The 112992-nt window shown below is 68.3% G+C and carries 113 protein-coding genes (1 of these 113 only partly in view); 33 read left to right on the top strand and 80 right to left on the bottom strand.

Annotated features, from left to right (window positions below; genetic code table 11):
• Both ACJH6I_RS00565 and ACJH6I_RS00560 read left to right on the top strand, forming a co-directional pair.
• Positions 1-407, top strand: the 3' portion of a protein-coding gene (locus ACJH6I_RS00565; protein WP_406783561.1) for a hypothetical protein. It extends 34 nt beyond the left edge of the window; the window shows 407 of its 441 coding nt (coding positions 35-441); its start codon lies off the left edge, out of view; the stop codon is at positions 405-407.
• A 317-nt stretch (positions 408-724) separates the two neighbouring features.
• Positions 725-1144 (top strand): Ltp family lipoprotein, encoded by a 420-nt coding sequence (locus tag ACJH6I_RS00560; RefSeq protein ID WP_406783560.1) that lies wholly within the window; start codon positions 725-727, stop codon positions 1142-1144.
• A gap of 18 nt (positions 1145-1162) precedes the next feature.
• On the opposite strand, the gene ACJH6I_RS00555 is transcribed toward ACJH6I_RS00560, so the two are convergent.
• Entirely contained in the window at positions 1163-2365 is a 1203-nt protein-coding gene (locus ACJH6I_RS00555; protein WP_406783559.1) for a winged helix-turn-helix domain-containing protein, read from the bottom strand.
• Positions 2366-2505: 140 nt separating this feature from the next.
• Here ACJH6I_RS00555 and ACJH6I_RS00550 point away from each other — a divergent pair, with 140 nt between their 5' ends.
• Genes ACJH6I_RS00550 through ACJH6I_RS00540 form a run of 3 tightly spaced genes read left to right on the top strand, consistent with a single transcriptional unit; the run spans position 2506 to position 7932 of the window.
• A complete protein-coding gene (locus tag ACJH6I_RS00550) occupies positions 2506-4539 on the top strand; it encodes a toprim domain-containing protein (protein WP_406783558.1) in 2034 nt (677 codons plus the stop codon).
• A gap of 12 nt (positions 4540-4551) precedes the next feature.
• Positions 4552-6693, top strand: coding sequence for a DNA gyrase subunit A (locus ACJH6I_RS00545; protein ID WP_226521710.1), 2142 nt, complete (start codon positions 4552-4554; stop codon positions 6691-6693).
• 6 nt (positions 6694-6699) lie between these two features.
• Complete coding sequence (locus tag ACJH6I_RS00540) at positions 6700-7932, top strand: DUF4303 domain-containing protein (RefSeq protein WP_406783557.1); 1233 nt, start codon at positions 6700-6702, stop codon at positions 7930-7932.
• Here ACJH6I_RS00540 and ACJH6I_RS00535 read toward each other — a convergent pair.
• Positions 7920-8378, bottom strand: coding sequence for a dihydrofolate reductase (locus tag ACJH6I_RS00535; protein WP_406783556.1), 459 nt, complete (start codon positions 8376-8378; stop codon positions 7920-7922). The two genes, ACJH6I_RS00540 and ACJH6I_RS00535, sit on opposite strands and share 13 nt — an antisense overlap.
• A 4-nt stretch (positions 8379-8382) precedes the next feature.
• On the bottom strand, positions 8383-9183 hold the full coding sequence (locus ACJH6I_RS00530; RefSeq protein ID WP_406783555.1) for a thymidylate synthase: 801 nt from the start codon (positions 9181-9183) through the stop codon (positions 8383-8385).
• A 42-nt stretch (positions 9184-9225) separates the two neighbouring features.
• Between ACJH6I_RS00530 and ACJH6I_RS00525 the strand changes: the two genes are divergently transcribed.
• Positions 9226-9966, top strand: coding sequence for a dienelactone hydrolase family protein (locus tag ACJH6I_RS00525; protein ID WP_406783554.1), 741 nt, complete (start codon positions 9226-9228; stop codon positions 9964-9966).
• 44 nt (positions 9967-10010) lie between these two features.
• On the top strand, positions 10011-10928 hold the full coding sequence (locus ACJH6I_RS00520; RefSeq protein WP_406783553.1) for an HpcH/HpaI aldolase/citrate lyase family protein: 918 nt from the start codon (positions 10011-10013) through the stop codon (positions 10926-10928).
• On the opposite strand, the gene ACJH6I_RS00515 is transcribed toward ACJH6I_RS00520, so the two are convergent.
• The 4 genes from ACJH6I_RS00515 to dapB form a co-directional block, all read right to left on the bottom strand.
• Positions 10922-11401 (bottom strand): hypothetical protein, encoded by a 480-nt coding sequence (locus ACJH6I_RS00515; protein ID WP_406783552.1) that lies wholly within the window; start codon positions 11399-11401, stop codon positions 10922-10924. The genes ACJH6I_RS00520 and ACJH6I_RS00515 overlap by 7 nt on opposite strands.
• 142 nt (positions 11402-11543) lie before the next feature.
• The gene (locus ACJH6I_RS00510; protein ID WP_318984351.1) at positions 11544-11993 is read right to left on the bottom strand and encodes an NAD(P)H-dependent oxidoreductase; all 450 of its coding nucleotides are present in this window, start codon (positions 11991-11993) and stop codon (positions 11544-11546) included.
• Positions 11990-12460: a tetratricopeptide repeat protein gene (locus ACJH6I_RS00505; RefSeq protein WP_318984350.1), complete on the bottom strand. Its 471-nt coding sequence runs from the start codon at positions 12458-12460 to the stop codon at positions 11990-11992. The genes ACJH6I_RS00510 and ACJH6I_RS00505 overlap by 4 nt, the downstream gene beginning before the upstream one ends.
• Positions 12461-12470: 10 nt before the next feature.
• Positions 12471-13205: a 4-hydroxy-tetrahydrodipicolinate reductase gene (gene dapB, locus ACJH6I_RS00500; protein ID WP_406783551.1), complete on the bottom strand. Its 735-nt coding sequence runs from the start codon at positions 13203-13205 to the stop codon at positions 12471-12473.
• A gap of 35 nt (positions 13206-13240) precedes the next feature.
• On the opposite strand from dapB, the gene ACJH6I_RS00495 reads away from it, so the two are divergent.
• A complete protein-coding gene (locus ACJH6I_RS00495) occupies positions 13241-14143 on the top strand; it encodes an NAD-dependent epimerase/dehydratase family protein (RefSeq protein WP_406783550.1) in 903 nt (300 codons plus the stop codon).
• 12 nt (positions 14144-14155) lie between these two features.
• On the opposite strand, the gene ACJH6I_RS00490 is transcribed toward ACJH6I_RS00495, so the two are convergent.
• Positions 14156-15064 carry an SDR family oxidoreductase gene (locus ACJH6I_RS00490; protein ID WP_406783549.1) on the bottom strand — a complete coding sequence of 303 codons (909 nt, stop codon included), beginning with the start codon at positions 15062-15064 and terminating at the stop codon, positions 14156-14158.
• A gap of 111 nt (positions 15065-15175) precedes the next feature.
• On the opposite strand from ACJH6I_RS00490, the gene ACJH6I_RS00485 reads away from it, so the two are divergent.
• Positions 15176-15736 (top strand): TetR family transcriptional regulator, encoded by a 561-nt coding sequence (locus ACJH6I_RS00485; protein WP_346414979.1) that lies wholly within the window; start codon positions 15176-15178, stop codon positions 15734-15736.
• 14 nt (positions 15737-15750) lie between these two features.
• On the opposite strand, the gene ACJH6I_RS00480 is transcribed toward ACJH6I_RS00485, so the two are convergent.
• Positions 15751-16275, bottom strand: coding sequence for an Lrp/AsnC family transcriptional regulator (locus tag ACJH6I_RS00480; protein ID WP_406783548.1), 525 nt, complete (start codon positions 16273-16275; stop codon positions 15751-15753).
• An 89-nt stretch (positions 16276-16364) separates the two neighbouring features.
• Here ACJH6I_RS00480 and ald point away from each other — a divergent pair, with 89 nt between their 5' ends.
• Both ald and ACJH6I_RS00470 read left to right on the top strand, forming a co-directional pair.
• Entirely contained in the window at positions 16365-17471 is a 1107-nt protein-coding gene (gene ald / locus ACJH6I_RS00475) for an alanine dehydrogenase (RefSeq protein ID WP_406783547.1), read from the top strand.
• A 113-nt stretch (positions 17472-17584) separates the two neighbouring features.
• Positions 17585-18139 carry a DUF4334 domain-containing protein gene (locus ACJH6I_RS00470; RefSeq protein WP_406783546.1) on the top strand — a complete coding sequence of 185 codons (555 nt, stop codon included), beginning with the start codon at positions 17585-17587 and terminating at the stop codon, positions 18137-18139.
• Positions 18140-18192: 53 nt separating this feature from the next.
• On the opposite strand, the gene ACJH6I_RS00465 is transcribed toward ACJH6I_RS00470, so the two are convergent.
• From ACJH6I_RS00465 to ACJH6I_RS00450, 4 genes are all read right to left on the bottom strand, one after another.
• The gene (locus ACJH6I_RS00465; RefSeq protein ID WP_406783545.1) at positions 18193-19545 is read right to left on the bottom strand and encodes a M16 family metallopeptidase; all 1353 of its coding nucleotides are present in this window, start codon (positions 19543-19545) and stop codon (positions 18193-18195) included.
• Complete coding sequence (locus tag ACJH6I_RS00460) at positions 19523-21802, bottom strand: polyribonucleotide nucleotidyltransferase (protein WP_346414975.1); 2280 nt, start codon at positions 21800-21802, stop codon at positions 19523-19525. Before ACJH6I_RS00460 ends, ACJH6I_RS00465 begins: the two co-directional genes overlap by 23 nt.
• A 330-nt stretch (positions 21803-22132) precedes the next feature.
• The gene (gene rpsO / locus ACJH6I_RS00455) at positions 22133-22402 is read right to left on the bottom strand and encodes a 30S ribosomal protein S15 (RefSeq protein WP_020101924.1); all 270 of its coding nucleotides are present in this window, start codon (positions 22400-22402) and stop codon (positions 22133-22135) included.
• A gap of 90 nt (positions 22403-22492) precedes the next feature.
• Positions 22493-23467, bottom strand: coding sequence for a bifunctional riboflavin kinase/FAD synthetase (locus tag ACJH6I_RS00450; RefSeq protein WP_212811768.1), 975 nt, complete (start codon positions 23465-23467; stop codon positions 22493-22495).
• A gap of 80 nt (positions 23468-23547) precedes the next feature.
• On the opposite strand from ACJH6I_RS00450, the gene mntR reads away from it, so the two are divergent.
• Positions 23548-24258, top strand: a complete 711-nt coding sequence (mntR, locus tag ACJH6I_RS00445; protein WP_406783544.1) for a manganese-binding transcriptional regulator MntR — start codon at positions 23548-23550, stop codon at positions 24256-24258.
• A 34-nt stretch (positions 24259-24292) separates the two neighbouring features.
• On the opposite strand, the gene ACJH6I_RS00440 is transcribed toward mntR, so the two are convergent.
• The 11 genes from ACJH6I_RS00440 to ACJH6I_RS00390 form a co-directional block, all read right to left on the bottom strand.
• The gene (locus tag ACJH6I_RS00440) at positions 24293-25798 is read right to left on the bottom strand and encodes an aldehyde dehydrogenase family protein (RefSeq protein WP_406783543.1); all 1506 of its coding nucleotides are present in this window, start codon (positions 25796-25798) and stop codon (positions 24293-24295) included.
• Positions 25799-25814: 16 nt separating this feature from the next.
• Positions 25815-26663 (bottom strand): SDR family oxidoreductase, encoded by an 849-nt coding sequence (locus ACJH6I_RS00435; protein ID WP_406783542.1) that lies wholly within the window; start codon positions 26661-26663, stop codon positions 25815-25817.
• Positions 26660-28261, bottom strand: a complete 1602-nt coding sequence (locus tag ACJH6I_RS00430) for an acyl-CoA synthetase (protein ID WP_406783541.1) — start codon at positions 28259-28261, stop codon at positions 26660-26662. Before ACJH6I_RS00430 ends, ACJH6I_RS00435 begins: the two co-directional genes overlap by 4 nt.
• A gap of 8 nt (positions 28262-28269) precedes the next feature.
• Positions 28270-29166 (bottom strand): alpha/beta hydrolase, encoded by an 897-nt coding sequence (locus ACJH6I_RS00425; protein WP_244881358.1) that lies wholly within the window; start codon positions 29164-29166, stop codon positions 28270-28272.
• A gap of 65 nt (positions 29167-29231) precedes the next feature.
• On the bottom strand, positions 29232-30500 hold the full coding sequence (locus ACJH6I_RS00420) for an acyl-CoA dehydrogenase family protein (RefSeq protein ID WP_318984341.1): 1269 nt from the start codon (positions 30498-30500) through the stop codon (positions 29232-29234).
• The gene (locus ACJH6I_RS00415) at positions 30497-31363 is read right to left on the bottom strand and encodes an SDR family oxidoreductase (RefSeq protein ID WP_318984340.1); all 867 of its coding nucleotides are present in this window, start codon (positions 31361-31363) and stop codon (positions 30497-30499) included. The genes ACJH6I_RS00420 and ACJH6I_RS00415 overlap by 4 nt, the downstream gene beginning before the upstream one ends.
• 22 nt (positions 31364-31385) lie before the next feature.
• Positions 31386-32288, bottom strand: a complete 903-nt coding sequence (locus ACJH6I_RS00410) for a MaoC/PaaZ C-terminal domain-containing protein (RefSeq protein ID WP_406783540.1) — start codon at positions 32286-32288, stop codon at positions 31386-31388.
• Complete coding sequence (locus tag ACJH6I_RS00405; RefSeq protein WP_212811777.1) at positions 32263-32703, bottom strand: SRPBCC family protein; 441 nt, start codon at positions 32701-32703, stop codon at positions 32263-32265. Before ACJH6I_RS00405 ends, ACJH6I_RS00410 begins: the two co-directional genes overlap by 26 nt.
• 55 nt (positions 32704-32758) lie before the next feature.
• Positions 32759-33964: a lipid-transfer protein gene (locus ACJH6I_RS00400; RefSeq protein WP_212811778.1), complete on the bottom strand. Its 1206-nt coding sequence runs from the start codon at positions 33962-33964 to the stop codon at positions 32759-32761.
• A 122-nt stretch (positions 33965-34086) separates the two neighbouring features.
• On the bottom strand, positions 34087-34752 hold the full coding sequence (locus tag ACJH6I_RS00395; RefSeq protein WP_212811779.1) for a TetR/AcrR family transcriptional regulator: 666 nt from the start codon (positions 34750-34752) through the stop codon (positions 34087-34089).
• Between the two features lie 185 nt (positions 34753-34937).
• Entirely contained in the window at positions 34938-35786 is an 849-nt protein-coding gene (locus ACJH6I_RS00390) for an SDR family oxidoreductase (RefSeq protein WP_406783539.1), read from the bottom strand.
• A 60-nt stretch (positions 35787-35846) separates the two neighbouring features.
• Between ACJH6I_RS00390 and ACJH6I_RS00385 the strand changes: the two genes are divergently transcribed.
• Complete coding sequence (locus ACJH6I_RS00385; protein ID WP_406783538.1) at positions 35847-36785, top strand: AraC family transcriptional regulator; 939 nt, start codon at positions 35847-35849, stop codon at positions 36783-36785.
• Between the two features lie 73 nt (positions 36786-36858).
• Here ACJH6I_RS00385 and truB read toward each other — a convergent pair whose 3' ends face one another.
• The 3 genes from truB to ACJH6I_RS00370 are packed head-to-tail and all read right to left on the bottom strand — an operon-like array spanning position 36859 to position 39370.
• Complete coding sequence (gene truB / locus ACJH6I_RS00380) at positions 36859-37761, bottom strand: tRNA pseudouridine(55) synthase TruB (protein ID WP_406783537.1); 903 nt, start codon at positions 37759-37761, stop codon at positions 36859-36861.
• Complete coding sequence (locus ACJH6I_RS00375) at positions 37758-38423, bottom strand: 4'-phosphopantetheinyl transferase (protein WP_406783536.1); 666 nt, start codon at positions 38421-38423, stop codon at positions 37758-37760. The genes truB and ACJH6I_RS00375 overlap by 4 nt, the downstream gene beginning before the upstream one ends.
• Positions 38423-39370: a metallophosphoesterase gene (locus ACJH6I_RS00370; protein ID WP_346414983.1), complete on the bottom strand. Its 948-nt coding sequence runs from the start codon at positions 39368-39370 to the stop codon at positions 38423-38425. Before ACJH6I_RS00370 ends, ACJH6I_RS00375 begins: the two co-directional genes overlap by 1 nt.
• A 156-nt stretch (positions 39371-39526) precedes the next feature.
• On the opposite strand from ACJH6I_RS00370, the gene ACJH6I_RS00365 reads away from it, so the two are divergent.
• Positions 39527-40102: a DUF3558 domain-containing protein gene (locus tag ACJH6I_RS00365; RefSeq protein ID WP_406783535.1), complete on the top strand. Its 576-nt coding sequence runs from the start codon at positions 39527-39529 to the stop codon at positions 40100-40102.
• Between the two features lie 63 nt (positions 40103-40165).
• Positions 40166-41809 (top strand): CocE/NonD family hydrolase, encoded by a 1644-nt coding sequence (locus tag ACJH6I_RS00360; protein ID WP_406783534.1) that lies wholly within the window; start codon positions 40166-40168, stop codon positions 41807-41809.
• On the opposite strand, the gene ACJH6I_RS00355 is transcribed toward ACJH6I_RS00360, so the two are convergent.
• Together ACJH6I_RS00355 and ACJH6I_RS00350 are read right to left on the bottom strand one after the other, a co-directional pair.
• Positions 41798-42346, bottom strand: a complete 549-nt coding sequence (locus tag ACJH6I_RS00355; RefSeq protein WP_406783533.1) for a DUF1802 family protein — start codon at positions 42344-42346, stop codon at positions 41798-41800. The genes ACJH6I_RS00360 and ACJH6I_RS00355 overlap by 12 nt on opposite strands.
• Entirely contained in the window at positions 42343-42609 is a 267-nt protein-coding gene (locus tag ACJH6I_RS00350; RefSeq protein WP_406783532.1) for a DUF2277 domain-containing protein, read from the bottom strand. Before ACJH6I_RS00350 ends, ACJH6I_RS00355 begins: the two co-directional genes overlap by 4 nt.
• A 71-nt stretch (positions 42610-42680) precedes the next feature.
• Between ACJH6I_RS00350 and ACJH6I_RS00345 the strand changes: the two genes are divergently transcribed.
• Positions 42681-43427, top strand: coding sequence for an enoyl-CoA hydratase (locus ACJH6I_RS00345; protein WP_406783531.1), 747 nt, complete (start codon positions 42681-42683; stop codon positions 43425-43427).
• On the opposite strand, the gene ACJH6I_RS00340 is transcribed toward ACJH6I_RS00345, so the two are convergent.
• The 8 genes from ACJH6I_RS00340 to rimP all read right to left on the bottom strand — a co-directional run bounded on the left by ACJH6I_RS00340 (position 43428) and on the right by rimP (position 51419).
• The gene (locus tag ACJH6I_RS00340; protein WP_406783530.1) at positions 43428-43553 is read right to left on the bottom strand and encodes a hypothetical protein; all 126 of its coding nucleotides are present in this window, start codon (positions 43551-43553) and stop codon (positions 43428-43430) included. It abuts the gene before it with no gap.
• 44 nt (positions 43554-43597) lie between these two features.
• Positions 43598-44896 carry an MATE family efflux transporter gene (locus tag ACJH6I_RS00335; protein ID WP_406783529.1) on the bottom strand — a complete coding sequence of 433 codons (1299 nt, stop codon included), beginning with the start codon at positions 44894-44896 and terminating at the stop codon, positions 43598-43600.
• A 127-nt stretch (positions 44897-45023) separates the two neighbouring features.
• Entirely contained in the window at positions 45024-46031 is a 1008-nt protein-coding gene (locus ACJH6I_RS00330) for a bifunctional oligoribonuclease/PAP phosphatase NrnA (RefSeq protein WP_305798702.1), read from the bottom strand.
• Positions 46000-46476: a 30S ribosome-binding factor RbfA gene (rbfA, locus tag ACJH6I_RS00325; protein ID WP_212811791.1), complete on the bottom strand. Its 477-nt coding sequence runs from the start codon at positions 46474-46476 to the stop codon at positions 46000-46002. Before rbfA ends, ACJH6I_RS00330 begins: the two co-directional genes overlap by 32 nt.
• A complete protein-coding gene (infB, locus tag ACJH6I_RS00320; RefSeq protein ID WP_213020313.1) occupies positions 46477-49317 on the bottom strand; it encodes a translation initiation factor IF-2 in 2841 nt (946 codons plus the stop codon). It abuts the gene before it with no gap.
• A 133-nt stretch (positions 49318-49450) separates the two neighbouring features.
• Complete coding sequence (locus ACJH6I_RS00315; protein WP_346414929.1) at positions 49451-49657, bottom strand: DUF448 domain-containing protein; 207 nt, start codon at positions 49655-49657, stop codon at positions 49451-49453.
• A gap of 167 nt (positions 49658-49824) precedes the next feature.
• Positions 49825-50868, bottom strand: coding sequence for a transcription termination factor NusA (gene nusA, locus ACJH6I_RS00310; RefSeq protein WP_212811793.1), 1044 nt, complete (start codon positions 50866-50868; stop codon positions 49825-49827).
• Positions 50865-51419: a ribosome maturation factor RimP gene (gene rimP / locus ACJH6I_RS00305; protein ID WP_212811794.1), complete on the bottom strand. Its 555-nt coding sequence runs from the start codon at positions 51417-51419 to the stop codon at positions 50865-50867. Before rimP ends, nusA begins: the two co-directional genes overlap by 4 nt.
• A 168-nt stretch (positions 51420-51587) precedes the next feature.
• Here rimP and ACJH6I_RS00300 point away from each other — a divergent pair, with 168 nt between their 5' ends.
• Positions 51588-52118: a hypothetical protein gene (locus ACJH6I_RS00300; RefSeq protein WP_212811795.1), complete on the top strand. Its 531-nt coding sequence runs from the start codon at positions 51588-51590 to the stop codon at positions 52116-52118.
• Complete coding sequence (locus ACJH6I_RS00295) at positions 52115-52588, top strand: ferritin-like domain-containing protein (RefSeq protein ID WP_212811796.1); 474 nt, start codon at positions 52115-52117, stop codon at positions 52586-52588. The genes ACJH6I_RS00300 and ACJH6I_RS00295 overlap by 4 nt, the downstream gene beginning before the upstream one ends.
• A gap of 57 nt (positions 52589-52645) precedes the next feature.
• On the opposite strand, the gene ACJH6I_RS00290 is transcribed toward ACJH6I_RS00295, so the two are convergent.
• From ACJH6I_RS00290 to mqo, 11 genes are all read right to left on the bottom strand, one after another.
• Positions 52646-54391, bottom strand: coding sequence for a proline--tRNA ligase (locus ACJH6I_RS00290; protein WP_212811797.1), 1746 nt, complete (start codon positions 54389-54391; stop codon positions 52646-52648).
• 11 nt (positions 54392-54402) lie between these two features.
• Positions 54403-55059 carry a VOC family protein gene (locus ACJH6I_RS00285; protein ID WP_212814845.1) on the bottom strand — a complete coding sequence of 219 codons (657 nt, stop codon included), beginning with the start codon at positions 55057-55059 and terminating at the stop codon, positions 54403-54405.
• Between the two features lie 80 nt (positions 55060-55139).
• Positions 55140-55526, bottom strand: a complete 387-nt coding sequence (locus tag ACJH6I_RS00280) for a hypothetical protein (RefSeq protein WP_212811798.1) — start codon at positions 55524-55526, stop codon at positions 55140-55142.
• A 90-nt stretch (positions 55527-55616) separates the two neighbouring features.
• The gene (locus ACJH6I_RS00275; RefSeq protein WP_406783528.1) at positions 55617-56984 is read right to left on the bottom strand and encodes an alpha/beta hydrolase; all 1368 of its coding nucleotides are present in this window, start codon (positions 56982-56984) and stop codon (positions 55617-55619) included.
• Between the two features lie 33 nt (positions 56985-57017).
• Positions 57018-58553 carry an MFS transporter gene (locus ACJH6I_RS00270; RefSeq protein ID WP_244872949.1) on the bottom strand — a complete coding sequence of 512 codons (1536 nt, stop codon included), beginning with the start codon at positions 58551-58553 and terminating at the stop codon, positions 57018-57020.
• Positions 58554-58608: 55 nt separating this feature from the next.
• Complete coding sequence (gene cobA / locus ACJH6I_RS00265) at positions 58609-59838, bottom strand: uroporphyrinogen-III C-methyltransferase (protein WP_406783527.1); 1230 nt, start codon at positions 59836-59838, stop codon at positions 58609-58611.
• A 22-nt stretch (positions 59839-59860) separates the two neighbouring features.
• Positions 59861-61225, bottom strand: a complete 1365-nt coding sequence (locus ACJH6I_RS00260; protein WP_406783526.1) for a cobyrinate a,c-diamide synthase — start codon at positions 61223-61225, stop codon at positions 59861-59863.
• 19 nt (positions 61226-61244) lie between these two features.
• Positions 61245-61859 (bottom strand): cob(I)yrinic acid a,c-diamide adenosyltransferase, encoded by a 615-nt coding sequence (gene cobO, locus ACJH6I_RS00255; protein ID WP_406783525.1) that lies wholly within the window; start codon positions 61857-61859, stop codon positions 61245-61247.
• A 10-nt stretch (positions 61860-61869) separates the two neighbouring features.
• Entirely contained in the window at positions 61870-63717 is a 1848-nt protein-coding gene (locus ACJH6I_RS00250; protein WP_406783524.1) for a magnesium chelatase subunit D family protein, read from the bottom strand.
• A complete protein-coding gene (locus ACJH6I_RS00245) occupies positions 63717-64184 on the bottom strand; it encodes a GNAT family N-acetyltransferase (protein WP_212811805.1) in 468 nt (155 codons plus the stop codon). The genes ACJH6I_RS00250 and ACJH6I_RS00245 overlap by 1 nt, the downstream gene beginning before the upstream one ends.
• Before the next feature lie 6 nt (positions 64185-64190).
• Positions 64191-65687: a malate dehydrogenase (quinone) gene (gene mqo, locus ACJH6I_RS00240; protein WP_406783523.1), complete on the bottom strand. Its 1497-nt coding sequence runs from the start codon at positions 65685-65687 to the stop codon at positions 64191-64193.
• A 141-nt stretch (positions 65688-65828) separates the two neighbouring features.
• On the opposite strand from mqo, the gene ACJH6I_RS00235 reads away from it, so the two are divergent.
• Both ACJH6I_RS00235 and mtr read left to right on the top strand, forming a co-directional pair.
• The gene (locus tag ACJH6I_RS00235) at positions 65829-66863 is read left to right on the top strand and encodes an alpha/beta hydrolase (RefSeq protein ID WP_406783522.1); all 1035 of its coding nucleotides are present in this window, start codon (positions 65829-65831) and stop codon (positions 66861-66863) included.
• Between the two features lie 4 nt (positions 66864-66867).
• Positions 66868-68244: a mycothione reductase gene (gene mtr, locus ACJH6I_RS00230; RefSeq protein ID WP_406783521.1), complete on the top strand. Its 1377-nt coding sequence runs from the start codon at positions 66868-66870 to the stop codon at positions 68242-68244.
• On the opposite strand, the gene ACJH6I_RS00225 is transcribed toward mtr, so the two are convergent.
• The 5 genes from ACJH6I_RS00225 to ACJH6I_RS00205 form a co-directional block, all read right to left on the bottom strand.
• Positions 68241-69344 (bottom strand): HoxN/HupN/NixA family nickel/cobalt transporter, encoded by a 1104-nt coding sequence (locus ACJH6I_RS00225; RefSeq protein WP_212811809.1) that lies wholly within the window; start codon positions 69342-69344, stop codon positions 68241-68243. The two genes, mtr and ACJH6I_RS00225, sit on opposite strands and share 4 nt — an antisense overlap.
• A 15-nt stretch (positions 69345-69359) precedes the next feature.
• Positions 69360-72596 carry a DEAD/DEAH box helicase gene (locus tag ACJH6I_RS00220; protein ID WP_212811810.1) on the bottom strand — a complete coding sequence of 1079 codons (3237 nt, stop codon included), beginning with the start codon at positions 72594-72596 and terminating at the stop codon, positions 69360-69362.
• Positions 72597-72694: 98 nt separating this feature from the next.
• Positions 72695-73231, bottom strand: coding sequence for an alpha/beta hydrolase (locus ACJH6I_RS00215; protein ID WP_212811811.1), 537 nt, complete (start codon positions 73229-73231; stop codon positions 72695-72697).
• Positions 73232-73274: 43 nt separating this feature from the next.
• On the bottom strand, positions 73275-73616 hold the full coding sequence (locus tag ACJH6I_RS00210) for a hypothetical protein (RefSeq protein WP_318984333.1): 342 nt from the start codon (positions 73614-73616) through the stop codon (positions 73275-73277).
• Positions 73617-73639: 23 nt separating this feature from the next.
• Positions 73640-73822, bottom strand: coding sequence for a hypothetical protein (locus tag ACJH6I_RS00205; RefSeq protein ID WP_318984332.1), 183 nt, complete (start codon positions 73820-73822; stop codon positions 73640-73642).
• Between the two features lie 153 nt (positions 73823-73975).
• On the opposite strand from ACJH6I_RS00205, the gene ACJH6I_RS00200 reads away from it, so the two are divergent.
• From ACJH6I_RS00200 to ACJH6I_RS00185, 4 genes are all read left to right on the top strand, one after another.
• Positions 73976-74635, top strand: coding sequence for a response regulator transcription factor (locus tag ACJH6I_RS00200; protein ID WP_212811813.1), 660 nt, complete (start codon positions 73976-73978; stop codon positions 74633-74635).
• Between the two features lies 1 nt (position 74636).
• Positions 74637-76010 carry a HAMP domain-containing sensor histidine kinase gene (locus tag ACJH6I_RS00195; RefSeq protein WP_212811814.1) on the top strand — a complete coding sequence of 458 codons (1374 nt, stop codon included), beginning with the start codon at positions 74637-74639 and terminating at the stop codon, positions 76008-76010.
• Complete coding sequence (locus ACJH6I_RS00190; protein WP_212811815.1) at positions 76007-76936, top strand: TAXI family TRAP transporter solute-binding subunit; 930 nt, start codon at positions 76007-76009, stop codon at positions 76934-76936. Before ACJH6I_RS00195 ends, ACJH6I_RS00190 begins: the two co-directional genes overlap by 4 nt.
• A 104-nt stretch (positions 76937-77040) precedes the next feature.
• Entirely contained in the window at positions 77041-78639 is a 1599-nt protein-coding gene (locus tag ACJH6I_RS00185; protein ID WP_212811816.1) for an amino acid permease, read from the top strand.
• Here ACJH6I_RS00185 and ACJH6I_RS00180 read toward each other — a convergent pair whose 3' ends face one another.
• The 10 genes from ACJH6I_RS00180 to ACJH6I_RS00135 all read right to left on the bottom strand — a co-directional run bounded on the left by ACJH6I_RS00180 (position 78640) and on the right by ACJH6I_RS00135 (position 89568).
• Positions 78640-80130, bottom strand: a complete 1491-nt coding sequence (locus ACJH6I_RS00180) for a cobyric acid synthase (protein WP_318984331.1) — start codon at positions 80128-80130, stop codon at positions 78640-78642.
• Between the two features lies 1 nt (position 80131).
• Positions 80132-80989 (bottom strand): type I methionyl aminopeptidase, encoded by an 858-nt coding sequence (gene map, locus ACJH6I_RS00175; RefSeq protein WP_212811818.1) that lies wholly within the window; start codon positions 80987-80989, stop codon positions 80132-80134.
• A 25-nt stretch (positions 80990-81014) separates the two neighbouring features.
• Entirely contained in the window at positions 81015-81596 is a 582-nt protein-coding gene (locus ACJH6I_RS00170; protein WP_212811819.1) for a DUF1707 domain-containing protein, read from the bottom strand.
• A 35-nt stretch (positions 81597-81631) separates the two neighbouring features.
• Positions 81632-83446, bottom strand: a complete 1815-nt coding sequence (locus ACJH6I_RS00165; protein WP_212811820.1) for a penicillin-binding transpeptidase domain-containing protein — start codon at positions 83444-83446, stop codon at positions 81632-81634.
• A gap of 187 nt (positions 83447-83633) precedes the next feature.
• Entirely contained in the window at positions 83634-84488 is an 855-nt protein-coding gene (locus ACJH6I_RS00160) for a GNAT family N-acetyltransferase (protein ID WP_318984330.1), read from the bottom strand.
• A gap of 71 nt (positions 84489-84559) precedes the next feature.
• Positions 84560-85726, bottom strand: coding sequence for a flavodoxin-dependent (E)-4-hydroxy-3-methylbut-2-enyl-diphosphate synthase (gene ispG, locus ACJH6I_RS00155; RefSeq protein WP_061009581.1), 1167 nt, complete (start codon positions 85724-85726; stop codon positions 84560-84562).
• 9 nt (positions 85727-85735) lie between these two features.
• Complete coding sequence (locus tag ACJH6I_RS00150) at positions 85736-86971, bottom strand: M50 family metallopeptidase (protein ID WP_318984329.1); 1236 nt, start codon at positions 86969-86971, stop codon at positions 85736-85738.
• Positions 86968-88128 carry a 1-deoxy-D-xylulose-5-phosphate reductoisomerase gene (dxr, locus tag ACJH6I_RS00145; RefSeq protein ID WP_318984328.1) on the bottom strand — a complete coding sequence of 387 codons (1161 nt, stop codon included), beginning with the start codon at positions 88126-88128 and terminating at the stop codon, positions 86968-86970. The genes ACJH6I_RS00150 and dxr overlap by 4 nt, the downstream gene beginning before the upstream one ends.
• Positions 88129-88219: 91 nt before the next feature.
• Positions 88220-89020, bottom strand: coding sequence for a DUF4097 family beta strand repeat-containing protein (locus ACJH6I_RS00140; RefSeq protein ID WP_318984327.1), 801 nt, complete (start codon positions 89018-89020; stop codon positions 88220-88222).
• A gap of 44 nt (positions 89021-89064) precedes the next feature.
• Positions 89065-89568, bottom strand: a complete 504-nt coding sequence (locus tag ACJH6I_RS00135) for a histidine kinase (RefSeq protein ID WP_212811826.1) — start codon at positions 89566-89568, stop codon at positions 89065-89067.
• Positions 89569-89733: 165 nt separating this feature from the next.
• Here ACJH6I_RS00135 and ACJH6I_RS00130 point away from each other — a divergent pair, with 165 nt between their 5' ends.
• The gene (locus tag ACJH6I_RS00130; RefSeq protein WP_212811827.1) at positions 89734-89988 is read left to right on the top strand and encodes a DUF2631 domain-containing protein; all 255 of its coding nucleotides are present in this window, start codon (positions 89734-89736) and stop codon (positions 89986-89988) included.
• A gap of 65 nt (positions 89989-90053) precedes the next feature.
• Here ACJH6I_RS00130 and ACJH6I_RS00125 read toward each other — a convergent pair whose 3' ends face one another.
• From ACJH6I_RS00125 to ACJH6I_RS00110, 4 genes are read right to left on the bottom strand one after another with little or no spacing between them, the layout of a single operon-like run.
• Entirely contained in the window at positions 90054-90797 is a 744-nt protein-coding gene (locus tag ACJH6I_RS00125) for a YoaK family protein (RefSeq protein ID WP_318984326.1), read from the bottom strand.
• 55 nt (positions 90798-90852) lie between these two features.
• A complete protein-coding gene (locus tag ACJH6I_RS00120) occupies positions 90853-91281 on the bottom strand; it encodes an FHA domain-containing protein (RefSeq protein WP_406774913.1) in 429 nt (142 codons plus the stop codon).
• A 35-nt stretch (positions 91282-91316) separates the two neighbouring features.
• Entirely contained in the window at positions 91317-92954 is a 1638-nt protein-coding gene (locus ACJH6I_RS00115) for a SulP family inorganic anion transporter (protein ID WP_318984325.1), read from the bottom strand.
• Entirely contained in the window at positions 92951-93328 is a 378-nt protein-coding gene (locus ACJH6I_RS00110; RefSeq protein ID WP_318984324.1) for a metalloregulator ArsR/SmtB family transcription factor, read from the bottom strand. The genes ACJH6I_RS00115 and ACJH6I_RS00110 overlap by 4 nt, the downstream gene beginning before the upstream one ends.
• 147 nt (positions 93329-93475) lie before the next feature.
• On the opposite strand from ACJH6I_RS00110, the gene ACJH6I_RS00105 reads away from it, so the two are divergent.
• Positions 93476-94816 (top strand): hypothetical protein, encoded by a 1341-nt coding sequence (locus ACJH6I_RS00105; protein WP_318984323.1) that lies wholly within the window; start codon positions 93476-93478, stop codon positions 94814-94816.
• Between the two features lie 25 nt (positions 94817-94841).
• A complete protein-coding gene (locus tag ACJH6I_RS00100) occupies positions 94842-95381 on the top strand; it encodes a TetR/AcrR family transcriptional regulator (RefSeq protein WP_212811831.1) in 540 nt (179 codons plus the stop codon).
• A 4-nt stretch (positions 95382-95385) separates the two neighbouring features.
• On the opposite strand, the gene rlmN is transcribed toward ACJH6I_RS00100, so the two are convergent.
• A complete protein-coding gene (rlmN, locus tag ACJH6I_RS00095; RefSeq protein ID WP_212811832.1) occupies positions 95386-96483 on the bottom strand; it encodes a 23S rRNA (adenine(2503)-C(2))-methyltransferase RlmN in 1098 nt (365 codons plus the stop codon).
• A 94-nt stretch (positions 96484-96577) separates the two neighbouring features.
• On the opposite strand from rlmN, the gene ACJH6I_RS00090 reads away from it, so the two are divergent.
• The gene (locus ACJH6I_RS00090) at positions 96578-97543 is read left to right on the top strand and encodes a DMT family transporter (RefSeq protein ID WP_318984322.1); all 966 of its coding nucleotides are present in this window, start codon (positions 96578-96580) and stop codon (positions 97541-97543) included.
• Here ACJH6I_RS00090 and ACJH6I_RS00085 read toward each other — a convergent pair.
• The 4 genes from ACJH6I_RS00085 to ACJH6I_RS00070 all read right to left on the bottom strand — a co-directional run bounded on the left by ACJH6I_RS00085 (position 97434) and on the right by ACJH6I_RS00070 (position 100506).
• On the bottom strand, positions 97434-98306 hold the full coding sequence (locus tag ACJH6I_RS00085) for a phosphatidate cytidylyltransferase (RefSeq protein WP_020102016.1): 873 nt from the start codon (positions 98304-98306) through the stop codon (positions 97434-97436). The two genes, ACJH6I_RS00090 and ACJH6I_RS00085, sit on opposite strands and share 110 nt — an antisense overlap.
• A gap of 30 nt (positions 98307-98336) precedes the next feature.
• Positions 98337-98894 (bottom strand): ribosome recycling factor, encoded by a 558-nt coding sequence (gene frr / locus ACJH6I_RS00080; protein WP_212811834.1) that lies wholly within the window; start codon positions 98892-98894, stop codon positions 98337-98339.
• A gap of 40 nt (positions 98895-98934) precedes the next feature.
• Positions 98935-99690, bottom strand: a complete 756-nt coding sequence (gene pyrH, locus ACJH6I_RS00075; protein ID WP_212811835.1) for a UMP kinase — start codon at positions 99688-99690, stop codon at positions 98935-98937.
• A 126-nt stretch (positions 99691-99816) separates the two neighbouring features.
• The gene (locus tag ACJH6I_RS00070; RefSeq protein WP_318984321.1) at positions 99817-100506 is read right to left on the bottom strand and encodes a class I SAM-dependent methyltransferase; all 690 of its coding nucleotides are present in this window, start codon (positions 100504-100506) and stop codon (positions 99817-99819) included.
• Positions 100507-100551: 45 nt separating this feature from the next.
• On the opposite strand from ACJH6I_RS00070, the gene ACJH6I_RS00065 reads away from it, so the two are divergent.
• Positions 100552-100977, top strand: a complete 426-nt coding sequence (locus ACJH6I_RS00065) for a MarR family transcriptional regulator (RefSeq protein ID WP_318984320.1) — start codon at positions 100552-100554, stop codon at positions 100975-100977.
• Here ACJH6I_RS00065 and ACJH6I_RS00060 read toward each other — a convergent pair.
• The 4 genes from ACJH6I_RS00060 to ACJH6I_RS00045 all read right to left on the bottom strand — a co-directional run bounded on the left by ACJH6I_RS00060 (position 100974) and on the right by ACJH6I_RS00045 (position 104834).
• Positions 100974-101423, bottom strand: a complete 450-nt coding sequence (locus ACJH6I_RS00060) for a DUF350 domain-containing protein (RefSeq protein ID WP_318984319.1) — start codon at positions 101421-101423, stop codon at positions 100974-100976. The two genes, ACJH6I_RS00065 and ACJH6I_RS00060, sit on opposite strands and share 4 nt — an antisense overlap.
• 19 nt (positions 101424-101442) lie before the next feature.
• Positions 101443-102606, bottom strand: coding sequence for a glutathionylspermidine synthase family protein (locus ACJH6I_RS00055; protein ID WP_020102022.1), 1164 nt, complete (start codon positions 102604-102606; stop codon positions 101443-101445).
• Entirely contained in the window at positions 102606-103211 is a 606-nt protein-coding gene (locus ACJH6I_RS00050; RefSeq protein WP_318984612.1) for a hypothetical protein, read from the bottom strand. The genes ACJH6I_RS00055 and ACJH6I_RS00050 overlap by 1 nt, the downstream gene beginning before the upstream one ends.
• Positions 103212-103427: 216 nt before the next feature.
• Complete coding sequence (locus tag ACJH6I_RS00045) at positions 103428-104834, bottom strand: amidase (RefSeq protein ID WP_318984318.1); 1407 nt, start codon at positions 104832-104834, stop codon at positions 103428-103430.
• Positions 104835-105124: 290 nt separating this feature from the next.
• On the opposite strand from ACJH6I_RS00045, the gene ACJH6I_RS00040 reads away from it, so the two are divergent.
• Positions 105125-106858 (top strand): hypothetical protein, encoded by a 1734-nt coding sequence (locus ACJH6I_RS00040; RefSeq protein ID WP_318984317.1) that lies wholly within the window; start codon positions 105125-105127, stop codon positions 106856-106858.
• A gap of 50 nt (positions 106859-106908) precedes the next feature.
• On the opposite strand, the gene ACJH6I_RS00035 is transcribed toward ACJH6I_RS00040, so the two are convergent.
• Entirely contained in the window at positions 106909-108003 is a 1095-nt protein-coding gene (locus ACJH6I_RS00035) for a substrate-binding domain-containing protein (protein WP_318984316.1), read from the bottom strand.
• A 158-nt stretch (positions 108004-108161) separates the two neighbouring features.
• Here ACJH6I_RS00035 and ACJH6I_RS00030 point away from each other — a divergent pair, with 158 nt between their 5' ends.
• Positions 108162-108620 carry a MarR family transcriptional regulator gene (locus tag ACJH6I_RS00030; RefSeq protein WP_318984315.1) on the top strand — a complete coding sequence of 153 codons (459 nt, stop codon included), beginning with the start codon at positions 108162-108164 and terminating at the stop codon, positions 108618-108620.
• A gap of 64 nt (positions 108621-108684) precedes the next feature.
• On the opposite strand, the gene fmdA is transcribed toward ACJH6I_RS00030, so the two are convergent.
• Entirely contained in the window at positions 108685-109938 is a 1254-nt protein-coding gene (gene fmdA, locus ACJH6I_RS00025; protein ID WP_029118377.1) for a formamidase, read from the bottom strand.
• A gap of 127 nt (positions 109939-110065) precedes the next feature.
• On the opposite strand from fmdA, the gene ACJH6I_RS00020 reads away from it, so the two are divergent.
• Positions 110066-110350 (top strand): zinc ribbon domain-containing protein, encoded by a 285-nt coding sequence (locus tag ACJH6I_RS00020; RefSeq protein ID WP_318984314.1) that lies wholly within the window; start codon positions 110066-110068, stop codon positions 110348-110350.
• An 89-nt stretch (positions 110351-110439) separates the two neighbouring features.
• Here the strand turns inward: ACJH6I_RS00020 and tsf are convergent, their stop codons facing one another.
• On the bottom strand, positions 110440-111255 hold the full coding sequence (tsf, locus tag ACJH6I_RS00015) for a translation elongation factor Ts (RefSeq protein WP_020102030.1): 816 nt from the start codon (positions 111253-111255) through the stop codon (positions 110440-110442).
• A 1-nt stretch (position 111256) separates the two neighbouring features.
• Entirely contained in the window at positions 111257-112078 is an 822-nt protein-coding gene (gene rpsB, locus ACJH6I_RS00010) for a 30S ribosomal protein S2 (protein ID WP_318984313.1), read from the bottom strand.
• A 289-nt stretch (positions 112079-112367) separates the two neighbouring features.
• On the opposite strand from rpsB, the gene ACJH6I_RS00005 reads away from it, so the two are divergent.
• Positions 112368-112847: a M23 family metallopeptidase gene (locus ACJH6I_RS00005; protein WP_318984312.1), complete on the top strand. Its 480-nt coding sequence runs from the start codon at positions 112368-112370 to the stop codon at positions 112845-112847.
• Positions 112848-112992 lie beyond the last annotated feature (145 nt).

Below are 112992 nucleotides of genomic sequence, written 5' to 3'. Positions count from 1 at the left end.
CCCCGGCCCTCGTCGCTCTTGCGACTGGATGCGTGGCGCCCGAGAAAGCCACGTCGGGAAGCAGCCTTGCCGCCGGATCGTCTGCGGTCACTACGTCAACCAGAGCCAAGGCGGCACCGCCCACGCCGGCCGACTTCATCGTCGGAGTGATCGTCACCGAACAGAAATGCTTCGGATCGGCCGGCTGCAACTATCAATACACGATCAATCCGCAGTACATCAGCACCAAGCCGCTACCCGACAAGACAACCGTTGTCTTCACCGTCACCGGTGGTGACCAGGACCAGGTCGGTAACTTCACCATCGACGCCAACGGCACGGCCACATTCGACCGCGAGACGTCCATCTCGGGCCAGGAGAACGCCAACCTGAAGGCGACGGTCACCCAAGTCATTCCGGGCCGGTGAGTGGCATGACACACAACACCGCGTTGTTGGACGCGCCGTGTCCCACACCGTACAAGGACGACTTTCCGAAGGAACGACAGGCGAGGGCAGCGGTCCGTGCGATGCGCAAACGAGGAAGACGAGGCAGAGGCAAGTACGTCCCGCAACAGCCATATCGGTGCTGCTGCGGGATGTTCCACCTCACTCATGCAGACCGACTCTCAAGAGACCGCATGCCACGGCCCAGCCGGACCTGGGCGCATGTACCCGCGGCGCTACCCAATTGACTCCCAGCAAATCACCAGCTAATTAACCTGGCCGTAGATAGGATTCCCCGAATGCCCAACGAAGCAAAACACCGTGTACCGCCCTGGCTGAGCGTGCCAGCCGCATTGCTCGTCATGATCGGCACCCCGATCGCGCTACCGACGCCAGCCTCGCCACTCACGCCGGCCGCCGCATCGCCAGGAACTACGGCCCAGAGCAACGCTGTGCGGGTCGCCCGCGACTACCTCAGCATCCAGGGGTTCTCCTACGACGGACTGATCGGTCAGCTCGAATTCGACGGTTTCTCGACCGACGTCGCCATCGCCGCCGTGGACAGCCTCACCGTCGATTGGAATGAACAAGCAGCGAAGGTCGCCGCGAGCTACCTCGATATCCAAGGTTTTTCGCGCAGCGGGCTGATCGAGCAGCTGGAGTTCGACGGTTTCACCCCGAGCCAAGCGCGCTACGGCGTGACCGCCGCGGGCTATTGATGCCGGCACAGAGCGAAGTCAGCTGACGGCGCGTCGCCGCAACTCCGGCACCAAATCCCCCCGATCCCCGACTGTCACGTCGTCGACGCCGAGCCACGCCGCCATCGACGTCAGTTCCGGAACCAGGGCCTCGGCCACCCGTGCCCGGTCCTGGCCGTCTTCGCCGAACGCTCCCACGACATGCAGCGCGCCGGCCGTGCGTTTCAGGTCGACCCGGCCCACCAACTGGCCGTCAAGCAGGAATGGCCAGACGTAGTAACCGAATTGGCGCTTCGGGGCCGGCGTGTAGATCTCGATACGGTAGTGAAAACCGAACAGCCGCTCGACGCGGGGCCGGAAGAAGATCAGCGGGTCGAAGGGGCACAGCAGCGCCGTGCCCCTGTCGGTCCGTGGCACCGTCTGCCCGGCGCGCAGATAGGCCGGAACTCCGTCGACCTCGACGGCGTCCAGGTCTCCGGACGCCACCAACGCCGCCAGGGCCGGTTTCACCTGGCGCGCGCCCAGGCGGAAGTAGTCGCGGATATCCGCCTCGGTCCCCACACCCAGCGCACCGGCGGCCTTGAGCACCAACTGCCGCACCGCTTCCTCGTCGGAGACCTCGCGGGCCAACACCTCCGCCGGCAATACCCGTTCGACCAGGTCATAGTGCCTGGCGAACCCGACCCGGGTCGCAGTGGTCAGCACGCCCGACGACCACAGCGCCTCGGCCACCCACTTGGTGTCGCTACGTCCCCACCACGGCCCCTTGGCGCCGCGCGGCTCGGCCTCCAGGTGCGCCTCGATCTGGCCCGCGGTCGACGGCCCGAGTTCGGCGACGGCCGCGACGATCTTCTCGGCCAGCTCACCGTTGCGCTTGACGATCTCCGTGCCCCAGCGACCGTGGGTGTATTCGCGCATCCGCCAGCGCAGCAGCGGCCAGTCGTCGACCGGCAACAACGCCGCCTCGTGCGCCCAATATTCGATGAGATGCCGCGGCGAGCGCGCACTGTGGCTCCACGCCAGGGCGTCGAGAGCGTCCCGATCGTAGGGGCCCAGCCGGCTGAACACCGGAGCGTAATGCGCCCGGACGCAGACCGATACCGAATCCAGCTGCAGCACTTGTATTCTGGACAGCAAACGCTTCAGGTGTGCCCGGGTTACCGGTCCGGCCGGCTTGGGTTCGTGAAAGCCCTGGGCGGCGACGGCGATGCGACGGGCCTGGACCGTGGTGAGTGCTGCCACTGTCACATCGTGGCGCAGACCACCGACAAACTCGCGCATGGATCTGCAAGGTTGTCGGCCGAACCGCCTACCATTCCTGCGGCACACCCTGTATTGGGGCTTCGGTCGCTCCCGACCGGCCCTGACGGAAAGGACCAGCAGTGAGCTACAACGCTGCGGACATCACCGAACTCGACGATGTTCAGCACACCCGCCTGCGACCGGCGGTCAACCTGGGCCTGGACGTGCTCAACACCGCCTTGCGCGAGCTGGTGGACAACGCGGTCGAAGAGGTCGCCGATCCCAGCCATGGCGGATCCACCGTCACCATCACCCTGCATGCCGACGGCTCGGTGAGCGTCGCCGACGACGGACGCGGTCTTCCGATCGACTCCGACCCCGTGACCGGCAAGAACGGCATCGTCAAGACCCTCGGGACGGCGCGCGCCGGCGGCAAGTTCTCGGCCCACACCGACGCCACCAGCACCGGTGCCGGCCTGAACGGCATCGGCGCCGCGGCCGCGGTGTTCATCTCAGCCCGCACCGACGTCACCGTGCGCCGCGCCGGCAAGACCTACCTGCAAAGTTTCGGCCACGGCTATCCCGGGACGTTCGAGGGCAAGGAATTCGACCCGAACGCCGAGTTCACGCGCGCCGACAACCAGAAACTGCGTGGCACCGGCAACCGCAAGCCCGACGCCCACGGCACCACGGTGCGCATCCTGTTCGACCAGGCCGTCGTGCCGGACGCCAGCGTCGACATCGCCGAGGTCCTGCTGCGCGCCCACGCCGCCGCCCGGATGTGCCCCGGTGTGCACCTGACCGTCGTGGACGAGGGCTGGCCCGGCACGGAGATTCCGGTGGTCCTGCTCGAACAGTTCAACGGCCCCTGGGGCACCGAGGCGCTGCTGGACCTCATGTGCACCTCGGCGGGCACTCCCCTGCCGCCGGTGCGCGCCGTGGTGGAGGGCCGGGGCGAATACACGACCGGGCGCGGGCCCACCCCGTTCCGCTGGTCGCTGACCGCCGGACCGGCCGAGCCGACCACGGTGGCCGCGTTCTGCAACACCGTGCGCACCCCCGGCGGCGGCTCGCACCTGACCGCGGCCATCAAGGGGCTGTCCGAGGCGCTCGCCGACCGGGCGTCCCGAATCCGGGATCTGGGGCTGGCCAAGGGTGAGGACGGACCCGAACCGCAGGACTTCGCCGCGGTCACCGCTCTCGCGGTGGACACCCGTGCCCCGGACGTGGGCTGGGACTCCCAGGCCAAGACCGCGGTCTCGTCGCGCTCGCTGAACGTCGCGATGGCCCCGGATGTGGCGCGCAGCGTCAACGTCTGGGCGGCGAACCCGGCCAACAGCGAGACGGTGTCGCTGTGGACCAAGCTGGCGCTCGAGTCGGCCCGCGCGCGCCGCAGCGCCGAGGGCGCCAAGGCGCGGTCCCGCGCGGCCTCGAAGGCCAAGGGGCTGGGCACCAACCTCTCGCTGCCGCCGAAGCTGCTACCCAGCCGCGAGACCGGCCGCGGCTCGGGCGCCGAACTGTTCCTCTGTGAGGGCGACTCGGCGCTCGGCACCATCAAGGCGGCGCGCGACGCGACGTTCCAGGCCGCCTTCCCGCTGAAAGGCAAGCCGCCCAACGTCTATGGCTTCACGGTGAACAAGGCCCGGGTCAAGGACGAGTTCGATTCCATCGAACGCATCCTGGGCTGCGGCGTGCGCGACAACTGCGACCCCGAGCAGTGCCGCTACGACCGGATCCTGTTCGCCTCCGACGCCGACCCCGACGGCGGCAACATCAACTCGAGCCTGATCTCGATGTTCCTGGACTTCTACCGCCCGCTCGTGGCGGCCGGCATGGTCTACGTGACGCTGCCGCCGCTGTTCGTGGTGAAAGACGGTCAGGAGCGCATCTACTGCCAGGACGAGTCCGAGCGCGACACGGCCGTCGCCGAACTGAAGGCGCGCTCGAAGCGCCGGGTGGAAGTCCAGCGCAACAAGGGTCTCGGTGAGATGGACGCCGACGACTTCTGGAACACCGTGCTGGATCCGCAGCGCCGCACCGTGATTCGCGTGCATCTCGACGACGCCGAGAAGAAGCTGCACCACACCCTGTTCGGCGGGCCGCCCGAGGGCCGGCGCTCGTGGATGGCCGAGGTGGCCGCCGTCGTCGACACCCTTGCGCTGGACCTGGACTAGAAAGAGTCAACTGTGACCTCGACCCTGGACGTTCCTGAGCAGAATCAGGACCTGGTCCTCGACCAGAGCGCCGACGATTACTGGAACCACTACCAGCTGACCTTCGCGCTCTACAGCGTCAGCGACCGCGCCATCCCGTCGGCGTTCGACGGCCTCAAGCCGGGCCAGCGCCGGCTGCTGTACCAGATGCACGACTCGAAACTGCTGCCCGGCAACAAGCCGCAGAAGTCTTCGAAGGTCTGCTCGGCCGTCACCGGCAACCTGCACCCGCACGGCGGCGCGTCGATGTACGGCGCGGCGGCGCTGATGGCCGCCGAGTTCCAGCGGGTGAAAGTCATTGACGGACAAGGCGCTTTCCCGCGTATCCAGGGTGACATCCCGGCCGCCGACCGGTACACCGAGATGCGGCTGTCGGCACCCGGTGCGGCGCTGACCGCCGAACTCGACGACCACGCGGTCCCGATGGTCCCCACATTCGACGGGGAATGGATCGAGCCGACGATGCTCCCGGCCCAGTGGCCGGTGCTCCTGTGCAACGGCGCCGTCGGCATCGCCGAAGGCTGGGCCACCAAGGTGCCCGCGCACAATCCGCGCGAGATCATGGCGGCCTGCCGGGCGCTGCTGAAGACCCCGAACATGACCGACGACCGGCTGGCCAAACTCATTCCCGGCCCGGACTGGGGCTGTGGGGCGACGGTGGTCGGCACCGCCGGCCTGCGCGAGTACCTCACCACCGGACGCGGTGCGCTCACCGTGCGCGGCACCCTGTCGGTCGACGGCAAGAACGTCGTGATCACCGAGCTGCCGCCCGGTGTCGCGAGCAACACTGTGCAGGACCGGATTCGGGCGCTGGTCGAGTCCGGCGAGCTGGCCGGCGTCGCCGACATGTCGGACCTGACCGACCGTCGCAACGGACTGCGGATCGTCGTCACCGCCAAGCGCGGCCACGCCGCCGAGACCATCCGCGACCAGCTACTGGCGTTGACCCCGCTGGAGTCGACGTTCGCCGCCAGCCTGGTGGCGCTCGACGAGGACCGCGTGCCGCGGTGGTGGACGGTGCGCGAGCTGATCGGCGCCTTCCTGCACCTGCGCGACTCGGTGGTCCTGCACCGCAGCCAGTACCGGCTCGAGAAGGTCACCGCCCGCAGGCATCTTGTCGCCGGCCTGATGAAGATCCACCTGGACATCGACGCGGCCGTCGCGGTCATCCGCGGCTCCGACACCGTCGACGACGCCCGGCGCGGGCTGCAGGAGCGGTTCAGCATCGACGAGGAGCAGGCCAATTACGTGCTGGCACTGCAACTTCGACGTCTGACGAAGCTCGATGTCATCGAGCTGCAGGCCGAGGCGGACAAGCTGGATGCCGAATTCGCCGAGCTCACCGAGCTCGTCGCGAACCCCGATGCTCGGCGCGTGGTGATCGACAACGAACTGAAGGAGACGGCGAAGCTGTTCGCCGGGCCCGAATTCGACCGCCGCACGGTCCTGGACGTCGAGGGCACGCCGACGGCCTCGAGTTCCGACGACGACGGCCCGCGTGAGCGGAAAGTCAACGCCAACTGGCGCCTTGACGATCGGGGCGTGTTCTCCGACAGCCACGGCGACCTGCTGTCCGCCGGGCTGGGCTGGGCGGTGTGGACCGACGGGCGCATCAAGTTCACCAACGGCAATGGCCTGCCGTTCAAGACGCGCGACATCCCGGTGGCTCCGGACATCACGGGGCTGCTGCGCTCGGGCGTGCTGACGCCGGGCCATCACCTCGCACTGGTGACGCGGCGCGGGAAGATTCTGCGCATCGACCCGGCCGCGGTGAATCCACAGGGCGCGGCAGGCAATGGCGTGGCCGGTGTGAAGCTGGCCGGCGACGGTGACGAGGTCATCGCCGCACTGCCGATCACGTGCGGCAACGGCGAAGCGATCCTGTCCACGTCCGAAAAGGGCTGGAAGGTAACCGAAGTCGCCGACATCCCGGTCAAGGGCCGCGGCGGCGCCGGCGTCGGCTTCCACCCGTTCGTCGGCGGTGAGGACGCCCTGCTGTCGGCGGCGGTCTCCCCCACCGGGTTCGTGCGCAATGGCAAGGCCGTGCGCGCCGAGAAGCGCGCGAAGTCCTCGGTGAAGGGCACGGGCGCCGACGTGACGCCGGCAGAGGCGTAGGCATCTGTGCGGTTCGACTGGGCGGGATTCGAAACCGATCTGACCGCCGCCGCGGTCACGGCGGTGCGCGCGCTGGCCGGCGCGGCCGCCGGGCAACAGCCGTACGCGGTGGCGTTCAGCGAGTTCTACGCCGAGACGACCGGTGTCATCTACCTGCCCAATCTGGCCCTGGCTACCGAGCAGACGGTGCCCGAGCCGTCCTGCCGGTTCAGCCCACCCGACTGGGAGCACCAGGACTACGAGTGGAGCGAGACCGCCGGCGACTGGGGTGACCGGCTGGTCGAGGCGGTGTCGGGGCTGCCACGTGCCCAGTGGGACCAGGCCTGGGAGCGGTTCGCGCAGGCGATGCTGACCGTCGCCGCGGGCGTGCGAGCCACGCTGGTGGCCGACGGCACCCTGCCGGCCGACGTCGTCGTCTACCTCGACGACGAGGACGGCGATCTGCTGGTGCGCTCGCTGACACCCGCCGAACTGCAGCGACATTTCCCCGAGTACGTCGCCGCCGCCGCGGCCGAGCACGCGATCCTGGCGCTGCCGGTCGAGCAGCGGGTGGCGGCGCTCGCGGCGGCTGCCGGACTGGTACCCGGACCGCCGGGCGACCTGGGTCAGGAACGCGCACGCGCGCTGCTGCTGGAGCTCGGCGGTGCCGCGGTCCCCGTCGCCATCGCGGCATTGAAGCGCCGGGACACCGCCTGGCTCGGCGCCAAGCTGTTGGCGGACCTCGATGTCGCGTCGCCCGACGTGCTCGACGCGCTATGGGCGGCGGTGCCCCTGCCCGGGCCCGGCCACGACTGGGCGGCCACCGCGCTGGGACGGCTGGGCTATGGACCCCAGGTGCTGGAGAGCGACCTGCCGGCGGCAAGCCGCGCGGCCGCCGTCACGGCGCCGTACCGGTCGTTCCGCGATCACGGCCGCAGCCATCGGCCGCTGGACTACGCGCTGCTGGCCGCCGGGCTCGCCGACCCGAGTGTCGCGGCACTCATCGCGGATGAGTTGGCGCCCGGCCAGGGCTACTGCACGCTGGACGCCGCCGACCTCCCCGGCGCCCGGGCGGGGCTCGATCATGCCGAGCCGCTGATCCGCCGGCACGCCATCGTCGTCCTCGGTGAACTGATCGGCCCCATGGGACCCGAGGGTGTGGACCTCGACGACGTCGCGGCGCTGAGCGCCCGGATCACCGACCTGGCCGCCCACGATCCCGACCCCGACGTCCGGCGGCTCGCCGGCTACCGCCGATAGGTGCAGAAGCGGTAGCGCAGGCCGGTCTTGCTGGTCTGCCACTCGCCGTGCGTGACGGTCCAGGAGTCGTCCAATGTCGGTGCGAACGCGTCGCCGTCGGGCACGTCGACGTCGATCTCGGTGACCTCGCACAGCGTCGCCGCCGGCAGCGCCAGCGCGTACAGCTGCGCTCCGCCCATCACCCAGCCGTCGATCTCGGCGGGCAACGACGTGACCACCTCGGCGCCTTCGGCCACGTACCCGGCGTCGCGGCTGACGACGACGTTGCGGCGGCCCGGCAGCGGGCGGAACCGCGCCGGCAGCGACTCCCAGGTGAGCCGGCCCATCACCACCGTGGAGCCGAGTGTCAGTTCTTTGAAGTGCGCCATGTCCTCGGGCAGCTGCCAGGGAATGTCGTTGTCGCGGCCGATGACACCGCCGTTGCCCTGCGCCCAGATCAGCTTCACGGCGTCAGACCGCAACGGGAGCCTTGATGGCCGGGTGCGGGTCGTAGTTGACGATCGCGATGTCCTCGTACTGGTAGTCGAAGATCGAATCACGCGGCGCCAGAACAAGTTCCGGGTAGGGCCGCGCCTCGCGCGACAGCTGCAGCTGCACCTGTTCGACGTGGTTGTCGTAGATGTGGCAGTCGCCGCCGGTCCAGACGAACTCACCGACCTCGAGGCCCGCCTGCGCGGCCATCATGTGGGTCAGCAGTGCGTAGGAGGCGATGTTGAACGGGACACCGAGGAACAGGTCGGCGCTGCGCTGATACAGCTGGCAGCTCAGCTTTCCGTCGGCGACGTAGAACTGGAACAACGCGTGGCACGGCGGCAGCGCCATCTGGGCGATCTCGCCGACGTTCCACGCCGAGACGATGTTGCGGCGGCTGTCGGGGTTGGTCTTCAGCATCTCGAGCGCGGCACTGATCTGGTCGATGCGCTCGCCCGACGGCGTCGGCCAGGACCGCCACTGGACGCCGTACACTGGCCCGAGTTCGCCTGTCTCCGAGGCCCATTCGTCCCAGATGGTGACGCCGCGCTCCTGCAGCCACCGCACGTTGGAGTCGCCGCGCAGGAACCACAGCAGCTCGTAGATCACCGACTTGGTGTGCACCTTCTTGGTGGTCAGCAGCGGGAATCCGGCGGCGAGGTCGTAGCGCAGCTGATGGCCGAACAGGCTCCGGGTGCCGGTGCCGGTGCGATCGGATTTGGGCGTGCCCTGTTCCAGCACGAGGCGCAGCAGGTCTTCGTAAGGGGTCGGCACAGCCACGCCCACAGCTTACGTTCTGGGCCGAGGAGTAGAACGGAAGCCATGCCCGTGACCAAGGACACCATCACCACCGCCGACGGCAGCTGCGCCGTCACCATCGCCACCCCTGAAGGCACCGGCGCGTGGCCCGCGGTGGTCATGTACCCCGATGCGGGCGGCCCGCGGCAGACCTTCGACGACATGGCCGCGCGGCTCGCCGCTCTGGGCTACGTCGTGCTGGTGCCGGACATCTACTACCGCGACGCCGGCTGGGCCCCGTTCGACATGGCCACGGCGTTCACCGACGAATCCGAGCGCGGCCGCTTGTTCGGCATGATGCGCAAGGTCACGCAGGACGTCATGGTCGCCGACGCGACAGCCTTCTTCGATTACCTGGCCGGCCGGCCCGACGTCACGGGCGACAAGTTCGGCACCACCGGCTACTGCATGGGCGGCCGCACGTCGTTCGTCATCGCCGGCAAGTTGCCCGACCGGGTCGCGGCGGCGATGTCGTTCCATGGTGGTGGCCTGGTCACCGATACCGAGGACAGCCCGCACCTGCGGGCCGACCGGATCAGCGCCGTCGTGTACGTGGGCGCCGCCGAGGACGACGCGTCCTTCACCGCCGAGCAGGGCGAGATTCTGGACCGCGCCCTGACCGACGCCGGCGTCGAGCACACCGTCGAGTTCTACCCTGCCGCGCACGGCTTCGCGGTACCCGACAACGTCGGCGCCTACGACGAAGCGGCGGCGAAGCGGCACTGGGATGCGATGCAGCGGGTGTTCGGTGCGGCGCTGAAGTAACCCCCGGGGCGGGGGCTGCTCCCGCTGTGCGGGACGATTGATGGGTGTATGACCAGACCAGCACCTATGAACCTGATGCCAACGAGCACGGATCCCGACTGGACCCGGTACTCGCGCGCAGCTGGCTGCTGGTCAACGGCGCGCAATTCGACCGCTTCGCACCGGCCACCCGCTCCAGCGCCGACATCGTCATCATCGATATCGAGGACGCGGTAGCGCCGAAGGACAAGGACGCGGCCCGGGACAACGCTGCACGCTGGCTCGGCGACGGCAACACCGACTGGGTGCGCGTCAACGGCTTCGGCACCCCGTGGTGGGCCGACGACCTGGAGATGCTGTCGAAGACCTCCGTCGGCGGCATCATGCTGGCGATGGTCGAGTCCGTCGACCACGTCACCGAGACCGCCAAGCGACTACCGAACGTGCCGATCGTCGCGCTGGTGGAGACCGCCCGCGGGCTCGAGCGCATCACCGAGATCGCGTCGGCCAAGGGCACGTTCCGGCTGGCGTTCGGTATCGGTGACTTCCGTCGCGACACCGGCTTCGGCGACAACCCGGCAACGCTGGCCTACGCCCGCTCGCGGTTCACCATCGCCGCCAAGGCCGCACATCTGCCCGGCGCGATCGACGGCCCCACCATCGGGTCCAGCTCGCGCAAGCTCAGCGAGGCCACCGCGGTGTCCATCGAGTTCGGCATGACCGGCAAGATCTGCCTCACCCCGGAACAGTGCGCGACGGTCAACGAGGGTCTGTCCCCGTCACTGGACGAAATCGCTTGGGCGCAGGAGTTTTTCGCGGAGTTCGAGCGCGACGGCGGCGAAATCCGCAACGGCTCGGACCTGCCGCGCATCGCCCGCGCCAACAAGATCCTGGATCTGGCGAAGGCGTACGGCATTCACCCGTCGATGTTCGGCGACGACCCCGACCACGTGTCGGCGCCATCGGACACCTACCACTACTGAGCGGCGTCCCCGGCCTTCTTGTCGCGGCGCTTGGCCGGCGTCACCGCCCGGACGATGCCGCGCAGGGCATACCAGCCGGACAGCGCGGCGAAGACGATCAGCGCGATGAACATCGGCAGCCAGCCGGTGCGGGAGTGCTTGAGGTTCCACCAGATGATGCTGAACAGCACGGCCATGATGAAGACCAGGATGTCGCGCAGCCGGCCCTCGCGGTTGAACGCGTAACCGATCGCCGTCGACTTGAGCTGACGACTGCGGTCGACCGCGGCGATGACCTCGTCGATCCGCATGTCGATGGTGCGTTGCAGTTCGGCGCGGCGCTCGGTCTGCTCGGCCGGAATCCGGTCCAGCAGGTCCATGTCGGCCTTGATCGCGGCGCGCACGTCCGGTGGCTTCAGATTTCCCGCCACGGCGCCGAGCAGCGCGCCTCCGGCCAGTGGCGCGGCTCCCAACGCCAGGTCCGCGATTCCCATGGTCGGCTCCTCACTGATCGACGCAAACGTCAATCACCATACGGCGTTTTCACATTTGGTCCTGAACCCAGGGCGCAATTGTTCGAGTGCGGTGCGCCGTCACGTCAGGGTCAATGGTTCTGGGCACCGATAGCCGTCTGACTCAACCCATCAACGTCGCGGCGACCGTAGCCCCCAGATTCCAGCAGGCCTCCACGTCGGCCTTGCTGGGCTTGCCCGAAACCACCACGTACTCAGCCGCTTTCACCCACCCCAGCCCGGTGGTGATGGAGGTGACGGCCTTCTCGGCGCCTTCGGTGCCTTCGTTGCCGTGCAGCCACAGACCGAATGGCCGGCCACGTGTCGCATCGAGGCACGGGTAGTAGATCTGGTCGAACGCGTGCTTCAAGGCACCCGACATGTAGCCCAGGTTCGCCGGCGAGCCGAGCAGATAGCCGTCGGCCTCCAGCACGTCGGCGGCCGACAGCGTCAGCGCCGGACGGCGCACGACGTCGACGCCCTCGATCTCGGGATCGGTTGCTCCGGCGAGCACCGCCTCGAACATCTCCTGGCAGTGCGGAGACGGAGTGTGGTGCACGACAAGGAGTTTCATCGTGATGCCTGCTCCAGCCGGACGGCCTTGCGGATCGTCTCGCGGGCCCGGGTCCGGTCCCCGGCATAGTCGTAGGCCCGGGCCAGCCGGTACCAGCCGCGCCAATCGTCAGGGCTGGCCTCGACTTCGTCGCGCACCGACTCGAACAGTGCGTCGGCGGCGTCGCGTTCGATGCGGCCCGACGGGCGCTTGGGCAGGTCACTGACGTCGAGCTCGACGCCCTCCTCGTGGGCCAGCCGGGCCAGCCGCTGGTGCGCAAAACCGGCGCGCAGCGTGGCAACCATGGCCCACAGGCCGATCAGCGGCAGCACGAAGATACCGATGCCGAGGCCGATCGCCGCGGCCTCTCCCGACTGCATCAGGATGACGCCGGAGCGCCCGAGCATCACGAAGTAGACCACCAGTGCCGCGCACAGGAATGCGACGACCAGCTGGATGCGGAGTACCTGCGAGCTCGGTTTCGTCATCACCGCCCCGTCACAGCCCCATGAGCTTCTCGATGCCGATGGTCAGCCCGGGGTACTTGGCGACCTCACGGACACCGAGCAGCACTCCGGGCACGAACGACGTGCGGTCGATGCTGTCGTGCCGGATCGTCAGCGTCTCGCCCTGCGTGCCGAACAGCACCTCCTGGTGCGCCACCAGACCACGCAGCCGCACCGAGTGCACGGGGATGCCGTCGACGTCGGCGCCGCGCGCGCCCTCCAGGCCGGTGCTCGTGGCATCGGGGTTGGGCGGCAGGCCTTTTCGCGCCTCGGCGATCAGCTGGGCGGTGCGGGTGGCGGTGCCCGACGGGGCGTCGGCCTTCTGCGGGTGGTGCAGCTCGACGACCTCGGCGGACTCGAAGAACGGGGCGGCCAGCTTGGCGAAGTGCATGGACAGCACCGCGCCGATGGCGAAGTTCGGGGCGATCAGCACCGCGACGCCGGGCTTGGCGGCCACCCACTCGCGAACCTGGTCGAGGCGTTCGGCGGTGAAGCCCGTGGTTCCGACGACGGCGTGAATGCCGTTGTCGATGAGGAACTTCAGGTTGTTCATCACGACGTCGGGGTGCGTGAAGTCGACGACGACGTCGGTGCCGCTGTCGGTGAACAGGCTCAGCTCATCGCCGGCGTCGACGCCGACGGTGAACGTCAGATCCTCAGCGGCTTCCACACCGTCGACGATGGTCGCACCGACTTTGCCCTTGGCACCCAGAACTCCGACTCGCATGAGGTCAACCCTAGCGGCCCCCTACTATCAGCCCCATGCGCGGCGCCAAGATCCTCATCACCGGAGTCACCGGCCAGGTGGCCACCCCGATCGCCACCGCCCTGGCGGCCGACAACGAGGTGTGGGGTGTCGCCCGGTTCAACAACCCGCAGGCCCGGCAGAACCTGGAGCAGGCCGGTGTCCGGTGCGCGGCGGTCAACCTGGCGGTCGGCGACTTCGGTGCCCTGCCAACCGATTTCGACTACGTGGTCAACCTCGCGGTGGCCAAGACCGGCCGGTGGGACAAGGACCTCGCGGCCAATGCGGAGTCGGTCGGTCTGCTCATGGCGCACTGTCGCGACGCCAAGGCGTTCCTGCACACCTCGTCAGCGGCGGTGTACGACCCGCCCGGCGACGAGCCGCGTTCGGAGTCGGCGGCGCTGGGCGACAACCACAAGCACCTCTTCCCCACCTATTCGATCTCCAAGATCGCCGGCGAGACGGTCGTGCGCACCATGTCGCGGGTCCTCGATCTGCCGGCCACCATCGCCCGGTTCAACGTGCCGTACGGCGACAACGGCGGCTGGCCGTACTATCAGATGGAGATGATCCTGGCGGGCATCCCGATCCCGGTGCCGCCGGGTGGGCCGGCGCAGTACAACCCGATCCACGAAGACGACATCCTGGCGACGCTGCCGAAGCTGCTGGACGTGGCGTCGGTGCCCGCGACGACCGTGAACTGGTGCGGCGATCAGACCGTCAGCCTGCAGGAATGGTGTACCTACATCGGTGAGCTGGTCGGCCGCGAGCCGGTGTTCGCCGAGGACCCGAACGCGCTGCGCGGCGGCCCGACCGACACGACCCGTATGCACGAACTGATCGGCGGCACCTCGGTCGACTGGCATGACGGCATCCGCCGGCTGGTGACCAAGTTCCACCCGGAGCTGGTCGGCGTCTAGCCGCCCGCTGCCTCAGCCGGCCCGGGGCGCGAAATAGTGACCGGCCTTGAGGTCTTCGAGCAGGGTCGGACGCACGGGATCCCAGCCGAGCAGGGCCCGCGTCTTTTCACTGGAGGTCGGGTTGTCCAGCGCGGCGAAGCCCGCGAGAAAACCGAAGTGGGCCGGGACCTCGTCCGCCGGGATCTGTTGCACCGGCACGCCCAGCCCGTCGCCGATCGCCTGCGCGATGTCGCGGAAGGCGATGCCTTGTTCAGCCGCGCCGTGCAAGACCGAGCCGGCGGGTGCCGACTCCACGGCCAGCCGGTAGAGCCGCGCGGCATCGACGGTGTGCACCGCCGGCCATCGATTCGAGCCGTCACCCTGATACCCGGATCGTCCTGCTGCACGGGCGAATTCGATGAGGCTGGGGATGAAGCCGTGGTGATCGGTGTCCCCGTGCACGGTCGGGGCGAGCCGGACTACCGATGACCGCACGCCGCGTTCGGCCAGCGCGAGCGTCGCCCGTTCTGATGCGCCGCGCGGTGCCGACCGGTCGACGTCGGCGTCCTCGGTACCGAGCCGGCCCGGCTCACCGAAGGCCAGCATGAGCGTGCCCGAGGTGTTCACGAACGGCTTGCCCGAGCCCGCCAGGGCCTTCCCCATGGCCTCTACCGCCCGCAGGTCCAACTGGAGCGAGTCGGCGTAATTGGCGAAGTCGTGCTTGAAGGCCAGATGGATGACGCCGTCGGAAGCGGCAGCCGCGGCAGCGAGGCCGTCCGGGTCATCCAGACTGCCGCGGTGCACCTGCGCGCCCGCGGCGGCGACGGCGGCGGCCGAGGCGTCCGATCTGGCCAGGCCGGTGACGTGGTGACCCGCTTCGAGCAGGTCGCGGACGACCACGGATCCGATGTGCCCGCTGGCGCCGGTGACGAATATGCGCATGGTTTCAACTCCTCAGGTGATGTCAGTCCATGACATCACCAAACGTACACCCGATGTCAGCCACTGTCATCAGTCGTGCTGACAGTCACTGACATCCCCTACAATCCGCCCGTGGGCCGATGGGAACCGAACGCGCAGGGCCGCCTCGAGCAGGCCGCCCTGGAGCTGTATCTGGAGCAGGGCTTCGACGAGACGACGGTCGCCGAGATCGCCGCTCGTGCCGGCCTCACGGAACGCACGTTCTTCCGGCACTTCACCGACAAGCGCGAGGTGCTGTTTCGGGGCCGCGAACTCGCCGACGCGCTCGAGACAGCCATCGACGACGCCCCCGCAGCCACCGCGCCGCTCGACGCCGTCGCCGCGGCACTGGAATCGGTGTCGGATTTCTTCGCCGAGCGCCGCCCGCACGCGCGCCGACGTCAGACGGTGATCAATGCCAACCCCAGCCTGCAGGAGCGCGAACTCATCAAGCTCGCGTCGTTGGCGACGAGCATCGCCGACGCGCTGCGCCGCCGCGGCGTCGCCGATCCCGCGGCCGGCCTGGTCGCCGAGACCGGTATCGCGGTTTTCAAGGTGGCGTTCGACCAGTGGCTCGCCGATCCGGCCGAGCGTAGCCTCGCCGAGCACATCCGCGAGGCACTCGCCGAACTCAAGGCTGCCACCCAATCCTGAACTGCGGCAACTGGTTACAGCGGTGACGCGCCGCGCAGGTGCTCGAAGATCAGCGATGTCTGGGTGCCGGCCACATCGGCGTCGGCGTTGAGGTGCTCGACCACGAACGCCCGCAGATGCGCGGTGTCGCGCGCGGCGACGTGCAGGATGAAGTCGTCGGCGCCCGCCAGGAAGTAGACGTCCATCACCTGCGGCAGCCGCCGCATATGGGCGATGAAGTCGCGAATGCGCGCCCGGGCCCCGGATTGCAGGCTCACCGAGATCATCGCCTGCAGACCCAGGCCGATGGCCGCCGGATCGATGTCGGCATGGAAACCGCGGATCACCCCGAGCTGCTGTAGCCGGCGGACCCGGCCGTGACAGGTCGAAGCGGCGATGCCGACCAGCTCCGCCAACGCGCTGTTGGGAATGCGTGCGTCGGCATGCAGCGCGGTCACGATCTGCCGGTCGATGTCGTCGAGTTCGACGGGCTGAACATCCTTCGGCTGGGCCCCCTCCTGGACCGGCGAATTCGAAGATCGTTCACTAGCAGGCGCCATATTGAGAATTATAATCACAGATATTGCAGGTCAGTCGACGTTTATTCACACTTAGGACACCACCTGATCCGCCCTGAGGAGAACCCCAGATGCACGTCGGCATCCCGACCGAAATCAAGAACAACGAGTACCGGGTGGCCATCACCCCGGCCGGCGTCGCCGAACTGATCAAGCACGGCCATGAGGTGCTGATCCAGGCCGGGGCCGGCGAAGGATCCGCGATCGCGGACACCGACTTCAAGGCCGCCGGCGCGCAGATCGTCACCACCGCGGACCAGGTCTGGGCCGAAGCCGACCTGCTCCTGAAGGTCAAAGAACCCATCGCGGCCGAGTACCACCGCATGCGCAAGGGCCAGACCCTGTTCACCTACCTCCACCTGGCCGCCTCGCGTGAGTGCACCGATGCACTGCTGGCCTCGGGCACCACCTCGATCGCCTACGAAACCGTTCAGACTGCCGACGGCCGCCTGCCCCTGCTCGCCCCGATGAGCGAGGTGGCAGGCCGGCTGTCGGCCCAGGTCGGCGCCTACCACCTGATGCGCAGCCATGGCGGCCGCGGCGTCCTGATGGGCGGCGTGCCCGGCGTCGCCCCGGCCAACGTCGTCGTCATCGGCGGTGGCACCGCGGGCTTCCACGCGGCACAGATCGCCAGCGGCATGGGCGCGCAGGTCACTGTCTTCGACCTGAACCTGGACACCCTGCGCCGGATCGACGCCGAGTTCAACGGCCGGATCCACACCCGGTACTCCTCGAGCCTGGACCTGGAAGACGCCGTCAAGCAGGCCGACCTGGTGATCGGCGCCGTGCTGGTCCCCGGCGCCAAGGCACCGAAGCTCGTGACCAATTCGACTGTGGCCCACATGAAGTCGGGTTCTGTGCTCGTCGACATCGCGATCGACCAGGGCGGCTGCTTCGAGGACTCGAAGCCCACCACGCACGACGACCCGACCTTCGCCGTGCACGACTCGGTCTTCTACTGCGTGGCCAACATGCCCGGCGCCGTGCCGCGCACGTCGACCTACGCACTGACCAACGCGACGCTGCCGTACGTCCTCAAGCTCGCCGACCAGGGCTGGCAGGCGGCGTGCCGCAACGATGCCGCGCTGGCCAAGGGCCTGTCGACGCACGACGGCGAGCTGCTGTGCAGCCAGGTCGCCGCGGACCTCGACCTTCCGCTCGGCCGCGTCGCGCTGTAGCCCCCGAACCTGATACCCATCGCCCGGTCGGCGCAGCGTCGCGCTGGCCGGGCGATGACTTTCCGCCCGCCCGACACTGCCGTTCTTGACAGGTGTCAAGTATTGTCGTGGCCATGCTCTTGCAGGAACTGCTGCCCGCCCCGCCGACCACGGCGGCCGAAGCCCTCGAAATCTTCGATGCCGCGCCGGCCGTCGAACCCGACTTCATGATCGGCACCTGGCACGGCGCCGAAGTACCCACCGGACATCCGATGGACGGCCTGCTGGAAGCCAGCGGCTGGTGGGGCAAGCAATTCATCGACGCCGAAACCGTCCACCCGCTGCTGTTCCCCGACGCCTCCGGCGAAACGCTGTGGCCCCTGAACCCGGTGCTGGCATTCTCCGGCGCCGGACTGGCGAACAAGGTGCCCCTGCACCGACTTCCCGTCGCCAAGACCATCACCGCGTTACGTCCGCTACTGCAGGCGCGTTCGGCCAAGGCTCGGTTGCGCACCACGCGCTATCGCGGAGTCGACACCGCGACAATGGTTTACGACCAGCTGCCCATCAACGACGTGTTCCGCAAGCTGACCGACGACGCCGTCCTGGGCGCCATGGATCTCCGCGGCGAAGCACAGCCGTATTTCTTCGTGCTGCGCCGGGACAACTCGCTTCGCCTCAGCCGCTGACGTGATTTGTGCACGAAAATCCGCGGCCTGCGCGGATAATCGTGCACAAATCCCTAGCCGATGGCGCGCAGCTGCTTCGGCAGTGAGCGCTTGGACCGGTGCGGGCCCAGTACCGCGGCACCGAAGGGCCGCGTCAGCAGTTCGCGCGCAACGGCGTTGACCTCTTCGAGGGTGACCGCGTCGATCGACGCGAGCGTGTCCGAGATCGACTTGTGGTTGCCGTAGTTGAGCTCGGCGCGGCCGATGCGGTGCATGCGGGAACCGGAATCCTCCAGCCCGAGCACCAGACCGCCGCGCATCGAGCCCTTGGCGATGCGCAATTCGTCGGCGGTGATGCCTTCGCGCGCAACGTCTTCCAGCACGTCGGTGGTCACGCGGACCACTTCGTCGAAGCGGTCCGGCAGGCACGCCGAGTACACCGACAGCGCACCGGCATCGGAGAACGTGTCGATCGTGGAGTACACCGAGTAGGCCAGACCACGGTTCTCCCGGATCTGCTGGAACAGCCTCGAACTCAACCCGCCACCGAGCGCGGTGTTGAGCACCGACAGCGCCCAGCGGTGTTCCCAGTTGCGCCCCGGCGTACGCACACCCAGGTACATGTGGGCCTGCTCGGAGTCACGTTTGACGAACTGCAGCGTCGGGGTGCCCGGCACGCGGCCGGCGCCCTTACGCGGCGGCACGGGCTTGCGGCCACGCACCAGGTGCGGCCGAAAGTGCTTGCGCACCATGGCCACAACTTCGTCGTGGTCGACGTTGCCGGCGACGGCGACGACCATCCGGTCCGGGGTGTACCGGCGGACGTGGAACGAGTGCAGCTGGTTGCGGGTCATCGACGTGATCGAATCGATGCTGCCGATCACCGGCCGGCCCACGGGGTGGTTGCCGAACATGGAGCCGAGGAAGACGTCCGCGAGGGTGTCCTCGGGATCGTCGTCGCGCATGGCGATCTCTTCGAGCACCACGTCGCGTTCCAGCTCGACATCGCTTGCGGCACAACGGCCGTTGAGCACGACGTCCGATACCAGGTCGATGGCCAGCCCGAGATCGCTGTCCAGCACGTGGGCGTAGTAGCAGGTGTGCTCGCGCGCGGTGAAGGCGTTCAGCTCACCACCGACGGCATCCATCGACTGGGCGATCTCGACAGCGGTGCGCGTCGGGGTCGACTTGAACAGCAGGTGTTCCAGGAAGTGCGCGGCCCCGGCGACACTGGGGCCCTCGTCGCGTGAACCGACGTTGACCCACACACCGACGGATGCCGAGTGCACGTGCGGCAGGTGTTCGGTGACGACCCGCAGCCCGCCCGGGAGGTTGGTCTTGCGCACGGCGGCCGAGGCCTGCAGCGATGTCGCTGCAGAACCCCGGCCGTCGCGCGTTGTCGATTTAGGAGTTTGCAGGCGCGGCATCTGCCGGTGCAGTCTCCGATTCGGCAGCGGCATCGGCGGTCGAATCCGCCGCTGCCGCACCCTCTTCATCCACAAGGATCAGCGAGATCTTCTGACCCTTGCCACGGTTGTCCGCGGAGATGTCCGCGATCTCCACGCGCAGCTTGTCGCCGACGTTCACGACGTCCTCGACCTTCGCGACGCGCTTGCCCTTGCCGAGCTTGGAGATGTGCACCAGACCGTCACGGCCCGGCAATAGGGACACGAAGGCGCCAAAATCAGTGGTCTTGACCACCGTGCCGAGGAACCGCTCACCGATCTTGGGCAGCTGCGGGTTGGCGATGGCGTTGATCTTGTCGATCGCCGCCTGCGCCGCCTCGCCGTTCGAGGCGCCGACGAACACGGTGCCGTCGTCCTCGATGGAGATGTTCGCACCAGTCTCCTCGGTGATCTGGTTGATCACCTTGCCCTTGGGCCCGATCACCTCACCGATCTTGTCGACCGGCACCTTGATGGTGGTGATGCGCGGCGCGTACGGGCTCATCTCGTCCGGCTCGTCGATGGCCTCGGCCATCACGTCCAGGATGGTCAGACGCGCGTCCTTGGCCTGGGCCAGGGCACCGGCCAGCACCTTGGACGGGATGCCGTCCAGCTTGGTGTCCAGCTGCAGGGCGGTGACGAAGTCCTTGGTGCCGGCGACCTTGAAGTCCATGTCACCGAAGGCATCCTCGGCGCCCAGGATGTCGGTCAGGGCGACGTAGCGGGTCTCGCCGTCTACCTCGTCGGACACCAGGCCCATGGCGATACCGGCAACCGGGGCCTTCAGCGGCACACCGGCGTTCAGCAGCGCCAGGGTCGAGGCACAGACCGAACCCATCGAGGTGGAACCGTTGGAGCCCAACGCTTCCGAGACCTGACGGATGGCGTACGGGAACTCCTCGACGCTCGGCAGCACCGGCATCAGGGCCCGCTCGGCCAGCGCACCGTGGCCGATCTCGCGGCGCTTGGGCGAACCCACGCGGCCGGTCTCACCGGTCGAGTACGGCGGGAAGTTGTAGTGGTGCATGTAGCGCTTGGTGGTCTCGGGACCGAGCGAGTCGATCTGCTGAGCCATCTTGATCATGTCCAGCGTGGTGATACCCATGATCTGGGTCTCGCCGCGCTCGAACAGCGCGCTGCCGTGCGCCCGCGGGATCACGGCGACCTCGGCGCTCAGGGCGCGGATGTCGGTGATGCCACGGCCGTCGATGCGGAAGTGGTCGGTCAGGATGCGCTGGCGAACCAGCTTCTTGGTCAGCGAGCGGAACGCCGCACCGATCTCCTTCTCGCGGCCGGCATAGGTCTCGGCGAGGCGAGAGAGCACCTCGACCTTGATTTCGTCGGTGCGCTCTTCACGCTCCTGCTTGCTTGCGATGGTCAGCGCCTGCGACAGCGCGTCGGTGGCCACCGCGGCGACGGCCTGGAAGGCGTCGTCGGCGTAGTCGGGGAACAGCGGGAATTCGCCGGTCTCCTTGGCGGCAGCCTCGGCCAGCTCGGCCTGGGCGGTGCACAGTGCGGCGATGAACGGCTTGGCGGCCTCCAGGCCCTCGGCCACGACGGCCTCGGTGGGGGCGCCGGCGCCACCGGCGATCAGGTCGATCACGTTGTCGGTGGCCTCGGCCTCGACCATCATGATCGCGACGTCACCTTCAACCTTGCGGCCGGCGACGACCATGTCGAAGACAGCCTTCTCGAGCTGCTCGTTGGTCGGGAACGCGACCCACTGGCCCTCGATCAGCGCGACGCGGACGCCACCGACCGGACCGGAGAACGGCAGACCGGCCAGCTGGGTGGACGCCGACGCGGCGTTGATGGCCACGACGTCGTACAGGTCCTTGGGGTCCAGGCTCAGCACGGTGACGACGACCTGGATTTCGTTGCGCAGGCCCGAGACGAACGACGGGCGCAGCGGCCGGTCGATCAGGCGGCAGGTCAGGATCGCGTCGGTGGAGGGCCGGCCCTCGCGACGGAAGAACGAGCCGGGGATGCGGCCCGCGGCGTACATGCGCTCCTCGACATCCACCGTCAGGGGGAAGAAGTCGAAGTGGTCCTTGGGGCTCTTGCTGGCCGTGGTGGCCGACAGGAGCATGGTCTCGTCGTCCAGGTAGGCGACGACGGAGCCGGCGGCCTGACGTGCCAGACGGCCGGTCTCGAAGCGGATGGTGCGGGTGCCGAAGCTCCCGTTGTCGATGACGGCGGTCGACTCGAACACGCCCTCTTCAATTTCAACTGCAGACATGGATGTCGCAATAACCTCTCTGGGCCCGCCCTATGCGGGTTCCGTTTTTTCTGGTTCCTCTTTGTTACTGCTGTCGCATCGTCACACGCGAGCATCCAGAAAACCCGAAAACCATCCCGCTTACTGCTGACGGCCGTCGATCGAAGCGGCCGGGGTTCATGCCCCGGCAGCCACTACCGAAGACCGCCCCACGAGGTTCAGGCGGACGCTGTGTGACGTTCCGACGTCTTGGGCGCTGGGCCCAAAACAGTTTTATGTTACTACCCGTACCAACAGCCATCGCCAGGCCTGCCGGAGCAGACCTGGCGATGGTCGTGAATCAGTGGTGCGTCAGCGACGCAGACCCAGACGCTCGATCAGCGAGCGGTACCGCGCGACGTCGACCTGAGCGACGTACTTGAGCAGCCGGCGGCGACGGCCGACCAGCAGCAGCAGGCCACGACGGCTGTGGTGGTCGTGCTTGTGCTGCTTGAGGTGCTCGGTCAGGTCCGAGATGCGCTTGGTCAGCAGGGCGACCTGAGCCTCCGGCGAACCGGTGTCGGTCTCATGCAGGCCGTACTGACCCAGGATCTCTTTTTTCTGCTCGGCAGTGAGTGCCACGAAACAACTCCATCAATTCGGTCCGCGAAGAACAACGAGGGCGCGGCCGCCGCGAACTGCAGCACGCGCGTCGGGCAGTTTATCAGGAAGCTACTGCGGAACCAGAATCGCGCGAGCCCGCTGCGTATCGCGGTCCATCGCCACGACGAGGTCGTCCACCGACTCGAACTTCTCCTGGCCGCGGATCCGCGAGACGAAGTCGACCGCCACGTGCTGTCCGTACAGGTCTGCCTCGGTGTCGAGCACGAAGGCCTCGACGGTGCGCGTACGCCCGGAGAACGTCGGATTGGTACCCACCGACACCGCGGCCTGGTAGCGCTCCCCCGGCGTCACGGTGCCGACCGACGGCCCGTGCCCCAGGACGGTGAACCACGCGGCGTAGACGCCGTCCGCCGGGATCGCCGAGTGCATGGGCGGGGCGACGTTGGCGGTCGGGAAGCCCAGCCCACGGCCGCGGCCGTCACCCCGGACGACGACGCCCTCGACGCGGTGCGGGCGGCCCAGGGCCTCGGTCGCGGCGGCCATGTCACCGGCGTCCACGCACGACCGGATGTAGGTCGACGAGAAGGTGACGGTCTCGGCCTGGTGGTGCTCGGCCACCAGCGAGATGCCCTCGACCGCGAAGCCGAAGCGCTCGCCGGCCTTGCGCAGGAGTGGAACGTTGCCACCGGCCTTCTTGCCGAAGGTGAAGTTTTCGCCGACCACGACCTCGAGGACGTGCAGGCGCTCGACGAGCAGCTCGTGCACGTACCGCTCGGGGGTCAGCTTCATGAAGTCGGTGGTGAACGGCATCACCAGGAACACGTCGACGCCGAGTTCCTCGACCAGTTCGGCCCGGCGGGTCAGCGTCGTCAGCTGCGCGGGATGACTGCCCGGGAGGACCACTTCCATCGGATGCGGATCGAACGTCATCAGCACCGTGGGTACGCCGCGAGACCGGCCGGCCTTCACCGCATGGCTGATCAGTTCTGCATGTCCACGATGTACGCCATCGAATACCCCGATGGTGAGCACACATCGGCCCCAATCCGTGGGGATCTCGTCCTGCCCACGCCAGCGTTGCACGCCCGCAAGCCTACGGCGCGCCGCCGCGGCAGGCACCGTGAGATCCCCGGATGAGGTGACGATTGCCTAAACTTTGTGCTGTGAGTCCTGCAGAAGACGCCGGCAATACGCCGGATCTATCCACGGTCGCCCAGGACTACCTCAAAGTCATCTGGACCGCGCAGGAGTGGTCGCGCGAGAAAGTCAGCACGAAGATGCTGGCAGAACGCATCGGGGTGTCGGCCTCGACGGCCTCCGAGTCGATTCGCAAGCTTGCCGATCAGGGCCTGGTGCACCACGAGAAGTACGGCGCGGTGACGCTGACCGACACCGGCCGCAGCGCGGCGCTGGCCATGGTGCGACGGCACCGCTTGATGGAGACGTTCCTGGTGCGCGAGCTCGGCTACGGCTGGGACGAGGTGCACGACGAAGCCGAGGTGCTCGAGCACGCGGTGTCGGACCGGATGCTGGACCGCATCGACGCCAAGCTCGGCTTCCCGACCCGCGACCCGCACGGCGACCCGATCCCCGCGGCCGACGGCCAGGTGCCGACTCCCCCCGCCCGGCAGCTGTCCGCGTGCGCGGACGGCGACGCCGGCACGGTCGCCCGGATTTCCGATCACGACCCCGAGATGCTGCGGTACTTCGACAGCGTCGGGATCACGCTCGACTCCCATCTGCGCGTGGTGGCCCGGCGCGACTTCGCCGGGATGATCTCGGTGGCGGTCACGGCCGCCGACGCCGTGAACGACGACACGACGACCGTCGACCTGGGCAGCCCGGCGGCGGAAGCGATCTGGGTCGTCGCCTGATCCAGGTGGCCCTGTCGGCCTGCCGTTGTGCCGGTCAACCGAGCCTGCGAAGCAGGTCGCGGGCACCGAGAAGACGCCCCACGCGGTGCACGATCGCCCCGCGAATCGCGGTGTACGGGTACCAGATGAACTCGCTGTCCGGGTGCACACGAGCGGACACGATCGCCTGTGGCCGTACGTATTTGAGCACGGCGTCGGCGCCGTTACGGCGGCCCAGCCCGGACTGCTTCCAGCCGCCCTGCGGCAGCGACAGCGTGAACAGATTGCCGAACACGTCGTTGATGTTCACCGCGCCGACATCGAGCCGGCGCGCCACTCGTTCCGCCCGAGTTCTGTTGCCGCAGAACACCGTCGCCGACAAGCCGTAATCCGAGTCGTTGGCCAGCCGGACCGCCTCGTCGTCGTCCCGCACCTTCATGATCGGCAGCGTCGGACCGAACGTCTCCCGCTGCATACACAGCATGGTGTGGTCGACGTCGACCAGGACCGTGGGCTCGAAGAAGCCGGTGCTCTCGACCCGTGCGCCGCCGGTCAGCACCGTGGCGCCGCGGGCCACCGCATCGTCCACGTGCTGTTGCACGATCGCCAGCTGCGACTCGGTGGCCAACGGCCCCACGTCATACCGGAATTGCTGATCGTCCTCCCCCACGCGCAAGGCTTTCAGCTTCTCGACAACGAGACCGACGAACTCGTCGTACACACCCGCCTGCACGTAGACCCGTTCGACCGAGGTACACATCTGCCCCGAATTGGCCATGCCGCCCCACACCGCCGCATTCGCGGCCCGCGCCACGTCCGCGTCGTCGAGCACGATCATCGCGTCCTTGCCACCGAGTTCCAGACCGCACGGAATCAACCGCTCGGCAGCCGCATGCGCGATGGCCTTGCCGGTTCGCGTCGACCCCGTGAACTGGATGTAGTCGACGTTGTCGACGACAGCCGCCCCGGTCTCTGCGGCACCGGTCACGCACTCCAGAACCCGCGGCGCCCCAACGGCTTTCCAGCCGTCAACCGCCGCTGCCACCGTCAACGGGGTGAACTCCGAGGGCTTGACCACCACGGCAGCCCCGGCGAGCAACGCGGGCACGGCATCCAGCAGCGACAGCCCCAGCGGGAAGTTCCACGGGGTGATCACACCCACGACCGGGTACGGCCGCTGCACCAGAAGTTGGCGTTTGGTCGCCGCGATCATGCCGTGGCGCGGCGGCGTGCGGTCCGCGAGCAATCCGGGTGCGGTCCGCGCGTAGTAGTTGATCGCATCCACGATGTACGGGATCTCGAGATTGGCCTCGGCCCATGGCTTGCCGGTCTCGCGCTGCAGCGTCACCGCCAGCCGACATTCGTTGTCCAGCAACCAGTCCCGGTATTTCAGCAGATGCGCTGCCCGCGCTCGCGGCGACAGGCCGGCCCACCCGGCCTGTTCGACACGGAGGTCCGCGATCACCGCGGCCACCGCCTCGACGCTCATCGCCGGTACCGAATCGATGACCCGGCCATCAGCCGGAGAACAGACCGTGATGGTGGCCGTGGCTGAAGTCAACGTTGGCGCCTTTCGGTCAATGCTGGAGTCTGCTGTGGTACGCCGCGCGCACCGCGGCGTCGGTATGGGTGAACGCGGTGTCGAAGTGCGCGGTGTGGGAAATCCAGTGCCGGGCACCGTCCGGCAGCGCGCCCAGGATCTTGATCATCGCGCCGAGTGCTTGCGGCACAGCCACTTTCGATCTACCTCGCGTGACGGCCTCGACGATGGCCGCCGCCACGTCGTCGGGTTCCACTTCGCTGATGGGCTGAATCCACCGAGGGGCGCTGTGGCCCGCCGAGAGCTCGGTGTGCACGACACCCGGGAGCACCGCGGTGACGTCGATGCCGGCGGCGGCGAGTTCGAGGTGCAGGGTCTCGGTGAATCCGACGACGGCATGCTTGGTGGCGCAGTAGGTGGCGAGACCGGGGAACGCACTGACGCCGGCCAGTGAGGCGACGTTCACGATGTGACCGCCGCGCCCACGCATCCGGATGGCGGCCTGTTTCGATCCGTTCAGCACGCCTCCGAGATTGATGGCGACCATGCGGTCGGTCATCTCGTCGGTCTCGTCGGCGAACAGCCCCGTGGGCATGATGCCGGCGTTGTTGATCAGGATGTCGACGGGTCCCAGCCGGCTCTCGACGTCGTCGAGGAAATCCGCGAACGACGCCCGGCTCGTGACATCGAGGTGTAGTCCGCAGACCTGTTCGCCAGTGGCGGCGAATTCGGCGGCGGTCTTCTCGACCAGCTCGACATCGACGTCACCGAGGGCGACCCGCGCACCGGCGCGCAGGAAGGCCAGACCGGTCGCACGCCCGATGCCCCTGGCACCGCCGGTGATCGCCACCACGCGGCCACGAATGTCGTTGTTCTTCTTGGTCATCGCTCCATCGCCTTGTGCAATTGCGCCTTGAGCACCTTGCCGGTCTCGTTGCGGGGCAGGACGTCGACGAACACGACATCGCGCGGCACTTTGTGCCGCGCGAGGCCGGCCCGGACGTAGCTCTTGACCTCGTCGGCGTCGATGTCGGCGCCGGGACGGCGTACCACGAACGCGCACAACCGCTTTCCGAACTCGGCGTCGTCCACGCCGACCACCGAGGTTTCCACCACCGCGGGATGTCCGGCGAGCAGATTCTCGACCTCCAACGGGAAGACGTTCTCACCGCCGGACACGATCATGTCGTCCTCCCGGCCGTCGACGAACCACAATCCGTTCTCGTCGAAGTGGCCGGTGTCACCCGACGACAGCAAGCCGTCGACGGACTCCTTGTTACCGCCGTCGGTGTAACCGGCGAAGCTGAGGCCGCTGGAGACGAAAAGTGTTCCGCTGCGGCCGGGTTCGGTGATCCGGCGGCGCTGCTCGTCGTACGCGGCGAGGGTGCAGCCGACCGGCGGGCGCCCCACAGTGCCCGGCGCGCTGCGCAATTCGCTCGGGGTGGCGACCGCCGCGACGGCGACCTCCGTCGACCCGTAGAGGTTGTAGAGCACGTCACCGAAAGCGTCCATGGTGCGGCGGCACAGATCCGGGGACAGCGCCGAACCCGCGGCGAACACGACCCGCAGCGACGACGTGTCATGACGCGCCAGGACCTCGGGGCCGAGGTCGAGAATCCGGGTCAGCATCGTAGGCACGACGATGAGCGCCCCCACCCGGTGGCGTTCGATCGCCGCGAGCGTCGCCTCGGGATCGAACCGGCGCGCGAGCACGACACGGTTACCGAGCGCCAAACCCAAAGCGCAGGTGGCCAATCCAGTGGCATGGAACATCGGGGCGGCGACGTAGTAGGCACCGCCCGACGGCCACGGAATCCGGTCCAGTAGTTGCGCGGACTGCAACGGGCTGACCTTGTTCCGCGGCGCACCCTTCGGCGTGCCGGTGGTGCCACTGGTCAGCAGGACCATGCCCCCGACCGAGGCCGGCGCGGGCAACGGTGCCGTCGACCGGCCCGCGGCGAGCGCCGCCAGGCCGCTCACGCCGGACCAGCCGATGCGGTCGACCTCGAACGGCAGGACGTCGATCAGGTCGGTGAACTCGTCGTCGGCGATCACCGCGGTGACGTTCTCCCGCTTGCACACGTCGGCCAGCTGCGGCGCCGCGAACCCGGTGTTGAGCAGAACCACTCTGGCGCCGACCTTTCCGGCGGCGAACAGCGACAGCATCAGCGCGCGGTGGTTTCGTGCGATCAGGCCGATCACGGCGCCTGCCCCGATCCCGCGGCCGGCCAGGCCCCGCGCCAATCCGTTCGACGTCGCTTCCAGGTCGGCGAAGCTCAGCGTGCCGTCCTCATCGGTGAGTGCCGGGGCATCGCCGTAACGCGATGCGACGTGTCCCACCAACCCACCGAACGACCCGTAGCGCCGCAGGCCCCGGGACGCGGCTATCGCGTCCAGCGGTCGACAGACGTCCACCAATCCCCTGCGCTGCAACACGATGGCGGCCTCGACCACATCGCGCACCTGATCCAGTAGCTGTGTCATCACGTCCTTCAGTCCTGTGCCACGGGCTGGCCGGGCTGCGTCACGGCCGCCCGGAGAAACTCACCGCCTGCCGTCATGCTGTCCAGACTTCCGTCGCGGCTGCGCGGAAACATCCAATAGGCGTGCGCCAGTCCCGGCCAGACGCGTTGCTCGCAGTGGCCCCCGGCGGCCACGACCCGGGCAGCGAACGCCTCGGCATCGGCACGCATCACTTCCCTTGTGCCATAGTGCAACTGAATGGGCGGCAGGGTCTCGAGGTCAGCGTTAAGCAGGCACAGCCGTGGGTCCTCGATATCGGCGCCACCCACGTACAACGCCACGGCACGGGCGGCTCCCCGTGGATCGAACGGCTGCCGGCGCACCCTCGGGTCAGCCATCGGCGCTCGGTAGGCCGGGTCGATCAACGGGCCCCACAACGCCAGGGCCGCGGGTGCCGGTAGCCCTTCCCGCTTTGCCCGCAGGGCCGTCGCCACCGCGAGGTGACCGCCCGCCGAATCGCCGGCGATCACGACTTTGCGTGGGTCGTAACCCTGGACCAGTAGCCACCGATACGCGGCCATCGCCGCGTCCTCGGCCGCGGGAAAGGTGTTCTCCGGGGCCAGCGGATAACCGATGACCAAGGCCGGCAGCCCCGAATGCTGCGAGACGTACGACGCGAACCCGCGATGCGTGCGCGGTGAGCAGATCAGGTAGCCGCTGCCGTGGAGTACCAGCACAACGCCCGCGTCGTCGCGGGCGCCCGGAGCGCGGACCCACTCACCACGCAGTGGCGCGTCGACCGGCTCGACCCGGGTTCCGGCGACCACGGGGCTGAGGCCGACGATCGCGGTGTTCGCGGCCGGCCGCAGGCGGGTGATCAACCACGGGTTGGCGGTCAGCAGCCGCAGGGCGACACCGAAAGTCATGCGTGCAGCCGAGTTCGCAGTCATCCGATCGACAATCGCCATCATGGTGAGTGGGGCCGCGGGTCTCATCCGGCGAGCAGCCCCTTCGCAATGTGGGTCACCTGGACCTCATTGCTGCCCGCATAGATCATCAGCGACTTGGCATCCCGGGCAAGTTGTTCGACGCGGTACTCGGCCATGTAACCGTTGCCACCGAACAGTTGCACGGCGTCCATGGCCACCTCGGTCGCGACCTCCGACGAGTACAGCTTGACCGCGGACGCCTCCGACAGCGACGGAATCTTCCCGGCCTGCACCTTCTCCAGCGTCTGGAACACCATGTTCTGCACGTTGATTCGGGCGATCTCCATCTTGGCCAGCTTGAGCTGGATCAGCTGGAACTGCCCGATGTTCTGGCCCCAGAGCGTGCGGGTCCTGGCGTAGTCGAGGCAACGCCGGTGGCATTCGTTGATGATGCCCAACGCCATCAGCGCGACGCCGAGCCGTTCGGCGACGAAATTCGCCCGGGCGCTTTCCCGCCCGTCGCCGCCGCCGTGATCTTCGGTCTCGCCGAGCAGACGGTCCGGCGTGATGCGCACGTTGTCGAAGAACAGCTCGCCCGTCGGCGAGGACATCATGCCCATCTTCTTGAAGGCCCTGCCCTGCGTCAGCCCCGGCATCCCCGCCTCGAGGACGAACGTCAGCACCTTGCGGTTGCGGCGATCGGCATCGGGATCGCCTTCATCCAGCTTGGCGTACACGATCAGCACGTCGGCATCGGGGCCGTTGGTGATGAACGTCTTCTGGCCGTTGAGGATGTAGTCGGCCCCATCACGCTTGACGTAGGTCTTCATGCCGCCGAACGCATCTGAGCCGGCATCCGGCTCGGTGATCGCCCAGCACGCGATCTTCTCCAGCGTCACCAGCTCGGGCAGCCAGCGCTCCTTCTGCGCCAAGGTGCCGCGGCTGGCGATGGTGGCCGCACCCAATCCCAGGCTGACACCGACGGTGCTCAGCAGACCGATACTGACCCCGGCGATCTCGGACACCAGCACCGCGGCCATCGACATCTGCCCACCGAGATCGCCCATGCCGGCGGACGAGCCCGCGCGCTTCTCCCGCTTCGGCTCCCCCGCAGCCACCGCGGCGGCCTTCGCCCGCTCCTTCTCCAGCATGGTCTTGACCGCTTCCGCGGCCACCGCGTCAAGTCCGAACTCGCTGAACAGTTTCCGCACGACCGGATACGGCGATATCTCGCCGCGCTCCAATCCGTCCCGGTGCGGCTCGATCTCCTTGTCGATGAACTCGCGGACACTCTCGCGAATGAGTTCATCGGATTCAGACCACTCGATCATGACAACCTCGCCGCGATGTCGTCGATCTCCCACAGGCCGTCGGTCTCGATGGTCGACACGTCGTGCCAGCCGCCGAGTTCGGAAATCGCACCGCCCTGCACCGCGAAAACCTTTCCGGTGACGGGGCATTTCTCGGTCGCCAGGTAGGCGACCAGCGGCGAGATGTTCGCCGGGCTGAACAGGTCGACCTCGCCCTCATCGGGTTCGGCCATCAGGGCACCCATGCCCGGGGTGGCGAGCGTGAGCCGGGTGCGCGCGATGGGGGCGATGGCGTTGGCCCGCACGCCATAGCGCTCGAGTTCTTCCGCCGCCACCAACGTCAACGCCGCGATACCCGCCTTGGCCGCGCCGTAGTTCGCCTGGCCCGCGTTGGGGATGGTCAGGCCCGACCCCGATGCCGTGTTGATGACCGAGGCGTTCGGCTGGTTACCGGCCTTGCTCTGCGCCTTCCAGTAGGCGGCGGCGTGCCGGAGCACCGAGAAGTGGCCCTTGAGGTGCACCGAAACCACAGCGTCCCACTGTGATTCCTCGAGCGTCGGGATGAAACCGTCACGCAGAATCCCGGCGTTGTTGACCACGATGTCGAGACCACCGAACTCGCTGACCGCCTGATCGATCAGACCGGCCGCGCCCGCCCAGCTGGCGATGTTGTCGGTGTTGGCGACGGCTGTTCCGCCGGCGGCGACGATCTCGTCGACCACTTCCTGTGCCGGGCCGGCATCGGCGCCCTCACCGGAGTTGCTCCCGCCGAGGTCGTTGACGACGACGCTGGCCCCCTCTCGCGCGAACAGCAGCGCGTGTTCGCGGCCGATGCCGCGCCCGGCGCCGGTGATGACGGCGATCCGTCCTGCCAAAGCTCCCATGTCTGAAGTCCTTTCAAGTCAACTAGTCGGCGAAGACGGCCAGGCCGTCGGTGATGGCGAATTCCTCGCCGGCGCTGCCGCTTCGCACCGTCTCGAACGCGTACCGCGTCGTGTGACTGCCGCGACCGGCCTTCCAGATTCGGGTCTCCAGGTCATCTCCGGGAAAGACCATCTTCGAGAACCGGACGGCAAATCTCTTGAGCCGGTTCACATCCGATCCCCCGACCTCGGTGAGCAACGCCCATGAGGTGAACGCCATGGTGCACAGACCGTGCGCGATGATGCCCGGCAGCCCGGCGTCCCTGGCCACCTCTTCCTCCAGGTGGATCGGCATCGGGTCCCCGGAAGCCGGCGCGTATCGGAACGTCTGGTCGGCATCGACGTGCTGCACGACCTTGGCCAACGGTGCTCCGTCGCGCAGCGCAGTGTCGAACTTGTGGTTGGGCACTTGTTCTCCGACCGCCTCGCCGGCGTTGACACCGCGGAAGAAACCGATCAGGTATTGCTCGTTGACCAGCTCACCGTCCTGCGCACGGGACTCCAGGTGAATCGACACCCGCGCGCCCGAATCCACGGTGTCGTACCCGATCACCCGGGCCCGTGACGTCAGCTTGTCTCCCGGACGGATCGGACGATGGAAGTGAAAATCCTGTTCGCCGTGGACGATTCGACCGAAGATCTCGATCGGGACGACGTCGATCACGGGTCCCATCAGCGCGTCGAACGCGGGCACGATGGCGAACACCGGCGGCGCGATATCACCGCTGCGGTGCGCCTCGATGGGGTCGTTTGTCGCCGCGGCGTACTCGGCGATTCCTTCCCGGGTGACCTCGAAGGTCTCCGGGTCAGCCCAGACATTCAGTCCCGAGTTGTCGAACTCGGTTACCGGCTCCACCACGTCAGACCGCCGCCGTGGCGAGGGCATCGAGCTGCTCGAGCGTCTTGTCGAGCTGCTTGGCGCCGTCCTTCTCCACGGCCTTGGCCAGCGCGCCCTTCACCAGCGCACCCTCGAAATCGCCGGCCACCTTGAACTCCGAACCGTCACCAGACGGCGTCACCGTGAACTCGAAGAGCGCCTTCACGCCCGCCATGCCGGTTCCGGACAACGCGAACGAGGTCGGGGCGTCCATCTTCTGGATCGTCCATTCGATCTTGTTGGCCATACCGAGCATGACGATCTTCGCGGTCAGCGTGGTGCCCGGGGTGACGGTCGCCGGTACGTCGCTCAGCCACTTCTCGTGGACGGTGAACCACTTGTCCCAGGTGGAGAGATCCGAAACGATCGACCACAGCGCCTCCGGGCTGGCCGACAGCTGCTTGGTGGCTTCGATGTGTCCCATGGTTGTACTCCTAGTTCTTGCTGATCGGTTGTGTTGTGTTCGTTGATGTTTCGGTTCAGCGCTCGGCGCGCTGGTAGGCGGTGACGACGGCCGCCCCGCCCAGGCCGATGTTGTGCTGCAGCGCGGCCGTGACGTTCTCGACCTGACGCTTGTCGGCGGTGCCGCGCAGCTGCCAGGTCAGTTCGGCACATTGCGCGAGGCCCGTGGCGCCCAGCGGATGACCCTTCGAGATGAGCCCACCCGACGGGTTGACCACCCAACGTCCGCCGTAGGTGGTGTCGCCGTTGTCGACCAGCTTCGCGGCCTCACCTTCGCCGCACAGCCCCAGCGCTTCGTATAGCAGCAGTTCGTTGGCGCTGAAGCAGTCGTGCAGCTCGATCACCTGGAAGTCCTCGGCGCCCAGGCCGGCCTGTTCGTAAACCTGTTGCGCGGCAGCGACGTTCATGTGGTAGCCGATCAGCGCCTTACAGGTGCCGTCGAAGCTGTTGTCGAAGTCGGTGGTCATCGCCTGTCCGACGATCTCCACCGCGCGGTCGGCCAGTCCGTGCTTGTCGACGAACGCCTCACTCGCCAGGATCGCCGCACCGGAGCCGTCGGACGTCGGCGAGCACTGCAGCTTGGTCAGCGGGTCGTAGATCATCCGCGCGCCCAGGATGTCCTCGAGGCTGTATTCGTCCTGGAACTGCGCGTACGGGTTGTTGACCGAGTGCTTGTGGTTCTTGTAGCCGATCTTGGCGAAATGCTCAGCGGTGGAACCATATTGCTTCATGTGCTCGCGACCGGCCGCGCCGAACATCCACGGCGCCGGCGGGAACAGCACCTCGGAGATCTCGGCCATGGCCATGATGTGCTTGGCCATGGGCTGCTCGCGATCGTCGTAGGTCGAACCGAGCGATCCGGGCTGCATCTTCTCGAACCCGAGCGCCAGGGCGCAGTCCGCCAGACCGCTGCGCACCGCCCGTGCCGCGAGATACAGCGCGGTGGAGCCCGTCGAGCAGTTGTTGTTGACGTTGACGACCGGGATGCCCGTCATGCCGAGTTCGTAGACCGCCCGCTGACCCGACGTCGACTCCCCGTACACATAGCCGACGTACGCCTCTTGAATCTCACGGTAGTCAATTCCCGCGTCTGCCAATGCTTTTGAGCCGGACTCGCGTGCCATGTCGGGGTAGTCCCAGGGTGACCCGTCCGGATTGAGCCGAGCGCCGGGCTTCTCGAACTTCGTCATGCCGACGCCGATCACATACACCTTGTTGGGCATGAACCCTCTCTTTCTGTGCGGTGACAGAAACATACCAACCTGTTTGTATCTTTACAAGAGGGTAGCGAAAGGTGGCGGCAAACCAACCGAGTTTGCCGCCGCGACACGGCGAAAAGTGTTACTTAGGAGGTTATTTCGGAGTTGACGGCGTTCCCGTCGAGAGCTTCGACAAACATGCCGTGCAGCTGGCCGCACACCCGGTTCCAGCGCTTTCTGGCCCGATCTGTGTCCCGGTCCACAAAGCTCGAGAGCAGAATCCCCCGCAGCGCGTCCATGGCGGTGAACGCCAAGTCGCGCAAGTCCTTCTGCGCGGCCCGATTCGGAACCAGCTGCGCCAGCGCGCTGACCAATGCGCTGGTGACAATGGGTTCGACGCGGTCGATGTGCTCGGCCAGACCCGGATCGGTACGCGCCGCCACCCAGAGTTCGAGCGTCGCAAAAAAGACCGGCCCCTGATGCGATTCCCAGAGGTAGTCGAGCATCGTGGAAACCGGGTCAGGGTTGCTTTGCACCCGCCCGAGGTCGCGGACGGCGGCCTGCACCCGCTGCTCGGCCAGGTGCTCGACCGCGGCTGCCACCAGGTCTTCCTTGGAGCGGAAATGGTGAACCTGCGCCCCACGCGTCACGCCGGCGATCTCCGCGACCCGTTGCGTCGTGGTTCCGGAATATCCGTAGGTGACCAGGCATTCGACTGTGGCGTCGAGCAGGCGGGTGCGCATTGCGGCACTGCGCTCAGCCTGGGTACGGCGCTTGGCCTGCCCCTCCACACCTGCAGTCACGCGTTGCATCTTACGTGGACGCAGATCCAGCCCGGACGATAAACGATGCGAATCGGTATGTAAATGTGCCGCTGGGCAACACGGCGAGCCGCCTGCTCAGTGCCTACTCGACGGCGAACCCGGCTCCACGAGAAGCGCCTCGGCATTCGGCTGGCACCGACTTTGACTGCACCTGCGAGAGAACGACTTTCGTCTCACGTTCGAGACTGCAGGTACTGGCGCAGACTCTCGGGAGCATGTCCGGTCACCGCGCGGACGTCGTTGGTGACGTCGGCGAGATCGCCGGCGGCGATTGCAGTGTAGGTCGATACCCAGGCGTCGTACTGCCACTGTGGAACGTTCCAGAGTCGTCGGCGTGACGCATAGGCTTCTTCTATCGTCTCATTGTGGTAGGTCACCGAGCGTCCCGAGACCTCAGAGATGATCCGGGTGACCTCAGTCAACGTCAGTGCTTCCGGACCTGTGAGGGTATAGGTCGCGTCGGCGTGTGCGGCCGGCTCTTTGACCACAGTTGCGGCAACACGAGCTACGTCAGCACGCGTGACAGGAGCCAGCCGCCCGTCTCCGGCGGGACCTCGCAGGACGTCGTCCTCACCCACGAACTCCGGGAGCACGTCTGCGTAAAAGTTGTTCCGAAGAAACGTATACGACATACCGCTGGCGCGGATGTACTGCTCGGTGCCCCAGTGGTCACGCGCCAACGTGAAGACGGCATCACTCGCTGCGCCGGCGAACGAGGTGTAGACGATGTGACGGACGCCGGCGGAGACCGCCGCATCGATGAACGCCCGATGCTGGTCGAGGCGGTCGGCCTTCTCGGCGCCCGACACCATGAACAGAACATCGACGCCGACCAAACTGGCACGCGTGACGTCGTCGTCGGCATATGAGCTCTGGACCGCTACTGCACCCCCGAGTGCGGGAGCCTTCTGCGGATTGCGGGAGAGCAGCCGCAGCGCAGCCCCTTCGTTCGCGAGCCGACGAGCGACGATCCCGCCGAGATGACCGGTCGATCCGGTGACGGCGAGCGACGGATAGTTCATGGATCCTCAATCTGTGACAACGATATTGAACCTATCCTTGGGCCCACCGAAGGCATTGTCATGGTGATTCGAGGTCATACGATGAACAAAATTGGACATTCGAGCATCTTGAACGTCCGTTACTCGACGAGTCGGCTTTCGATCGAAGTGATGTCTCTCAGCGAATTGCGGTTACGTGCCCGGCCGATGACGGATCAGTTCTTGCGGCCTCAGCGAGTGGACTTCGATCTGCTGGTGGTGTGCGACGCGGGAACATTTCGCCACACCGTGGATTTCGTCGAGTACGTGCTGAGTCCGGGAGACGTGCTCTGGGTGCGTGCCGGCCAGGTCCAGGAATGGCAGTCGTCCGCCGTTATCGCGTCACACACGCTGAAGGCCATCGACTACGCGGATGTCGCCGCGACCATCGTGCTATTTCAACCCACCCGGCTTGACGAGCGAGCGCGCGCGCTGAGTGGATCAGTTCAACCGCGGTCTTTGTGGTCCCGGGCGGCTGTGCACGCGTCTCCTGCCCGCCGCCGCCTCGACGACCTCATCGAAACCGCAGCACGTTCACTGCCACCGAGCATGCAGGAAGAACTCCTGGCCCGGATGCTGGGCATGCTGGTAGTCGAACTTGCCCTCGCCGATCCGGTGGAGAACGCTGCACATGGAACGTCAGAAGACCTTTTCAGCGCTCTGACCGCGGCGATCGACGCCAACTTTGCCTCCACGAGGAACACCGGCGACTACGCCCGGCAACTGGGCTACTCGGCGCGCACGATCAATCGCAGCGCATTACGCAACACCGGCCTGACGGTCAAACAGCTCGTCGATCAGCGAGCGTTACTCGAGGCCAAACGCCTGCTCGTCCACGACACCGCATCGGTGCAAGCCGTCGGCCGCGCCGTGGGCTTCCCTGAACCGACCACATTCACTCGGTTCTTCCGGCATCGCGCGGGTGTCACACCACTCGAGTTCCGGGCAGCTCAGATGACTCCACGATCTGTCGCGCAATGACCTGGAGCACGTCCGATGACCGGCCGGGCTCGACCGGTCAAAGGCGGCTTTCGTGGATCGGAATGCGCCACCGCTACAGCGTCGCCGGGCGCAGGACGACGACGCTGCTGGTGCGCTTGGGCCCGTCTTCCAACAGCGCGATGACCCGCCCGTCGGGTGCGGTGGCGGCGTAGGTCCCGTCCATGCCGGCCGGCTTCAGGGCCCGGCCATGCCGGGTGTCCTCGGTCTCGTCGTCGGTCAGGTCGCGCCGGGGGAACCCGAGCAGGCACGCGGCGTCCAGCGAGTAGCTCAGTTCGGCCGCATCGTTCAACTGTTCCAGCGTGCGCGCCTCGTCAAGCCCGTAGCGACCAACCTTGGTGCGCCGCAATGCCGTCAGGTGTCCACCGACGCCGAGCGCGGCGCCGACGTCGCGGGCCAGCGCCCGGATGTAGGTGCCCGACGAGCAGTCCACGGTGACGTCCACGTCGACGAACTCCTCGACGCGACGGACCGCGTCCACCGTGAAGCGTTCGATGCGCACCCGGCGGGCCGCCAGTTCCGGCGCCTTGCCCTCACGCACCAGCTTGTACGCGCGCTCGCCGTCGACCTTGATGGCACTGACGGCCGAGGGCACCTGGTCGATCTCGCCCCGCAATGCCGCGACCGCCGACTCGATCTTGTCGTCGGTCACATGCGCGGCCGAAACCGTCTCCAGCACTTCGCCTTCGGCGTCTTCGGTCGACGTGGTCTGGCCGAGCCGGATGGTCGCGATGTACTGCTTGTCGGTGGCGGTCAGCAGCCCGAGGATCTTGGTGGCCCGTTCGATGCCGACCACCAGCACGCCGGTGGCCATCGGGTCCAACGTGCCGGCATGCCCGACCTTGCGGGTCCCGAACAGTCGCCGGCACCGGCCGACGACATCGTGGCTCGTCATCCCGGCGGGCTTGTCGACGATCACCAGACCCGGCGGCGGGGCGGGCTTCGATGCAGCTTTCACAGCGAGATCGCCGTCAGGACAAGGCCGTTGGACACGGTGAAGCGCCCGGGCAGTTCGGTCAGCGGCGGCCCGGACTCGGCGGACGGGTCGATCAGGATGCGCGACAGGAACGTGCCCGAGGTCCCCGACGGGTCCAGCTCGAAGGTGATGTGCGCGTCCTCGAAACCCAGCCAGCGGTGGGTCAGCGGGAACCAGGCCTTGTACGTCGCCTCCTTGGCGCAGAACAGGATTCGATCCCAGTGGAGGTCACCCTCCAGCGTCGTCACGGCGTCCTGCTCGGCAGGCAACGCGACCGCGCCCAGCACGCCCTTGGGCAGCACGCCGTGCGGTTCGGCATCGATACCGACAGACCGCACGTCGGCGGCGCGAGCCACCACGGCGCCACGGAAGCCCTCGCAGTGCGTGAGGCTGCCGACGATGCCGTCGGGCCAGCACGGTTCACCCTTGTCCCCCTTGAGGATCGGGACCGGGCCGACATCGAGCTTGCTCAACGCCTCACGGGCGCAGTGCCGCACGGTGATGAACTCGTTGCGCCGTTTGGCCACCGAACGCGCGATCAGGGGCTCTTCCTCCGGCAGTGGAACGAGATCGGCCGGGTCCGAATACGTCTCGGCGGTGGCCACCACGTCGGGCAGCACCTGCGATAACAGGGCGTCGCTCATCACAACCGCCTCGAATTGATCCGGTCCTGCATCTTCTGCGCGTGCTCCCGCATTTCCTGGGTGATCTCGAAGTGGCCGCCGAAGTCGTTGAGGTAGCCGGGTGGGTACTGGGGGTCCGGCAGGATTTGGCGCATCCACCGATAAGGCTTGCGGCGCCGCCACTCTCGCGGATAGCCGACCGACACTTCCTCGAACCGCACCCCGTCGTAGTAGGTGGTGCGCGGGATGTGCAGGTGGCCGTATACCGAGCAGATGGCGTTGTAGCGGGTGTGCCAGTCCTTGGTCGCGGTGGTGCCGCACCACAGCGAGAACTCCGGATAGAACATGGCATCGCACGGTTCGCGCACCAGCGGGAAGTGGTTGACCAGGACCGTCGACTCCATCCAGTCCAGGTCGTCGAGCCTCTTGCGGGTGACGTTCAGCCGGTCCCGGCACCACGCGTCCCGGGTGGCGTACGGCTCGCTCGACAGCAGGAACTCGTCGGTGCCGACGACGTTGCGCTCCTTGGCCAGCGCGAGCCCCTCGGCCTTCGTCGCCGTGCCCGCGGGCAGGAAGCTGTAGTCGTACAGCAGGAACATCGGCACGATCGTCGCCGCGCCGCCGGGGCCGGTCCAGACCGGGAACGGGTGCTCGGGGGTCACGATGCCCATCTGGTCGCACATGTCGACCAGGTAGTCGTAGCGGGCCTTCCCGAAGATCTGCATCGGGTCCTTGTTGGTGGTCCACAGTTCGTGGTTGCCGGGCACCCAGATGACCTTGGCGAAACGCTTGCGCAGCAGGTCCAGGGACCACCGGATGTCGTCGGTGCGCTCGGCGACATCGCCGGCGACGATCAGCCAGTCGTCGGGCGAGGCCGGGTGCAGCGACTCGGTGACCGGCTTGTTTCCGGTATGCCCGATGTGCAGGTCACTGATTGCCCAAAGGGTCGGCTGGGTCGACACAAAAATCCAGCCTACTTGGGCGACAGCAACGCCCGCTGGAGTGCCAACCGTCCCGCGCAGCGGGAGAAACTAGAACAGGTTCTCCCATCCTGTCCGGTGTGACGCAGGCGACTTGTAGACTCCCCGCAGTATTGCTCGGATCTAAGGGGTGTCATGGCAGCGATGGCCGGGAAACTGCGGCTCGTGTCGGCGCTGTGTGCGCTTCTGACGGCAGGCGTGGTGGTCACACAGACCAACCCGGTGTCACCGACCGGCGGCGACAACGTCGAGCTGCGCTCCACCTCCGCCCCGCTCAGCAGCACCATCAAGTCGCCGATCATCGCCACGACGAACCCGAGCCCATTCGACCCGTGCGACCAGATTCCGCTCGACGCCATCAACGCCATGGGCCTGGGCTTCACCCCGCCCGACCACGAAGACGGCCTGCGCTGCCACTACGACGCCGGTAACTACCAGATGGCCGTCGAGCCGATCGTGTGGCGCACCTACGAGCAGACGCTGCCGGCCGACGCCGTCGAGCTGAACATCGCCGGACACCGCGCCGCGCAGTACTGGATCATGAAGCCGACCGACTGGAATGACCGGTGGTGGGTGACCTGCATGATCACCTTCAAGACCAGCTACGGCCTGATCAACCAGTCGCTGTTCTACTCACCGATCGAGTCGCCGGACCGCCCCGACTGCCTGCAGACCAACCTGCAGCGCGCCAACCAGCTGGTGCCGTTCTACAAGTTCTGATTTCGGGTCGCCCGCCGAGCTTGCGGACGGCACCGAACGGTACGGATCGGTACCATCCGAAGGGTGAGCTCCCGAATCGCCCATCTCGGCTCCCGGTTGCTGAGCCGCGCCCTCGACGTCCCACCCCCGACGACGGACTACACCGTCAGCCGCGTCACCACCCCGATGCGCGACGGCGTCGAACTCGTCGGCAGCCACTACGCGCCCACCGGCACCGCGAAGGGCACCCTGCTGGTGCGGTGTCCCTACGGCCGCGGCTTCCCGTTCGGCCCGGTGTTCGGCGCGACGTATGCCCGGCGCGGCTACCACGTGCTGCTGCAGAGTGTGCGCGGCACGTTCGGCTCCGGTGGCGACTTCGAACCGATGGTCAACGAGATCGCGGACGCCGTGGACACCGCCGCCTGGCTGCGCGACCAGCCGTGGTTCACCGGGTCGTTCGCGACGATCGGGTTGTCGTACCTGGGCTTCACGCAGTGGGCATTGCTCACCGATCCCCCGCCCGAGCTCAAGGCCGCGATCGTCATGGTCGGCCCCCACGACTTCGCCGAATCAACTTGGGGTACCGGCGCTTTCACGCTCGACAACTTCCTCGGCTGGAGCGACATGATGGCGCACCAGGAAGAGCGACCGCTCGCCGTGCTGCTGCGGCGGTTCCGGGCGCCCCGCCTGGTCGCCCGCACCCACACGCAGGTACCCGCCGGGGCGGCCGGCCGCCGGCTGCTGCGTTCCGGAGCGACCTGGTACGAATCCTGGCTGAGCCACCCCGACGGCGCCGACCCGTTCTGGGAGAACATGGCCCTCGCCGACACGCTCGACAAGGTCGACGTGCCGGTGCTGCTCATCGGTGGCTGGCAGGACCTGTTCCTGGAGCAGACCCTGACGCAGTTCCAGCGCCTGAAGTCGCGCGGCGTACCGACCGCGGTCACCATCGGATCGTGGACCCACACCCAGGTCATGACCCGCGGCGGCGCCACGGTGCTGCGCGAATCGCTGGCCTGGCTCGACACCCACCTCGCCGAGCGCACCCCGGCGTCCGAACGGGCCGCCGTCCGCGTCGAGGTCAACGGGCAGGGCTGGCTGACCATGCCGGACTGGCCACCGGCCGCCACCGAACTCGAGCTCTACCTGCAGCCGGCGCACCGGCTCGGCACGACCGCGCCCGCCGATACCGCACGTCCGTCGCGATTCACCTTCGATCCCGCGGCGCCGACACCCACGCTGGGCGGCCGGCTGCTGTCGTCGGCCGCGGGCTATCAGGAGGATTCCGCGCTCAGCCGGCGGCCCGACGTCGTCGACTTCACCGGTGAGCCGCTGACCGAAGACCTGTACCTGGTCGGCAATCCGGTGATCGAGCTGACCCAGTCGTGCGACAACCCCAACCGGGACATCTTCGTCCGGCTCAGCGTGGTCGACGCAAAGGGCAAGTCCACCAACGTCAGCGATGGATTCCGCAGGCTCACAACACTTTCCGACGAACCCGAGACCCTCCGGCTCGAGCTCGATGCCGTCGCACACCGGATCCCGGCCGGGTCCCGGCTGCGGGTGATCGTCGCGGGCGGTTGCCACCCGCGCTACGACCGGAATCTCGGTACCGGCGAGCCCGTCGTCTCCGGCGAGCGCATGGTGCCGGCCACGCACACGGTCCACCACGGCGCGGGCGGAGTGTCCCGGTTGCTGTTGCCGAAGGTCGCGTTATCAGCCGACTGAGTCGCGCACCCGCTCGGCAATGGCAGCCAGCGCCGCGTCGTCGTACACCGGCGGGCCCCACTCGGGCGTGACGGGCAGGTCCACCCAGCTGCGGCACCCGGCGTAGTCCGGGGTGCGCGGCAGCCGTACCGACGCCACGAGCGGTTTGGCCTGCACCACCAGGACCGTCAGCCGGTGGCGGGGCCGGAAATCGAGCCGGTCACTCTGTACGGATTCCGCCGTCCAGATGTGCAGATCGGCGATGGCGTCCAGCTGCCCCGGACGCTCCACCGCCACGGCGGCAACGACTTTCGCGCCGCCGCGCAGTACCACCTCAGTGTCGGTGCTGTCCCCCGCCGCCCGTTCGAGCAGATCGGTGAACTCGGGCCGGACCCGCGCCGCGTGGCTGTGCTCGACCGTCGGGAAGAACACGAACTCCGGTGCCGATACCTCGAAACGCTTCTCGCCGATACCACCCTTGCGCAGCAGCACCGTCTGGCGACCGTCGAGCAGCGCCTGTACCGCCGCGCCCCACTCCTTGAGCGCGGGCGAATTCACTTGGTGGCCAGCCTCGCCTGCACCTCGGGCCGCCGCAGCGGCGGCACCGTCTTGGGCGGCTGCCGCCGAGCCGGCAGCTGGTTCAGCAGCCTCTCCGTGACGGCCGTGACCTCGGCGACCGCGGCTTCGAAGGCGTCGACGTTGGCGGCGGTGGGACGGGTGATCCCGCTGACCTTGCGGATGTACTGACGCGCGGCGGCCTCGATCTCCTCGGCCGTGGCGGCCGGCTCCAGGCCACGCAGTTCGGTGATGTTGCGGCACATGGCCTCCACGATAGGCGCGTTCAGGCCGCAAGTTACGGTGTCGGTGGGTGACCGCAACGCAAGGAGCCAACGTGACCGACGTCCTACTGATCGACACCACCGACCGGGTTCGCACCCTGACGCTGAACCGGCCGAAGTCCCGGAACGCGCTGTCCTACGAGCTGCGCGATGCCTTCTACGGCGCGCTGCGCCAGGCCGAGGCCGACCCGGACGTCGACGTGGTGATCCTGACGGGCGCCGACCCGGTGTTCTGCGCCGGTCTGGACCTCAAGGAACTCGGCGAAGGCGCGGACCTGCCGGACATCTCGCCGAAGTGGCCCAACATGACCAAGCCCGTCATCGGCGCCATCAACGGCGCAGCCGTCACTGGCGGCCTGGAACTGGCGCTGTACTGCGACATCCTGATCGCCTCGGAGAACGCCAAGTTCGCCGACACCCACGCCCGCGTCGGACTGCTGCCGACCTGGGGCCTGAGTGTGCGGCTGCCGCAGAAGGCCGGTGTCGGCCTGGCCCGCCGGATGAGCCTGACCGGCGATTACCTGTCGGCGACCGAGGCGCTGCGCGCCGGGCTGGTCACCGAGGTGGTACCGCACGACGAGCTACTCCCGACCGCGCGGCGCGTCGCCGCCTCGATCGTCGGCAACAACCAGAACGCCGTGCGCGCGCTGCTGGACTCGTACCACAAGATCGACGGCTCGCAGACCGACGCCGGGCTGTGGATCGAAGCCGCGTCAGCCCGGGCCTGGAACAGCGCAGTAGGCAACGACATCGCCGCCAACCGCGACGCCGTCATGGCGCGTGGCCGCACCCAGGTCTAGTCAATCTCCCGCGAGCGGCCGTGTCTGTACGCCGACACGCCGCTCCAGCTGTACAAGAACGTCCCGCTCACCGGCGATGAGCGGGACGTTCTTGTACGGGAACCACGGCGTGTCGGGTGCAGACACGGCCGCTCTCGAGAGGTGGGGGACGACGCCTTCGGGCGACCTGCTCACGCCCAGCGGCCGGACAACGCGCGCCAGCCGACGAAGACGAGTCGCAACACCAGGAACGTGCTCAGCCCGGACCAGATGCCGGCCAGCCCCCAGCCGAACGCCAGCGACAGCCAGATCAGCGGCAGGAAGCCGACGAGTCCGCTGATCAGCGTGGCGTTGCGCATGAACTTCGCGTCACCGGCACCGAGCAGCACCCCGTCGAGCGCGAAAACGACTCCGGCGATGGGCAATTGGGCCACCATGAACCACCACGGGATGCCGATCTGGTCCCGCACCGCATGGTCGGCGGTGAACACTGCCGGCAGCACACCGGAGCCCACTGCGAACACCGCCGCCAGCACCGTCGCCGCGGCGGCCGAATAGACCGTCACCCGCCGCGCCACCGTCTTGGCATGCGCCGGCTCCCCCGCCCCGAGGGCCGCGCCGACGAGTGACTGCGCCGCGATGGCCAGCGAATCCAGCACCAGCGCAAGGAAATTCCACAGCTGCAGCACCACCTGGTGGGCGGCGACGGCGGCCGCACCGAACCGGGCCGCGACCGCGCCGGCAGACAGGAAACACACCTGGAAGGCCAGGGACCGCAGCACCAGGTCGCGGCCCATGGTCAGTTGCGCGCGCAGCACGTCGCGCCGCAGGCGCAGCGAAACCCGTTCGGACAGCAGGGCATACCCGAACAACGCCGCGGCGATCCACTGCCCCACGAGGTTCGCAACCGCCGAACCGGTCAGGCCCAGCCGCGGCAGTCCCAACCACCCGAAGACCAGCATCGGACACAGCACCGCTGAAATACCCACGCCGACAAGCACATACCGCAGCGGCCGGACGGTGTCCTGCACTCCCCGCAACCAGCCGTTGCCGGCCATGGACATCAGGATCGCGGGTACGGCCAGGATCGCGACGCGCAGCCACGGCAGCGCGGTCTCGGCGATGCCGCCCCGAGACCCGGCGATGGCCGTCAGCAGAAAGGGCGCCAGCGCCTGCACGACCACGACGATCAGCACGCCCAGGGCGAGCGCCAGCCACGTGGCCTGCACGCCCTCCCCGACCGCACCGGCGCGGTCACCGGCGCCGAAGCTCCGGGCCGACCGCGACGTCGTGCCGTACGACAGGAACGTCAGCTGCGACCCGACGAGGCTGAGGATCAGGCCGCCGACCGCCAGACCTGCCAAGGGCAGTGCGCCGAGCCTGCCGACGACCGCGGTGTCCAGCAGGAGGTAGATCGGTTCGGCGGCGAGCACCCCGAGGGCGGGAAAAGCGAGTCCCGCGATGCGACGACCGGTGACCTCGGTGGTCATGACGCGCACGCTCGCCGGCCACGAGCGGCACGAATGTGCACACCAAACACGGCGTGTCGGCGTACAGACACGGCCGCTCGCGGGGAGGGGGCTGACACGGGGAAGGGCAAGAGCACGGGGAGGGGGATCAAGAGAGGGCGGCGACGAGGGCCGCGACGACGTCGCCGGCGGTTCCGGTCGGCGAGTAGCCCGCCGCGAACCGGTGGCCGCCGCCGCCGAACGAGCTCGCCAGCACCGACACGTCGACCTCGGTCTTGGCCCGCAGGGACACCGACCACTGCCCCGGCTCGATCTCTTTGAGCACCGCGGCCACCTCGGCCTCGGATGTGGTGCGCACGATGTCGACGATGCTCTCGACCTCTTCCGATCGCGCCGCCGCGTACTCCTGGTGCGACACCACGGCGTACACCAGACCCTTGCCGCCGGCGGCCTCGGGCACCAGGCACGCCGTCGACAGCACGCGGGACAGCATGGGCAGCCACGAGTAGGGATGCGTGTCGAGCAGGGCGCGGCTGACGGCGGCGTTGTCGACGCCGATGTCGAGCAGCCGCGCCGCGAGCCGGTACGCGCGGGCGCTGGCCCACCGGAACGAGCCGGTGTCGGTGGTCAGGCCGGCGTACAGGCAGTGCGCCACCGGCAGTTCGATCGGCTTGCCCCAGGCGTCCAGCAGCTCGGCCACCAGCATGGTGGTCGAATCTGCCGACGGGTCAACGTAATTCGCGGTGCCGAACAACCGGTTCGAGGCGTGGTGATCGATCACCAGCACCTGCCGTCCGGGATCGGCCAGCTTGGCCAGCGACCCCAGCCGGTTCACACTCGGGATGTCGACGGTGACCACCAGGTCGGCGTCCGGACGCATCTGGTCCGGCGGCACCAGCAGGTGCCCACCGGGCAGCGTCTGCAGCGATTCCGGCACGGTCGCCGGGGCGGCAAAGCCGACCTGCACGTCCTTACCGGCCTCGCTGAGCACCAATGCGAGCGCGAGGCCCGCCCCGATGGTGTCGGCGTCGGGGTAGACGTGGGCAACCACGCTCACGCTCTCGACCGCACCGAGCAGATCAGCCGCACCGCGCGCGTCAACCCGCGCGCCGTGCGGCCGAATCTCAGTCGTCGGTTCGATCGCGGTCACCTGCATCCTCGGAATCGCTGTCCCCCACCACACGGTACGGATCGGCGTCACCGGCGTGCGTGGCACCTTCCCGGATCCGGGCCACGTCCGCGTCGGCGGCGCGGGCCCGGGCCAGCAGCTCTTCCATCTTCAGAGCCGCATCCGGCACGGTGTCGCGCTCGAAAGTCAGCGTGGGCGTGAACCGAACCCCGGTTCCCGCACCGACTTTCGAGCGCAACGCGCCCTTGGCCTTCTCCAGGGCAGCCGCGACACCGGCGTAGTCCGGCTCCTCGTCGAGGCTGGTCCCGATCACGGTGTAGTACAGCGTCGCGTCGTGCAGATCACCGGTCATCTTGGCATCGGTGATCGTCACGCCGTCGAGCCGCGGATCCTTGATCTCGTACTCGATCGCCGAGGCGACGATCGTCGAAATGCGCTTGGCCAATCGCTTGGCGCGTGCTGGATCCGCCACCTAGGTACGAGCCTTCTCGACGAGTTCGTACGTCTCGATGACGTCGCCTTCCTTGATGTCGTTGTAGGTCAGCGTCAGACCGCATTCGTAACCTTCGCGCACCTCGGTGGCGTCGTCCTTCTCGCGCTTGAGCGAAGACACCGTGAGGTTCTCGGCGATGACGATGTTGTCGCGCAGCAGGCGGGCCTTGGCGTTACGCCGCATGATGCCCGACTGCACGAGGCAACCAGCGATGTTGCCGACCTTCGACGACCGGAAGATGGCGCGGATCTCGGCGCGGCCGAGCTCCTTCTCCTCGTAGACCGGCTTGAGCATGCCCTTGAGCGCGCTCTCGATCTCGTCGATGGCCTGGTAGATCACCGAGTAGTACCGGATCTCCACGCCCTCGCGGTTCGCCAGCTCCGTCGCCTTGCCCTCGGCGCGGACGTTGAAGCCGATGATGATCGCATCCGACGCCGACGCCAGGTTGACGTTGGTCTCGGTGACGCCACCGACACCGCGGTCGATGACGCGCAGTTCCACCTCGTCGTCGATCTGGATGCCCATCAAGGCCTCCTCGAGCGCCTCGACGGTGCCCGAGTTGTCGCCCTTCAGGATCAGGTTCAGCTGGCTGGTTTCCTTCAGCGCCGAATCCAGGTCTTCCAGGCTGATGCGCTTGCGCGAACGTGCGGCCAGCGCATTGCGCTTACGCGCGCTGCGCCGGTCGGCGATCTGCCGGGCGATGCGGTCTTCGTCGACGACCAGGAAGTTGTCGCCGGCGCCGGGCACCGAGGTGAAACCGATGACCTGGACCGGACGCGACGGGAACGCCTCTTCGACGTCCTCGCCGTGCTCGTCGACCATGCGGCGGACGCGGCCGTAGGCGTCACCGGCGACCACCGAGTCACCGACGCGCAGCGTGCCGCGCTGCACCAGCACCGTGGCGACCGGGCCGCGACCGCGGTCCAGGTGCGCCTCGATGGCCACACCCTGGGCCTCCATGTCGGGGTTGGCCCGCAGGTCCAGCGAAGCGTCCGCCGTCAGCAGCACGGCTTCGAGCAGACCGTCGATGTTGGTGCCCTGCTTGGCCGAGATGTCCACGAACATGGTGTCGCCGCCGTAATCCTCGGCCACCAGGTTGTACTCGGTCAGCTGCGCCCGGATCTTCTGCGGATCCGCGCCTTCCTTGTCGATCTTGTTGACCGCCACCACGATCGGCACATCAGCGGCCTGAGCGTGGTTGATGGCCTCCACCGTCTGCGGCATGACGCCGTCGTCGGCGGCGACCACGAGGATCGCGATGTCGGTGGCCTTGGCACCACGGGCACGCATGGCGGTGAACGCCTCGTGACCCGGGGTGTCGATGAACGTCACCAGACGCTCGTTGCCGTCCAGCTCGGTCAGCACCTGGTAGGCGCCGATGTGCTGGGTGATGCCACCGGCTTCGCCCTCACGGACGTTCGCCTTACGGATCGTGTCGAGCAGTCGTGTCTTACCGTGGTCGACGTGGCCCATGACGGTGACCACCGGGGGCCGGCTGGCCAGGTCGTCCTCGTCGCCGGCGTCCTCGCCGTAGGTCAGGTCGAACGACTCGAGCAGCTCGCGGTCCTCGTCCTCCGGGGACACGACCTGCACGACGTAGTTCATCTCGCTGCCCAGCAGCTCGAGGGTGTCGTCACCCACCGACTGGGTGGCGGTCACCATCTCGCCCAGGTTGAACAGCGCCTGCACCAGCGAAGCCGGGTTGGCGTTGATCTTCTCGGCGAAGTCGCTCAGCGACGCACCGCGAGCGAGGCGGATGACCTCGCCGTTGCCGTGCGGCAACCGCACGCCACCGACGATCGGGGCCTGCATGTTCTCGTATTCGGCGCGTTTTGCGCGCTTCGACTTACGGCCACGACGGGGTGCGCCACCGGGACGCCCGAAGGCACCCGCGGCACCGCCGCGCTGACCCGGACGACCGCCGCCACCGGGGCCACCGCCACCGGGAGCACCGCCACCACCGGGACGGCCACGGAAGCCACCACCGGCACCGGCACCTGCGCCACCACCGGCGCCACCGCCGCGGTAGTTACCGCCGCCACCGGCACCGCCGGGACGAGGGCCACCACCGGGACGCGGACCGCCACCGGGGCCGGGACGCGGACCACCCGGACGACCGACGGCACCCGGACGGGCACCTGGCGGACGCGGGGGCATGTTGCCGGGCGTGACACCCGGACGCGGGCCACCGCCCGGACGGGGACCACCGGCGCCGGGGCCCGGACGCGGGCCACCGGGACCGGGAGCCGGACGCGGGGCCGGGCGTTCGACCGGCTGCTGGGATGAGAACGGGTTGTTGCCGACGCGCGGAGCCCGCGGGGCCGGCTTGGGTGCGCCGGGTCGCGGACCCGGGGTTGCACCCGGGGTGGCCGGACGCGGCTGGGCCGGAGCCGCCGGGGCGGCCGACGCTGCCGGCGCGGCAGGAGCCGGGGCCTGGGGCTGCGGAGCCGCGGGCCGGGGTGCGCCGGGCTTGGGTCCACCGGGGGTCGGAGCTGCCGGTGCGGGCGCTGCGGGTGCCGGAGCAGCCGCGGCCGGGGCCGGGGCTGCAGGCGCGGCAGGTGCCGCTGCGGGGGCCGGCTTGGGGGCGCCGGGCTTCGGGGCGCCCGACGGCTTGGCGGCCGCGGGGGCGGCCGGTGCCTCGGACTTGGCGGGCTTGCCGCCGCCGAAGGCTTCACGCAACCGGCGTGCGACGGGCGCCTCCACTGTGGAGGACGCAGATTTCACGAATTCGCCCTGTTCGCTCAGTCGGGCGAGCACTTCCTTGCTGGTGACACCGAGTTCTTTTGCCAACTCGTGTACGCGTGCCTTACCTGCTGCCACTTCTCTCCTCGTCGTGAGGCGTCAGCGGTGGGTAGGCCGCGCCTCGGTTTAGCTATGACGCATGGTCATCGGGACTTCACGGTGTGCTCATGTTCTTCGCTACCTGTTCTCTTGCTGTGGCGTTCCGGGTCCGTCAGGCGGGTAAGGCACTGAAGAACTCTTCGACCGCAGAGGTGTCCGGCGAACCGGTGATGCGCAACGCTCGGGCGAATGCTCGCCGCCGAACTGCCGCGTCGAGGCACTGCTGAACCGGGTGCAACCACGCACCCCGACCCGGCAGGTTACCCGCTGAATCGACCGAGACGACGCATTTACCGTCCCCGTCGCGTACAGCTGCCACTCGAAGCAAGTCGACGGCCAGCTCTCGTTTCCGGCAGCCGATGCAGGTACGCACCGGAGCTGTCGGAGTCTCGCGCTGGATCACAGTGCAGTCTACCGTCTCGGGGCCCTTGGACTTCAATCGCGGTCGCGGCCCCGACACGCCGCCGGTAACTGCGGGTTTTGGCCTCAGCGGTCGCGGCCGGCACCGTGGCCGGTCGGCCGGCCGCCGGCGTCTGCCCCCTGACCGTCGGCGTCGCTACGGATGTCGATGCGCCACCCGGTGAGACGCGCCGCCAGGCGGGCGTTCTGGCCCTCCTTGCCGATCGCCAGCGACAGCTGGAAATCGGGCACCACGACCCGCGCTGCGCGCTGCGCCTCGTCGATCACGGTCACCGACACGACCTTGGCCGGCGACAGGGCGTTGGCGACGAACTTCGCCGGGTCCTCGTCGTAGTCGATGATGTCGATCTTCTCGCCCGAGAGCTCGCTCATCACGTTGCGCACGCGCTGACCCATCGGGCCGATGCAGGCGCCCTTGGCGTTCAGTCCCGGCACGCGCGACGCGACCGCGATCTTGGACCGGTGGCCGGCCTCACGCGCCACCGCGACGATCTCGACCGACTCGTCGGCGATCTCGGGGACCTCCAGCGAGAAGAGCTTGCGCACCAGGTTCGGGTGGGTCCGCGACAGCGTGATGACGGGTTCGCGGGCGCCGCGGGTGACCCCGACGACGTAGCAGCGCACCCGGTCGCCGTGCACGTAGCTCTCCCCCGGCACCTGCTCGGCGGCCGGGATCACGCCTTCGGAGCCCTTGGCCTCGGTGCCGACCCGCACCACCACGAGGCCGCGGGCGTTGGCCCGCGCGTCGCGCTGGATGACGCCGGCGACGATGTCGCCCTCACGCGCCGAGAACTCGCCGTAGTTCTTCTCGTTCTCCGCATCGCGCAACCGCTGCAGGATCACCTGACGCGCGGTGGTCGCCGCGATCCGGCCGAATCCCTCGGGGGTGTCGTCCCACTCGTGGATGACGGTCCCGTCGGTGTCGGTCTGGCGGGCGATCACCCGCACGATGCCCGACTTGCGGTCGATGTCGATGTACGCGTCGGGCTCGTGCCCTTCGGTGTGCCGGTACGCGGTCAGCAGCGCCGTCTTGATCGTGTCGACGACGACGTCGACGCTGATTCCCTTGTCCGCCTCGATGGCATGCAGTGCCGCCATGTCGATATTCATCCGTCGGCCCCCTCTCCGGTCATACCCGCCAGCTCCAGTTCCCGGCGATTGGGTGGTGAAAATTCAACCTGTACAACAGCTTTCGTAATGTCCGCGAGCGCGACGGTCTGCACCGACAGCACCCCACGGTTGGCGACGACCAGTTGGATCGCGCTGCCGTCGTGCTCGCCCAGCCGGCCCGTCAGCGACGTGCCGTCGGCCAGGGTCAGCTCGACCTTGCGACCACGGGCGCGGCGGTAGTGCCGCTCCGCGGTCAGCGGGCGCTCCACGCCGGGCGAGGTGACCTCCAGCACATACGGCTCGGAATCGGCGGTCACCTGGTCCAGCAGCTCGGATGCGAGGCGGGAAAGGTCGGCGACGGCGTCGAGGTCCAGACCCGAGTCGCCGTCGGCCACCACGACGATGCGCGGGGGCCGCGCAGCAGCGTCCACCCGCACATCTTCGATGTCGTATCCGGCGTCCGCAAAAGCACTGCTGAGCAGCTCAAGCACTTGGCCTGTGGTCGGTAACCGACTGGGTGGCAGCGGTCGTTCCGGCGTGTCCCGGGCCACGGCGAGCTCCTCATCTTGAGTTGTGCGGACAGGGCCCCCAGAAGGGTGAACCCGGTACCAACGATACGCCAGCAGCGCATGGCCGAATGGCAATCGCGATCGCGGCACCGGAGAACATCCGGCGCCGCGGTGCCCGGCAGCCGGTGTCCGCAATGGCAGGATGTGGATGTGCCGCACACCGAAACCACCGTCAGCCGACGGCGTGTCCTGTTGGGCACGGCGGCTCTGGCGCTGCTCGGCGGCGCGGCGTCGGCCTGCGGGTCGGCACCGCAGCGCGATCCCGCCCTCGACATCCTGACCGCCGAACTCGACCGGGCCCGTCGCGACAGCCGACTGGCCGCGTCCGCCGCCACCGGCGTACCGCCGCAACTGGCGCCGGCGCTGACGGCCGTCGCGGCACTCCGGGACGCGCACGCCCGCGCGCTGTCCGAGGAACTGACCCGGATGGGCAACCCGCCGTCAGCCGCGCCGTCGTCCACCACCGAGACCTCCGCCGCCGCGTCGCCGACGCCTGGCGCCACCCCGCCGCCGGCACCCCCGACACCTCAGGAAGTCGTGGCAGCGCTGGAACAGGCCGCCGACAGCGCGGGCCGCGCCGGCGCCGGCCAATCGGGTTACCGGGCCGGGCTGCTGGCCTCGATCGCCGCCGCCTGCACCGCGGCGCACACCGTCACCCTCGCCGGACAGGCCGCGCCATGACCAGCCCGCAACCCACCCCGACCCGCCCGGGCAGCGCTGCCGACGCCGCGCTGTACGACGCGATCGCCACCGAACACGGCACCATCTACGGCTACGGCCTGGTGTCCGCGCACACCACACCCGACGTCAACGATCTGGTGGCCGAGGCCATGGCCAAGCACCGCGCCAACCGTGAAGCCGGCATCACCGCGCTGGCCGGACGGTCGGTGCCGGCTCCGCTGCCGGCCGCGGGCTATCAGCTCCCCATCGACGCGAACAATCCGGCGGACGCGAGCAAGCTGGCGCTGCAGATGGAAGAGGAGACCGCCGTCGCGTGGCGCGCCGTGGCCGAGCAGGCCACCACCACCGAGGACCGGACGCTGGCCGTCAAGGCCCTCACCGACTGCGCGGTGCTGGCCGCCCGGTGGCGCGCGGCCCTCGGCATGACGCCGGCCGTCGTGGCGTTCCCCGGCGGCGCCGAGCAGTCTTAGCCGTCAACGCCGCGGATCGCAGTCAGCTGGTGACCGCGATCCGCGGCACAACGAGGCCTACCCCGCCAGCGCGGCCGTGATCGCCGCCGCGGCGCCGTCGACCGGAACCTCGGTCTTCTCGCCGGTGAACCGGTTGCGCAGCTCGACGGTGCCGTCGGCCCAGCCCCGGCCGACCACGACGATCCACGGCACACCCAGCAGCTCGGCGTCCTTGAACTTCACGCCCGGCGACGAGGTGCGGTCGTCGAGCAGCACGTCGAGGCCGAGACGGTCGAGTTCGCCGGCCAGCTCGGTCGCACCGGTGCGGGCTTCGGCGTCCTTGTTGGCGATGACCAGGTGCAGATCGAACGGCGACACCGACGACGGCCAGCGCAGACCGAGCTCGTCGTGGTGCTGCTCGGCGATCACCGCGACCATGCGCGAGACACCGATACCGTAGGAGCCCATGGTCAGCCGCACCGGCTTGCCGTTCTCGCCGAGGACATCGGCGCTGAACGCATCGGTGTACTTGCGGCCCAGCTGGAAGACGTGCCCGATCTCGATGCCACGCGCCGACACCAGCGGCCCGGCGCCGTCGGGCGAGGGGTCACCGTCGCGGACGTCGGCGGCCTCGATGGTGCCGTCGGCGACGAAGTCGCGGCCGGCCACCATGCCGACGATGTGCTTGTTGGGCGCGTCAGCGCCGGTGATCCACGACGAACCGTCGACGATGCGCGGGTCCACCAGGAATCGAATGCCGTTCTCCAGCAAGGCTTTCGGACCCACGTAGCCCTTCACGAGGAACGGGTTGGCGGCGAAGTCGGCGTCGTCGAGCAGCGCGTACTCGGCGGGCTCGAGCGCCGCGGCCAGGCGCTTTTCGTCGATCTCACGGTCGCCGGGCACGCCGATGCCCAGCAGTTCCCACTCGCCGCCCGGCTGGCGCACCTTCAGCAGCACGTTCTTCAATGTGTCGGCGGCGGTGATCTCGCGGCCGAGGTCAACGGTGTTGGCCCACTCGACCAGGGTGGCGATGGTCGGGGCGTCCGGCGTGTCGTAGACGACGGCCTCGGGCTGGCCCTCGATCGGCAGCGAATCGGGCACCGCGGTGACGACGGCTTCGACGTTGGCCGCGTAGCCGGACTGCAGGCAGCGCACGAAGGTGTCCTCACCGACCTCGCTCTCGGCCAGGAACTCCTCGGAGGCACTGCCCCCCATGGCGCCCGACACCGCGGACACGATGACGTACTTGACCGCCAGCCGGTCGAAGATGCGCTGGTAGGCCTCGCGGTGGGCGTGGTAGGCGTCCTTGAGTCCGCTGTCGTCGATGTCGAACGAGTACGAGTCCTTCATGATGAACTCGCGGCCACGGAGGATGCCGGCACGCGGGCGGGCCTCGTCGCGGTACTTGGTCTGGATTTGGTACAGCCGCAGCGGGAAGTCCTTGTATGACGAGTACTCACCCTTGACCGTCAGGGTGAACATCTCCTCGTGGGTGGGCCCCAGCAGGTAGTCGTTCTTGCGGCGGTCCTGCAGGCGAAACAGGTTGTCGCCGTACTCGGTCCAGCGGTCGGTGGCCTCGTAGGGGGCCCGCGGCAGCAGCGCCGGGAAGAGGATCTCCTGTGCGCCGATGGCGTTCATCTCGCTGCGGATGACGTCCTCGATCTTGCGCAGCACCTTCAGGCCCAGTGGCAGCCAGCTGTACAGGCCGGGCGCGATCGGGCGGACGTAGCCGGCCCGGATCAGCAGCTTGTGGCTCGGCACTTCGGCGTCGGCGGGGTCGTCGCGCAGCGTGCGCAGGAACAGCTCGGACATGCGGGTGATCACGGGTGGCCAGCTTAATCGCGGCCCTGCCAGGTGCAGACACACACCTCATTGCCTTCGGCGTCGGCGAGCACCCAGAACGCGGGTGCCGCCCGATCACTGAGCAGCACCCCGCCCGCCGCCAGTGCCGCCGCGATGCGTGCGGACGCCCGGTCGTGCGGGACGTCGACGTCGAGGTGAATGCGGTTGCGTTGCGGCCGTGGCACATCCATCTGCTGGAACCACAGGGCGGGGCCACGGCCGGCGGGATCGACGAGTCCCCCGCTCAGATCCGACGGCCCCGCTTCGTCGACGTAGCCGGTGACGGCCTTCCAGAACGGGCGCACCGCGGGGATGTCCATGGCGTCGATCGCGATCTCGATCGCCTGTACCGCGACGTCGCCCGGCGTGGTCGCCGCGCCGCGCTCGGCGAGTGATTCAGAGATGCGGCGTGCCAGCGCGATGTCGTGCGCGGTGACCCCGTCGGCCGAGCGCAGCCGCATGACGATCCGGTCGGCGCGAACGTCGACCGTCAAGTGGCCCTGCGCCTCTGGGCCGGTCTCCTCGACCACCGCGGCCGCGAGCGCCGCCGCCGCGCCCAAGCCAACCACCGGCACCTCCGTGTAGACGGCACCGAGCACCAGGCGCCACCCCAGCGGATTTACCGCATCCGAAATCTCCTGCCGCAGCATCATGATTCGGCCCCCGCGACCATGTCGAACCCCCCTGGCGGTCATGCCTCATGCATAGCACTGCGGCGCGTCCGACGTGCTCAGAGCAGTGCTTTGTTCACCACCTGCTCGTATGCGGTCTTGTCCGCCACGCTGACCGTCGGGCCGAACTGCAGGACGATGTTCATCGCCTGGAACGTGCCCGGCGTCGCTCCCGCATACCCTTCGGCAGCGCCGGTCGTGGAGAACACCAGCACCGTCACGGTGTCGGTCTCGATGGCCTCGATGCACTTGATGTCGGGGCATTTCTGCTTGGCCACATCCCGCGGGTGGGCCACCGGCAGTCCCGCGGCACCCATGTCCCGCACCACGGCCTGCGCGGTGACGGTGTTGAGGATCGGGGCGCCCGTCAGCGCACCGGCCTGTGGCCCGGGAGCCGGCGGGCGCTGGCACCCGGTGATCACCGTCGCGGCGAGCACAGCCGCCACGATCACAGCTCGGGCTCGCATTGCAGTCATGCACCATCAATAGCAGCGCAACCTGGAGCGCGGGCCACCGGGCGACGAAGCAGACGGCCCTTACAGCGTCGGGACGGCGTGCGAGCCGGCCGGTGCCGCGGCTCCCGGCGTGCGCAGCTTGCCTGCCACCCACGGAAGCGAATCCGCGAAGGCCTCGTTGGCGAAGCCCCAGTCGTGCAGGCCGAGCAGGGCCCGGATGTCGGCGTTGATGCCGTGCTGCTGGGCGATTTCGCACAAGGTGCCGGCCGCGATGTCCTGGCCCTCCGGATTCGCGCGCGCATCGCGCGGCACACCGGGGCCGGGTGCGTGGCAGGCCGCGACGGTGCCGGGGATCTCGAACAACCCGGAGATGCCGTGGTACCGGCCGTACTGCCGCATCACGGTGCTCGGATCGAACTCGGCCCATTTGGCCGCGTCACCCCCGTAGAGCTTGGCGATGGTCTGGTCCTTGCTGCCGATGTTCGGGCTCAGGTCCCCGGCGATGTCGACGAACGCGCTGAACAGGTTGGGGTGGCGCGTCGTGAGCTGGACCGCGCAGGTGCCGCCCATGGACCAGCCGACGATGCCCCACTTCTCCGGCTCGGGACTGACGCCGAAGTTCGAGATGAGATACGGAACGACCTCTTTGGTCAGGTGGACCGACGAATTGCCGTGGCTGCCGTTGACGCATTCGGTGTCGTTGTTGAACGAGCCGGTGGCGTCGGCGAAGACGAACACCGGCGCCTCACCGCCGTGCGCCGCCGCATAGTTGTCGATCGTGGCCTTGGCGTTGCCGGCCCAGATCCAGTCCGCCGGGGTGTTCAGCTGCGAGCCGATCATCATGACCGTCGGCAGCTGCGGCGGCGGATTGCTCGCGAACCATGCCGGTGGCAGGTAGACGAGTTCGGCGCGGTGCGTGAAGTTCGATTCCTGCGAGGTGGTCACGATGGGCACCACGACACCGCGCGGCGGCCGGATGCCTTTGAGCTGCATGGCCGTGACCGTCCAGCGGTCCACCTCGTCGGGCACCTTGCCGACGGTGAACTTGTGCCACGCCACGTACGCGGTCGGGAAGTACCCGACCCAGACATTCATCATCAGCAGCGCGCAGAGTGCGCACAGGGGCACCGCGAGCAGGGCCACCCCGCGGCGCCGCCAGGGGGATCCGCGCCAGCCGAGGATCAGGACCGTGGCGGCGAACCCGCCGAGCGCCGTCCAGATCCACAGCAGTACCGGGGCCGGGTCGCCGGCGATACCGAGGGAAGTGATGTACCAGTACAAGCCGGCCGCGCAGGCGACGCCGACCGCGATTGCCCACGGCAGCCGGCTGATGCTCCACTGCCGCGACCGTCGCCCGACTGCACAGCACAGCGCCGCGAAAGTCAGTAGCTGGATCAGAAACGGAAGCCACCCATTCGTCAGCGACGCATGGGTGACGAACGAAGGCACGCCGATCCTCCAGGAAGCTACGTCGAGATCGAGCTACAGCTCGCCGGCGTCCAGCGCTTCCTTGGTGTCCTGCGCCGCCGCAACCTCGTCGGCGGTGTAGGTGATGAACAGCGACACCACGCCGACGATCACCGCCACCGCGGCAACCCAGAGCAGGCCGTAGGTGTAACCGTGGTCGAGGGCCGTGTGCTGCGCGGCGTTCATCTTGGCGACCGGACCGGTGGTCCCGCCGAGGTACAGCGTGCGCGACGTGATGACGGCCTGGATGACGGCCAGCACGACCGGCCCACCCAGGTTCTGCAGCATCAGCGCGATGGCCGACAGCGGGCCGATGTCGCTCAGCGCGACGCCGGCGATGGCCGAGACGGTCAGCGGCACCACGATCATGCCGATACCGAAACCACCGACGGTGATCGGGATGACGAGGTTCGGGAAGTACGGGATACCGCCGTTGAGGGTGGAGCCGTAGATCATCGCGGCGAGCACCAGGATGCCGCCGGCGATCACCAGCACGCGCGGCGAGAACATCGCCACCAGCTGCGACGACAGGCCCAGACCGATGCCGAGCGCGATGACGAACGGGATGAAGCCGATGCCGGCCTTCAGCGCGCTGTAGCCCATGATGTCCTGCACGTACAGGCCGATCAGGACGGTCAGCGTGAACATCACGCCACCGGCGAGGAAGACCGCGGCGAAGGTGGCCACGCGGTTGCGGTCCCGGAACAGGCTGAACGGCACGACGGGGTGCTCGGCGCTGCGCTCGACGAACAGGAACGCCAGGAACAGCACGGCCGCCGCGGCGCCGGAGCCCAGCGTCAGCGGGGACAGCCAGCCCTTCTCCGGGCCCATCGAGAAGCCGAACACCGCCGCGGTGCAGGCCAGGGTCGCCAGGATGGCGCCGGCCGCGTCGAGCTTCATGCGCTCGCGGGACGTCTCGGTCAGGGTGGTGCGGGCCAGGTAGATCATGACCAGGCCGATCGGCACGTTCACCAGGAACGCGTAGCGCCACGAGAACACCGTCAGCGCGCCGCCGACGACGAGGCCCATCACCGAGCCGACGCCGGTCATCGCCGCGAAGATCGCGGTGGCGGCGTTGCGGGCGGGGCCCTTCGGGAAGGTGGTGGCGACGAGCGCCAGGCCGGTCGGCGAGGCGATGGCCGAACCGACACCCTGCAGCAGCCGGGCGATGACCAGGGTCGTCTCGTCCCACGCGACACCGCAGAGGATGGAAGCGATGGTGAAGAGCGCAACACCGACGATGAAGGTGCGCTTGCGGCCGATGGTGTCGCCGAGGCGGCCACCGAGCAGCATCAGACCACCGAACGTCAGCACATAAGCGGTGATCACCCAGCTGCGGCCGGCATCGGACAGCCCGAGCTCGTCCTGAATCTTAGGAAGGGCAACGATGGCGACGGTGCTGTCCATCGTGGCCAGCAGCTGCATGCCACCAATGGCGATGACCGCGGAAAGAAAGCGGGGGGACGGAAGCCAAGCTGGATACCAGCTCTTTCGTTCGTCCTCGGTCTGCCCCACGTGAATCGTGAGCGGTTCGCGGCGGCTGTGTGCCATGGCGGTGCGCTCAGCGTCGTTGAGAGCCGTCATGGAAAGCTACCTTACAGTAATCTTAAGATTTCTTTAACCCCGCGAAGGCCGCGACGTCCCCGATCACGATGATCGCGGGGGGTCGGATGCCCTCCGAACGGATGTCCTCCGCCGCGTCGGCAAGCGTGGTCTGCAGCGTCTGCTGTGCCGCCGTCGTCCCGTGTTGAACCACCAGCACCGGTGTTTCCGCAGGTCGGCCGCCTTGCAGCAGAACCTTCGCGAAAAGTTCGATGCGCTCGACGGCCATCAGCAGCACGATCGTGCCGCGCATCGCGGCCAGAGCGTCCCAATTCACTAACGATTCCGGGTGCCCGGGCGCGACGTGGCCGCTGACCACCACGAATTCGTGCGTCACAGCCCGGTGGGTGACGGGAACGCCGGCCAGGGCCGGAACCGCTATGGCGCTGGTCACACCGGGTACGACGGTGACCGGAATGCCGGCGTCGGCGCATGCCAGCACCTCTTCATAGCCGCGCGCGAAGACGAACGGGTCACCGCCTTTGAGCCGGACCACGAACTTGCCTTCCTTGGCCCGGTCGACCAGGACGGCGTTGATCGCGTCCTGGGCCATCGCCCGGCCGTACGGAATCTTGGCGGCGTCGATCACCTCGACGTGTGGGCCGAGTTCGGCGAGCAGCTCTTGCGGGGCCAGCCGGTCGGCCACCACGACGTCGGCGTGGGCCAGCAGCCGGCGGCCGCGGACGGTGATCAGCTCGGGGTCCCCCGGGCCGCCGCCGACGAGCGCCACACCGCGGTAGCTGTCGGGTTCGGCGGCGTCGCCGATGGCGCCGCGCTGCAGCGCCTCATGGATGGCCGTGCGCAGCGCCGCCGAGCGCCGGTGCTCACCGCCGGCCAGCACACCGACCGTCAGCCCGTCGTATTCGAAGGACGCCGGGGTCACCGCCGACCCTTCCTGGCCGGCGTCGGCGCGGACGCAGAAGATCCGGCGGCGGTCGGCCTCCGCGGCCACCGCGGCGTTGACGGCCTCGTCGTCGGTCGCGGCCAGGACGTACCAGGCGCCGTCGAGGTCGTCGGTCTGGAATTCCCGCGAGATGAGGGTGATGCCGGTGCCGTCGGGGTTGTCGACGAGTGCTTCGACCACCGGGGTGGCGGCGGGCGCCACGACGTGGACGTCGGCGCCGCTGGCGATCAGCAGCGGCAGGCGGCGCTGGGCGACGCTGCCGCCACCCACGACCACGACCTTCTTGCCGGACAGATGCAGCCCCACGAGGTAGGCATGCTGGGACGTCATTTTGCTCCTCGCGTGCGCAGTATCACTCGGCGAGTTTAGTTGCCGCCGATACGAACCGACGCACCGAGTGCGGATGCGCGGCCGGATGGGTGTGCAGGTAGCCCGCGTGCACGCCGCCGCGGACGGCCCCGTCGTGCACGGTCGCCTGCCCAGCGCCCCGGAAAACCCAAGCCGGTGGCTGCTGCTCGGTGAATTCGACTGTGGTTCGGTGAAATTCGTGGCCGGTGACGCGCTCCCCCGCGGCGTGCATGCTGGAGTCGACCGTCGCCACGGCATCGCGGTAGCCCAGGGTCAGCCGCTCGGTGAAGCGCGCCGAGCCGGGCAGCACACCACACATGGGGTGCCCGTCGAGGTCGTCGACCAGGTACGTGAGCCCGGCACACTCGGCATGCACCGGCGCGCCGGAGGCCGCCAGCGCGGCAATCTGTTCGCGGACAACGGCATTGGCCGACAGTTCCGCGGTGAACTGCTCGGGGAAACCACCGGGTATGACGAGCGCCTGCGTGCCGTCCGGCAGCGGGTCGGTCAGTGGGTCGAAGGCCACGACCTCGGCGCCGGCCATCTCGAGCAGCTCGGCATGCTCGGCGTACCCGAAACTGAAGGCCTTGCCGGCGGCGAGCGCGACGGTTGCGGCCGGACCGGACTCCAGCTCGGGAGCCCACTGCGGTTCAAGAGTGCCGGTCCCGGCACACCGGGCCACCGCCTCGGTGTCGACGTGGCGGGCGACGAGCTCGGTCATGACGTCGACGGCCTCGTGTGCCCGGCGGCCGTGTTCGACGGCGGTGACCAGACCGAGATGCCGCGACGGAATCTCCAGCCCGCTGTTGCGCGGGATGGCGCCGAACACCGGGACGCCCGCCTGTTCGCAGGCCTGGCGCAGGACCTCTTCGTGCCGCGGCGAGCCGACCTTGTTGAGGATCACCCCGGCAATCCGCACGGCTCGGTCGAACGTCGAAAAGCCGTGCAGCAGAGCGGCAATGCTCTGGCTCTGTCCCCGGGCATCGACGACCAGCACCACCGGCGCGCCGAGCAGCCCGGCGACGTGGGCGGTCGACCCGGGCGCCGGCGACATCGCCTGCTCGGTGATGCGGCCGTCGAACAGGCCCATGACGCCCTCGATGACGGTGACGTCGGCGCCCGCACTGCCGTGCCGGTAGAGCGGACCGATCAGGTCGGCGCCGACGAGGACCGGGTCCAGGTTGCGGCCCGGCCGGCCGGTGGCCAGCGCGTGATAGCCCGGATCGATGAAGTCGGGGCCGACCTTCGCGGCGCTCACCGTGTGGCCGGCGCGGCGCAGGGCACCCATCAGGCCGGTGGCCACGGTGGTCTTGCCGCTGCCCGACGCCGGCGCCGCGATCACGACCGCCGGGACGGGATTCGTGGTCACTTCGTCCCCGCGGGAGAACTCACCATTCGATGCCGCGCTGGCCCTTGCGGCCCGCGTCCATCGGGTGCTTGACCTTGGTCATCTCGGTCACCAGGTCGGCGGCGTCGAGGAGCTGCGGCGGGGCGTCCCGGCCGGTGATGACGACGTGTTGGGTGCCGGGGCGCTGGGTCAGCGTCCACACCACCTCATCGATGTCGAGCCAGCCCCACTTGAGCGGGTAGGTGAACTCGTCCAGTACGTAGAAGTCGTGCTGCTCGGCGGCCAGCCGCCGCGAGATCTCGGCCCAGCCTTCGACGGCCGCAGCGGCGTGGTCCTCGTCGGAGCCCTGCCGGCGCGTCCACGACCAGCCCGAGCCCATCTTGTGCCACTGCACCGGTCCCCCGATGCCCTGCTCGTCGTGCAGGCGGCCGAGCGTCTGGAATGCCGCTTCCTCGCCGACCTTCCACTTGGCGCTCTTGACGAACTGGAACACCGCGACGTCGAAGCCCTGGTTCCAGGCGCGCAGTGCCATCCCGAAGGCGGCAGTGGACTTTCCCTTGCCCGGGCCGGTGTGCACGGCCAGGATCGGCGCGTTGCGGCGCGCCCTGGTGGTCAGTCCGTCGTTGGGGACGACGAGCGGTTGTCCTTGTGGCATAACAGTTTCCTTACGCGGCGGCTTGCCCGGCCCGGACCACACGGGCCAGGTTGTCGGCGCGCAGCTGCGCCAGTTGCACGGCGGGCGCACCGAGCTGGCCGGCCAACTGCTGCGCCAATCCCAGTCGAATATAGGAGGTTTCGCAATCGACGACGACGGCGGCTGCGCCCTCGGCGACGAGGAGGCCGGCGGCGGTCCGGGTCCGGCCGAGTGGATCGGGGCCCCCCGTGGCGCGGCCGTCGGTCAGCACGACCACCAGCGGGCGACGGGCCCGGTCCCGGGTCTTCTCGCGCAGCACCACATCCCGCGCGGCCAGGAGCCCTTGCGCCAGCGGAGTTTTCCCGCCGGTGTCGAAACGGGCCAGGCGCCGGCTCGCGATGTGCACCGACGACGTCGGCGGCAACAGCAGGGCGGCCTCGGCGCCGCGGAAGGTGACGACGGCGACCTTGTCGCGGCGTTGGTAGGCATCACGCAGCAGGGACAGCGTCGCGCCGCTGACCGCGGACATGCGGTCCCGCGCGGCCATGGAGCCCGAGGCGTCGACCACGAAGATCACCAGATTGCCTTCGCGCCCTTCGCGAATCGCGTGGCGGACGTCGCTGGGGGCCACCTGCAGGCGCCCGGCCTGTGGCCTGCGGTCGGCCGCGGCGAGCAGCGTGCCGAACACATGCACGCCGTGTCCGGCCTGGGCGTCGTCGGTCGCCGAGATCGGGGTGCCGGTGCGGTTGCGCGCCCGCGACCGCCGGCCGGGAGCGCCCTCCCCGACGCCGGGCACCACCAGCGCCCGGGTCCGGAACGTCGCCGACGGCGGCGCGCTGGGCCGCGACGCGCTGCCGGGCCCGGCCGAGTTTCCTTGCGGCGCCGCCTCTTCCGAGCTGTCCGCGGAGATGCCGCCGCCCGGCGGATCGGGATCGGGTTCCGGCTCCGGCTCCGGCTGCGCTTCGGCTTCGGCCTGCGCCATGGCGTCGTCCAGCTGCTGCGGGTCCAGGCCCGGGTCGTCGAAGGGGTCGCGACGGCGCCGGTGCGGCAGCGCGAGTTCCGCGGCAACCCGGACGTCTTCCGCATCCACCGCGGACGCGCCGCGCCAGGCGGCGTGGGCGACGGCCGTGCGGGCCACCACCAGGTCGGCGCGCATGCCGTCGACGTCGAACGCCGCGCACAGCGCCGCGATCCGGCGCAACTCGTTGTCCGGCAACGACACCGACGCCACCGCGGCGCGGGCCTTGGCGATCCGGCCGGCCAGCTCGGCGTCATCGACGGCGTACCGCTCGGCGAAACCGGCCGGGTCGGCCTCGTAGGACATGCGGCGCCGGATCACCTCGACCCGGACGTCGACGTCCCGGGAGGCGTAGACGTCGACGGTCAATCCGAAACGGTCGAGCAGCTGCGGACGCAGCTCGCCCTCCTCCGGATTCATGGTGCCCACCAACATGAATCGGGCCTCGTGCGAATGCGAGACGCCATCACGCTCGATGTGCACGCGACCCATGGCGGCGGCATCCAGCAGCACGTCGACCAGGTGGTCGTGCAGCAGGTTCACCTCGTCGACGTACAGGACGCCGCCGTGCGCGCGGGCCAGCAGGCCCGGCGAGAAGGCGTGTTCGCCGTCCCGCAGCACCTTCTGCAGATCGATCGACCCGACCACGCGGTCCTCGGTCGCCCCGATCGGCAGCTCCACCAGTCGGGCGTCGGCGTCCACGGCGGCCAGTACCTCGGCCAGACCACGCACCGCGGTCGATTTCGCGGTGCCCTTCTCGCCGCGGATCAGCACGCCGCCGATATCGGGACGCACCGCACACAGGATGAGCGCCAGCCGGAGCTGGTCCTGGCCCACCAGCGCGCTGAACGGATAGGTCACTACTGCTGCCCCGCTCCCAGACCTGGTCTGATCATCGGCACATGCGGTATGCCGTCCTCCAGAAATTCCTCACCGTCGCGGACGAATCCGTGGCGGGCGTACATGTCCTCGAGATAGGTCTGGGCGTCGATCCGGCACGGGTAGGTACCGACCTCGGCCAGGGCCGCCTGCATCAACCGGGTGGTGTGTCCCTGCCCCCGGTCACTGCGTTTGGTACACACCCGGCCGATGCGGAACACCTTCTCACCGCCGGGATGTTCCTCCATCAGCCGCAGCGTCGAGATGACTTCTCCGTCAGGGCTTTCCAGCCAGAAGTGCCGGGTTTCCGCAAGCAGGTCGCGACCGTCGAGTTCGGGGTACGGGCACGCCTGCTCGACCACGAAGACCTCGACCCGCAACTTGAGCAGCTCGTAAAGCGTTGCGGCATCGAGATCCTTGGCCCAGCTGCGCCTCGGCGCGACCGTCATGCGCGATCAGGCCGGCTGGTCGAGCTTGAGCACCTTGGTCCCCCAGTCCCACACCTCGCGGTACAGCTTGGGTTCGCCGGACAGACTCACGCCCAGCGACGGCACCATCTCCTTGAGCTTGGGCAGCCAGGTCTGGTAGCGGTCGCCGAAGCAGCGCTCGAGCACCTCGATCATGGCCGGCACCGCGGTGGAGGCGCCCGGCGACGCACCGAGCAGACCGGCGATCCGGCCGTCCTCGGCGGTCAGGACCGTCGTGCCGAACTCCAGCACGCCACCGATGCCCTTGCGGCGAATCACCTGCACGCGCTGACCCGCGACATCCAGCTCCCAGTCGGAATCGACTGCGCTGGGGGCGAATTCGCGCAGCGAATCGACCCGCTCACCCTCGCTGAGGGCCAGCTGCTCGAGCAGGTACTTCACCAGGCCAAGCTCGGTGACGCCGACGCCGAGCATCGACGCGAGGTTGTTGGGCTTGACCGACAACGGCAGGTCGGTGATCGAGCCTTGCTTGAGGAACTTCGGCGACCAGCCGGCGAACGGTCCGAACAGCAGCCAGGACTGGCCGTTGATGATGCGGGTGTCCAAGTGCGGCACCGACATCGGCGGGGCGCCGACCGATGCCTGGCCGTACACCTTGGCCTGGTGCTTGACCGTCAGCGCCTGGTTGTCGGTGCGCAGGAACGCGCCGCCGACCGGGAAACCGCCGAAGCCCTTGGCCTCCGGGATGCCGGCCTTCTGCAGCAGGTGCAGCGCACCGCCACCGGCGCCGAGGAACACGAACTTGGCGTTGATCTTCTGCCGGTCACCGGTGCGCCGGTTCACGACGTTGAGCTTCCAGCTGCCGTCGGACTGCTTGCTGAGGTTGGTCACCTCGTGCCCGAACAGCGTCTCCATGCCGCGCTGCGCGGTGAACCCGATGAGCTGCTTGGACAGCGAACCGAAGTCGACGTCGGTGCCGTCGGTGGTCCAGTTCAGTGCGACCGGGTCACTGAAGTCGCGCTGCTCGGCCATGAACGGCAGCCGGCGGGCGAACTCGTCCTTGTCGTCGATGTACTCCATGGTGGAGAAGAGCGGGTTGGTCACCAGCGTCTCGCGACGCTTGCGCAGGTAGTCGATGTTGTCGGCACCGTGCACGAAGCTGACGTGCGGGATGGGGTTGAGGAAGCTCTTGACGTCCGGCAGCACCCCGTTCTCCACGGCGTACGCCCAGAACTGCCGCGTCACCTGGAACTGCTCGTTGACGGTGACGGCCTTCTTGATGTCGATGGTGCCGTCGGAGTTCTGCGGCGTGTAGTTGAGCTCGCACAGCGCCGAGTGGCCGGTGCCCGCGTTGTTCCACGGATCGCTGCTCTCGGCGGCGGCGCCGTCGAGGCGCTCGATCATGGTGATGGACCACTCCGGCTCGAGCAGCCGGATCAGTGCCCCGAGGGTGGCGCTCATGATCCCCGCGCCCACGAGGACGACGTCGGTCTGTGCGCTCCCAGCTACGTTTGCATTCGACACGTGATCGCTCGTCCTTCGCACTCGGGTTACCCGCCGGTATTGACGGATGCTCGGTGCTCAAGGTTATCGCGACCGGTTTCGCCGCTGACGCGCTATCTCCTCCCATCGACCATGATGTTCGTCGCAGTTAGGGTTGAGCACGTGACGCCGCAGGAGCCACAGGGACAACCCGAGTGGCAGCCGGACGTGCTGCCCGGGTACTGGCAGCAGACCATCGCACTGGGTCCCGACCCCGACGGCGAGGGCGACCTGGTCGCCACCGTCGTGCGGCGCGGTCAGCCGGCCCGGGCCGAGCACGCCGTGCTGGTGGTCCACGGCTACACCGACTACTTCTTCCACACCGAGCTCGCCGACCAGTTCGCCGCCCGCGGCATCGCGTTCTACGCCATCGACCTGCACAAATGCGGGCGCTCGCGGCGCCCCGGGCAGACCCCGCACTTCACCACCGATCTGGCGTCCTATTACGACGAACTCCGTCGGGCGCTGCAGCTCGTCGGCACGGACACCGCCGGCGCGCGGGTGTGCCTGTACGGCCACTCCGCCGGCGGACTGATCGCGACGCTGTTCACCGACCGCCTGCGCCGCGACGGCGCGCTGGCGGCGCACCGGGTGACGGGCCTGATCCTCAACAGCCCGTTCTTCGATCTGCACGGGCCGGCCGCGCTGCGCTCGGCGCCGGTGTCCGGCACGCTGCGGGCCCTGGCCCGGTTCCGCAAACTGGCGGTGATCCGCAAACCGACCGAGGGCGGCTACGGCACGAGCCTGCACCGCGACCACGGCGGCGAGTTCGACTACAACCTGGACTGGAAACCGTTGGGCGGCTTCCCGGTCACCGTCGGCTGGATCAACGCCATCCGCCGGGGACAGCTGCAGCTGCATCGCGGCCTCGACGTCGGGGTGCCGAACCTGATCCTGCGGTCGGACCACACCGTCGCCGAGACCACGACCGCCGCCGGCATGGAGCGCGGCGACGCGGTGCTGGACGTCAGCCAGATCGCCCGCTGGGCGGGGTGCGTCGGCAACCGCAGCACCATCGTCCCGGTCACCGACGCCAAACACGACGTGTTCCTGTCACTGCCGGAGCCGCGTGCCGTCGCGTTCGGCGAACTGAACCACTGGCTGGATTGGTATCTCCCCCAAGCGGTCTCCCGCACCACCCAACACGAACAGGCCTGACGTCATGGAGCACTACGACCTGACCATCATCGGAACCGGCTCGGGCAACAGCGTGCTCGACGAGCGGTACGACGGCCTGAAGGTCGCGATCTGCGAGCAGGGCAAGTTCGGCGGCACCTGCCTGAACGTCGGCTGCATCCCGACCAAGATGTTCGTCTACGCCGCCGACGTGGCCCAGACCATCCGGCACAGCGCCACTTTCGGCGTCGACGCGCACATCGACGGGGTGCGCTGGCCGGACATCGTCGAGCGCGTCTTCGGCCGGATCGACCCGATCGCGGCCGGTGGCGAGGACTACCGCCGCGGCCTGCCGAACGTCACGGTCTATGGCAGCCACACCCGCTTCGGGCCGACGCTGCCCGACGGCACCTACACGTTGCGGACCGCCGACGGCGACGAATTCAGCTCCGACCGGGTGGTCATCGCCGCGGGCTCGCGCAGCTGGATTCCCCCGAACATCGCCGGCGCCGGTGTCCACTACTTCACCAGCGACGACATCATGCGCATCTCGGCGCTGCCCGAGCATCTGGTGATCATCGGCGGCGGGTTCATCTCGGTGGAGTTCGCGCACGTGTTCTCGTCGCTCGGATCGAAGGTGACGATCGTCCTGCGTGGCGATCGGCTGCTGCGGCGCTGCGACGAGGAGATCTGCCGGCGGTTCAGCGCGGTGGTCGGCAAGAAATGGGACCTGCGCACACAGGAGAACGTCGTCGGCGCCCAGCGCGACGGTGACGGCGTCGTGCTCGAGTTCGACGACGGCGAGACGCTGCGCGCCGACGCCCTGCTGGTCGCCACGGGCCGGGTGCCCAACGGCGACCTGCTCGACGTGCAGCTGGCCGGCGTGGTTCTCGACGATGACGGCTACGTCGTCGTCGACGAGTTCCAGCGCACCACGGCGCGTGGGATTTTCGCGCTGGGTGACGTGTCGTCACGCCACCAGCTCAAGCACGTGGCCAACCACGAGGCGCGGACGGTGAAGGAGAACCTGCTGCGCGACTGGGACGGCGAGCTGGTGGCCAGCGACCACCGGTTCGTTCCCGCCGCGGTGTTCACCGATCCGCAGGTCGCGATGGTCGGCATGAACGAAGCCGAGGCGCGGGCAGCGGGTTTCGACGTCGTGGTCAAGGTGCAGGAGTACGGCGACACCGCGTACGGCTGGGCCATGGAAGACACGACGGGCATCGTCAAACTGATCGGCGAGCGCGGCACCGGACGGATTCTGGGCGCGCACCTGATGGGTTATCAGGCGTCGTCGTTGATTCAGCCCCTGATCCAGGCGATGTCGTTCGGGCAGACGGCGCAGGACGTGGCCCGCGGGCAGTACTGGATTCACCCGGCGCTGCCCGAGGTGATCGAAAACGCGCTGCTGGGCTTGAGCTAGCTGTCAGCCGGGCTGAGCCGGGCCGTCCACTTCTCCTCGATCCGGCCCCACCGCCACACCAGCAGTGCCACCACCCAGGTGACGACGAACAGCCCGACTATGCCGAATCCGACGGTGTTCAGGTCGATTTCGCCGATCCACGCCCAGACGCCGCCGGACCAGCCCAGCTCCTCGGCCAGCAGGCCCAGCAATTCGATGGTGCCGATCATCAGGGCCACCATGACCGACAGCCCGGTGATGGTGATGTTGTAGTAGACCTTGCGCACCGGCCGGGCCAGCGCCCAGCCGTACGCGACATTCATGAACGCGCCGTCGATGGTGTCCAGCAGGCTCATCCCGGCCGCGAAGAGCACCGGCAGACAAAGGATTGCGTACCACGGCAATCCGGCCGAGGCGCCGGTCCCGGCCAGCACCAGCAGCGCCACCTCGGTCGCCGTGTCGAAGCCCAGGCCGAACAGCGCGCCCAGCGGATACATCTGCCACGGCTTGCTGATGGCGCGGGTGAACCGGCGCAGGATGCGGTTCATGAACCCGCGGTTGTTGAGTTGATGTTCGAGTGCGGCCTCGTCGTACTCACCACGGCGCATCCGCATGAACACCTGCAGGATGCCCACCAGGACAACGACATTGATGGCCGCGATCAGGTACAGGAAGAAGCCCGAGACGCCGGCGCCGATGAGCCCGGTGTACCGGTGCAGCATCGACGAATCGTCCTGCAGCGGACCCACGATCGACGTGATGCCCAGCGACAGCAGCAGGGCCAGGCCGAACACGATGGTCGAATGCCCGAGCGAGAAGAAGAATCCGACGCTGAGCGGCCGGCTGCCACTGCGGCCGTGCGGGGCAACGGCGTTGTCCGCCATCAGCTTGCGGGTGGTGTTGTCGATGGCGGCGATGTGGTCGGCATCGAACGCGTGCCGCAGGCCCAGGGTGTACGCGGTGAGTCCGATCCCGATGCCGAGCGCCGTCCCGCCGACGGTGTGGTGCTCGGGTACGGCGACGAGGATCAGGGTCCCCCAGCCGATGACGTGCAGTGCGGCGATGACGCCGAACATCGCCGCCAGTCGCCCCCAATCCTGACCGGACAACGAAAGCCGCATGCGGTTCAGTCTCCCTCAGCCCAGCAGTTCGCGTATGTCGGAGGCGGTAATTGCGGTGCCGAACATGTCACCGTCGTCGATCACGGCGGCGAACAGCGCGCGCTTGCGCTCCTGCAGCGCGATCACCTTTTCCTCGATCGTGTTCTCGGACACCAGCCGATAGACGTTCACCGGGCGCTGCTGGCCGATGCGGTGCGCCCGGTCGACGGCCTGCGCTTCGGCGGCCGGGCTCCACCACGGGTCGCACAGGAAGCAGTAGTCGGCGGCGGTGAGGTTCAGTCCGAAACCGCCGGCTTTGAGACTGATCAGGAACACCTTGGTCCGGCCGGCGCTGAAGTCGTCGATGGCCTGCGCCCGGGCCCGCGCGTCCACCGACCCGTCCAGGTAGCTGTACTCGATCCCGGCCGCGTCCAGGCGGTCGCGCAGGATCGCCAGAAAACCGGTGAACTGGCTGAACACCAGCGCACTGTGATCCTCGGCGACCAGCTGGTCCAGTTGTTCGATCAGGAAGTCCACCTTCGTGGACCCGGCTTCCATGGTCTCGGCATCGACGAGCCCGGGATGCAGGCTGAGCTGCCGCAACAGCGTGAGAGACCGGAAGATCTGGAAGCGGTTCTTCTCCCACTCCCCCAGCAGGCCGAGCACCTTCTGCCGCTCGCGCGCCAGCCGGGTGTCGTAGATCTTGCGGTGTCTGGCCGACAGTTCGATGGCCAGCACCTGCTCCTGCTTGGGCGGCAGCTCCTTGACGACCTGATCCTTGGTGCGGCGCAACAACACCGGCTTGATGCGCCGCCGCAGCAGCGCCAGCCGTCCGGGCTCGCCGTCGGACTCGATGGGCTTACGGAAGTAGCGCTCGAAAATCTTCGGGCTGGGGAACAGACCGGGCACCGTGATCGACAGCAGCGACCACAGCTCCATCAGGTTGTTCTCCATCGGCGTGCCGGTGATGGCCAGTTTGAACGGCGCATCGAGACGGCGCGCGCACTGGTGCGTCTTGCTGTGATGATTCTTGACGAATTGCGCCTCGTCGAGAATCATTCCGGCCCAAGCGATTTCCCGATACCTGTCGTTGTCGATCCGCAGCAGCGTGTAGGTCGTGACGACGATGTCGGCCGCGGCGACCTGCTCGGCGATGGGCACCGCGCCGCGGGCCTCGGTACTCGAGACCACGACGGTGGTGAGCCCGGGCGCGAACTTCGCACACTCCGCCGCCCAGTTGGATGCCACGCTGGTCGGCGCGACGACGAGAAACTTGCCCGCGCCCTGCTCGACGGCGCGACAGATCAGGGCCAGGGTCTGCACCGTCTTGCCGAGACCCATGTCGTCGCCCAGCACACCGCCGAGTCCGTTGTCCCACAGGAACGCCAGCCAATTGAGCCCGTCGCGCTGATAGTCGCGCAGCTCGGCCTGCAGTCCGGCCGGCGTGGGCACCGAAACCGGCGGCTGCGCCGCGGCCAGCCGCGCCATGTTGTCGCGCCACTGCGCCAGTTCCCTGTCGACGACGCCGAGGCCCAGCAGCTCGTCCCACAATGTCGCGTTCAGCGATGACGCGTTGACCCGGTCGCCGTCGAGCTCCCCCAGCGCCTGGGCCTCTTCGATCAGGGCCCGGAGCTTGAGCAGTTCGGGGGTGTCGAGCCGGAAGTAGACGCCGTTCGACAGCAGCATGTGGGTGGCACCGGACGCCAGTTCGGCGATGACGGCCGACAGCGCCACGGGGTAACCGTCGACATCGATGGTGATGTGCAGGTCGAACCAGTCCTGCGCCGGCGCCTCGTCGGAGGACGCGGTACCGAACCCCAGTTGCGCCCCGGCGACCGAGCGCCGGAATGCCGCGGCCCGCTCATCGATCTCGACGATCAGCTGCTCGTACCCGGCGAGCTGCGGCAGCACCTCGTGGCACAGCACCGCGATCTGCGGCAGGGACAGCCGGCGCGACAGCAACAGCGAAGCCAGCGGGTCCTCCTGCGCCGACAGTCCCGAAATCAGTTCCAGCGCGGGCGCGATGGCCCGCCACATCGCATCCTCGGCGGCGTTGTCCCGGATGCCGCTCGTGCGGGTGACGCCCGCCGCGTCGAACTCCTGGCGCCGCCCGTTCACCTCGTACCGGGTGCGCCACTTCACGCGGCCGTCAACCTCGTCGACCGTGATGCTCAGCACGGGCAACGGCCCCACGATGTCCGGTTCGGCGAACAGACCCTCCGGCATGTCGACGGGCACCGTCCGGCGCAGCTGCGGCAGCACGTCCGTCGCGAACTCCGAGAGCGCCTCGGGCGGAATCTGTACCTTCTCGTCGTTCGCGATCAACTTGAGCAGCGTGGGACCGGGTACCGGCGCGAAAGCCCCGAGATGCAGGATGCCGTCCACCAATTGATGGATGCCGTGGGGTGTGGGTGCGCCCACGAGTCCGACGCCTTCGGGCGCCCGCGGCTCGCCGTCGACGACGAGCACCGTCGACATCTGCGCACCGCCGGTGTCGGAGACGGTGAAGTCCAGCCGCAACTGGACGTCCTTGGCGAGCTCCACAGCCCGGATGCCCGCTCCCGGGACGAGCGTGACGCCGGCCTCGACCGCCGCGTCGAGATCGTTCCAAAAGCTCTGTCCCACAGCGGAAAGCACCAACTGGTCGCTGCTGTACGGATAGTAGCCGGGGACGGCGAGCACCAGCGCCCGCAGCGCGCTGTACTGCTGCCGGTCGAACTCGCCCGGGTCGGCGGTGTCGAACAGACGCCGCCAGCTGATCCCGCTCTTGATCCAGTTTCCGCGCTTGCCAACCGTCAACGTCCGGAGCGTCGCGATGGGCGTCGTGTGATACCGGCCCGCCGGCAGCATCCCGAACTCGAGCGCCAACGGCTTACCGGCGGCGTCGGTATCGGCATCGGTCATCTCGTGCAACAGCGAACCCAGCACCACTTGCCAGCGTTGCGGGGCCGTCCGGTCAGGTGCGCTCGGGATCGCCGCCAACAGCAGCGCGACGGCATGCTTGCAGTAGCGCCCCACCGGGCAGGTGCAGACCGTGTACTCGATCTCCAGGCCGGTGCGGGGACCCGACAACGCCACTTCGACGTCGTAGTACTCGGACTTCGAACCCAGGCACGAGCCGGTGAGCGTCCCGTCGACGGCGTCGTACCGGGCAGCGACCACCCGACCCTGGTTCGCGTAGGTCTCGCCGCGCGCCAGCGTCTGGGCGTTGAAGGCGCGAAGCACCTCGTGGGGCGCGAGCGCCAGCCCGGCCGTCGAGTCCGTGCCTTCCATGTCGTCACGATAACGGCCGGGACCGACAGGGGCAGTTCCCGTCGCTTCGCTCGCCCCTAGCGGCAGTTCCCGTCGCTTCGCTCGCCCCTAGTGGGCGGTCACCAGGTACTGCTGCGCAGCACGATCTCGTTCGCCACCTGGGCGGTGAACTCCTCGGCACTGCGCCGGCCCATCAGCTCCGACAGCCGGAACTCGCCGTAGATGAAGCGTTGTCCGGCCTGCGCCCGCGCCCGGGCATCGGCGCTGGTTACGACGACGGTGGTGTTGATCTCCACCGGCGGGCACCCGTCGCCCGCTTCCCCGTCGGCACGCGGATGGCTGCCGTCGACGGCCACCAGGGCGGTGAACCGGTCCAGCCGAGTGGCCGCCAGCCGCCAGGCCAGCTCGCCCGCGCTACGGTCGGCGAACAACAACGCCCACTTCACCCCGAGCGTATCCAGTATGCCGACAACCGAATTCACGGTCAGCCGGTCGTCGGCCTCGATCACCACGGTGCGCAGCGAAGCGGTGTGGAGCAACTCGCACAGGGCGCCCGTCGCCTGCTTGGTCGTGAGCATGACGACTGTCGTGGCGGCGTCGGGGCCAGACACGTCGACGGTGGCGCCGAAACCGTCGACGGTCGGGATGATTGGCATGACGCCACCGTAGCGAACGTAACCGGACCGCAGGTACCGATATTCAGCAGCCGCCACCACCGCCGCCTCCGCAGCCACCGCCGCCCCCGCAACCTCCACCACCGCAGCCGCCGCCCCCGCCGCAGCCGCTCGAGCCACCGCTGTCCGAGAATCCGGCGCCCCACCCGCCGTCGGAACCCGCGCCCACGCCATAGGCCGCAGCACCACGGCGGCCCGCACCACGGCGGCGCGCTGCACGACGGCGGCGCGAGCGCCAGGCCGCGAAGATGTGCATTCCGAGGATGGACCCGACGACCAAAAGGGACACGATCATCGGCACCCACGAAGAATCACTGTCGGCGGTGTCCGCCATTCCGATTTCGGCTACGACGCTGACAACGTTCATGGTTTCGTCCGCTCTCTTGCCGCTCAGGCCGTCGGCCGCGAGTACAGCGTGTCCGTCATGACGACGACATCGCAGGAATGGCCGGCCAGTGCCACGGCGAACGTGAATTCAGTTGGGCTCCACCCCGACCCGAGGGAACCGAAAGCAACGAGTACGCCGGCCACGACGGCGACCGTCGCCTGGGCGAAATAGGTGTTCGGGTACATCGTGACCTCCTCAGGTCTGTTGGTGAGCACATGGTTTCCGCGCACCGGGTCCACCGGAATACTCCGCGGCGCGCGCCGGGCCTTTCCTTGCACGATCCTCAGATTCACTGCGAAATCAGCGGGTTCACCGAGCCCGCGCCCTACCATCGGCCCATGCGCGTGCTGCTCGTCGAGGACGATCAGGGGGTCGCCGCTGCGCTGGTCGAGCTGCTGGAACAGACGGGGCTCACCGTCACCCACACCACCCGCGGCGACGACGCGCTCAATCGCGTCAAGGGCTGCGACCTGGTGTTACTGGATCTGGGCCTGCCCGACATGGACGGGCTGGACGTCCTTCGCACACTGCGCCGGGCATCGACCGCGCCGGTCATCATCATGACGGCACGCGACAGCGACGGCGCCGTGGTGCTGGGGCTGCGCGCCGGGGCCGACGACTACCTGGTCAAGCCCGTCCGAAAGGCGGTGCTGCTGGCCCGGATCGAGGCCGTCATGCGGCGAGTGCAGCGCAGCACCGGTCCCGTCGCGCGCCCGCCCGTGGTGGCCGGGCCGGTGACCATCGATCGCGACCGGCACGAGGTGACCGTGGCCGGCCAGACACAGGCGCTGACCAAGACCGAGTACCAGATTCTGGCCACGCTGGCTGCCCGTCAGGGTGAGGCGGTCAGCCGTGAAGAGGTGATGCTCGAGTGCTGGGGCACCGCGGTGGTGGGCCGCTCCCGGTCCCTGGATTTCTTCGTGGGCCAGATTCGGTCCAAGCTGGCCGGAATACCGCTGCACACCGTGCGTGGCTTCGGTTACCGGTTGGATCACTGACGTGGGTCTGCGGGTTCGTGCGCTGCTGATGACGCTGCTGCTCATCGCGACGGCGGCGTTGGCGATCCCGCTTGCCCTGAGCCTGGCCGACCACCGCACCAACGTGCTGCACACCGAACGCGAGCGGCAACTGACGACGCTGGCCGACGTCGCTGCCAGCGCGGGCGCACTCGACACCGAACTGGTCGAGCGTTACCACCGGGTGTACGGCGAAGGCGTGCTGATCGTCGACGCGGACGGCCGGACGCTCGCCGCCGCCGGGTTGTCGGTCACCGATCCCGGGGTGACGACGGCCGCCGAGCGCGCGCTGTCCGACGCTCCCGCCGCACCGCGGAGCCGGATCATGCCGTGGGACCGGCGACCGATGCTGCAGGCCAAGGGAATTCGGCGCAACGGCGAGCTGGTCGGAGCGGTGGTCCTGGGCGTCGACCCGGCCACCGCCGCACACGACATCACCGTGGACTGGTTGTGGATCGCGGCGGGCTGCATCGTGTTGCTCGGGGTTGCGGCCGTCACCGCGCAGAGCGTGACCCGGTGGGTGCTGCGGCCGCTGGTCGGGCTGGAGCGGGCCGTCGAGGACATGGCCGGCGGCATCGCCGGCCAGCCGGCTCACGTGTCGGGACCGCCTGAGCTGCGGCGCTTCACGTCGGCGTTCAACGCCATGGCGCAGGCGGTGCACGCCTCGCTCGATCATCAACGCCGGCTGATCGCCGACGCCTCCCACCAGTTGCGCAACCCACTGGCCGCCGTGCGGCTGCGCGCCGACACCCTCGAAGACCACGTCGCCGCATCGGGGCGCCCGACCTACGACTCGATGTCGGCGGAGCTGGACCGGTTGGAGAACCTGCTGGCCCAGTTGCTCCGCCTGGCGCGCGCCGAGGAGGCCAGCCACAGCCACCGTTCCGGTCTGGTTGCGGCAGTGCATGATTCGACAGATCTGGACAGCGTCGTCGAGCAGCGGCTGGACTTCTGGCAGACCACCGCAGACGCCGATGACCAGCGGCTGCGCTTCGAGACCGCCCACCCCCACCTCGCCGTCCAGATGCCGCGCCACGATGTCGAGCAACTCTTGGACATCGCACTGGACAACGCCTTGCGCTACTCCGGCACGGGCACCACCGTCACCGTGTCGACGGTGCCCACCGACGCCGGCATCGATCTCACCGTCAGCGACAACGGCCCCGGCCTACCCGCCGGCACCGTCGCGCAGGCGGCCACCCGGTTCTGGCGCGGGCACGACGACAGCCAGGGCACCGGCCTCGGCCTGGCCATCGCCACCGAAATCGCCGCCGCACACGGCGGATTGGCGTCGGTCGAGCGGTCCCCCGACGGCGGCCTCGCGGTCCGCTACCACCTGCCGGCGAGCAAATCATGACCCTGACCAGGCGCGCGTTCCTCGCCTCCTCTGCCGCGGCGGTCGCCGCGGCCTGCCTGCCGAACAACACCCAGGGCACCATCCGGCTGGCCGCCGGAGATCGCGGCGGCCTGTACCTCGCGGTGGGCGAGATCTTCGCCCAGCGCCTACGGGTTCGGTATCCCGGCATCACGGTCACCGTGATGCCCACCGCCGGCAGCGTCGACAATCTCGAGCTCCTGCGGTCGGGCCAGGCGGACATGGCACTCGCGCAGGCCGACGTGGTCGAGCAGCAGTTGCGAGCCCGGCCGGCCACCGATGTCCCGCCTGCGGTCGCGCGAGTCTACGAGAACTATCTGCAGCTGGTCGTCCCCGACCACTCCGCCATCCGGCAGGTGAATGACCTTGCCGGACTGACGGTTTCCACCGGACCGTCCGGCTCCGGCGTCGCGGCCATCACCACGGTGCTGTTTCGCGCGGCGAACCTGGCCGACCGGGTCCGGCGGACCGACCTGCGCCTGAACGATGCGGTGGCCGCCCTCGGCAACCACACCATCGACGCGCTGGTCTGGTCCGGCGGCATCCCCACACCCGCCATCGCCGAGCTCGACAAGACGCTGCCGCTGCGCATCCTGGACCTGACGCCGTGGGTCGCACCGATGACGGAACTGGCGTCCTACCCCTACCTGCTCCTGCGGGCGCCGATCGGCGCCTATGTGCCGTCCAGCGTGTACACCATCGGCTCCCCCGATCTGCTGCTGTGCCGGCCCGGCCTGCCGAACGCGCTGGCGGCGGCCGCGGTCGATGTCTTGGCGAACGACGCGACGCAGCTCATGCCGCCGGAAGTCCGCGGGTTGCAGTACCTGCAGCCGCCGTCGATGATCCAGACCGGCCGAATCCCGTTGCACCCCGGCGCCATCGAGGAATACCGCATCCTGCACGGCTGAGCGCGGGCCGAAACATCGCCGTAACGCCAGGACCCGTTGGCCAGCGCGAAACCCGGACTGACCCTATTGTTCTTCAACATCCGGGGGCGCCTAAGGAGGCCACAGTGCCAGAAGGACACGAAGCACTTACCGAAGACGAGCTGCTACTGGCCAAGCTCGGATACAGCCAGGAACTGCAGCGCTCCTGGTCCGGGTTCAGCAATTTCGCCATCTCGTTCTCGATCATCTCCATCCTCTCGGGGTGCTTCACCTCGTTCGGGCTGGGCTGGAACAACGGCGGACCGGCCGCGATCGCCTGGGGCTGGCCGATCGTCGCGGCATTCATCCTCGTCATCGGCCTCTGTATGTCCGAACTGGTGTCGGCCTTCCCGACCTCCGGCGGAATCTATTGGTGGGCAGCAAAACTCGGCGGCGCGAAAGCCGGCTTCTACGCCGGCTGGCTCAACCTCATCGGACTGGTGGCCATCCTCGCGTCCGTGGCCTACGGCTGCGCGACGTTCATCGACCTCACCTTGGGCACTCTCAGCGCCGATTGGCTGGCGGGATACAGCCTCACCCGGACCTTCGTCATCTTCGTTGCGATCCTGGGCATCTCGGCGCTGATCAACATCTTCTCCAGCCATCTGCTGGCGATCATCAACAACGTCTCCGTATGGTGGCACGTCTTCGGCGCGGCCGCGGTCATCGGCATCCTGATCTTCGTACCGACTCACCACGCGAGTTTCTCGGACGTCTTCGCCAAGACGATCAACAACAGCGGCATGTTCGGCGGCGCCACCTCGGGCGCCGGTTGGCTGTTGGCGGTGCTGCCGATCTCGGTGATCCTCACGCAGTACACGATCACCGGCTACGACGCGTCGGCACACCTGTCGGAGGAAACCAAGAGCGCGGCGGGTGCGGCCGCCAAGGGCATCTGGCGGTCCATCTTCTACTCGGCCGTCGGCGGCTGGATCCTCTTGCTGGCCTTCCTGTTTGCCGTCCAGGATTCCGACGCGGTATCCAAGGGCGGCGGCGCGGTGGCCGCCATCTTCAACCAGGCCATGAGTTCGAACTGGGCGACGGCAGTGCTGTTCATCTCGACAGCCGGCCAGTTCTTCTGCGCCGTCGCCTGCCAGACCAGCGCATCCCGGATGCTGTTCGCGTTCAGCCGGGACCGCGCGGTACCCGGCCATCGGTGGTGGTCGGAGGTCAACAAGCACCGGGTGCCGACACACAGCGTCACGATCACCGCGGTCGTGGCCGCCGCACTCACCCTGCCGGCCCTGGTCAAGGTCGACATCAACGGCACGCCCACTCCGGTGGCGTTCTACGCCGTCGTCTCCATCGGGGTCGTCGGGGTCTACCTGTGCTTCGCGGTGCCGATCTACTACCGCTGGCGTGCCGGCGATGAATTCCAAACGGGCAGTTGGAATCTGCGCGGCCACCATCGCTGGATGGCGCCGGTGGCGCTGGCCGAGATCACGATCACCTCGATCATCGCGATGTTCCCGACATCCCTCGGCGGCGTGCCGTGGGACCCGAGTTTCGAGTGGAAGTTCGTGAACTACACGCCGTTGCTGGTCGGTGGCGTCCTGGTCTTGCTCTACATCTACTGGCACGTGTCGGTGAAGAACTGGTTCACCGGCCCCATCAAGCAGGTCGAGGAGCCCATAGAACCGACGGCGCCGACAGCACCGGCCGAGCCCGTGGGCGAGCCGAGCTGATCACGCGAGCAGGCTGCCGGTGATCACCGGCCGCGCCGGCGCACCGGACTCGACGAGCTTCAGCACCGCGTCGACATCCACATGTGCGGCAAGCAGATCGGCCATCACGTCGAGTTGCGCGTCGCGCAACGCAGCGACGTTCACGTCGTCGGCCACGACGAACCCGTCCTTGCCACAGCCCGTGGCGACCTCGGTGAGCCAGGCCCGCCGCACGGCGTCGTTGTCGAGCAGCCCGTGCCAGTGGGTGCCGTACACCTGACCCCGCCGGATGCCGACCCCCAGCCAGTCCGGCTCGGCGCACCGCGCGACCCGGCCGTGGTGAATCTCGTAGCCGTACAACGGGGTGTCCCAGTGTTTCAGGGTCTTGTCGGCGTCGAACTCGATGTCGGCATCCAGCAGACCCAGTCCGGGCACCCGGCCCGCGCCGGACTCGACGGTGTCGTGGATCGTCGTGCACAGCATCTGGAACCCGCCGCAGACGCCGAGCACCGCATGCCCCGACCGGGCATGCGCGACAACGGCTTCGGCGAGTCCACGGTCGCGCAACCAGTTCAGGTCGGAGACCGTCGCCTTGCTCCCGGGCAGCACCACCACATCGGCGCCGGCCAGTTCGGCCGCGGTGTCGACCCAGCGGACGTGCACCCCCGGCTCGCAGGCAAGGGCCTCGACGTCGGTGGAGTTCGAGATGCGGGGCAGACGCACGGCGGCCACGGTCAGGACATCCCGCCCCCGCGGCGCCGTCGGCCGGCCCAGCCGCCCGCGTGGCGTGACCGACAGCGAGTCCTCGGCGTCGAGCCACAGATTGTCGCAATACGGGATCACGCCGTAGGTCGGGCGGCCGGTGAGCGACTCCAGTTGCCGCAGGCCGGGTTCCAGCAGCGCCGGGTCGCCCCGGAACTTGTTGACGAGGAATCCCGCGATCAGTTTCTGGTCCGCGGGTTCGAGTACCGCCACCGTGCCGTACAGGTGCGCCAGCAGCCCGCCGCGGTCGATGTCGCCGACGACGACCACCGGCAGGTTCGCGGCGCGGGCCAGGCCCATGTTGGCCACGTCGGTGGCGCGCAGGTTGATCTCGGCGGGCGAGCCCGCGCCTTCGCAGATCACCACATCGAATTCGCTTCGCAGCGCGGCCAATTCGTCGGCCACGACGCCGGCCAGCTGCGTCCGGCGGGTGAAGTAGTCCCCCGCCGCCACCGTGCCGGCGACGACGCCGCGCACCACGAGTTGTGACGTCCGGTCCCCGCCCGGCTTGAGCAGGACCGGGTTGAACCGCACGCTCGGCGCCAGCCCGGCCGCCCGGGCCTGCATCGCCTGCGCCCGGCCGATCTCGCCGCCCTCGACCGTCACGGCCGAGTTGTTGGACATGTTCTGGGCCTTGAACGGCGCGACCCGCACGCCCTTGCGGGCCAGCAGCCGGCACAGGCCGGCCACCACCATCGACTTACCGGCGTCCGATGTGGTGCCGGCGACCAGCAGAGCCCCGCCGGTCACATCACGGCAGGGTCAGGATTTCGGCGCCGTCGTCGGTCACCACGAGGGTGTGCTCGAACTGCGCCGTCCACTTCTTGTCCACGGTCGCGACGGTCCAGTCGTCGTCCCAGATCTCGTAGTCCAGCGAGCCGAGATTGATCATCGGCTCGATGGTGAAGGTCATACCCGGCTCCAGCACGGTGTCGACCTCGGGCTTGTCGTAGTGCAGCACGATCAGGCCGTTGTGGAACGTCTCGCCGATGCCGTGCCCGGTGAAGTCGCGAACCACGTTGTAGCCGAATCGGTTTGCGTACGACTCGATGACGCGGCCGATCACCGACAGCTGCCGCCCCGGCTTGACGGCCTTGATGGCCCGCATGGTGGCTTCGTGGGTGCGCTCGACCAGCAGCCGGTGCTCCTCGGACACGTCACCGGCCAGGAAGGTGGCGTTGGTGTCACCGTGCACGCCGTCCTTGTAGGCGGTGACGTCGATGTTGACGATGTCACCGTCCTCGATCACCGTCGAATCGGGGATGCCGTGGCAGATGATCTCGTTCAGCGAGGTGCAGCAGGACTTGGGAAAACCCTTGTAGCCCAGCGTCGACGGGTACGCGCCGTGGTCGAGCATGTACTCGTGCGCCACCCGGTCCAGGTGGTCGGTCGTGACGCCGGGCGCGACGGCCTTGCCGGCCTCGGCGAGCGCCTGGGCCGCGATGCGGCCGGCGACGCGCATCTTCTCGATCACCTCGGGCGTCTGCACCCAGGGCTCGCTGCCTTCGCGCACCGTCGGCTTCCACGCGTACTCGGGGCGCGGGATCGACTTGGGCACCGGCAGGGTCGGAGACACCTCGCCGGGGCGAAGCGCGGTTCGAACAGACATCGTCCCAGCTTAGCGAGCGCCGGAGTTATCGGTCGCCGCGGCCGAACCACGTCCGGCGCGGCCCGCGGATATCGACCGACCCGAAGACCACCCGCCCGGTGAGGATGACGTGCGGGGTGCCGTCGGCGGGCGCGTCCTTGCGATGGTCGGTGGCACTGCCGACCGCCACCTCGACGTCGTCGATGGAGGCGCTGGCACCCTCGGGCAGCCGGAGATCCAGAGAGCTGAACTTGAGATCGAGTTCGATGACCACGATTGGCCCGCCGAACCGGGCCCGGGTCAGGTCCAGGTCGATCGAGCCGACGCGGCGGACCAGCGCGAGCCGGGTCGGCACGACCCACTCACCCTGTCGCTTGAGCGACCCCATGACACCGCGCAGCTCGACGCGGTCGGCCGAGCCCGTCACGATCGCGTTGGGCGCGGGCAGGTCGCCGACCAGCACCGCCAGCTCGCCCTGCTGACGGGCAAGAGCGACCAGCGCGGACCGCTCGGAGAACTCGTCCATGTCGATGAGCCCCAGGGCCACCGCGTTGTGCAGCCGCCGGAGCGTGCCGTTGCGGTCGGCGTCGGAGACGCGCAGGACCGCGATCTCGTCGCTGTTGGTCACCCAAACAGGCTACTCATGTCAGGGGCTGGCTTCGGTCAGGCCAGGTAATCGGGCGGCAGGCCCTTGAACATGTCCCGGCACATCCGGACCGCCGTCTCCGACCCGCCACCGCCGACGATGAGGGCCGCGAAGGCCATGTCACCGCGGTAGCCGGCGAACCAGGCGTGCGAACCACCCTGGAACTCGGCTTCCCCGGTCTTGCCGCGCACGTCGCCGCTGCCGCGCAGATCCTTGGCTGTGCCGTTGGTCACCACCAGCTGCATCATGGGCCGTAGACCGTCGACCATCTTGGGCGTGATCGGCGCCGTATTGCCGGAGACGGTAGTCGGGCGGCCTTCGATCAGCCGCGGGAGCGGGGTCTTTCCGGCCGCGACCGTCGCCGCCGCCAGTGCCATGCCGAACGGGCTGACCACCACCTTGCCCTGGCCGAAGCCGTCCTCGGTGCGCTCGGCCAGGTTCACGGTGGGCGGCACCTTCCCGGTGACGGTGTCGATGCCGGCGACCTGGTAGTCGGCGCCGATGCCGTACTGCGCGGCTGCGTTCGTCAGGGCGCGCGGCGGCATCCGGCTGGCCAGTTCGGCGAAGGTCGTGTTGCACGAGTTCGCGAAGGCCCTCGACATCGGGACGACGCCGAGGTCGAACCGGTCGTAGTTCGGGATGGTGCGATGCCCGATGTCGATGGTGCCGGGGCAGCCGAGCAGCGTGTTGGGCCCGGCCATGTCGGTCTCGATGGCAGCGCCGGCGGTGACCATCTTGAACGTCGACCCGGGCGGGTAGAGGCCCATGGTGGCGGTGGGGCCGTCGGCGTCGGCGGCCGCGTTCTGGGCCACGGCCAGGATTTCGCCGGTCGACGGCTTGATGGCGACGATCATCGCCTTGCGGCCCACCATGTTCACCGCATCCTGGGCCGCGTTCTGCACGTTGCGGTCCAGGCTGATGGTGATCGACGGGGCCGGCTTACCCGGGACCTCGTTCAGGACGTCGATGTCGGCGCCGTTCTGGTTGACGCTGACGACGCGCCAACCCGGCTGGCCGACCAGCTGATCGGCGACCTGCTTCTTGACCTCGGTGACGATGGCCGGCGCGAATCGGGGATCGGTGGGGACCATCTCCGGCTGCGGGGTGATCACCACACCGGGCAGATGGCCGAGCAACCCCGACACCTTGTCGTTGTCCTCGCGGCGCAGGGTGATCAGGTTGAGCGGTCCGGTGGACGAGCTGGCCTGTTCGGCGAGCCGCTGGGCGTCCATGGTGTTGTCGAACTGCCGCAGCACGTCGGCGACCACGCGGGAGGTCCGCATCAGCTCGCCCGCCGCGGACCGGGCGTTCAGCGCGTAGTTGTAGTGGTACCCCGGTACCAGAACGTTCGTGCCGCCGAGTTCGTTGACCGAGGCGCGGATCGGCTGGTCGGCGCGCAGCTGAAAGCTCTGGTGCTCCCCCAGGTTGGGATGCAAATCCGTGCTGCCCCAACGGACTTGCCACCGGCCGTCCTGCCGGATCATGTTGAGCTGTCCGGTGTAGGCCCAGGTGCGATCCTTGGGCAGGTGCCAGGTGTACCGGTAGGTGATCTTGCCGGTGTCCTGGGTGTACTTGGAGCCGAGCACCTGCGCGTCGAGCTTGGTTGCCTGCAGGCCGGACCAGGCCTGGTTGATCGCGGTGCGGGCCTCGTTGGGCTTGTCGGACAGGTCGGCGGCGGCACCGGTGTCGCCGCGGCCGAGCGCGGCGAAGAACGCCTGCGCGGTGGGCTCGGGGCCGTTGGGCTTCGGGGTGCAGGCCGTCATCGCTCCTGCGACCGCCACCACCGACAACAACGCGGCCGAGCGTGAAACGGATGATGTGTGCGTTGCCATTGGGGCTGATGTTAGAAGTGTGACCAGCCCGTGGCATGGAGGCACACCGAGATACAACCGTGACAGTTTTGTGAGCTACGTCGGATTGCGAGCCTTGCCGGCCCCCGGCGGGCGACCTCGAGATCGACGTTCCACACCGCCCGGCCGGCGTGTCGCGTGCCCAACGCGCATGTCGGGCGCGAAAACGTCAGTCCAGCAACACGGTGGCGTACGTACCCAGCTGGCTGAACCCGATACGCCGGTAGATCGCCCGAGCCGGGGCGTTGAAATCGTTGACGTAGAGGCTGGGCGTCCGGCCGCTGCGCAGCACCGCCGACGCCAAGCTTGCCGTGCCGGCGGCACCGAGACCGCGGCCACGCCAGTCCGGGTGTACCCACACACCCTGGATCTGACCGACCCGCGACGTCTGGGCGCCGATCTCCGCCTTGAACACGACCTGGCCGTCCTCGAACCGCGCCCAGGCCCGGCCCGCGGCGATCAGCCCCGCCAGCCGGCGGCGGTAGCCGCGGCCGCCGTCGCCCATCCGCGGGTCGACACCCACCTCACCGATGAACATGTCCACTGCCGCAACGACATACGCGTCCAGCTCGCCCATCCGGACCGGGCGCACCGCGGGGTCGACGGGGCACTGCGGAGCGTCGGACAGAGTCAGCAGCGGCTGGCAGTCGCGGACCTCGCGGGCCGGGCCCCACACCTGGGCCAGCTGCTGCCACATCGGCAGCACCAACTCGGCGCGGCCCACGAGCGACGAACACCGCCGCGGCGCACTCATGACCTTGTCGGCGAACACCATCATGTCGGCCGCGGTACCCCGCATCGGAATCAGGTTCACCCCGGCGAAGCACAGCGACTCGGCGGGCCGGCTACGCGTCCACAGCTCACCGCCGATGGCCACCGGATCGAGGCCGTGGTCGCCGACGCGAGCCGCCACCATGCAGGTGCCGACCGGATCCTCGTCGAAGACCTGCTGCACCTGGGCGACCTCGCGCACCACTGAGATCCGGCGCGCATCTGCGATCCGGAACAGCGGAGGAGCCGACATTCACCGACCTTCTGCGAGTGTGACCTGGTTGCTAGTTGGGGCTGTCCGTGACCGTAGTCACAGAACTGTGCTCAGCTTACGGTTACGACGGGCGAACCGCTCGCATCGGTTCCCGACTCGGCGGCGATTCGCATCGCCTCTTCGATCAGGGTCTCGACGATCTGCGACTCGGGCACGGTCTTGATCACCTCGCCGCGCACGAAAATCTGGCCCTTGCCATTGCCGGACGCCACGCCGAGGTCCGCCTCGCGTGCCTCGCCCGGCCCGTTGACGACGCAGCCCATGACCGCGACGCGCAGCGGCACGTCGAGCCCGTCGAGGCCCGCCGATACCGCGTTCGCGAGCTTGTAGACGTCCACCTGGGCACGTCCGCAGGACGGGCACGACACGATCTCCAGGCCGCGGGGCCGCAGGTTCAGCGACTCCAGGATCTGGTTACCGACCTTGACCTCTTCCACCGGCGGTGCGGACAGGGACACCCGGATGGTGTCGCCGATGCCCTCGCTCAGCAGCGCCCCGAACGCGACGGCGCTCTTGATGGTCCCCTGGAACGCCGGACCGGCCTCGGTCACGCCGAGGTGCAGCGGGTAGTCGCACTTCGCGGCCAGCTGCCGGTAGGCCTCGACCATGATCACCGGGTCGTTGTGCTTGACGCTGATCTTGATGTCACCGAAGCCGTGTTCCTCGAACAGCGAGGCCTCCCACAGCGCCGACTCGACGAGCGCCTCCGGGGTCGCCTTGCCGTACTTCTCGAGCAGCCGCGGGTCCAGCGAACCGGCGTTGACGCCGATGCGGATCGGGATGCCGGCAGCACCGGCGGCCTTGGCGACCTCCTTGACCCGGCCGTCGAACTCCTTGATGTTGCCCGGGTTCACGCGCACCGCGGCGCAGCCGGCGTCGATCGCCGCGAAGATGTACTTGGGCTGGAAGTGGATGTCGGCGATCACCGGAATCTGGCTGTGGCGAGCGATCTCTGCCAGCGCGTCGGCGTCCTCCTGCCGCGGACAGGCCACGCGCACGATGTCGCAACCGGACGCCGTCAGCTCGGCGATCTGCTGCAGCGTGGCGTTCACGTCGTGGGTCTTCGTGGTGCACATCGACTGCACCGCGATCGGGTAGTCGCTGCCGACGCCGACGTCGCGCACCATCAGCTGACGAGTCTTGCGGCGCGGCGCCAGGGTCGGCGGGGCCGGCGGTTCACTGCCGACACCCGGCATACCCAAACCGATGGAGGTCATCACGGTCTCCTACTGGAAGATTCGAATGGGGTTCACAAGGTCTGCCGTCACGGTCAGCAGCATGTAGCCGCCGATCACCACCAGCACGACGTAGGTGGCAGGCATCAGCTTGAGGTAGTTCACGGGCGCCGCGGCGACTTTGCCACGGGACGCGCGAATCATATTGCGCAGCTTCTCGAAGACCGCGACCGCGATGTGTCCACCGTCGAACGGCAGCAGCGGCAGCAGGTTCACCGCGCCCAGCACGAAGTTCAGCTGCGCCAGGAAGAACCAGAACATCACCCACAGGCCGCGGTCGACGGTGTCGCCGCCGATGATGCTGGCCCCGACGACGCTGATCGGGGTCTCCTTGTCGCGCTCGCCGCCGCCGATCGACTGAATCAGGGCACCGACCTTGGTCGGGATCTTCGCCAGCGACTTGCCCAGTTCGACGGCCAGATCGCCGGTGAAGGTGAACGTCGCGGGCACCGCGGTCAGCACGTTGTACTGCGTCGGTCCGGGCTGCGGCGCCGCGGTCACGCCGATGGCGCCGACCTGTGTCGCAGTCGCGGCTTCCTTGTCGGTGAACCGCTGTGTCTGCTCGACGTTGACGGTGGTGGTGAACGTCTGGCCACCGCGTTCGTAGACGACCGGGACAGTGCCGCTCAGCCCGCGGATGGCCTTCGCCATCTCCTCGAAGGTGCTGACCGGCTTGTCGCCGACCTTGACCACGGTGTCACCGGCCTTCAGGCCCGCCGCCGCGGCGGGGCCGGCGCCCGGGTGCGGGCACGGCCCGAACAGGTTGTCCCCCGTCTTGGTGATCTGCGGTGCCACACAGGCGGTCTCACCGATCACCGCGGTCGTCGTCGGGTGCAGGTTGGGCAGGCCCCACGTGACGGCGATGCCGTAGATCAGCACCAGGCCGATGATGAAGTTCATCGCGGGTCCGGCGAACAGGACGGCGACGCGCTTCCACACCTTCTGCTTGTACATCGCGTAGGGCTCGTCCTGCGGCGCGATCTCGTCGACCGACGTCATGCCCGCGATGTCGCAGAAGCCGCCCAACGGCACGGCCTTGAGGCCGTATTCGGTGGTGCCGAGCCGGTTGGGCCGGTGCGTGGACCACAGCGTCGGGCCGAAGCCGACGAAGTACCGCCGCACCTTCATCCCGGTGGCCCGGGCGACCCACATGTGACCGCACTCGTGCAGGGCCACCGAGACCAGAATGGCCAGCGCGAAGAGCGCAATACCGATCACGAACATCATCGGGCGGGCACAACCTCCTGTGCGACGATGCGCCGTGCCCGGTCCCGGGCCCAATCCTGCGCATCGAGTACGTCATCCACGGTACTGGGTTCGGCGGCCCATTGATCCGCAGCGCCCAGCACTTCAGCAACGGTCCGCACGATCGCCGGGAACGTGATCCGGCCGTCGAGGAACGCGGCCGCGGCCTCTTCGTTGGCGGCGTTGTAGACCGCGGTCAGGCAACCGCCGCGGGTACCCGCCTCGCGGGCCAGCCGGACCGCCGGGAAGACGTCGTCGTCCAGTGGCTCGAACTCCCAGGTCGACGCCGTGGTCCAGTCGCACGCCGAGGCGGCGCCCGGGACGCGGGCCGGCCAGCCCAGCGCCAGCGCGATGGGCAGCTTCATGTCGGGCGGGCTGGCCTGCGCGAGCGTCGAGCCGTCGGTGAACGTGACCATCGAATGCACGATGGACTGCGGGTGCACTACGACGTCGATGCGGTCGTAGTCGATGCCGAACAGCAGGTGGGTCTCGATGAGCTCGAGCCCCTTGTTGACCAGCGACGCCGAGTTCAGGGTGTTCATCGGGCCCATGGACCAGGTCGGGTGGGCACCGGCCTGCTCGGGCGTGACGGCCTCGAGGTCCTTGGCCGCCCAACCGCGGAACGGTCCGCCCGACGCGGTGAGCACCAGGCGGGCCACTTCGTCGGCGGTGCCACCGCGCAGGCACTGGGCCAGCGCCGAATGTTCGGAGTCGACGGGCACGATCTGGCCGGGCTGCGCCGCTTTGAGCACCAGCGGGCCGCCGGCGACGAGCGATTCCTTGTTCGCGAGGGCAAGCCGGGCACCCGAGTGCAGTGCGGCCAGCGTCGGCTTCAAACCGAGCGCGCCGACCAGAGAGTTGAGGACGACGTCGGCCTCGGTGTCCTCGACCAGCCGAGTGGCGGCGTCGTCACCCGCGTAGGTGACGTCGCCGATGCGCTCGGCCGCGGCGGGGTCGGCAACGGCGATGTTGGTGACGCCGGTCTCGGCGCGCTGCCGGGCCAGCAGTTCGGCGTTGCCGCCGCCGGCCGCCAGGCCGACGATCTCGAACCGGTCGGGGTTGGCGGCGATCACCTCCAGCGCCTGGGTACCGATCGACCCGGTACTGCCGAGCACCAGGACTCGTAGCCGCTCACTCACGTCTCTATTGTGCCGCCCCGGCCTGGCTTCGGCGCCGTCGGTGGCACATCCAGATCAGCAATGACGGATCGCCGCGAAGAGGCGTACCGCGTCAGGCAGGCACGGTCGTGGCGCGGCGGATGGTGATGTCGCCCGAGGCGGTGCGGCCGTGCACGGTCAGCCGCGAGTCGTCGTGCTCGGGGCCCGCGGCGGGAGTCAGGTCGCTGCGCACGGTCCCCGACCGGCTGTCCAGATCGAGGTTCGCGGCGGTCCCCTGGGCCACGCCGACCTCGACTTCGCCGCTGGCGGTCGCGGCGGAGATCGACCCCGACTCGGCGCCGGCGACGGTCAGCGATCCGGATGCGGTCCGGCTGTGCACGCTCCCGCGCAAGGTCCCGACGGTCGCCGAACCGCTGGCCGCCTGGAACTTCAGGCCGCCGTCGAGGCCGTCGATCGACAGCTCCCCCGACGCCGTGGCTACATTCGCGTTGCCCACCACGCGACGAGCGGCAACGTCACCGGAAGCGGTGGCGGCCTTGATGTTTCCCTCGACAGCGTCGAGGGCGGCGCTGCCACTGGCGGCGTCGAACCGGCAGTCGCCGATCGTTCCGTCGACTCGCAGGTCCGCTGACGACACCGCGACAGCGAGCCTCGACAGCGACGGCACCGCGATGTCGACGTTGACCGCGCCGCGCGACAGCGACAACAGTTTCTTGCCCACGGTCACCGTCAGCGCGCCCTTGGCGAAATCGATGTGCGCCTGCTCGGCCGCTCGGACGTCGGCGGCCCGCAGCGGGTCACGCGGCGTCACGCGCACCTCGGTGTCAGCGCGGTCGGCGGCGGTGATGCGCACCGCGCCGGCACCCAGTTCGATCGTGGCGGTGATGGGTCCGGGCGTGGGAAAGGTTCGCATTGTGGTCTCCGATCGATGGATGGGTTTTCTTCGGTTCGGCGTCGTCAGCGGACCCAGCCGGTGACGGTGTTGCCGCGCTTCCGGTCACGTGGCGCCGGCCCGCCGAGCGCCGCTCCGACCGCGCGAACCAGCCAGGCGTTGACCGACAGGCCGTCACGCCGGGCGGCGGCGTCCACGCCGCTGCGCAGCCCCTCGGGCAGCCGGAGGGTGACGCGCCACGTGCCGCCGTCGTCGCCGGCCGGGACTGCGGCGTCCCCGTCAGGCAGCTCCGCATCGGCGCCGGCACTGCGTGGATCGGCTTCGGCCGGCAGCCCGGTCACGGCGAATTCCGGGTCTCGACCGCGCAGGCGCACGTCGACCGACGCGGGCGCCAGCTCGCGGGTGATGTGCTCGGCCGCCTCCGACAGCGCCTCGAGCAGCGCGAGCCGCAAGGCGGAGTCCAGCGGCGCGGTCAGCCGTTCGGCGAGTTCAGCGGCTTCCTCGCCGCCGGCCGCAGCGGCGATTTCCAACTCCAGCCGAACCCCGTCGACATACGGTTGCAGATCCATGACACCAATATGACACCATTGTGGTGTCACAACAAGCGTCATTTTGCCGCCACACATCGCGGCGCCCGCGCCGACGACACCCACCCGCAGCGCTCCTCCGCACGAATACGACCGAGCGTCGTATGTAAGAATGTCGGCAATCCACCGGATCGTTAAGGAGTAGCCGTGGCCACCACCGAGGTCGAACGAAGCACCGGAGTCGACGTCGAGGACGTCCCCTCTGCCGAGTGGGGCTGGTCCAAGATGAACCGCGGCGTGATTCAGGCCGGTGGCATCCTGTCGGCCATCTTCCTGCTGGTGATGCTGCGCGGTAACCACGTCGGCCACGTCGAGGACGCCTGGCTGATCGGCTTCGCCATCCTGATCATGGTGATCGTCGTGCGCGGCTGGTGGCTGCGTCGTCGCGGCTGGATCCGCTGACCTCGATCTTTTACGGCAAAGGCCACGAACTCTCGCGAGTTCGTGGCCTTTGTCGTTGACGCGTTCTAGGCGGCGGCCTCGGGCTCCCGGTGCCGCTTGTCCGAATGGAAGAACGTCACGAGTGTCGTTGCGCCACAGATCAATCCGACGGTGCCGATCAGCTGCGGGCCGGTGAGGCGGTCGGCGAGCCCGCCACCCACGCCCGCGCCGATCATGAACGACCCCAGCAGGGCGAGATAGCCGAGCCAGTCGTAGACGGTGCCGTTGCCGCAGATGTGGCGTTCCAGCCCCTGTCCCAGCTTGACGACCGTGCCGGTGACGTAGCTGAGCGGTACCGCTACCTCACCGTTCTTGACGAAGCTGGTGTTCAGCGCGCCCACCGAGAAACAGATGATCAGGATTCCGGTGAAGTTGACGTCCTCGTAGTACCAGCCGTCCTCATAGAGCTCGACGACCGACGCCACCAACAGGCCAACGGTCACCAGGGCCGTCGCGCCGTGCGGATGGTTCTGCCAGTACTTGCGCCGCAGGACCGACGCCACGAAGACCCCCGCGAGGAAGCAGGCCATCAACCACAAGGCCGCCTGCGGCCCGGCTCCGGACACCTTCTGCCGTTCGGCGACGTCGAACCAGCCGAGCACGGCCCGTTCGGTGTTGCCCGTCATGAACGTGACGAAGTATCCGGCGCTGTGCAGGAACGCGACCGCGCCGATCATGCCGGCCAACCACGACAGCAGCCACGACAACCGTGCCTCCGGTCCGATCGCGGCTTCCTTGCTCACAACCCTGTCGGGCGACTGCTCATCCACCGGCACATTATGTACGGCACGGATCGACGGACGGCCCCGATCGGTGCCGGCGCGGTCACCGGCCTTGGGGCAGGCAGGTGAAGCTGAGCCGGAACTTACCGATCTGGATTTCGTCGCCGCTGGTGAGCGGGAGGGACTGAACCTGGGTCCCGTTGACGTAGGTGCCATTCAGGCTGCCGGCGTCGATGATCCAGTATTCGTCGTCGAGCCAACGGATTTCAGCGTGGGTGCGGCTGACGGTGACGTCGTCGAGAAAGACGGCGCTGTCGGGGTGCCGGCCGGCGGCGACGACATCGTCGGCGAGCAGGAACTGACCGCCGGGACCGGGGCCGCGGGTGATCACCAGGACACCCGAGCCCGGCACCACCTCGGACGCTTTCCGTTGCGCGGCATGGCCGTTGGCGCGCTCGTCGATCACGCGGTGGATGGCGGTGGTGTGGACGGTGACGTCGTCGCTGGGCCGCGCGTGGTCGGTCAGGCTCATCTCGGGTTCCTTCGTCTAGATGGGTTTTCGCGGCGCTACCGGGTGGTGTGGCTGCGGGCGTGGGCGATGGCATCGTCCAAGTTCTCGATGAGATGGTTCTCGTGGCGCAGGGAGTCGATGATCCCGACACCGGCGAGGAGGTCGCGATGCTCGGGCCGGACGCCCTTGATGATCACGGTGATACCCCGCGCCTCGAGTTCTTCGACGATCTGCGTCAGGGTGTGCGCACCCGTGGCATCGAGCATGCCGAGTTGCGACAGCCGGATGATCACCACCGACGTCTCGGGATGGTTGCCATCGGTGATCGCGGCCGAAAGCCGTTCGGCCGCACCGAAGAACATGGCCCCGTCGAGCCGCAGCAGCGCGATGCGCTCGTCGCCCGGCACATACGGCCCCGGCAAGTCCTCGCGGGTGACGCTGCTGCGCCGGGCCAGGGTGCGCAGCGCGAACAACGCCGTGGCCGCGATCCCGATCTCGACGGCCTGGATCAGGTCGAAACAGACTGTGACGGTTGCGGTCAGCACAAACGTCAGCGCGTCCGAACGCGTCGACCGCAGGATCCGCATGACCGTGTGCGGCGAGATCATCCGGAACGCCGTCACCATCAACACGGCCGAGAGCGCCGCGAGCGGAATGGCCCCGACCAGTCCGCTGACGAGGTACACCACGGCGAGCAACACCAGCGCGTGCACGATGGCCGCGACGCGGGTTCGTGCGCCGGACCGCACGTTGACCGCGGTGCGGGCGATGGCGCCGGTGGCCGGCATACCGCCGAACACCCCGGATGCGACCGACGCCAGCCCTTGTCCCACCAGTTCGCGGTTGGGGTCGTAGGGCCCGGTCGGGGACATCGTCGCCGCGACCCGCGCCGACAGCAGTGACTCGATGGCGGCCAGCGCGGCGATCGCCAGTGCCGCGCCGAACAGGGAGTGCAGCACCGCCAGGCCGGCGTGCGGCCAGACGGGAGCGGGCAGCCGCGACGGCAGCGCCCCGATGCGGGGCGCGGACATTCCGGTACCGGCCACCAGTGCGGTCGCCACAACAACGGCCACCAGGGACGCCGGTACCGCGGGATGCAGCCTGGGCAGCCCGATCATCAGGACCGCCACCAGCGCTGTGACGAGCAGAGCCGGCCGCGCCGCGCCCATCTCGATATGCGAGACGACGACGCCCGCGGCCACCAACGGGGACCGTCCGGCCGGTGCCGCCTGCCCGAATGCGGCCGGCACCTGCTGCAGGAAGATGATGACCGCGATGCCGAGGGTGAATCCTTCGATCACCGGCCACGGAATGAACGTCACCGCGCGCCCTACGCCGGTGAGGCCGGCCACCACGACGATGATCCCGGCCAGGATGGTGACCGCGGCGATGCTGCCCAGTCCGTACTGCGCGACGATCGGCGCCAGCACCACCGTCATCGCCCCGGTCGGCCCCGACACCTGAACGTGCGATCCGCCGAACACCGCGGCCACCAGACCCGCCACAACCGCCGTGACGAGACCGGCCGCCGCACCGACACCCGAACTGATGCCGAACGCCAGCGCGAGCGGCAACGCGACCACTCCGACCGTCACGCCGGCGAGGACATCGCGGCGCCACGAACGGCTCAGGCCGGCATAGTCCGCGCGCGACGGCAGCAGCCGGGTGATGCGGTCGGCGGTGAGCGTGGTCATCGGCTGGTGCCGATCGGCGGCAACGAGCCGACGGCATCGAGCTGATCACGTTGGGCGGCAAGGGTATCGGCCAGGAAGGTCCGCGCGATGAGCAGCAGTTCGGCGATCTTCGGATGCGCCAGCGTGTAGTACACCGCGTTGCCGGCCCGGTAGCCGCTGACCACGTGATGACGTTTGAGCACGGCCAGATGCTGGGAGAGCAGTGTCGGTTCGATATCGCTGGCCGCGTGGATGTCGCTCACCGGAGTCGGGCCCTCGGAGGTCGACAGGATCTCCAGCACCCGGATGCGCGCCGGATGCGCCAGCGCTTTGAAGAGGTTCGCCTTGATCTCGTACAGCGGCCGTTCGGGACCGTCGAGCACGCTGTCGACCATCTGCGGCACCCCTATTTGATGGATTGAAGAAATTCTCAATCCATCATAGCGTGCCAGGCCCTCCCGACCCATTCGCCAGATGACCTTCCCCCAGACAACTCACAGGCTCGCGCAGCGAAATATTGTGGGCTGGGTAACATTCGCGACATGACCGTAGCCGACAACACGATCGACCTGGGAGATCAAGCCTCCTTCACCGGCTTACGGGCGCTGGGCCGCGGCCCGCTCATCCAATACACCTGGATCTACGAACATCCGGTGAACCTGGATGGCCTGCGCCGCCTGCACCGCAACCTGGGTAGCGGCGGCCTGCTGGGCCGCCGCATCGAGCGGTCGCCGCTGCCGTTCGGCCGCCACCGGTGGGTCCGCTCCACCGGACCGGTGGACCTCGACATCGCTCCCGGGACGCGGCCCGTCTCCGAGATCAACGACTGGGTCAACGAACGCGGCCACATCCCCGTCGACCCCGAGCACGGTCCGCCGTGGCACCTCGGCGTGCAGCAACTCGAAGGCGGCGGCGCGGCCGTGTCGCTCGTGGTGTCGCACACCGTCGGTGACGGCCTGGCCATCGCCGAGGCCGTCGCCGACGCGGTCAACGGGTCGCCGCGCGATCTCGGCTACCCGATCGCCGGGGCCCGCACGCGGCGCGAGGCCCTGCGCGAAGACCTCCGCCAGACGGTGCGCTCGATGCCCAGTTGGTTCAAGGCCGTGGTCGGCGCGGTCAAGATCGCCCGCGACCAGAAGGGCGACCTGGCGGCGTCGGCCAAATCGGTGAGCGCGCCGGTGTCCAGCGGGATCACCACCCCGGTGACGCCGCCGTTCGTCGTCGTCCACATCGGCATCGACGAGTGGTACCAGCGCGCGAAAGCCCTCGGCGGCACCAGCAACGTGCTGTTCGCCGCGCTCGCTGCCCGGCTCGGGCTGGTGGTGGGCCGGTTGGGCGACGACGGCCGCGCCATGCTGTCGTTCCCCGTCAACATCCGCACCGAGGGCGACACCCGGGGCAATGCCCTCAGCACCATCACCGTGATGGCGGATCCCGAAAAGGTCAGCACCGACCTGTCCGAGTTGCGCAGCGACGTCAAGCGCGAACTGGCCGGTGTCGACGAGTGGACCCGCATGATGCTCACGCCGCTTCCCCTCACTCCCCTGGTGCCGAAGTTCGCGGTGCGGCGGCTCGAGAAGATGGTGCTCAAGGTCGGCAAGCCCATCGGTTGCTCCAACCTGGGCCAGTTCCCGCCCGCGTTCAACCGGCCCGACGGGACCGACGCCGACAATTTCCACGCCCGCCTGGTCGAGCCGGGCCTGACCCCGGTGGACCTCGAGCGCCTGAACGGCCACCTGTTCCTGGTGTTGTGCCAGACACCGACGTCGATGATCGTGACGGTCACCGCATGGGAACCGGGCGAGACGAACACCAAAGCGGCACTGGCTGATTCCACCCGCAAAGCGCTGGCCGAACTCGGACTCACCGGAACCGTCGACTAAGTTACCGGGTAGTACCATCGGTTTCGTGGACAGCACGGCGAGCAATCAGGGCAGCTCCGTCGAGGACGCCTCGACCCCGAGCCGAATCCTGGTGGCCACCGCGGAAGTGCTTGCCCGTCAGGGCCAGACCAAGCTCAGCCTGTCCGAGGTCGCCACGCAGGCCGGCGTCTCGCGCCCCACCCTGTACCGCTGGTTCGCCTCCAAGGAGGCGCTGCTCGAGTCGTTCGGACGGTACGAGCGCGACTTGTTCGTCGACGGCATGACCGCGGCCACCGAAGGGCTGCGCGGCAACGAAAAGCTCGATGCCGCACTGCAATTCATCGTGCAGTACCAGAAGACCTATTCCGGCGTACGGGTCATCGACATCGAACCGGAGGCCGTGCTCGCCCAGCTGCCGAACGTCGTGCCGACCATGCGTGCCCGCCTGCAGAAGCTACTGTCGGGGCCGAACGCCGAGCTGAAGGCCGCAACGGCCATCCGGATCGCGGTGTCGCACTACCTCGTCCCGAGCGACGACACCGAGCAACTACTGGCGCAGCTGCGGCACGCCGTCGGTTTGCGCTAGCCGGCTAGCCCTCGGCCGCCAATTGCCCACAGGCAGCGGCGATTTCGCGGCCGCGAGTGTCGCGCACCGTGCACGACACCCCGGCAGCCTGTACCCGGCGCACGAACTCCCGCTCGACCGGCTTGGGACTCGCGTCCCACTCGCTGCCCGGGGTCGGGTTCAGCGGAATCAGGTTCACGTGCACCAGCGGGCCGAGCGCGCGGTGCAGCTTCTTGCCCAAAAGGTCTGCGCGCCAAGGCTGGTCATTGACGTCGCGGATCAGCGCGTACTCCACCGACACCCGGCGACCGGTGACGTCGGCGTAATACCGTGCGGCCTCGAGAACTTCGGAGACCTTCCACCGGTTGTTGACCGGGACCAGCGTGTCGCGCAGCTCGTCGTCGGGGGTGTGCAGTGACAGCGCCAGCGTCACGCCCAGCTTCTCGTCGGCGAGTTTGCGGATCGCGGGGGCCAGGCCGACGGTCGAGACCGTCACCGACCGGGCGCTGATCCCGAAACCCTCCGGCGGCGCCGCGGTGATCCGGCGCACGGCGGCCACGACGCGGTTGTAGTTGGCCAGCGGTTCCCCCATGCCCATGAAGACGATGTTGGACAGCCGGCCGTCGTGCTCGTTGCGCATGGCGGCCGACGCCGCGCGGACCTGCTCCAGGATTTCGGCGGTCGAGAGGTTCCGCTTCAGGCCGCCCTGACCGGTGGCGCAGAACGGGCACGCCATGCCGCAGCCGGCCTGCGACGAGATGCAGACGGTGTTGCGCTGCGGGTAGCGCATCAGCACCGACTCGAACGTCGTGCCGTCCACCGCGCGCCACAGGGTCTTGCGGGTCTCCCCGGCGTCGCACTGAATCTGCTTCGCGGGGGTGATCAGGTCGGGGAACAGCGCCGAGGCCACCTGATCGCGCACCGATGCCGGCAGATCGGTCATCTCGTGCGGATCGGCGATCAACCGCCCGTAGTACTGGTTGGCCAGTTGCTTGGCCCGGAACTTCGGCAATCCCAGCTCGGTGACGGCCGCCACGCGTCCCTCGGCGTCGAGGTCGGCCAGGTGCCGCGGCGGCATGCCGCGGCGCGGTGCATCGAACACCAGAGGAAGGGAAACGGCCATAACGGGCTTCAGTATCGCACCGACGGCACCCCCGGGACGAAATCACAGCCGAAAATCGTTGGACTCGGCGTCTATGAACACTCACCATGAGCCCATGCCGCCCCGTCCCGCGTCGCTCCTGGCCTTCGTCTACGCATTGGGTTATCCCATTGGTGCCCTTGCGGTTTCGGCTCTGACGCCCATGGCGACGCTGGTGTTCCGATTCGGGCTGGCCGCCGCCATCCTGTCCACCTGGGCCCTGGCGGCGCGTGTGAAATGGCCCACTGGCACGCGGCTGGTGCACGTCGTGATCAGTGGCCTGCTCACGCAGGCCGTGCAGTTCATCTGCCTGTACCTGGCACTGATGCACGGCGCTCCGGCGGTGCTGGGTGCCGTCGTCATCTCGATGAACCCGGTCGCCACCGCGCTGCTGGCCGCGGTGTTCCTGGGCGAGCGCCTGACCGCCATGCGCGTCGTCGCCCTGATCCTCGGCGCGCTGGCGGTGCTGGCCGCGTGCGCCCAGCGGCTGCTGATGGTCGGCGGCGTCGACGCGGTGATCGTGTTGCTGGTCGTCTCGCTGCTGGCGCTGGCCTCCGGCGGCGTCTACCAGCAGCGGTTCTGCCGCGGCGTGGATTTCCGCGCCACCGCGGCGGTGCAGAACGCGGCGTCCTTGGTCCCGGTGGCGATCCTGGCCGCCGTCATGCCGTGGACGGTGACCAACGTGCACACCGCGGTCCTCGCGGTGGGGGCTGTGGTGCTGCTCAACGCGACGTTGTACATGACGATGTACGTGCGGGCCATCGATCGCTACGGCGCCGCCGCGGTGGCCATGCTGTTCGCGGTCATCCCGGCCATCGCCGGCGTGCTGTCGTGGCTGCTGCTGGGCCAGCGCCCGGACCTCGGTGTGGTGGTCGGTCTGGTGCTCGGCGCGCTGGCCTGCTGGCTCAATTCGCGGGCCGTGGCGCGGACCGTCAGGCCAGCAACTCCAGCACCAGCCACGCCGCCACTCCAGACGGCAGAATCGAGTCGATCCGGTCCATCAGACCGCCATGACCGGGGAGCAGAGTGCCCATGTCCTTGATCCCGAGGTCGCGCTTGACCTGCGACTCCACCAGGTCGCCGAGCGTGCCGGTGATGACGAGCATGATGCCCAGCGGCACACCGACCCACAGCGGCCGGCCCGCCAGGTAGTGCACCGACAGCACCGAGACGACGATGCTGAACAGCAGCGACCCGCTGAAGCCCTCCCAGGACTTCTTCGGGCTGATCGCCGGCACCATCGGGTGCTTACCGAACAGCACGCCCGCGGTGTAGCCGCCGATATCGGAGGCCACGACGCCCAGCATCATGCAGAACACCTGCATGGCACCCTCGTGGTAGCCGCCCTGGTGCGGGTAGATCAGCAGCGCCGTGAAGGCGCCGAACAGCGGTACCCAGGACGCCAGGAAGATCGTCACCGACACGTCGCGTGTGTAGTTGACCGGCGCCGCTTTGAGCCCGCCGGACAACAACCGCCAGATCATGCACAGCGCGACCGTGGCACCGAACGCCCCGAGGGCGCCGGCTTCCCGGTAGGGCCACGTCAGCCAGATCATCGCCTGGCCGCCGATCAGCAGCGGGATCACCGGGACGGCATAGCCACCCTCACGTAGCCGGCGCACCACCTCGTGCGTGGCCAGCGCGACGGCCAGAGCCACCAGCGCCACCCACAGCTGCGGGACGAACAGCAGGGTGGCGATGACGGTGCCGCCGAGGAGGACGCCGACGGAGATGGCGGCGGGCAGATTGCGCCCGGCGCGCGATGTCTTCTTGGGCTCCCCCGTGGGGGTGGTTTCGGTGGCCACGAATGTGCGGATGCGGACGGCTGGAGATCCTCAGACCTCGAGCAGTTCGCCTTCCTTGTGCTTGACCAGCTCGTCGATCTGAGCCGTGTAGGTGGCGGTCGTCTTGTCCAGATCCTTCTCGGCGCGCGCGACCTCGTCCTCGCCGGCCTCGCCGTCCTTCTTGATCCGGGACAGCTCGTCCATCGCCTTGCGACGGATGTTGCGCACCGACACCTTGGCGTCCTCGCCCTTGCCCTTGGCCTGCTTGACCAGTTCCCGGCGGCGTTCCTCGGTCAGCTGCGGGATCGAGATGCGGATGACGCTGCCGTCGTTGCTCGGGTTGACGCCGAGGTCCGAGTTCCGGATGGAGTCCTCGATGGCCTTGAGCTGGTTGGCCTCGTACGGCTTGATGACGACCAAGCGCGCCTCGGGGACGTTGATGCTCGCCAGCTGGGTGATGGGCGTCATCGAGCCGTAGTACTCGATGTTGATCCGGTTGAACATGCCCGGGTTGGCCCGGCCGGTACGGATCGACCCGAGGTCGTCACGGGCCACCGCGACGGCCTTGTCCATCTTCTCTTCGGCATCGAAGAGGGTTTCCTCGATCACTTCATCTTCTCCCGTCAGTCCCGCTCGCCCGGCCCCAGCCCTAGCTGGAAACCAGCGTTCCGATCTTCTCACCCGCGACCGCGCGCGCGATATTGCCTTCGGTCAGCAGATTGAAGACCAGCATCGGCATGCCATTGTCCATGCAGAGGCTGAACGCGGTGGCATCGGCGACCTTCAAGTCGCGTTCCAACACCTCACGATGGGTGATGCTGGTGATCATCTGGGCGTCGGGCACCTCACGCGGGTCCGCGGTGAACACGCCGTCGACGGCCTTGGCCATCAGGACCACCTCGGCACCGATCTCCAGCGCGCGCTGCGCGGCGGTGGTGTCGGTGGAGAAGTACGGCAGGCCCATGCCCGCGCCGAAGATGACCACGCGGCCCTTCTCGAGGTGCCGGCGCGCCCGCAGCGGGATGTACGGCTCGGCGACCTGTCCCATGGTGATGGCGGTCTGCACGCGGGTGTCGATGCCTTCCTTCTGCAGGAAGTCTTGCAGCGCAAGGCTGTTCATCACGGTGCCGAGCATGCCCATGTAGTCACTGCGGGTCCGCTCCATGCCGCGCTGCTGCAACTGCGCACCGCGGAAGAAGTTGCCGCCACCGATGACGACGGCGACCTGGGCACCGGCGCGGACCACCTCGGCGATCTGCCGGGCGACCAGAGCGACGACGTCGGGGTCCAGGCCCACCGCGCCGCCGCCGAACATCTCACCACCGAGCTTGAGCAATACCCGCTTGTAGGCCGGCCGGATCAAACCCTGGCCACCGTTGTCTGCCTCGTTGTCTGGGCTGGCCATCAGACTCCTTCGGTCCCCACAAGTCACAACTGCCCCGGCGATCGGCAGCGGCTCCATCCTGCCTCATGGCGATCGCGCCGGAGGCAAGGAGGGTGGAACCCGATGGGCGGGCGGCTACCCGACGGACTACCCCAGGTGCGCCTGTAACAACCACGCGCGAACCGACTTGAGTCCGTTCGGCTCGTCCCTTACGTCGACGTCGGCGAAACCTCTGCCGGGTGCGCCGGTCGCGCCGAAACCGTCGGGCATGTTGCCGTGGATGCGGGCCGGGGAGATGTCGTCGATCACCCAGTACTTGCCGACGACGTCGCGCAGCTCGTCCTCGGTCACCGGGTTGGCCGGGCCGGCGGGCATGCCGCCGCGGTCGAAGACGAGAACGATGTAGGTGGCGCCGGGCGCGGCGGCCCGCACGATCGAGCGCTGGTAGCCGTCCCGGAGTTCGACGGGCATGGAGTGGAACAGCGTGCTGTCGATGATGGTGCCGAAGCGGCCGTCGTACCCGGTGAAGTCGCTGATGTCGGCGACCTCGAAGCTGGCATTGTGGGCGCCGCGCCGGGCAGCTTCGGCCCGGGCCAGTTCGATGGCGGTGGCCGACTGGTCCAGACCCACGGTCGTGAAGCCGCGCTCGGCCAGATAGATCGCGGTGGCGGCCTCGCCGCAACCGGCGTCGAGGACGTCGCCGTGCACCTTCCCGGCGTCGATCAGCGCGGCGATCTCGGGCTGCGGCACGCCGATGCTCCACGGCGGCCGGGCACCCATCTCGGGAGCCTCACCGCGGTACGCGCTTTCGAACATGGCATCTGTGGGTCTGGTCATACCTCCGGTTTATCAACGAGATTGATATATGTCAATATAATTGACATGTTCGAAGGTGAAGACGCTCCCCTGGGCTATCTGCTCAGCCGTATCGCCAACGCGCTGCGCGCCGAGATCACCGCCAACGTTCTCGAACCGCTCGGCCTGAGCTTCCCGCAGTACGTCTGCCTGCGCATATTGGACAACCGCTCCGGCATGTCCAATGCCGAGATGGCCCGCTTCATCGGGGTGTCACCACAGGCGATGAACATCGTGGTGCGCGCGCTGCAGGACCGCGACCTGATCACCCGGCCCTCGACCGTCGCAGCCGGACGCTCCCGGCCCACCGAGCTGACCCGGGCCGGCCGCACCCTGCTGGGCAAGACCGACGCCGGGATTCGCGCCGCCGACGACGCGCTGCTGGCCAACTTGAGCCCGGCCCAGCGCCGGCAGTTCCGCGAGACGCTGACGAGCCTGATGCCGCCCGACTAGAGGATCGCGGCGGCGACGATCAGGCCGAACGCCAGGTACGCGGCCGCGACATCGAGCACGACCGGGGAGAACTTCTCCTCGTGGAGCATCTCGCCGATGTCGAGGCCTTTGACGGCGCCGATCAGGCGCACCGAAAGCGCCTGTGCGGCAATGCCGATGAGGCCGAAGACCAGCGTCTTGATCAGGCCGCCGGCCAGGTCGCCCGTCGAGCTGTAGATGGCGAGCACCACGATGAAGGCCATCGACAGCACCCCCGAGGCGGCCACCGCCGCGGCATTCGGCCGGCCCGAGCGGACCAGCTCGCGCAAGGGTCCCGGCGTGGTCCAGTCGATCACGAAGAAGCCGAGGATCATCAGCGCGCCGCCGACGATCGCGTACAGCGCGATCGCCGACGCGCCGTGTCCGACGATGGACCAGTAGTCGTTGCCAAGAGCGGTCAGGGTCATGAAGTTCGTTTCCTTCCGGTCACTGCGGGATGCGGTGGGGCACAAAGGCTGCGCCGTTGTCGGTGACCAGACCCGAGGTCTCGCGGATACCGAGGCCGGCCGATTCGTCGCCGACGATCCAGGCGCCCAAGGCGGGACGCATGTCGTCGAACTGCGGTAGCGGGTCGAGCAACTGGTACACGTAGCCCTCTTCGCCGTACACGCCGCCGGTCTGTGTCTCGTAACCCGCGCCGACGATCGTGACGTTCGCCCCCTCGCGCCCGAGTTTGGGCTTGCGGACGTATTCGGTCAGCTCGTGCGGATCGTCGATGTACGCCGGCAGCAGATTCGGGTGCCCCGGGTACATCTCCCACAGCACCGCCAGGATGGCCTTGTTGCTGAGCAGCGACTTCCACAGCGGCTCGATCCACATGGTCTCCGGCAGGGATTCGGCTGCGTACTTGCCGAATTCGTCGTCGAGCACCCATTCCCAGGGGTAGAGCTTGAACAGCGTCGAGATCGGGGCGTCTTCCAGATCGACGAAGCGATTCAGGTCCCGGTCCCAGCCCAGTTGCTCGATGGCCAGGCCGACGGTGTTCATCCCGGCCTCGGCGGCGCACTCCTGCAGGTAGGCCAGCGTCACGTTGTCCTCGCCGCTGGTGTCCGCAGAGGACCAGGTGAAGTGGGCTTCGTTGCCGGGCAACCGATCCTGGATTTCCTTCCACCGCTCCACCAGCTTCTCGTGCAGCGAGTTCCACTGGTCGTCGGCGGGAAAGACATCGGTCTTCCAGTACCACTGCAGAATCGCGGCTTCGAGCAGCGACGTGGGGGTGTCGGCGTTGTACTCCAGCAGCACCGGGGGCCGGCGGCCGTCGTAGCGGAGATCGAAGCGACCGTAGAGGTGCGGATCGCTACGGCGCCAAGACTTTTCGATGTGCGGCCAGCTCCACTCCGGCAACCCGAAGTCGCGGTAGCGCTCGGTCAGCACGATGTTCTCGACGGCTTCCAGGCACATCGAGTGCAGCACCTCGACCGAGGCCTCGATCGAGAGCACCTCGTCCATGTCGAACACGTAGTGCACCGACTCGTCCCAGTACGGACGGTCATTCCCGTGTGCGTCGGTGGCCGGGGTGTCGAAACACATGCCCTGGCTGGCCACGATCTGCTGCCACCCCGGTCGCGGGGCGTGACGTTCGCGCCGCATCAGCTACCGGAGCTTCCGTGGCTCGACGAACCGAAGCCGCCGCGCGATACCGACGACCCCGACTTCGAGATGGAGGTGCCGGATTTCGTTGTGGCCGTAGTGCCTTTCGGCAGGGTCAGGGTGCCACCGTGGGCGATGCTGCCGACGCCGGAGTTGGAGCCGCCGTAGTAGTACCGGTACGGCGATCCCATGTACAAGAACGTGCTGCCGCCGCCGTAGTTGGTGCCGCTGCTGCAGTAGCTGTCCGGCACCACTTCGTTGCTGCCGTCCTTGACGCAGGACGCGCTGATCTGATCATCGCGATGGAAGATCGCGTAGCCGGCGGCGACCACCGCCACCACGCCGACGCCGACCGCCGAACCGATGAGGACCTTCTTGCCGGTGGCCGCGCGCTTGCGCGCCTTCTCGGCTTTGACCCGCTCGATCTCTTCTTCGGCTTCGCGCGCCCTCTTGGCCTTGTCGCGGGCCCGGGCCTCGGCGACGGTCGGCTGCCGCGGCTTGGCGGTGGCCGGGTCCTGCCAGCGGACGGAACCCTGCGGTTCTGCCGGGGGTGCCGGCGGCGTGAAGTCCGGTGTCGGATTCGGGGTGGGACCCGCCGGGGGCACCGGCGGCGAACTCGGCTCGGACCCGGGCGCGGGCTCCGGCCCGCCGCCTTGAGCCGACGACTTCCACGGCTGCCTTTCAGCCCCGTTCTCGGGCCCGACAGTCATGCACACCCCCAATTGACGCAACCTGTGAGACAGCATAAGGCTGGCCGCCCGACAAAGCGGCCGTTGCCGCTGCTTGCGTCGAGCAAAAATAGCCCCGCCGGCCGGTCGACGTCAGCGCGCCGCGAGCGACGGCCAACCGATTTCCCGCTCGAGCTCGAACGCCAGTGCCAGCAGCGTCGCCTCCTGCCCCGCCGCCGCGCCGAACATCATGCCGACCGGCAGTCCCGACGCGGACCGGGCCAGCGGCAGCGAAACCGCCGGGGCGCCACTGGCATTCTGTAGCGGCGTGAAGCCGACCCAGTCGATGAGCCGCGACATGACCTGGTCGAAGTCGGCAGTCGGGTCCAGGTGCCCGATCGGCGGGGTGACCTCGCTGAGGGTCGGGGTGAGCACCACGTCGTAGTCGCGGGCCAGGCGCGCCGGAATGCGCCGTGACGCGGCCAGCCGGGCGATGGCGGCCGGCACGCGGTGCAGATTGCGCGCCGCCTTTGCTTCCAGTCCCAGGGTCAGGTTGTCCAACCTACCGCGATCGAAGCTGGGGCCGAAGGTGCGTTTTCCACTACGGACCAGCGCAAAGGCCAGGAAAGACCAGTAGAGCAGGAAGTCGTCGCGGAACCGCTCCGGTGCCGGGTTGCCGATCTGGGTGACGCGATGGCCGAGCTCCTCCAGCCGGGCCGCGGTCTGCATGGTCAACTCCCGGATCTCGGGGCCGGCGTCCCGGCCGATCGAGCTCGTGCACACCGCAATACGCAGCCGGCGCCGGCCGGGCGCGGTGACGTCGCCGATGGCCGGCAGTTTCGGGTTCCGGTAGACGCGCTCGGCTTCGCGGTAGAACGCCGCGGTGTCCCGGACGCTGCGGGTGAGGACGCCGTTGGCGACGATCTGCAGCGGCATCCGGGTCTCACGGTCCAGCGGCAAGCGGCCACGGGTGGGCTTGAGACCGACCAATCCGTTGCAGGAAGCCGGGATTCGGATGGAACCGCCGCCGTCGTTCGCGTGGGCGATGGGCACCACGCCGGCCGCGACGAACGCCCCCGACCCGGACGACGACGCCCCCGCGGTCACCATGGTGTCCCATGGGTTGCGCACCGGGCCCAGCCGGGGATGCTCGGCCGAGGCGCTGAAACCGAACTCCGACAGCTGCGTTTTCCCGAGGGCCACCAGCCCCGTCGAGAGGTACAGGCGCGCCCACTCCCCGTCGGCCGGCGCCGGCCGGGGCGCCCAGGCATCGGCGCCCTGCATGGTGGGCCAGCCGCCGACCGCGACGTTGTCCTTGATGAACGTCGGTACCCCGTCGAAGAATCCTCCGAAAGGTCTTGGTGCACTCGCCTTTTCAACAGCCTGCTCGAAGGCTTCGTACGCCATGCCGTTCAGTTCGGGCTGCGCCTTCTCGGTCCGGGCGATCGCCGCCTGCACCACCTCGACCGCCGATACCGCACCGCTGCGGATCGCGTCGGCGACACCGACCGCGTCGAGGTCGCCGAGGGCGTCGTCACCGAATGTGCTGATGGGTGTCATGGCACCCACGGTACCAAGCAGTACCACCAGCCCGCCTTACCCCCAGATTTCACGTTGTGAGTCCGGACACCGGCTGCGTGCACCGTGGAACGCGCTGCGTAAACGCCCAGTTTCCCCGGCGTAACTTTCCATTTGAACTAGTGCCATATGGAAGTAACTGGTGCTAATTTCCGTTCGACCCGGCTGCTGCAGGTCGCAGACCGGTCCGGTCATCGGCGCCCGTATCCGACCTGCCTGCCTGATGCATTGCATCACTGGCGATTACGACGGATTCGACAGGAAACGCGTTCATGACTACCGAGCAATCCCTAGACGAAGTGCACGGCCAACCGATGGCCGCCGCCCGCGTCGGCCCTTGGTCCCGCTTCGTCACCTGGGCCAACCAGGACACCATCGAGGACTTCTCACTTCGCTACGCGCCCAAGTCTTTTCGCAAATGGTCGCCGATGGCATGTGCCGTGGCCGCCCTGGGTGGCATCGCCTACCTCGCCGACTACTCCATCGGCGCATCGATCGCCGTCACCCACGGCGCGGCCAGCGCGGTCGTCGCGATCCTGGTCGCCGCGGTCACGATCTTCCTCACCGGCATCCCGATCGCGTACTACGCCGCCAAATACAACATCGACATGGACCTGCTCACGCGCGGAGCCGGTTTCGGATACTTCGGCTCAACCCTGACGAGCCTCATCTACGCCAGCTTCTGCTTCATCTTCTTCGCGCTCGAAGGCGCGATCATGGCGCAGGCGATGAAATTGGCGTTCGGCATTCCACTGGCCGTCGGCTACATCATCGGCTCACTGATCATCATTCCGCTCGTGCTCTACGGCATGACCGCCCTGGCCAAGTTCCAGGTCTGGACCCAGCCGTTGTGGCTGATCCTGTTCGTCGCCCCCATCGCCTTCATCGCGACCGCGGATCCGGCGGGCTTCCACGGGTTCCTGAGCTGGGCGGGCAACGGCGGCAGCGAGCAGGTCACGGCCATCGGAGTCGGTGCGGGCGCCGGCGTGGCATTGTCACTCATCGCCCAGATCGGTGAACAGGTCGACTACCTGCGCTTCATGCCCGAGAAGTCGGAAACACCGCCGTTGCGCTGGTGGGCCGCGGTGCTCGCCGCCGGACCCGGCTGGGTGATTCTCGGTGCCGCCAAACAGATCTGCGGCGCCTTCCTGGCCTTCTACGTCGCGGGCAAGGTCGGTTTCGCGGCCGCCACCGAACCCATCGAGCAGTTCCTCGGCGGCTTCGGCTCGGTCATCCACAACGACGCCCTCGCCCTCGGTCTGGCCACGCTGATGGTGTTGCTGTCACAGGTGAAAATCAATGTGACGAACGCATATTCGGGCTCGTTGTCCTGGTCGAACTTCTTCAGCCGGGTGCTGCACGTGCACCCGGGCCGGGTGGTGTACCTCGGTCTGCACATCGCCATCGCGCTGGCACTGATGCTCAGCGACATGTTCGCCGTGCTCAACACCATTCTCGGGTTCTACTCGAATGTCGCGATCGCCTGGATCGGCGCGATCGTCGCCGACCTCGTGATCAACAAGCCACTGCTCAAGCTCAGCCCGTCATACGTCGAGTTCAAGCGGGCCTACCTCTACAGCATCAATCCGGTCGGATTCGTCTCGATGCTGGTCGGTTCGGTTTTCTCGATCATGGCCTTCTACCACGCTTTCGGAGATTTCCTCGCGGCCTGGTCGCCCTACCTGGCGCTGACGCTGTCCTTCGTGCTGTCACCGGTGATGTGCATCGCGACCAAGGGCAAGTACTACCTGGCGCGGCGCAATCCGCTTCGTGAGGAGATCGAGAAGGAACGGCTGTGGGCGGGCCAGACGCTGCTGGACGTCGTCGACCAGAAGCGGTACGAGCTGCCGGACATGGTCCACGACTGCCCCTTCCACCACGGCACCGTGTCCTCGCTGACCTGCACGCTCACCAAGGACTGCCATGACATGTGCAAGAAGGACGGCTACACGGATTCCACCAGCGCGGAACTACTGAAAACTGCGGTGACACCGCAGTCGAGCTGACGCACCGTCATGGCCTCGCCCAGAGCACCGGGCGGGGCCATGGCTGTCGGTCAGGGGGTGAGTTCGGCGATCACATCGAATTCGAGTTGGTCCGCGCTGGCGAGGTACACGGGTTGACGAGTATGAGCACCACGCATGACGACCTCGCCGCGCGGACCCTGGTAGGCGACATTGGAGCGCGCCCGGTCGATCGCGGCCACCTCCAGGCTGCGGGCCGTCTGCGCCAGGGCGGTGAGCAACAACAGTCCCTCGTAACAGGATTCACCGATGTTGTTGAGCGCCGGGGCCGCACTGCCGAACCGCTGCAGATAGTGCGAGCCGAACCCCATGTTCACCTCGGTGGGCAGGCTCTCGAAGTAGCCGCACGCGGTGTACAGACCGGTGGTCGCCCCACTTCCACTGGCGCACAACACATCCTCACCGATCATCAACGACAGGCGCACGACACTCTGGTCCAGGCCGGCGCGGGCGAACGCGCGATTGAACGCCGCGTTGTCCGCACCCACCATCAACACCAGCACCCCGTCGGCGTCCGAGGCGGTGATGACGTCCAGCATCGTCCGGAAGTCTCGCCCGCCCAACGGAACGAATGCCTCGCCGACGAACTCGAGGCCCGACCGCCACATGTAGTCCTTGGTCACGCGGGCGGTCTGCCGCGGCCAGATGTAGTCGTTGCCGACAATGCACCAGCGTTTCAGCCCGAGGTGCTCACGCAACCACGTCAACGCCGGAAACAGTTGCTGCTCCGGCGTTTCCCCCACCATGTACACGCCGTCGGTGCTCTCGCCACCCTCGTAGAACGTGGTGTACACGTAGGGCACCCGCCCGGCCGTCTGCGGGGTGATGACCCGCCGCGCATTCGACAGGTGCCAGCCCACCACGGCGTCGATCTGCTGCTGGGCCACCAGGCGGCCCAGTTCGTCCGCGAGCTCGTTCAACGGCGCGCCGGCGTCGACGGGATGAATGCGGACCGGCCGGTCCAGGATGCCGCCGGCGGCGTTGATGTCCTCGGCGGCCAGTTCGGCGCTCGCCTCGCACGACGGTCCGAACATCCCGGCGGGCCCGCTCAACGGCACCACGAGCGCAATGTCGACCGCATCCCGGTCGGGGCGCGCGGGAATCGTCGCAGGTTTCGGATTCACCATCACCTCACCTTGGGAGACCAGCCCAGCCCTGCCACCTCAATCGCGACGACCACGACGTCCGGCGGCCGGGTGGCCAGAATTCATTTTGAAGATACCTTCCGATCAGCGCTGTTTCACGGCGAGACGACAGGTCCGACCACGGTAGGCTGGGCGCCACCATGGAGATGAAGCCCGGCGCCCGTGCTGACACCATCGAGGAACTCGCTCGACTGGTGAAGTCGGTCGCCTTCGAACTGGACCGCGTCGTGACCGATCACCTGGGCGGTCTGACGGTGCGTCAGTGGCACGTGCTGGCCGCCCTCGAGGGTGGCGCCGGAAAACCGATGACGGCACTGGCCGAGGTGACGCTGCTGCCCGGGCCGAGTCTGACCCGGCTCGTCGACGGGATGGTCGACGACAATCTGGTGCTGCGCAAGGCCGATGTGGTCGACCGCCGGCGGGTGCTGGTCTACCAGACCCGCCGGGGCAACGCGCTGTACCGCCAGATCCGGGATCGGCTCAACAAGTCCGAACAGCTGGCCGCGCTGTGCACGTCAGCGTCGCTGCAGCCCGAAGCCCTGACCGAGCTGCTGGGCGTCCTGCAGGGTTCGAGCTCCCCGGCAGAACTGCGCGGCTGACACCGGCACCCGCCAAACAGCCAGTCCCCCAAGGTAATCGGGGAACTGGCTGCCGGCTGCGGGATCAGAAACTGGCGTGTGGCGCGCCCATTCCAGGATCGATCTGGTAGGGCCCCGACGCCGACGGCGCCACCGGGAAATCGAAGATCGCCGTCGGGATGTACACCGTCGCACAGGAATTCGGGATGTCCACCACGCCGGAGAGCCGGCCCTCGATCGGCGCGGACCCGAGCAGCAGGTAGGCCTGCTCCGGGCTGTAGCCGAACTTCGTCAGGTAGTCGATCGCGTGCAGACACGCGCGCTGGTACGCCAGATCCGAGTCGAGGTACTTCTGCTCGCCGTCGAGCGTCACCGAGGTGCCGGAGAACGCCAGCCATTCCGAGTACTGCGGGTCGGTGTTGCCGGGCATGAAGATCGCGTTCTCATGCACGCCGTAGGTTTCCATGCCGCCCTTGATCAGGTCCACGTGCAGGTCCATGAACCCGCCCATCTCGATCGCGCCGCAGAACGTGATCTCGCCGTCGCCCTGCGAGAAGTGCAGGTCGCCGAACGACAGGTTCGCCCCGGGGACGAACACCGGATAGAACACCCGGCTGCCCTTCGTGAGGTTCTTGATGTCCTGGTTTCCGCCGTTCTCGCGAGGCGGCGCGGTGCGGGCGGCCTCGGCGGCAGCCTTGGTGAAGGCATCGCCGCGCAATGAGCCCAGGATCGCGTCCTGCGGTTCGGGCGGCAATGCCAGCGGCGGCACGCGGTCGGGATCGGTGGCGATCAACGCGCCTTCGCGGGCGTTCCATTTGGCCAGCAGTGCCGCCGACGGCGCCGTGCCCATGAGGCCGGGATGCACGATGCCGGTGTACTTCACATGGGGCACGTGGCGCGAGGTGGCCTTCTGCCCCGAGAAGTCCCAGATCGCCTTGTAGGCGTCGGGGAACTGGTCGGTGAGGAACCCGCCGCCGTTCTGCTTGGCGAAGATGCCGGTGTATCCCCAGCCCTGCCCCGCCAGCGGCCCCGAGTCTTCCTGCGGAATGGGCCCGACGTCGAGGATGTCGACGATCAGCAGGTCACCCGGCTCGGCGCCCTCGATCGCGAACGGCCCGGACAGGCAGTGCACGCCCTTGAGTGGCGCGTTGAGGATGTCCTCGGCCGAGTCGTCGTTGTGGATGGCGCCGTCGAACCACTCGCGGCAGTGCGCCCGGAAGCTGTCCCCCGGCTTGACGGTGACGGCCGGCGGGATGTCCGGGTGCCATCGGTTGTGGCCGACCAACTGTTGGTCGGTGAACTTCTTCGCCGAATCCAAGGGGAACAGCAATTCCGGCACATTGACCTCCTAGCGACACAAACACACTTGCTTCCGAATGGAAGTATTCAATACTGAAGGTGTCTCGTCTGCGGTTCGGGCAAGTTACATCCGGATGACGTTGGCGGATAGGGCTTATGGTGTCGTTGTGCCTACCTACGTATTCCGGTGTGGACAGGGTTGCCCGGACTTCACCGAACAACATTCGATGGCGAGCGTGCCCGCCGATACGCCGTGTCCGAGCTGCAGCGGCGCGGCCAGGCGCCGAATCGGAGCGCCCGCCCTGGGTGCCGGCAACTCGCCGGGCATGCGGGCGCAGGACGCCACCCGCGCCACGGCGGACCGCCCTGATGTCGTCCAGAGCCTGCCCACGAGTCGCCGCCGCGCGCCGGTGACCACGAATCCGTTGCACCGCAAGCTCCCCCGGCCCTAGCCGGACAAAGCAAAACCCCGCGCACTCCGGGATCGCCGGGTTTGTGCGCGGGGTTTTGTCAGTGAGCAGCGGGTGTGCTGCCCAAGTTCTTACTGCTGGCCGACCTCGAACCGCACGAAGCGGGTCACGGTGACGCCGGCCTCGTCCAGCAGGGCCTTCACGGTCTTCTTGTTGTCGGACACCGACGGCTGGTCGAGCAGCACGACGTCCTTGTAGAAGCCGGTGACGCGGCCTTCGACGATCTTCGGCAGTGCGGCCTCGGGCTTGCCCTCTTCCTTGGCGGTCTCCTCGGCGATACGACGCTCGTTGGCGACCAGGTCGGCGGGCACGTCCTCACGGGTGAGGTACTTGGCCTTCAGCGCGGCGATCTGCAGCGCGACCGCGTGAGCGGCCTCTTCGGAAGCACCGTTGTACTCGACCAGCACACCCACGGCCGGCGGCAGGTCCGCGGCACGCTTGTGCAGGTAGGTCTCGACGGTGCCGTCGAAGTAGGCGACCCGGCGCAGTTCGAGCTTCTCGCCGATCTTCGCGGACAGGTCCGCGACCAGCTGCTCGACGGTGGTGCCGTCGACGGTGGCGGCCTTGAGGGTCTCCACGTCGTTGGCCTTGGCCGCGACGGCAGCGGTGAGGATCTGGTCCGCGAGAGCCTGGAATTCGGCGTTCTTGGCGACGAAGTCGGTCTCGGAGTTCAGCTCGATGAGGGCGCCGTCCTTGGCGGCGACCAGGCCCTCGGCGGTGGCGCGCTCAGCGCGCTTGCCGACGTCCTTGGCACCCTTGATGCGCAGGACCTCGACGGCCTTGTCGAAGTCACCCTCGGTCTCAACCAGTGCGTTCTTGCAGTCGAGCATGCCGGAGCCGGTGAGCTCCCGCAGTCGCTTTACGTCAGCAGCGGTGTAGTTAGCCATCTCAGCTTTCTGTGGTGGTGGTTTCGGTGGCGGCTTCCGGAGAAGACGCGGTCTCGGTTCCTGCCGTGGCCCCGGCGAGCAGTTCCTGCTCCCACTCGGCGAGCGGCTCGGCGCCTTCGGCCTCGGTCTTGGCACCCGAGCGGGCCTGCAGCCCCTCGGCAACCGCGGAGGCGATCACCTTGGTCAACAGCGCGGCGCTGCGGATGGCGTCGTCGTTACCCGGGATCGGGTAGTTGACCTGGTCGGGATCGCAGTTGGTGTCCAGGATCGCGATGACCGGGATGCCGAGCTTGATGGCCTCGGAAACGGCCAGGTGCTCCTTGTTGGTGTCGACGACCCAGATGGCCGACGGAACCTTCTGCATGTCCCGGATACCGCCGAGGCTGCGCTCGAGCTTGTTCTTCTCACGCGTCAGCATGAGGATTTCCTTCTTGGTGCGACCCTCGAAGCCACCGGTCTGCTCCATCGACTCGAGTTCCTTCAGGCGCTGCAGGCGCTTGTGAACGGTCGAGAAGTTGGTGAGCATGCCGCCCAGCCAGCGCTGGTTGACGTAGGGCATGCCGACGCGGGTGGCCTCGTCGGCGATGGACTCCTGGGCCTGCTTCTTGGTACCGACGAAGAGCACGGTGCCGCCGTGGGCAACGGTCTCCTTGACGAATTCGTACGCCTTGTCGATGTAGGTCAGCGTCTGCTGCAAGTCGATGATGTAGATGCCGTTGCGGTCGGTGAAGATGAACCGCTTCATCTTGGGGTTCCAGCGACGGGTCTGGTGCCCGAAGTGTGCGCCGCTGTCCAGCAGCTGCTTCATGGTCACTACGGCCATGTTGGTGCCTCACTCAGTTATCGGTTGTCGTCCGGCATCGGGTGATTCCGGACCCTGGCGTCTGCTGCGTGCCGGACCCGACTCGGTTGTCCGAGGTGGGACCGCCCGGCATGCGGTGGCGACCCGAGATCGAGCCGCTGTGCAGGCGCGCGAAGTCAACCCACGAATGCGGATTGCAACGGGAAGTTTACACGGTTCCCGGGGATGCTTTTGTCCACAGTGCGCGGGTTGTCCACAGATCGGGTTTCTGGGGGTGCCGAAGCCGCCGCCGAAGCGCTGAACTGGCCTGATGCGGATTCTACTGGCGCTCCTGCTCGCCGGACTCGGCTCGACCGGCGTGGCGCACGCCACCGACGACCGGCTGGACTGGCCGCTGCGGCCGCGACCGACCGTCGTGCGCACGTTCGACGCGCCGCGGCCGAACTGGCAGCGCGGGCACCGGGGCGTCGACCTCGCCGGTGCCGCCGGCCAGACGGTGTACGCCGCCGGCCCGGGCACCGTGGTGTTCGCCGGGGAGCTCGCGGGCCGGCCGGTCGTGTCGGTCGCTCATCCGGGAGGGCTGCGGACCAGCTACGAGCCCGTCCGGGCGGCGGTGCGCGCCGGCGCCGTCGTCGCCGCGGGTTCGCCAATCGGCACGCTGCTGGCCGGGCACCCCGGCTGCGCGAATTGTCTGCACTGGGGCGCCATGTGGGGCGCGTCGTCCGACGCCGACTACGTCGATCCCCTCGGCCTGCTCGCCGAGACCCCGATCCGCCTCAAGCCCCTTTGACCGCGAGCGGCCATTGCTCCTATGTCAAGCAGCGAGTGCTGTTTCGGGTTTTTGGTGTGATCGGTTGAGGTGCAGGTCGGTGTGGAGGCTGCGGTAGACGGTTCGGCTGAGGTGGCGTTTGAGGCATCGTAGGGCTTCTTTGGTG

This window comes from Mycobacterium sp. SMC-13, from assembly GCF_045311035.1.
Classification (GTDB): domain Bacteria; phylum Actinomycetota; class Actinomycetes; order Mycobacteriales; family Mycobacteriaceae; genus Mycobacterium.
The sequence above is the reverse complement of the archived record's forward strand: the minus strand, read 5'-3'. Positions and strand labels throughout refer to the sequence as shown.

Bases quoted from the DNA above. Each gene is read 5' to 3' on its own strand.
- ACJH6I_RS00505 (WP_318984350.1), bottom strand. From the start codon at position 12,460: ATGACGAAACCGAGCTCGCAGGTACTCCGCATCCAGCTGGTCGTCGCA.
- ACJH6I_RS00525 (WP_406783554.1), top strand. From the start codon at position 9,226: ATGCCCGTGACCAAGGACACCATCACCACCGCCGACGGCAGCTGCGCC.
- ACJH6I_RS00350 (WP_406783532.1), bottom strand. From the start codon at position 42,609: ATGTGCCGCAACATCACCGAACTGCGTGGCCTGGAGCCGGCCGCCACG.
- ACJH6I_RS00465 (WP_406783545.1), bottom strand. From the start codon at position 19,545: ATGCCGCGCCTGCAAACTCCTAAATCGACAACGCGCGACGGCCGGGGT.
- ACJH6I_RS00035 (WP_318984316.1), bottom strand. From the start codon at position 108,003: ATGGTGAATCCGAAACCTGCGACGATTCCCGCGCGCCCCGACCGGGAT.
- ACJH6I_RS00140 (WP_318984327.1), bottom strand. From the start codon at position 89,020: ATGCGAACCTTTCCCACGCCCGGACCCATCACCGCCACGATCGAACTG.
- ACJH6I_RS00045 (WP_318984318.1), bottom strand. From the start codon at position 104,834: ATGACACCCATCAGCACATTCGGTGACGACGCCCTCGGCGACCTCGAC.
- mtr (WP_406783521.1), top strand. From the start codon at position 66,868: ATGGAGCACTACGACCTGACCATCATCGGAACCGGCTCGGGCAACAGC.
- dapB (WP_406783551.1), bottom strand. From the start codon at position 13,205: ATGCGAGTCGGAGTTCTGGGTGCCAAGGGCAAAGTCGGTGCGACCATC.
- ACJH6I_RS00245 (WP_212811805.1), bottom strand. From the start codon at position 64,184: ATGACGGTCGCGCCGAGGCGCAGCTGGGCCAAGGATCTCGATGCCGCA.
- ACJH6I_RS00405 (WP_212811777.1), bottom strand. From the start codon at position 32,703: ATGGGACACATCGAAGCCACCAAGCAGCTGTCGGCCAGCCCGGAGGCG.
- ACJH6I_RS00515 (WP_406783552.1), bottom strand. From the start codon at position 11,401: ATGGGAATCGCGGACCTGGCGTTGGGAGCCGCGCCACTGGCCGGAGGC.
- ACJH6I_RS00335 (WP_406783529.1), bottom strand. From the start codon at position 44,896: ATGACCACCGAGGTCACCGGTCGTCGCATCGCGGGACTCGCTTTTCCC.
- ACJH6I_RS00390 (WP_406783539.1), bottom strand. From the start codon at position 35,786: ATGAACTATCCGTCGCTCGCCGTCACCGGATCGACCGGTCATCTCGGC.
- ald (WP_406783547.1), top strand. From the start codon at position 16,365: ATGCACGTCGGCATCCCGACCGAAATCAAGAACAACGAGTACCGGGTG.
- rpsB (WP_318984313.1), bottom strand. From the start codon at position 112,078: ATGGCCGTAGTGACCATGAAGCAGCTGCTGGACAGCGGCGCACACTTC.
- ACJH6I_RS00200 (WP_212811813.1), top strand. From the start codon at position 73,976: ATGCGCGTGCTGCTCGTCGAGGACGATCAGGGGGTCGCCGCTGCGCTG.
- ACJH6I_RS00495 (WP_406783550.1), top strand. From the start codon at position 13,241: ATGCGCGGCGCCAAGATCCTCATCACCGGAGTCACCGGCCAGGTGGCC.
- ACJH6I_RS00420 (WP_318984341.1), bottom strand. From the start codon at position 30,500: ATGATCGAGTGGTCTGAATCCGATGAACTCATTCGCGAGAGTGTCCGC.
- ACJH6I_RS00215 (WP_212811811.1), bottom strand. From the start codon at position 73,231: ATGCCAATCATCCCGACCGTCGACGGTTTCGGCGCCACCGTCGACGTG.
- ACJH6I_RS00055 (WP_020102022.1), bottom strand. From the start codon at position 102,606: ATGCGGCGCGAACGTCACGCCCCGCGACCGGGGTGGCAGCAGATCGTG.
- ACJH6I_RS00065 (WP_318984320.1), top strand. From the start codon at position 100,552: ATGTTCGAAGGTGAAGACGCTCCCCTGGGCTATCTGCTCAGCCGTATC.
- rlmN (WP_212811832.1), bottom strand. From the start codon at position 96,483: ATGGCCGTTTCCCTTCCTCTGGTGTTCGATGCACCGCGCCGCGGCATG.
- ACJH6I_RS00030 (WP_318984315.1), top strand. From the start codon at position 108,162: ATGGAGATGAAGCCCGGCGCCCGTGCTGACACCATCGAGGAACTCGCT.
- ACJH6I_RS00205 (WP_318984332.1), bottom strand. From the start codon at position 73,822: ATGTACCCGAACACCTATTTCGCCCAGGCGACGGTCGCCGTCGTGGCC.
- ACJH6I_RS00330 (WP_305798702.1), bottom strand. From the start codon at position 46,031: ATGCAGGTGACCGCGATCGAACCGACGACTGAGATTCGGCCGCACGGC.
- pyrH (WP_212811835.1), bottom strand. From the start codon at position 99,690: ATGGCCAGCCCAGACAACGAGGCAGACAACGGTGGCCAGGGTTTGATC.
- ACJH6I_RS00220 (WP_212811810.1), bottom strand. From the start codon at position 72,596: ATGGAAGGCACGGACTCGACGGCCGGGCTGGCGCTCGCGCCCCACGAG.
- ACJH6I_RS00150 (WP_318984329.1), bottom strand. From the start codon at position 86,971: ATGATGTTCGTGATCGGTATTGCGCTCTTCGCGCTGGCCATTCTGGTC.
- ACJH6I_RS00490 (WP_406783549.1), bottom strand. From the start codon at position 15,064: ATGCGCATATTCGTCACCGGCGCCAGCGGGCACATCGGATCCGTGGTC.
- ACJH6I_RS00480 (WP_406783548.1), bottom strand. From the start codon at position 16,275: ATGGCGCCTGCTAGTGAACGATCTTCGAATTCGCCGGTCCAGGAGGGG.
- ACJH6I_RS00415 (WP_318984340.1), bottom strand. From the start codon at position 31,363: ATGGGAGCTTTGGCAGGACGGATCGCCGTCATCACCGGCGCCGGGCGC.
- ACJH6I_RS00285 (WP_212814845.1), bottom strand. From the start codon at position 55,059: ATGCTGCGGCAGGAGATTTCGGATGCGGTAAATCCGCTGGGGTGGCGC.
- ACJH6I_RS00425 (WP_244881358.1), bottom strand. From the start codon at position 29,166: ATGACTTTCGGTGTCGCCCTGCGGCTGCTGACCGCCAACCCGTGGTTG.
- ACJH6I_RS00190 (WP_212811815.1), top strand. From the start codon at position 76,007: ATGACCCTGACCAGGCGCGCGTTCCTCGCCTCCTCTGCCGCGGCGGTC.
- ACJH6I_RS00295 (WP_212811796.1), top strand. From the start codon at position 52,115: ATGACCAGCCCGCAACCCACCCCGACCCGCCCGGGCAGCGCTGCCGAC.
- ACJH6I_RS00430 (WP_406783541.1), bottom strand. From the start codon at position 28,261: ATGACACAGCTACTGGATCAGGTGCGCGATGTGGTCGAGGCCGCCATC.
- ACJH6I_RS00225 (WP_212811809.1), bottom strand. From the start codon at position 69,344: ATGCGGCTTTCGTTGTCCGGTCAGGATTGGGGGCGACTGGCGGCGATG.
- ACJH6I_RS00560 (WP_406783560.1), top strand. From the start codon at position 725: ATGCCCAACGAAGCAAAACACCGTGTACCGCCCTGGCTGAGCGTGCCA.
- ACJH6I_RS00060 (WP_318984319.1), bottom strand. From the start codon at position 101,423: ATGACCCTGACCGCTCTTGGCAACGACTACTGGTCCATCGTCGGACAC.
- ACJH6I_RS00135 (WP_212811826.1), bottom strand. From the start codon at position 89,568: ATGGATCTGCAACCGTATGTCGACGGGGTTCGGCTGGAGTTGGAAATC.
- ACJH6I_RS00410 (WP_406783540.1), bottom strand. From the start codon at position 32,288: ATGCCCTCGCCACGGCGGCGGTCTGACGTGGTGGAGCCGGTAACCGAG.
- ACJH6I_RS00110 (WP_318984324.1), bottom strand. From the start codon at position 93,328: ATGGTCGACAGCGTGCTCGACGGTCCCGAACGGCCGCTGTACGAGATC.
- ACJH6I_RS00375 (WP_406783536.1), bottom strand. From the start codon at position 38,423: ATGAGCGACGCCCTGTTATCGCAGGTGCTGCCCGACGTGGTGGCCACC.
- ACJH6I_RS00460 (WP_346414975.1), bottom strand. From the start codon at position 21,802: ATGTCTGCAGTTGAAATTGAAGAGGGCGTGTTCGAGTCGACCGCCGTC.
- ACJH6I_RS00510 (WP_318984351.1), bottom strand. From the start codon at position 11,993: ATGAAACTCCTTGTCGTGCACCACACTCCGTCTCCGCACTGCCAGGAG.
- tsf (WP_020102030.1), bottom strand. From the start codon at position 111,255: ATGGCTAACTACACCGCTGCTGACGTAAAGCGACTGCGGGAGCTCACC.
- ACJH6I_RS00385 (WP_406783538.1), top strand. From the start codon at position 35,847: ATGGTGATTCGAGGTCATACGATGAACAAAATTGGACATTCGAGCATC.
- ispG (WP_061009581.1), bottom strand. From the start codon at position 85,726: ATGACCTCCATCGGTTTGGGTATGCCGGGTGTCGGCAGTGAACCGCCG.
- ACJH6I_RS00160 (WP_318984330.1), bottom strand. From the start codon at position 84,488: ATGTCGGCTCCTCCGCTGTTCCGGATCGCAGATGCGCGCCGGATCTCA.
- ACJH6I_RS00270 (WP_244872949.1), bottom strand. From the start codon at position 58,553: ATGGCACACAGCCGCCGCGAACCGCTCACGATTCACGTGGGGCAGACC.
- ACJH6I_RS00105 (WP_318984323.1), top strand. From the start codon at position 93,476: ATGACCGTAGCCGACAACACGATCGACCTGGGAGATCAAGCCTCCTTC.
- ACJH6I_RS00400 (WP_212811778.1), bottom strand. From the start codon at position 33,964: ATGCCCAACAAGGTGTATGTGATCGGCGTCGGCATGACGAAGTTCGAG.
- ACJH6I_RS00435 (WP_406783542.1), bottom strand. From the start codon at position 26,663: ATGACCAAGAAGAACAACGACATTCGTGGCCGCGTGGTGGCGATCACC.
- ACJH6I_RS00090 (WP_318984322.1), top strand. From the start codon at position 96,578: ATGCCGCCCCGTCCCGCGTCGCTCCTGGCCTTCGTCTACGCATTGGGT.
- map (WP_212811818.1), bottom strand. From the start codon at position 80,989: ATGTCTGTTCGAACCGCGCTTCGCCCCGGCGAGGTGTCTCCGACCCTG.
- ACJH6I_RS00165 (WP_212811820.1), bottom strand. From the start codon at position 83,446: ATGGCAACGCACACATCATCCGTTTCACGCTCGGCCGCGTTGTTGTCG.
- ACJH6I_RS00395 (WP_212811779.1), bottom strand. From the start codon at position 34,752: ATGCAACGCGTGACTGCAGGTGTGGAGGGGCAGGCCAAGCGCCGTACC.
- ACJH6I_RS00005 (WP_318984312.1), top strand. From the start codon at position 112,368: ATGCGGATTCTACTGGCGCTCCTGCTCGCCGGACTCGGCTCGACCGGC.
- ACJH6I_RS00040 (WP_318984317.1), top strand. From the start codon at position 105,125: ATGACTACCGAGCAATCCCTAGACGAAGTGCACGGCCAACCGATGGCC.
- ACJH6I_RS00470 (WP_406783546.1), top strand. From the start codon at position 17,585: ATGCTCTTGCAGGAACTGCTGCCCGCCCCGCCGACCACGGCGGCCGAA.
- cobA (WP_406783527.1), bottom strand. From the start codon at position 59,838: ATGACGTCCCAGCATGCCTACCTCGTGGGGCTGCATCTGTCCGGCAAG.
- ACJH6I_RS00210 (WP_318984333.1), bottom strand. From the start codon at position 73,616: ATGAACGTTGTCAGCGTCGTAGCCGAAATCGGAATGGCGGACACCGCC.
- ACJH6I_RS00120 (WP_406774913.1), bottom strand. From the start codon at position 91,281: ATGAGCCTGACCGACCACGCGCGGCCCAGCGACGACGTCACCGTCCAC.
- ACJH6I_RS00070 (WP_318984321.1), bottom strand. From the start codon at position 100,506: ATGACCAGACCCACAGATGCCATGTTCGAAAGCGCGTACCGCGGTGAG.
- cobO (WP_406783525.1), bottom strand. From the start codon at position 61,859: ATGCCACAAGGACAACCGCTCGTCGTCCCCAACGACGGACTGACCACC.
- ACJH6I_RS00365 (WP_406783535.1), top strand. From the start codon at position 39,527: ATGGCCGGGAAACTGCGGCTCGTGTCGGCGCTGTGTGCGCTTCTGACG.
- nusA (WP_212811793.1), bottom strand. From the start codon at position 50,868: ATGAATATCGACATGGCGGCACTGCATGCCATCGAGGCGGACAAGGGA.
- ACJH6I_RS00115 (WP_318984325.1), bottom strand. From the start codon at position 92,954: ATGACCACGCTCACCGCCGACCGCATCACCCGGCTGCTGCCGTCGCGC.